106 protein-coding genes and 3 pseudogenes (2 of these 109 cut by a window edge) are annotated in these 114150 nt (G+C 74.3%); 66 read left to right on the top strand and 43 right to left on the bottom strand.

The annotated features are described in order from the left end of the window. Positions 1-165: the 5' portion of a cob(I)yrinic acid a,c-diamide adenosyltransferase gene (locus XF36_RS19480; RefSeq protein WP_060713072.1), read on the bottom strand. It extends 429 nt beyond the left edge of the window; the window shows 165 of its 594 coding nt (coding positions 1-165); its start codon is at positions 163-165; its stop codon lies off the left edge, out of view. Between the two features lie 124 nt (positions 166-289). Between XF36_RS19480 and murA the strand changes: the two genes are divergently transcribed. Both murA and XF36_RS19470 read left to right on the top strand, forming a co-directional pair. Next, positions 290-1558, top strand: coding sequence for a UDP-N-acetylglucosamine 1-carboxyvinyltransferase (gene murA, locus XF36_RS19475; RefSeq protein WP_020621462.1), 1269 nt, complete (start codon positions 290-292; stop codon positions 1556-1558). A 97-nt stretch (positions 1559-1655) separates the two neighbouring features. Continuing rightward, complete coding sequence (locus XF36_RS19470; RefSeq protein WP_060713071.1) at positions 1656-2507, top strand: DUF1206 domain-containing protein; 852 nt, start codon at positions 1656-1658, stop codon at positions 2505-2507. A gap of 4 nt (positions 2508-2511) precedes the next feature. Here XF36_RS19470 and XF36_RS19465 read toward each other — a convergent pair whose 3' ends face one another. Beyond that, complete coding sequence (locus XF36_RS19465; protein WP_060713070.1) at positions 2512-2844, bottom strand: hypothetical protein; 333 nt, start codon at positions 2842-2844, stop codon at positions 2512-2514. Between the two features lie 218 nt (positions 2845-3062). Between XF36_RS19465 and XF36_RS19460 the strand changes: the two genes are divergently transcribed. Further along, the gene (locus XF36_RS19460) at positions 3063-5081 is read left to right on the top strand and encodes a protein meaA (protein ID WP_060713069.1); all 2019 of its coding nucleotides are present in this window, start codon (positions 3063-3065) and stop codon (positions 5079-5081) included. Positions 5082-5120: 39 nt separating this feature from the next. Here XF36_RS19460 and XF36_RS30645 read toward each other — a convergent pair whose 3' ends face one another. The 3 genes and pseudogenes from XF36_RS30645 to XF36_RS30640 form a co-directional block, all read right to left on the bottom strand. Next, a complete protein-coding gene (locus XF36_RS30645) occupies positions 5121-6275 on the bottom strand; it encodes a methyl-accepting chemotaxis protein (RefSeq protein WP_060713068.1) in 1155 nt (384 codons plus the stop codon). 37 nt (positions 6276-6312) lie between these two features. Beyond that, positions 6313-7218, bottom strand: a complete 906-nt coding sequence (locus XF36_RS19450) for a transporter substrate-binding domain-containing protein (protein WP_060713067.1) — start codon at positions 7216-7218, stop codon at positions 6313-6315. 12 nt (positions 7219-7230) lie between these two features. After that, positions 7231-8128 (bottom strand): annotated as a pseudogene (locus tag XF36_RS30640) (IS5 family transposase). A gap of 104 nt (positions 8129-8232) precedes the next feature. On the opposite strand from XF36_RS30640, the pseudogene XF36_RS19435 reads away from it, so the two are divergent. After that, positions 8233-9455: pseudogene (locus tag XF36_RS19435) on the top strand (IS701 family transposase). 136 nt (positions 9456-9591) lie between these two features. On the opposite strand, the gene XF36_RS19430 reads toward XF36_RS19435, so the two are convergent. Then, positions 9592-10365: an enoyl-CoA hydratase-related protein gene (locus XF36_RS19430; protein ID WP_020621456.1), complete on the bottom strand. Its 774-nt coding sequence runs from the start codon at positions 10363-10365 to the stop codon at positions 9592-9594. A 147-nt stretch (positions 10366-10512) separates the two neighbouring features. On the opposite strand from XF36_RS19430, the pseudogene XF36_RS34370 reads away from it, so the two are divergent. The 3 genes and pseudogenes from XF36_RS34370 to XF36_RS19420 form a co-directional block, all read left to right on the top strand. Further along, positions 10513-10572, top strand: a pseudogene (locus XF36_RS34370) (hypothetical protein); the annotation flags it as partial. Positions 10573-10658: 86 nt separating this feature from the next. Then, positions 10659-11207 carry a hypothetical protein gene (locus tag XF36_RS30635; RefSeq protein ID WP_060713066.1) on the top strand — a complete coding sequence of 183 codons (549 nt, stop codon included), beginning with the start codon at positions 10659-10661 and terminating at the stop codon, positions 11205-11207. Beyond that, entirely contained in the window at positions 11204-12454 is a 1251-nt protein-coding gene (locus XF36_RS19420; protein WP_060713065.1) for a cytochrome P450 family protein, read from the top strand. Before XF36_RS30635 ends, XF36_RS19420 begins: the two co-directional genes overlap by 4 nt. A gap of 109 nt (positions 12455-12563) precedes the next feature. Here XF36_RS19420 and XF36_RS19415 read toward each other — a convergent pair whose 3' ends face one another. Then, positions 12564-13058, bottom strand: coding sequence for an NUDIX domain-containing protein (locus XF36_RS19415; RefSeq protein WP_238589351.1), 495 nt, complete (start codon positions 13056-13058; stop codon positions 12564-12566). An 87-nt stretch (positions 13059-13145) separates the two neighbouring features. Between XF36_RS19415 and nucS the strand changes: the two genes are divergently transcribed. The 4 genes from nucS (at position 13146) to XF36_RS19395 (ending at position 17669) form a co-directional block, all read left to right on the top strand. Then, positions 13146-13805 carry an endonuclease NucS gene (gene nucS, locus XF36_RS19410; protein ID WP_060713063.1) on the top strand — a complete coding sequence of 220 codons (660 nt, stop codon included), beginning with the start codon at positions 13146-13148 and terminating at the stop codon, positions 13803-13805. A gap of 62 nt (positions 13806-13867) precedes the next feature. Then, the gene (locus tag XF36_RS19405) at positions 13868-15400 is read left to right on the top strand and encodes an aldehyde dehydrogenase family protein (protein WP_060713062.1); all 1533 of its coding nucleotides are present in this window, start codon (positions 13868-13870) and stop codon (positions 15398-15400) included. 144 nt (positions 15401-15544) lie between these two features. Beyond that, a complete protein-coding gene (locus tag XF36_RS19400) occupies positions 15545-17329 on the top strand; it encodes a 3-hydroxyacyl-CoA dehydrogenase family protein (RefSeq protein WP_060713061.1) in 1785 nt (594 codons plus the stop codon). Positions 17330-17429: 100 nt separating this feature from the next. Beyond that, the gene (locus XF36_RS19395; protein WP_082375513.1) at positions 17430-17669 is read left to right on the top strand and encodes a hypothetical protein; all 240 of its coding nucleotides are present in this window, start codon (positions 17430-17432) and stop codon (positions 17667-17669) included. Between the two features lie 22 nt (positions 17670-17691). On the opposite strand, the gene XF36_RS19390 is transcribed toward XF36_RS19395, so the two are convergent. The 4 genes from XF36_RS19390 to mce all read right to left on the bottom strand — a co-directional run bounded on the left by XF36_RS19390 (position 17692) and on the right by mce (position 21184). Beyond that, on the bottom strand, positions 17692-18807 hold the full coding sequence (locus tag XF36_RS19390) for a hypothetical protein (protein WP_145981425.1): 1116 nt from the start codon (positions 18805-18807) through the stop codon (positions 17692-17694). Further along, entirely contained in the window at positions 18804-19058 is a 255-nt protein-coding gene (locus XF36_RS19385) for a hypothetical protein (protein ID WP_060713058.1), read from the bottom strand. The genes XF36_RS19390 and XF36_RS19385 overlap by 4 nt, the downstream gene beginning before the upstream one ends. 135 nt (positions 19059-19193) lie before the next feature. Further along, complete coding sequence (gene ccrA, locus XF36_RS19380; RefSeq protein ID WP_060713057.1) at positions 19194-20525, bottom strand: crotonyl-CoA carboxylase/reductase; 1332 nt, start codon at positions 20523-20525, stop codon at positions 19194-19196. A 200-nt stretch (positions 20526-20725) separates the two neighbouring features. Continuing rightward, positions 20726-21184 (bottom strand): methylmalonyl-CoA epimerase, encoded by a 459-nt coding sequence (gene mce / locus XF36_RS19375; RefSeq protein WP_020623309.1) that lies wholly within the window; start codon positions 21182-21184, stop codon positions 20726-20728. A 138-nt stretch (positions 21185-21322) separates the two neighbouring features. Between mce and XF36_RS19370 the strand changes: the two genes are divergently transcribed. Both XF36_RS19370 and meaB read left to right on the top strand, forming a co-directional pair. After that, a complete protein-coding gene (locus tag XF36_RS19370; RefSeq protein WP_060714830.1) occupies positions 21323-22510 on the top strand; it encodes an acetyl-CoA C-acetyltransferase in 1188 nt (395 codons plus the stop codon). Positions 22511-22616: 106 nt separating this feature from the next. Next, positions 22617-23609 carry a methylmalonyl Co-A mutase-associated GTPase MeaB gene (meaB, locus tag XF36_RS19365; RefSeq protein ID WP_145981424.1) on the top strand — a complete coding sequence of 331 codons (993 nt, stop codon included), beginning with the start codon at positions 22617-22619 and terminating at the stop codon, positions 23607-23609. Positions 23610-23625: 16 nt separating this feature from the next. On the opposite strand, the gene XF36_RS19360 is transcribed toward meaB, so the two are convergent. Next, on the bottom strand, positions 23626-24594 hold the full coding sequence (locus XF36_RS19360) for a helix-turn-helix domain-containing protein (protein WP_060713056.1): 969 nt from the start codon (positions 24592-24594) through the stop codon (positions 23626-23628). Positions 24595-24882: 288 nt separating this feature from the next. Then, positions 24883-25386, bottom strand: a complete 504-nt coding sequence (locus XF36_RS19355; protein WP_020623305.1) for a MarR family winged helix-turn-helix transcriptional regulator — start codon at positions 25384-25386, stop codon at positions 24883-24885. 64 nt (positions 25387-25450) lie between these two features. On the opposite strand from XF36_RS19355, the gene XF36_RS32580 reads away from it, so the two are divergent. Continuing rightward, positions 25451-25765: a thiamine-binding protein gene (locus tag XF36_RS32580; RefSeq protein WP_060713055.1), complete on the top strand. Its 315-nt coding sequence runs from the start codon at positions 25451-25453 to the stop codon at positions 25763-25765. Further along, positions 25762-26565, top strand: a complete 804-nt coding sequence (locus XF36_RS19345) for an alpha/beta fold hydrolase (protein ID WP_060713054.1) — start codon at positions 25762-25764, stop codon at positions 26563-26565. The genes XF36_RS32580 and XF36_RS19345 overlap by 4 nt, the downstream gene beginning before the upstream one ends. Positions 26566-26742: 177 nt before the next feature. Here XF36_RS19345 and XF36_RS19340 read toward each other — a convergent pair whose 3' ends face one another. Beyond that, complete coding sequence (locus XF36_RS19340) at positions 26743-26988, bottom strand: hypothetical protein (protein ID WP_020623302.1); 246 nt, start codon at positions 26986-26988, stop codon at positions 26743-26745. Between the two features lie 507 nt (positions 26989-27495). Here XF36_RS19340 and XF36_RS19335 point away from each other — a divergent pair. Then, a complete protein-coding gene (locus tag XF36_RS19335) occupies positions 27496-28485 on the top strand; it encodes a tetratricopeptide repeat protein (protein WP_238588966.1) in 990 nt (329 codons plus the stop codon). Between the two features lie 47 nt (positions 28486-28532). Beyond that, on the top strand, positions 28533-29810 hold the full coding sequence (locus tag XF36_RS19330) for a glycosyltransferase family 87 protein (protein ID WP_145981421.1): 1278 nt from the start codon (positions 28533-28535) through the stop codon (positions 29808-29810). Between the two features lie 19 nt (positions 29811-29829). On the opposite strand, the gene glgB is transcribed toward XF36_RS19330, so the two are convergent. The 6 genes from glgB to XF36_RS19300 form a co-directional block, all read right to left on the bottom strand. Further along, the gene (gene glgB, locus XF36_RS19325) at positions 29830-32409 is read right to left on the bottom strand and encodes a 1,4-alpha-glucan branching protein GlgB (protein ID WP_060714828.1); all 2580 of its coding nucleotides are present in this window, start codon (positions 32407-32409) and stop codon (positions 29830-29832) included. An 87-nt stretch (positions 32410-32496) separates the two neighbouring features. After that, positions 32497-33633, bottom strand: coding sequence for a glycosyltransferase family 4 protein (locus tag XF36_RS19320; RefSeq protein ID WP_060713051.1), 1137 nt, complete (start codon positions 33631-33633; stop codon positions 32497-32499). Then, positions 33630-34478, bottom strand: coding sequence for an alpha/beta fold hydrolase (locus tag XF36_RS19315; RefSeq protein WP_064485462.1), 849 nt, complete (start codon positions 34476-34478; stop codon positions 33630-33632). The genes XF36_RS19320 and XF36_RS19315 overlap by 4 nt, the downstream gene beginning before the upstream one ends. Beyond that, entirely contained in the window at positions 34475-35722 is a 1248-nt protein-coding gene (locus XF36_RS19310; protein ID WP_060713050.1) for a glycosyltransferase, read from the bottom strand. The genes XF36_RS19315 and XF36_RS19310 overlap by 4 nt, the downstream gene beginning before the upstream one ends. Next, a complete protein-coding gene (locus tag XF36_RS19305) occupies positions 35710-36357 on the bottom strand; it encodes a DedA family protein (RefSeq protein WP_060713049.1) in 648 nt (215 codons plus the stop codon). The genes XF36_RS19310 and XF36_RS19305 overlap by 13 nt, the downstream gene beginning before the upstream one ends. 167 nt (positions 36358-36524) lie before the next feature. Then, positions 36525-37883, bottom strand: a complete 1359-nt coding sequence (locus XF36_RS19300) for a maltokinase N-terminal cap-like domain-containing protein (RefSeq protein ID WP_238588965.1) — start codon at positions 37881-37883, stop codon at positions 36525-36527. 393 nt (positions 37884-38276) lie between these two features. Here XF36_RS19300 and treS point away from each other — a divergent pair, with 393 nt between their 5' ends. Continuing rightward, positions 38277-40595: a maltose alpha-D-glucosyltransferase gene (gene treS / locus XF36_RS19295; protein WP_238588964.1), complete on the top strand. Its 2319-nt coding sequence runs from the start codon at positions 38277-38279 to the stop codon at positions 40593-40595. A gap of 60 nt (positions 40596-40655) precedes the next feature. On the opposite strand, the gene XF36_RS19290 is transcribed toward treS, so the two are convergent. Then, positions 40656-42647, bottom strand: coding sequence for an alpha-1,4-glucan--maltose-1-phosphate maltosyltransferase (locus XF36_RS19290; RefSeq protein WP_060714824.1), 1992 nt, complete (start codon positions 42645-42647; stop codon positions 40656-40658). Between the two features lie 255 nt (positions 42648-42902). On the opposite strand from XF36_RS19290, the gene glgP reads away from it, so the two are divergent. After that, a complete protein-coding gene (glgP, locus tag XF36_RS19285) occupies positions 42903-45485 on the top strand; it encodes an alpha-glucan family phosphorylase (protein WP_060714823.1) in 2583 nt (860 codons plus the stop codon). On the opposite strand, the gene XF36_RS19280 is transcribed toward glgP, so the two are convergent. The 3 genes from XF36_RS19280 to glgX all read right to left on the bottom strand — a co-directional run bounded on the left by XF36_RS19280 (position 45482) and on the right by glgX (position 48760). Next, on the bottom strand, positions 45482-46141 hold the full coding sequence (locus XF36_RS19280) for a fibronectin type III domain-containing protein (RefSeq protein WP_060713048.1): 660 nt from the start codon (positions 46139-46141) through the stop codon (positions 45482-45484). The two genes, glgP and XF36_RS19280, sit on opposite strands and share 4 nt — an antisense overlap. A 309-nt stretch (positions 46142-46450) precedes the next feature. Beyond that, positions 46451-46678, bottom strand: a complete 228-nt coding sequence (locus tag XF36_RS19275) for a zinc ribbon domain-containing protein (protein WP_060713047.1) — start codon at positions 46676-46678, stop codon at positions 46451-46453. 63 nt (positions 46679-46741) lie between these two features. Next, the gene (glgX, locus tag XF36_RS19270; protein WP_060713046.1) at positions 46742-48760 is read right to left on the bottom strand and encodes a glycogen debranching protein GlgX; all 2019 of its coding nucleotides are present in this window, start codon (positions 48758-48760) and stop codon (positions 46742-46744) included. An 88-nt stretch (positions 48761-48848) separates the two neighbouring features. Between glgX and XF36_RS19265 the strand changes: the two genes are divergently transcribed. The 12 genes from XF36_RS19265 (at position 48849) to XF36_RS19205 (ending at position 59157) form a co-directional block, all read left to right on the top strand. Further along, a complete protein-coding gene (locus tag XF36_RS19265; RefSeq protein ID WP_082375872.1) occupies positions 48849-49619 on the top strand; it encodes an ABC transporter ATP-binding protein in 771 nt (256 codons plus the stop codon). A 1217-nt stretch (positions 49620-50836) separates the two neighbouring features. After that, entirely contained in the window at positions 50837-51499 is a 663-nt protein-coding gene (locus tag XF36_RS19255; protein ID WP_060713043.1) for a MinD/ParA family ATP-binding protein, read from the top strand. Positions 51500-51770: 271 nt separating this feature from the next. Further along, positions 51771-51983 carry a response regulator transcription factor gene (locus XF36_RS19250; RefSeq protein ID WP_060713042.1) on the top strand — a complete coding sequence of 71 codons (213 nt, stop codon included), beginning with the start codon at positions 51771-51773 and terminating at the stop codon, positions 51981-51983. A 10-nt stretch (positions 51984-51993) separates the two neighbouring features. Continuing rightward, positions 51994-52773, top strand: a complete 780-nt coding sequence (locus tag XF36_RS19245; RefSeq protein ID WP_060713041.1) for an enoyl-CoA hydratase/isomerase family protein — start codon at positions 51994-51996, stop codon at positions 52771-52773. Between the two features lie 79 nt (positions 52774-52852). Beyond that, positions 52853-53809: a class I SAM-dependent methyltransferase gene (locus XF36_RS19240; protein WP_060713040.1), complete on the top strand. Its 957-nt coding sequence runs from the start codon at positions 52853-52855 to the stop codon at positions 53807-53809. Further along, positions 53806-54246, top strand: a complete 441-nt coding sequence (locus tag XF36_RS34910; protein ID WP_255357063.1) for a DUF5931 domain-containing protein — start codon at positions 53806-53808, stop codon at positions 54244-54246. The genes XF36_RS19240 and XF36_RS34910 overlap by 4 nt, the downstream gene beginning before the upstream one ends. Further along, positions 54162-54980, top strand: coding sequence for a MacS family sensor histidine kinase (gene macS, locus XF36_RS19230; protein ID WP_255357062.1), 819 nt, complete (start codon positions 54162-54164; stop codon positions 54978-54980). Before XF36_RS34910 ends, macS begins: the two co-directional genes overlap by 85 nt. Next, positions 54977-55630, top strand: a complete 654-nt coding sequence (locus tag XF36_RS19225; protein ID WP_060713037.1) for a response regulator — start codon at positions 54977-54979, stop codon at positions 55628-55630. Before macS ends, XF36_RS19225 begins: the two co-directional genes overlap by 4 nt. 137 nt (positions 55631-55767) lie before the next feature. Next, positions 55768-56373: a DedA family protein gene (locus XF36_RS19220; protein WP_060713036.1), complete on the top strand. Its 606-nt coding sequence runs from the start codon at positions 55768-55770 to the stop codon at positions 56371-56373. A gap of 135 nt (positions 56374-56508) precedes the next feature. After that, a complete protein-coding gene (locus XF36_RS19215) occupies positions 56509-57123 on the top strand; it encodes a helix-turn-helix transcriptional regulator (protein ID WP_060713035.1) in 615 nt (204 codons plus the stop codon). A 43-nt stretch (positions 57124-57166) separates the two neighbouring features. Beyond that, a complete protein-coding gene (locus XF36_RS19210; RefSeq protein ID WP_020624505.1) occupies positions 57167-57667 on the top strand; it encodes an ArsR/SmtB family transcription factor in 501 nt (166 codons plus the stop codon). 11 nt (positions 57668-57678) lie between these two features. Continuing rightward, positions 57679-59157 carry a serine hydrolase domain-containing protein gene (locus tag XF36_RS19205; RefSeq protein ID WP_060713034.1) on the top strand — a complete coding sequence of 493 codons (1479 nt, stop codon included), beginning with the start codon at positions 57679-57681 and terminating at the stop codon, positions 59155-59157. 37 nt (positions 59158-59194) lie between these two features. Here XF36_RS19205 and XF36_RS19200 read toward each other — a convergent pair whose 3' ends face one another. Further along, positions 59195-60133 (bottom strand): nucleoside hydrolase, encoded by a 939-nt coding sequence (locus XF36_RS19200; RefSeq protein WP_060713033.1) that lies wholly within the window; start codon positions 60131-60133, stop codon positions 59195-59197. Between the two features lie 33 nt (positions 60134-60166). Then, complete coding sequence (locus XF36_RS19195) at positions 60167-60370, bottom strand: hypothetical protein (protein ID WP_060713032.1); 204 nt, start codon at positions 60368-60370, stop codon at positions 60167-60169. Positions 60371-60450: 80 nt separating this feature from the next. Between XF36_RS19195 and XF36_RS19190 the strand changes: the two genes are divergently transcribed. Beyond that, positions 60451-61170, top strand: coding sequence for an acyltransferase (locus XF36_RS19190; protein WP_020624509.1), 720 nt, complete (start codon positions 60451-60453; stop codon positions 61168-61170). A 13-nt stretch (positions 61171-61183) separates the two neighbouring features. Here the strand turns inward: XF36_RS19190 and XF36_RS19185 are convergent, their stop codons facing one another. From XF36_RS19185 to XF36_RS19175, 3 genes are all read right to left on the bottom strand, one after another. Beyond that, complete coding sequence (locus XF36_RS19185; protein ID WP_060713031.1) at positions 61184-62419, bottom strand: glycosyltransferase family 4 protein; 1236 nt, start codon at positions 62417-62419, stop codon at positions 61184-61186. Between the two features lie 165 nt (positions 62420-62584). After that, positions 62585-64078, bottom strand: a complete 1494-nt coding sequence (locus XF36_RS19180; protein WP_060713030.1) for a 1,4-alpha-glucan branching protein domain-containing protein — start codon at positions 64076-64078, stop codon at positions 62585-62587. Further along, positions 64075-64824 carry a class I SAM-dependent methyltransferase gene (locus XF36_RS19175; protein ID WP_060713029.1) on the bottom strand — a complete coding sequence of 250 codons (750 nt, stop codon included), beginning with the start codon at positions 64822-64824 and terminating at the stop codon, positions 64075-64077. The genes XF36_RS19180 and XF36_RS19175 overlap by 4 nt, the downstream gene beginning before the upstream one ends. 152 nt (positions 64825-64976) lie before the next feature. Between XF36_RS19175 and XF36_RS19170 the strand changes: the two genes are divergently transcribed. Together XF36_RS19170 and XF36_RS19165 are read left to right on the top strand one after the other, a co-directional pair. Then, a complete protein-coding gene (locus XF36_RS19170) occupies positions 64977-65201 on the top strand; it encodes a hypothetical protein (RefSeq protein ID WP_020625244.1) in 225 nt (74 codons plus the stop codon). 180 nt (positions 65202-65381) lie between these two features. Then, complete coding sequence (locus XF36_RS19165; protein WP_060713028.1) at positions 65382-65588, top strand: hypothetical protein; 207 nt, start codon at positions 65382-65384, stop codon at positions 65586-65588. Positions 65589-65591: 3 nt separating this feature from the next. Here XF36_RS19165 and XF36_RS19160 read toward each other — a convergent pair whose 3' ends face one another. After that, positions 65592-66812, bottom strand: a complete 1221-nt coding sequence (locus XF36_RS19160) for a helix-turn-helix domain-containing protein (protein ID WP_060713027.1) — start codon at positions 66810-66812, stop codon at positions 65592-65594. Between the two features lie 10 nt (positions 66813-66822). Further along, complete coding sequence (locus XF36_RS19155; protein ID WP_060713026.1) at positions 66823-68610, bottom strand: acyl-CoA dehydrogenase; 1788 nt, start codon at positions 68608-68610, stop codon at positions 66823-66825. A gap of 339 nt (positions 68611-68949) precedes the next feature. Between XF36_RS19155 and XF36_RS19150 the strand changes: the two genes are divergently transcribed. From XF36_RS19150 to XF36_RS19135, 4 genes are all read left to right on the top strand, one after another. After that, positions 68950-70326, top strand: coding sequence for a class I adenylate-forming enzyme family protein (locus XF36_RS19150; RefSeq protein WP_060713025.1), 1377 nt, complete (start codon positions 68950-68952; stop codon positions 70324-70326). Positions 70327-70467: 141 nt separating this feature from the next. After that, positions 70468-72270, top strand: coding sequence for a DUF3556 domain-containing protein (locus XF36_RS19145; protein ID WP_060713024.1), 1803 nt, complete (start codon positions 70468-70470; stop codon positions 72268-72270). A gap of 82 nt (positions 72271-72352) precedes the next feature. Beyond that, positions 72353-73123 carry an SDR family NAD(P)-dependent oxidoreductase gene (locus XF36_RS19140; RefSeq protein WP_060713023.1) on the top strand — a complete coding sequence of 257 codons (771 nt, stop codon included), beginning with the start codon at positions 72353-72355 and terminating at the stop codon, positions 73121-73123. A 220-nt stretch (positions 73124-73343) separates the two neighbouring features. Further along, positions 73344-74756: a phytoene desaturase family protein gene (locus XF36_RS19135; protein ID WP_060713022.1), complete on the top strand. Its 1413-nt coding sequence runs from the start codon at positions 73344-73346 to the stop codon at positions 74754-74756. Positions 74757-74763: 7 nt separating this feature from the next. Here XF36_RS19135 and XF36_RS19130 read toward each other — a convergent pair whose 3' ends face one another. Then, a complete protein-coding gene (locus XF36_RS19130) occupies positions 74764-75060 on the bottom strand; it encodes a hypothetical protein (RefSeq protein ID WP_060713021.1) in 297 nt (98 codons plus the stop codon). 391 nt (positions 75061-75451) lie between these two features. Between XF36_RS19130 and XF36_RS19125 the strand changes: the two genes are divergently transcribed. The 8 genes from XF36_RS19125 (at position 75452) to XF36_RS19090 (ending at position 83902) form a co-directional block, all read left to right on the top strand. After that, a complete protein-coding gene (locus tag XF36_RS19125) occupies positions 75452-76237 on the top strand; it encodes an electron transfer flavoprotein subunit beta/FixA family protein (RefSeq protein ID WP_020626655.1) in 786 nt (261 codons plus the stop codon). A 42-nt stretch (positions 76238-76279) separates the two neighbouring features. Beyond that, positions 76280-77227: an electron transfer flavoprotein subunit alpha/FixB family protein gene (locus tag XF36_RS19120; protein ID WP_060713020.1), complete on the top strand. Its 948-nt coding sequence runs from the start codon at positions 76280-76282 to the stop codon at positions 77225-77227. A gap of 184 nt (positions 77228-77411) precedes the next feature. Next, positions 77412-78188, top strand: coding sequence for a GNAT family N-acetyltransferase (locus tag XF36_RS19115; RefSeq protein ID WP_060714822.1), 777 nt, complete (start codon positions 77412-77414; stop codon positions 78186-78188). After that, positions 78185-79258, top strand: coding sequence for a lysophospholipid acyltransferase family protein (locus XF36_RS19110; protein ID WP_060713019.1), 1074 nt, complete (start codon positions 78185-78187; stop codon positions 79256-79258). Before XF36_RS19115 ends, XF36_RS19110 begins: the two co-directional genes overlap by 4 nt. A 67-nt stretch (positions 79259-79325) precedes the next feature. Further along, a complete protein-coding gene (locus tag XF36_RS19105; protein ID WP_060713018.1) occupies positions 79326-80534 on the top strand; it encodes a cysteine desulfurase family protein in 1209 nt (402 codons plus the stop codon). Positions 80535-80537: 3 nt separating this feature from the next. Further along, positions 80538-81620, top strand: a complete 1083-nt coding sequence (mnmA, locus tag XF36_RS19100) for a tRNA 2-thiouridine(34) synthase MnmA (protein ID WP_060713017.1) — start codon at positions 80538-80540, stop codon at positions 81618-81620. A 407-nt stretch (positions 81621-82027) separates the two neighbouring features. After that, on the top strand, positions 82028-82486 hold the full coding sequence (locus XF36_RS19095) for a nitroreductase/quinone reductase family protein (RefSeq protein ID WP_060713016.1): 459 nt from the start codon (positions 82028-82030) through the stop codon (positions 82484-82486). Between the two features lie 381 nt (positions 82487-82867). Then, on the top strand, positions 82868-83902 hold the full coding sequence (locus tag XF36_RS19090) for a methionine synthase (RefSeq protein WP_060714821.1): 1035 nt from the start codon (positions 82868-82870) through the stop codon (positions 83900-83902). Between the two features lie 149 nt (positions 83903-84051). Here the strand turns inward: XF36_RS19090 and XF36_RS19085 are convergent, their stop codons facing one another. Next, on the bottom strand, positions 84052-84831 hold the full coding sequence (locus XF36_RS19085; protein ID WP_060713015.1) for an isocitrate lyase/PEP mutase family protein: 780 nt from the start codon (positions 84829-84831) through the stop codon (positions 84052-84054). Positions 84832-84936: 105 nt separating this feature from the next. Between XF36_RS19085 and XF36_RS19080 the strand changes: the two genes are divergently transcribed. Then, on the top strand, positions 84937-85338 hold the full coding sequence (locus XF36_RS19080) for a hypothetical protein (RefSeq protein WP_060713014.1): 402 nt from the start codon (positions 84937-84939) through the stop codon (positions 85336-85338). A 76-nt stretch (positions 85339-85414) separates the two neighbouring features. Here the strand turns inward: XF36_RS19080 and XF36_RS19075 are convergent, their stop codons facing one another. From XF36_RS19075 to XF36_RS19060, 4 genes are read right to left on the bottom strand one after another with little or no spacing between them, the layout of a single operon-like run. Beyond that, positions 85415-86245 (bottom strand): DMT family transporter, encoded by an 831-nt coding sequence (locus XF36_RS19075; protein ID WP_238589349.1) that lies wholly within the window; start codon positions 86243-86245, stop codon positions 85415-85417. Positions 86246-86291: 46 nt separating this feature from the next. Continuing rightward, complete coding sequence (locus XF36_RS19070) at positions 86292-87923, bottom strand: peptide chain release factor 3 (RefSeq protein ID WP_414706200.1); 1632 nt, start codon at positions 87921-87923, stop codon at positions 86292-86294. A 9-nt stretch (positions 87924-87932) separates the two neighbouring features. Beyond that, on the bottom strand, positions 87933-88331 hold the full coding sequence (locus XF36_RS19065; RefSeq protein WP_060713012.1) for a VOC family protein: 399 nt from the start codon (positions 88329-88331) through the stop codon (positions 87933-87935). A gap of 3 nt (positions 88332-88334) precedes the next feature. Then, positions 88335-88718 carry an ankyrin repeat domain-containing protein gene (locus tag XF36_RS19060; protein ID WP_060714819.1) on the bottom strand — a complete coding sequence of 128 codons (384 nt, stop codon included), beginning with the start codon at positions 88716-88718 and terminating at the stop codon, positions 88335-88337. 86 nt (positions 88719-88804) lie between these two features. Here XF36_RS19060 and ligA point away from each other — a divergent pair, with 86 nt between their 5' ends. Then, positions 88805-91180 carry an NAD-dependent DNA ligase LigA gene (gene ligA, locus XF36_RS19055; RefSeq protein ID WP_193393978.1) on the top strand — a complete coding sequence of 792 codons (2376 nt, stop codon included), beginning with the start codon at positions 88805-88807 and terminating at the stop codon, positions 91178-91180. A 244-nt stretch (positions 91181-91424) separates the two neighbouring features. Then, positions 91425-92144 carry a 3-keto-5-aminohexanoate cleavage protein gene (locus XF36_RS19050; protein WP_060713011.1) on the top strand — a complete coding sequence of 240 codons (720 nt, stop codon included), beginning with the start codon at positions 91425-91427 and terminating at the stop codon, positions 92142-92144. A 41-nt stretch (positions 92145-92185) separates the two neighbouring features. Here XF36_RS19050 and XF36_RS19045 read toward each other — a convergent pair whose 3' ends face one another. Further along, positions 92186-92842, bottom strand: coding sequence for an amino acid-binding protein (locus XF36_RS19045; RefSeq protein WP_060713010.1), 657 nt, complete (start codon positions 92840-92842; stop codon positions 92186-92188). A 333-nt stretch (positions 92843-93175) separates the two neighbouring features. Here XF36_RS19045 and gatC point away from each other — a divergent pair, with 333 nt between their 5' ends. The 4 genes from gatC to XF36_RS19025 all read left to right on the top strand — a co-directional run bounded on the left by gatC (position 93176) and on the right by XF36_RS19025 (position 97573). Further along, positions 93176-93502, top strand: coding sequence for an Asp-tRNA(Asn)/Glu-tRNA(Gln) amidotransferase subunit GatC (gene gatC / locus XF36_RS19040; protein ID WP_020622204.1), 327 nt, complete (start codon positions 93176-93178; stop codon positions 93500-93502). After that, the gene (gene gatA, locus XF36_RS19035) at positions 93499-95007 is read left to right on the top strand and encodes an Asp-tRNA(Asn)/Glu-tRNA(Gln) amidotransferase subunit GatA (RefSeq protein ID WP_060713009.1); all 1509 of its coding nucleotides are present in this window, start codon (positions 93499-93501) and stop codon (positions 95005-95007) included. The genes gatC and gatA overlap by 4 nt, the downstream gene beginning before the upstream one ends. Then, a complete protein-coding gene (gatB, locus tag XF36_RS19030; RefSeq protein ID WP_060713008.1) occupies positions 95004-96506 on the top strand; it encodes an Asp-tRNA(Asn)/Glu-tRNA(Gln) amidotransferase subunit GatB in 1503 nt (500 codons plus the stop codon). Before gatA ends, gatB begins: the two co-directional genes overlap by 4 nt. Before the next feature lie 137 nt (positions 96507-96643). Beyond that, positions 96644-97573 (top strand): ABC transporter substrate-binding protein, encoded by a 930-nt coding sequence (locus XF36_RS19025; RefSeq protein ID WP_060713007.1) that lies wholly within the window; start codon positions 96644-96646, stop codon positions 97571-97573. 45 nt (positions 97574-97618) lie between these two features. Here the strand turns inward: XF36_RS19025 and XF36_RS19020 are convergent, their stop codons facing one another. Next, complete coding sequence (locus tag XF36_RS19020; RefSeq protein WP_082375509.1) at positions 97619-98716, bottom strand: PQQ-dependent sugar dehydrogenase; 1098 nt, start codon at positions 98714-98716, stop codon at positions 97619-97621. Between the two features lie 55 nt (positions 98717-98771). Here XF36_RS19020 and XF36_RS19015 point away from each other — a divergent pair, with 55 nt between their 5' ends. From XF36_RS19015 to XF36_RS18995, 7 genes are all read left to right on the top strand, one after another. Continuing rightward, entirely contained in the window at positions 98772-99692 is a 921-nt protein-coding gene (locus XF36_RS19015; protein ID WP_060713006.1) for a 2-hydroxyacid dehydrogenase, read from the top strand. A gap of 269 nt (positions 99693-99961) precedes the next feature. Then, positions 99962-100654 carry a polyprenyl synthetase family protein gene (locus XF36_RS34905; protein WP_255357061.1) on the top strand — a complete coding sequence of 231 codons (693 nt, stop codon included), beginning with the start codon at positions 99962-99964 and terminating at the stop codon, positions 100652-100654. Then, on the top strand, positions 100602-100994 hold the full coding sequence (locus XF36_RS34900) for a polyprenyl synthetase family protein (RefSeq protein ID WP_255357112.1): 393 nt from the start codon (positions 100602-100604) through the stop codon (positions 100992-100994). The genes XF36_RS34905 and XF36_RS34900 overlap by 53 nt, the downstream gene beginning before the upstream one ends. Then, on the top strand, positions 100984-101295 hold the full coding sequence (locus tag XF36_RS34360; RefSeq protein ID WP_238588963.1) for a UbiA family prenyltransferase: 312 nt from the start codon (positions 100984-100986) through the stop codon (positions 101293-101295). Before XF36_RS34900 ends, XF36_RS34360 begins: the two co-directional genes overlap by 11 nt. 32 nt (positions 101296-101327) lie before the next feature. Then, positions 101328-102002 carry a UbiA family prenyltransferase gene (locus tag XF36_RS19005; protein ID WP_414706199.1) on the top strand — a complete coding sequence of 225 codons (675 nt, stop codon included), beginning with the start codon at positions 101328-101330 and terminating at the stop codon, positions 102000-102002. Beyond that, on the top strand, positions 101999-103675 hold the full coding sequence (locus tag XF36_RS19000) for a prenyltransferase/squalene oxidase repeat-containing protein (RefSeq protein ID WP_060713005.1): 1677 nt from the start codon (positions 101999-102001) through the stop codon (positions 103673-103675). Before XF36_RS19005 ends, XF36_RS19000 begins: the two co-directional genes overlap by 4 nt. Then, complete coding sequence (locus XF36_RS18995) at positions 103672-104976, top strand: FAD-dependent oxidoreductase (protein WP_060713004.1); 1305 nt, start codon at positions 103672-103674, stop codon at positions 104974-104976. The genes XF36_RS19000 and XF36_RS18995 overlap by 4 nt, the downstream gene beginning before the upstream one ends. A gap of 2 nt (positions 104977-104978) precedes the next feature. Here XF36_RS18995 and XF36_RS29595 read toward each other — a convergent pair whose 3' ends face one another. Further along, positions 104979-105356, bottom strand: coding sequence for a methyltransferase (locus XF36_RS29595; RefSeq protein ID WP_238588962.1), 378 nt, complete (start codon positions 105354-105356; stop codon positions 104979-104981). Positions 105357-105380: 24 nt separating this feature from the next. Next, a complete protein-coding gene (locus XF36_RS18990; RefSeq protein ID WP_064485460.1) occupies positions 105381-106163 on the bottom strand; it encodes a methyltransferase in 783 nt (260 codons plus the stop codon). Positions 106164-106326: 163 nt separating this feature from the next. Here XF36_RS18990 and XF36_RS18985 point away from each other — a divergent pair, with 163 nt between their 5' ends. The 6 genes from XF36_RS18985 to XF36_RS18960 all read left to right on the top strand — a co-directional run bounded on the left by XF36_RS18985 (position 106327) and on the right by XF36_RS18960 (position 112262). After that, a complete protein-coding gene (locus XF36_RS18985; RefSeq protein ID WP_060713003.1) occupies positions 106327-107151 on the top strand; it encodes a TauD/TfdA dioxygenase family protein in 825 nt (274 codons plus the stop codon). 49 nt (positions 107152-107200) lie between these two features. Then, the gene (locus XF36_RS18980) at positions 107201-108439 is read left to right on the top strand and encodes a cytochrome P450 family protein (RefSeq protein WP_060713002.1); all 1239 of its coding nucleotides are present in this window, start codon (positions 107201-107203) and stop codon (positions 108437-108439) included. Then, a complete protein-coding gene (locus tag XF36_RS18975) occupies positions 108436-109449 on the top strand; it encodes a pyridoxal phosphate-dependent aminotransferase (RefSeq protein ID WP_145981420.1) in 1014 nt (337 codons plus the stop codon). Before XF36_RS18980 ends, XF36_RS18975 begins: the two co-directional genes overlap by 4 nt. Beyond that, entirely contained in the window at positions 109446-110705 is a 1260-nt protein-coding gene (locus XF36_RS18970; RefSeq protein WP_060713001.1) for an MFS transporter, read from the top strand. The genes XF36_RS18975 and XF36_RS18970 overlap by 4 nt, the downstream gene beginning before the upstream one ends. A 70-nt stretch (positions 110706-110775) precedes the next feature. Next, complete coding sequence (locus tag XF36_RS18965) at positions 110776-111378, top strand: DoxX family protein (RefSeq protein WP_060713000.1); 603 nt, start codon at positions 110776-110778, stop codon at positions 111376-111378. After that, complete coding sequence (locus XF36_RS18960; protein WP_060712999.1) at positions 111375-112262, top strand: aminoglycoside phosphotransferase family protein; 888 nt, start codon at positions 111375-111377, stop codon at positions 112260-112262. The genes XF36_RS18965 and XF36_RS18960 overlap by 4 nt, the downstream gene beginning before the upstream one ends. A gap of 125 nt (positions 112263-112387) precedes the next feature. On the opposite strand, the gene XF36_RS18955 is transcribed toward XF36_RS18960, so the two are convergent. Together XF36_RS18955 and XF36_RS18950 are read right to left on the bottom strand one after the other, a co-directional pair. Further along, positions 112388-113770, bottom strand: a complete 1383-nt coding sequence (locus tag XF36_RS18955; protein WP_060712998.1) for an NAD-dependent succinate-semialdehyde dehydrogenase — start codon at positions 113768-113770, stop codon at positions 112388-112390. Between the two features lie 55 nt (positions 113771-113825). Beyond that, positions 113826-114150, bottom strand: the 3' portion of a protein-coding gene (locus XF36_RS18950) for an aldo/keto reductase (protein ID WP_238588961.1). 671 nt of this gene lie beyond the right edge of the window; the window shows 325 of its 996 coding nt (coding positions 672-996); the start codon falls outside the window, past its right edge; its stop codon occupies positions 113826-113828.

The following is a 114150-nucleotide window of genomic DNA, read 5'->3' as shown; positions in this document are numbered from 1 at the left end:
GAGCCCGCCGATCGTCACCGCCACGCCGATCGCGGCGTTCGCCTCGTCGGTGTCGGCGTAGGCCGCCAGCCGGGTGTCGGTCTTGCGGACCCGGCTGAAGTCGCCCAGGGCCGTCGTACCGTCGTCGCCGGTCTTCGTGTAGATCCGCGTCAGGTTCACCGCCACCCCGACAGGCTAGGCGCGCCGGTGCTCCGGCGACCAGACGCGGGGGTGCGCCGGACGGTCCGAAGGTGCAGGGCCGTCCGGGGCGGGCATCCGGCGCGGTGACGGTCCCGTTACCGTTCCGGGCGTGGTGGAGCATTTCGCGGTCAACGGCGGGGCCCGGCTGAGCGGGTCCGTCGACGTCGTCGGGGCGAAGAACAGCGTGCTCAAGCTCATGGCGGCGGCACTGCTGGCCGAGGGGCGGACGACGCTCGAGAACTGCCCGGAGATCCTGGACGTGCCGCTGATGGCCGACGTCCTGCGGAGCCTGGGCTGCACGGTCGCGATCGAGGGATCGACCGTGCACATCGACGTGCCCGCCGATCCCGGCGCGGAGGCCGACTACCGGTCGGTGTCCAAGCTGCGTGCGTCGGTGTGCGTGCTCGGGCCCCTGGTGGCGCGGTGCCGGCGGGCCGTCGTCCCGCTCCCCGGCGGCGACGCGATCGGCTCGCGGCCGCTGGACATGCACCAGAACGGGCTGCGCAAGCTCGGTGCGACCACCGACATCGTGCACGGCAGCGTCACCGCGACAGCGGGAGACCTGCACGGCGCGCAGATCTGGCTGGACTTCCCGAGCGTCGGGGCGACCGAGAACATCCTGATGGCCGCGGTGCTCGCCGAGGGCACCACGGTCATCGACAACGCCGCCCGCGAGCCGGAGATCGTCGACCTCTGCGTGATGCTGCAGCAGATGGGCGCGAAGCTGGAGGGTGTCGGCAGCTCCACGCTGACCGTGCACGGCGTCGCCGGGCTGCAGCCCACCACGCACCGCGTCATCGGGGACCGGATCGTCGGTGCCACCTGGGCGTTCGCTGCCGCCATGACCCGTGGCGAGGTCACCGTGCGCGGCGTCGACCCGCACCACATCGACCTGGTCCTGGACAAGCTCCGCAGCGCGGGCGCCGAGATCACCACCGGCGAGCAGGAGTTCTCGGTCGCGATGTCCCGACGCCCGGAGGCGGTCGACTTCGTGACGCTGCCCTACCCGGGCTTCGCCACCGACCTGCAGCCGATGGCGATCGCGCTCTCCGCCGTCGCCGAGGGCACCTCGATGATCACCGAGAACGTGTTCGAGGCGCGCTTCCGCTTCGTCGACGAGATGGTGCGGCTGGGTGCGGACGCCCGCACCGACGGCCACCACGCCGTCGTCCGGGGGCGGCCTGAGCTCTCCAGCGCGCCGGTGTGGGCCAGCGACATCCGGGCGGGCGCCGGGCTGGTGCTGGCAGGGCTGTGCGCGCGGGGCACCACCGAGGTCTGGGACGTCGCGCACATCGACCGCGGCTACCCGCGGTTCGTGGAGAACCTGTCCGCGCTGGGCGCCGACATCCGACGCGTCGCGGGCGAGCCGGAGCGGTAGGGCGGGTCCGCCCGCTGCTGCTCCGAACGGCCCAGCAGCCCGGCGGGCCGGTGCGCGCCATGTCACCCTTCGCGTCAACTCGACGAGGAGGCCCGTCATGGTGAGCACCCCCGACGCCGCGGACGTCTCGCAGACCGGCCGCAAGGTGGGCCGCGGGGCGCGGGACGCCGCGCACTCGACACCGGTGCGCGTCGCCGCCCGGGCCGGCATCGCCGCGAACGGGGTGGTGCACCTGCTGATCGCCTGGCTCGCCGTCCGGATCGCGCTCGGCTCGGGCGGGCAGGCCGACCAGAACGGCGCCCTCGGGGCGATCGCCGCCGAGCCGGCGGGCCGGGTGTTCTTGTGGGTGCTGGTGATCGGGTTCGCCGCGGTCGTCCTGTGGCGGACCGTCTCGGCGGTGTGGGGGTTCGCCTACATCGGTGACGGCACCAAGCGCACGGTGAAGCGGGTCGTCGCCGGCGGGCAGGCCGTCGTCTACGCGGTGCTCGCCGTCACCGCGGCGACCACCGCGATCAGCGGACGCACGTCCGGCGGTGGCGGTGGTCGGGCGACGGCCGGACTGCTGGGCCTGCCGGGCGGGCAGGTCCTCACCGCGCTGCTGGGGCTGGGGGTGCTGATCGGCGGCGGGGTGATGGCCTGGAACGGCTACCGGACGACGTTCACCGAGGACCAGGACCTCGGTGGCGCCGACACCCGGCTGCGGCGGATCAACGCCCGCACCGGACAGGTCGGGTACATCGCCAAGGGGATCGCGATCGGCGTGCTGGGCGTCCTGCTGGGCGTCGCCGCACTGACCTTCGATCCGCAGCGCGCCAACGGGCTGGACTCCGCGCTCAAGACGCTGCACGAACAGCCCTACGGGGTGTTCCTGCTGATCGCGGTCGGCGTGGGGATCGCCTGCTACGGCGTGTTCTGCTTCCTCGACGCCCGCTACCACCGGGTGGGCTGAGCGCTCAGTCCAGCGAGCGACGGCTGAGCACCACGCGGGCGTCCCCGACATCCTGGGGGAAGACGAGCAGTGCCCAGCCGCCGTCGTCGCCGCGGGAGGTCGTCGCCCGGATGCCCTCGGAGCGCAGCCGGTCGCGCAGCACCCGCGCCGCCTCCGGCCCGGGTACCCGGGAGACCTCGGTGAGCAGGCCGGTCGCGACCGGGTCGTCCGGGTCGTCGGTGGGCAGCGCGTGGTGCTTCTGGTGGCCGTAGGTCCAGCGCAGCAGCAGCGCGAGCACCGCCAGCACGATCGCGATGCCGATGACCGCGCCGAGCCGCGGGACCAGGTCCAGCTCCATCCGCTGATCGTCGCACCCGGACGGGCGACAGGCCCTGTCCGAGGGGCGGGGTGGTGAACCGATCCAGCGCTCGGTTTCCCGTGCGGATCGCGTACTTTGCCGAACATGCCGACTGTGACGAGGGACGACTCCGTGCCCGCCGTCGGCTACTGACGAGTAGGATCTGTCCGCATCACAGGCAGTGCCGACTGTGCTCCCGCGACGACACGGAGGTCCCGGTGCCGTACCCCACCGATCGTGAGCGCGACCGTCCGTGGGTGATCCGCACCTACGCCGGTCACTCCTCGGCGGAGAAGTCCAACGAGCTGTACCGCCGCAACCTGGCCAAGGGCCAGACGGGGCTGTCGGTGGCCTTCGACCTCCCGACCCAGACCGGCTACGACCCCGACGACGAGCTCGCCAAGGGCGAGGTCGGCAAGGTCGGCGTGCCGGTCAGCCACATCGGGGACATGCGCACCCTGTTCGAGGGGATCCCGGTCGCCGAGGCCAACACCTCGATGACGATCAACGCCCCGGCGATGTGGCTGCTCGCGCTGTACGTGGCCGTCGCCGAGGAGCAGGCGGAGCAGTCCGGTCTGGACTACGCCGAGGTTCGGGCGAAGCTCGCCGGGACGACCCAGAACGACATCGTCAAGGAGTACCTGTCGCGGGGCACCTACGTGTTCCCGCCCGGGCCCAGCCTGCGGCTGATCACCGACATGGTGGTGTGGTCGGTCGGTGAGATCCCGAAGTGGAACCCGATCAACATCTGCAGCTACCACCTGCAGGAGGCCGGGGCGACGCCGACGCAGGAGCTGGCCTACGCGCTGTCGACCGCGATCGCCGTCCTCGACTCGGTGCGCGACTCCGGGCAGGTGCCGCCGGAGAAGTTCGGCGACGTCGTCGGACGCATCTCGTTCTTCGTCAACGCCGGCATCCGGTTCGTCGAGGAGATGTGCAAGCTCCGGGCGCTGGGCCGGCTCTGGGACGAGATCACCCTCGAGCGCTACGGCGTGCAGAACCCCAAGCAGCGACGCCTGCGCTACGGCGTGCAGGTCAACTCGCTCGGGCTGACCGAGGCGCAGCCGGAGAACAACGTCCAGCGCATCGTGCTGGAGATGCTCGCCGTCACCCTGTCCCGGGACGCGCGTGCCCGCGCCGTGCAGCTGCCGGCCTGGAACGAGGCGCTCGGCCTGCCGCGGCCGTGGGACCAGCAGTGGGCGCTGCGGATGCAGCAGGTGCTGGCCTACGAGACCGACCTGCTGGAGTACGAGGACATCTTCGACGGCTCCCGGGTCGTCGAGGCGAAGGTCTCCGAGCTCGTCGAGGGCGCCCGCGCGGAGATCGACCGGGTGCAGGAGATGGGCGGGGCGGTCGCGGCCGTCGAGTCCGGCTACATGAAGGGCGAGCTGGTCAACTCCCTCGCCGCCCGGCGGCGCCGGCTGGAGTCCGGCGAGGAGGTCGTGGTCGGGGTCAACAAGTTCGACACGACCGAGCCGAGCCCGCTGCAGGCCGAGGGAGCCGACGCTATCTTCACCGTCGACCCGGCCACCGAGCGGGCCGCGGTCGAGGCGATCCGCGAGTGGCGGGCCGCGCGGGACCAGGACGCCGTCGAGGAGGCGCTGCGGGCGCTGCGCGACGCGGCCAAGACCGAGCAGAACCTGATGCAGGTCTCGATCGACTGCGCCAAGGCGGGCGTGACCACCGGCGAGTGGGCCGGGGCGCTGCGCGAGGTGTTCGGGGAGTTCCGGGCCCCGACCGGAGTGGCGGGGGCGAGCATGTCCGGCGAGGGCGCCACCGAGATCTCCGAGGTCCGCGAGCGGGTCCGCGCCACCGGCGAGGAGCTGGGCCAGCGGCTGCGCATGCTGGTCGGCAAGCCCGGCCTCGACGGCCACTCCAACGGCGCCGAGCAGGTCGCCGTGCGCGCCCGTGACGTCGGGTTCGAGGTCGTCTACCAGGGGATCCGGCTGACGCCGTCGCAGATCGTGGCGGCCGCGGTGCAGGAGGGCGTGCACGCCGTCGGGCTCTCGGTGCTGTCCGGGTCGCACCTGGAGGTCGTGCCCGCGGTCGTGCAGGGGCTGCGTGACGCCGGGGCCGGGGAGGTGCCGGTCGTCGTCGGCGGGATCATCCCGCCCGAGGACGAGAAGCGGCTGCGCGAGGGCGGGGTCGCGGCGGTGTTCACGCCGAAGAACTTCCGCCTGACCGGGATGATGGACGAGATCGTCACCCTGATCCGGGAGTCGCAGGGTCTGGGCTGACCGTGCCGGCCGGGCGGTACGCGCCGCCCGGCCGGGAGCTCAGCCCTCCTCCTTCTCGCTCCCGCGGCGGCTGAGCAGCTTGAACCCGGGTATCCCGACGATCGCCTGCCGGACCTCCTTGAGCACGTCCAGGAGTTCGTGCACGTCCGGTCCGACACGGTCCAGCGTCGTGAGGATCGGCATGATGTCGTCCTCCATGTGCTCGGTGAACCTCGGGAGCTGGTCCACCAGCCGGATCGCGGCGCGCACCTCCTCCTCGGAGAGCTCGTCGACGAAGCGCTGGGCCAGCGGCGCGGCCCGGCGGGCCAGCGGGCCGTAGAGGTCCAGCAGCTCACCGGCCTGCTCGCTGGCGCCCGCGGCCTGCCCGACGACCTCTCCGGCGCGGTCGGACACCGCCTTCGCCGCGGTGACGACACCTGTCGCGTCGGTGGTGACGGTCTCGACCCGGCCGATGAGGCCGCCGGCGCGCTCGCTGATCTCGCCGACGGTGCGGATGAGCCCGCCCGCCTCGCCGGTGACGGTGTCGACCTGCGCGAGCAGCCCGCTCGCGTTCCCGGTGACCACCGAGACCTGCTCGACGATGCCTTCTGCGTTCTGCGAGACCGTGGTGACCCGGCGGACGAGGTCGCCCGCCTCCTCGGACACCGTGGTGACCCGCCGGACCAGCTCGCCGGCCTCGTCGGAGACGGTGGTGACCCGCCGGACCAGGCCGTCGGCCTGCTCGGACACGGTGGTGACCTTGCGGACCAGGGTGTCGGCCTCGTCGGCGACCCCGCCGACCCGGGCCACCAGCTCCTCGGCGTTCCCGGCGACGCCGGTGACTCGTCCGACGAGCTCCTCGGCGTTCCCCGCGACGCCGGTGACCCGGGCGACGAGCGCCTCGGCCTGCTCGGCGACCGGGCGGATCCGGGACACGAGCCCGGTCGCCTCCTCGGCGACGGTGTCGACGGTCCCGATCAGCCCCTCGGCCCGGTCCACGACGCCGTCCACCCGGTCGAGCAGCTGCTCGGCGCGGGTCGCGATCGTGCCGATCCGGCCGACCAGCGAGCCGACCTCCTCCAGCAGCTCCCCGGCCCGCGCGGGCAGCCCGGCGACGGTCCCGGCGAGCTCGCCGGTCGCCTCGACCACCGACGCCGCGCCGGTGAGCAGGTCGGACGGGCCGGGGACGTGGATCCCCGCGATGCGCAGTGCCATGACTGGGATCCTTGCACTCCCCGGCGGCGCGCGTCGGTCACGAGTCCGGGGTGCGGGCGCAGAGCTCGTCGACGGTGAGATCGCGCGGCGGCAGGTTCGCCGCGGTGAACCCGAACGGCGCAGCGAGCTCCAGCCAGCGCCCGGACTCCTGCAACGCGGTGAGCCCACGGTCGAACTCCTCGCGGAAGGCGCTGTCGGCGGGACGGAAGGCGAACGCCCCGGCCCCGACGACCGGGCGTCCCGCGACCTCGGGGGCGAACGCGGCGGTCACCTCCAGCCCGATGCCCGCGTTGCGGCGGACCTCGTCGAGCAGCGCGATGCGGGTGAGCGCGCCGACCTGTGCGCCGCCGTTCGCGACCTCGCGCACCAGCGCTCCCTGCGAGTCGACGGTGACGATGTGGTCGGCGTGGATGCCCGCGGCGAGTGCGTACTCCTGCTCGGCGCTTCCCTCGAGCACCGCCAGCGTCGCCCCGGAGCGGCGGACCCCGGCCAGCGTCGCGACCCCGAGGGGGTTGCCGACCGGGACCACCAGGCCGGTACCCGCCACGTAGTCGGGGCGGGAGAACGCGACCTGCTGGCAGCGCAGCGCGGTGATGGTCAGCCCGACCGCGATGACGTCGAAGCGGCCGTCGAGCAGACCGGGGATGAGCTGGTCGAACCTCGTCTGGACCGCGGCCAGGCCGCTGCCGCCGAGGCCGGTGACGACCGCGCGGGCCACCTCCGGGTTCTCCCCGGTGACCCGCCCGGAGCCGTCGGTGTAGCCGAACGGGCGCTCCCCGGACAGCCCGACGACGACGTCGCCGCCGGCGCGCAGCCGCGACAGCGGGTCCGACGGCCCGCCGCAGCCGCCCAGCAGCGGCCCGGCCAGCGCGATCCCGCCGAGGGCGGCGGCCGCGCCCAGCAGACGGCGTCGGCTCAGCCGGGTGGTGGTGCGGATGTGCATGGTCCCGCGAGCCTAGGGTGTGTCTCCCAATGCGCGGAGCCAGGTGACGATTGCCTTCAGGACGGCGCCGCCGCGGAAGGTCAGGGCGAGCTTGTCGTAACGGGTGGCCAGCCCGCGCCACTGCTTGACGTGGCAGAATCCGCGCTCGACGACGTTGCGGTTTCGGTAGTCGACCGGATCGAATGCGGGCGGTCGGCCGCCGCGTGAGCCGCGTCGTTTGCGGTGTCCCTGCTGGTCAGAGGGCTCCGGAATGACAGCGATGATCCGGCGCTCGCGCAGGTGCCGGCGGATCGCGCGTGAGGAGTAGGCCTTGTCCGCGCGCACGCGTTCGGGCCGGGTCCGGGGTCGTCCCGGGCCCGGTCGGGCGATGCTCAGGTGCGCCATCAGGTGCGGAAACATTGGCGAGTCGCCGCCCTGGCCGGGGCCGAGGAGGACCACCAGCGGGCGGCCGTGCCCGTCAACGAGCTGGTGGATCTTCGTCGACAGCCCTCCGCGGGACCGTCCCAGCGCGTGATCTGCTGGTTCGGCGAGCAGATTCGTGTAGTTCGATCCGGCCCCCTGTGTCGCGCTTGAGGGTCGCGGCGTGCTGGTGGGCACGGATGATCGTGGAGTCCACGCTGACCGCCCACCCGAGCACCTCGGCGGCGTCGGCCTCGACCAGAAGAGCAGCCAGGATGTGGTCCCAGGTGCCGTCGCCGCTGTAGCGGCGGTGCCGCTTCCACAACGTCTGCCACGGCCCGAACTCGGCTGGGACGTCGCGCCAGGGAAGCCCGCACCGATACCGGTAGATGATCCCCTCGAGCACCCGGCGGTCATCGCGGAACGGGCGCCCGCGACGACCCTCGGAGGAGGGCAACAGCGGCGCCAGACGGGCCCACTGGGCATCAGTCAGGACAGCGGTGCGCGGCACCGATCAAGCATCGCGCACCCCGGTCCGCCTATTTGGGAGACACACCCTAGTACTCCAGCCGCACTTCGTGATGTGGGTCTGCGCTAGGCTTTGATCTTGTGCAGGTGGAGGAGGACCTAGAGGCGTGGGCCGGCGGCCTGGACGGGTTGTTCGGGCTGGTGGCGGGGCGGTTCTTCCGGACGGAGCCGCGGCGTCGGGCGCGGGCGTATGTGCGTGGATTGTTGGCGCCGTTGGCCGGGAAGAACGGGTGGACGCTGGCCGAGGTCGCCGGTGACACGACGCCGGACGGGATGCAGCGGCTGCTCAACTCGGCGGCTTGGGACGCCGACGGGGTCCGCGACGACCTGCGGGACTACGTCACAGAACACCTCGGCGAGCCCGGCGGGGTGCTGATCGTCGACGAGACCGGGTTCCTGAAGAAGGGGGCCAAGTCGGCCGGGGTGCAGCGCCAGTACTCCGGCACTGCGGGCCGGGTGGAGAACTGCCAGCTCGGGGTGTTCTGCGCCTATGCCAGCGGCAGGGGCCGCACGTTGATCGATCGTGAGCTTTACCTGCCCAAGTCGTGGACCGGTGATCGGGAACGTTGCCGGGCTGCGGCGGTGCCCGACGAGGTCGAGTTCGCCACCAAGACCGTGCTGGCCAAGCAGATGCTCGGCCGGGCCCTCGACGCTGGTGTCCCGGCGTCGTGGGTGGCTGCGGACGAGGCCTACGGTCAGGACTACAAGTTCCGCTCCTGGTGCGAGAAGCGCCGGATCGGCTACGTCGTCGCCGTGCCCCGCAGTCAGTCGATCCCGCTCTCGCTCGAGGCTGACATCGCCGGGCTGGCCGGGTCACGACGCGCCGACGACCTGGTCGCTCGCGCGCCGGAGCAGGCGTGGAAGCGCCGCTCGGCGGGGGACGGGGCGAAGGGTGAGCGGCTCTACGACTGGGCCGTGGCCAGCCTGTCTCCGCCACCGGAGGCGCCCGCCGGGTGGGGGCGCTGGCTGCTGGTGCGCCGTCAATCCTCACCGACACCCAGATCGCCGCCGGTGACGAGCCGGAGTTGGCCTACTACCTGTGCGCAGGCCCGCCCGGCACCAGTGACGACGACCTCATCCGGGTCGCCGGCGCCCGGTGGGCGATCGAGGAGTGCTTCCAGACCGCGAAGAACGAGGTCGGGCTCGACCAGTACCAGGTGCGGCGTTACGACGCCTGGTACCGCCACATCACCCTGGCCATGCTCGCCCACGCCTACCTCTCGGTCACCGCGGCGATCGCCCCAAAAGACCTGGCAGCGGGCTCATCCCGCTCACCCTCGCCGAGATCCGACGTCTCCTGGCATCTCTGATCCACATCCCCGCCCGCACCGTGGGCTGGGCCTGGTCGACCTGGCGTCGCCGTCACCAACACCGAGCCCGCGAAAGCCACTACCGACGACGAAGACAGCCCAGCTAACGAAGTGCGGCTGGAGTACTAGGTGCCGATCAGTCGGTCCACTGCGGGGCCCGCTTCTCCAGGAACGACGCCATGCCCTCGCGGGCGCCTCCGGACTGCGACATCGACGCCATCACCTCGGCCGCGACGGCGTAGGCGTCGGCCTCGGGACGGTCGAGCTGGGCGTAGAGGGTCTGCTTGCCGACGGCCTTGGACAGCCTGCTGCCCCGGGTCGCGCGGGCGAGCAGCTCGTCCACGCGGGCGTCGAGGTCGTCGTCGGGGACGGCGTAGTTGACCAGACCCCAGTCGGCGGCGGTGGCCGCGTCGATCGGGTCCCCGGTCAGGGCCAGCTCCATCAGCCGTTTGCGGCCGATGTTCCGCGCGACCGGGACGGCCGGGGTGTGGCAGAACCAGCCGCCCTTGCCGCCGGGCAGCGCGAACGTCGCGGACTCCGCGGCGACGGCGAGGTCGCAGGACGCGACGAGCTGGCAGCCCGCCGCCCAGGCCGTCGCGTGCACCCGGGCGATCACGACCTGGGGCACCGACTGGACGGTGTGCATGACCGTGGTGCACAGCCGCAGCAGGGTGCGCACCCCGGCGAGGTCGCGCTCGGCGACGTCGCCGAAGTCGTGGCCGGAGGAGAACGCCTTGCCCTCCCCGGCCAGCACGATCCCGGTCGCGTCGCTGCGTCCCGCGCTCTCGAACGCGTCCAGCAGCTCCCGCAGGTGGCCCTCGGTGAGGGAGTTGCGTCGCTGCGGGCGGTTCATCGTGATCCGGACCGTGTCGCCGTCCTGCTTGACCAGCAGGTGCTCGTAGTCGGTCATGCGGGGAACGGTAGCCCGGAATCCGCTCGCCGCCGAGACCCCGGCGCGCTACCGTGACCCTGTGACCGGATTCGTCGATCCAGTCATGGAGCACGGAGGGGGGCGGTGGCGGTATCGGACGGACCGGGTGCGGAGGACACCGCCCGGATGGAACGGGTGCTCGACGCGGCGGGCGAGCTGCTCGTGCGGCAGGGCTACCGGCGGGTGACCGTCGAGGACGTCGCGCGCCGGGCCGGTATCGGCAGGGCACCGTCTACCTGCACGTCCGCACCAAGGGCGCGCTGTTCCTCACCGTGCTGCTGCGGGCGCAGCGGCGGCTCTTCGCCGACCGGATGCTCGTCGAACCGGTGGTCGCGCGGCCCTGGGGGATGTCGCGGATGTTCTATCTGCGGCTGGCGGAGGACGACGTCGCACGGGCCCTCGACCGGGGCGACGACGAGGTCCTCGGCCGGCTCGCGCACGAGGCCGCCGGGGCGCTCGAGGGACTCGGGCGCCACCACGACGGCGCCATCCGGGAGCACTTCCTACTGCTGCGCGCCGCCGGTCTCGTCGACGACGACCTGCCCGTCGACGAGCAGATCCACGTGTGGGGCGCGGCATCCCCGGGGTTCCTCCCCGACGGCCCGGGTGGCACGTTCGCGCCGTCCGGGCCCGAGCACACCGCCGCCCTGATCGAGCACGGCCTGTCCCGGCTGCTGGCCGGGCCCGCCCCCGCGGCCGGCGCCGCGGGCGTCGCGGCGGAGGTCGCCGCGCTGTACCGACCGCTCGTCGACCACATCGACGAGGAGTGGAGACGACGCGTCCGCCGACCCGAGCGCGTGAGAGAGGCAGTGGTGAGATGACCGCACCGAGCACTCCCGGTGGAGCCGTGGACCTGATGGACCCGGCCGTGACCACCGACCCGAACGCGGCCTACGGGCGGCTGCGCGAACAGGCCCCGACCGCGACCGTGACGATGATGGGCAGCCCGCCCGCCGTCCTGGCCACCCGCTACGACGACGTCCGCACCGTCCTGACCGATCCGCGTTTCGTGACCGACCCGGCGCTGGCCGGCGGGCCGGACAACCGCGAGATGATCATGGAGCAGATGGGGGTCCCCGCCGACGTCGCCGACTACCTGCTGCGCACCATCCTCACCGTCGACGGTGCGGAGCACACCCGGCTGCGCAGGCTGGTGTCGCGGGCGTTCACCGTGCGGCGGGTCGCGGCGCTGCGCCCGCGGGTCGAGGAGATCACCGCCGCACTGCTCGACCAGGTCGCGGCCGCCGGGGCCGGCGGGGCACCGGTCGACCTGGTGGAGACGCTGGCCTACCCGCTGCCGATCACGGTGATCTGCGAGCTCGTCGGGGTGCCGGAGGCCGATCGCGCGCAGTGGCACGAATGGGGCGAGATCCTCACGACGATGGACCGCGAGCGGACCGGACCCGCGCTGCGGGCGGCGATCGCGCACGTGCACGCCCTCGTCGACGCCCGCCGGACAGAGCCGGCCGACGACCTGATCAGCGCGCTCGTCGCCGCGCAGGAGGAGGACGGCGACCGGCTCTCGGACCGCGAGATGGTCACGATGATCTTCGCGATCGTCATGGCCGGGCACGAGACGACCGCGCACCTGCTCAGCAACGGCGCGCTGGCGCTGCTCGGTGCCCCCGACCAGCTCGCCGCGCTGCGGGCCGACCCGGCGGGCTGGCCCGCTGCGGTGAACGAGCTGATGCGGGCCCGCGGCCCGGTGCAGTTCACCCAGCTCCGCTACCCGACCGTCGACGTCGAGCTGGGCGGCACCGCGATCCCGGCCGGGACCCCGGTGATCGCCGGGCTGCTCCCGGCCAACCACGATCCGCGGGCCTTCGACCGTCCCGAGGATCTGGACCTCGCCCGTCCGACCGGCCGCGGCGAGGGGCACGTCGGGTTCGGGCAGGGCGCGCACTACTGCCTGGGCGCCGCGCTGGCCCGCCAGGAGGGCGAGGTGGGGCTGCGGATGCTGTTCGAACGGTTCCCCGGCCTGCGCCTCGCCGTGCCCGCCGAGGAGGTCGTGTGGCTGCCCCGCCCCGGGTTCAGCCGGGTCGCGGCGCTGCCGGTGCGTGTCGGGTGATCCCCGGGTGATCGCCGGGAGTGGAGCCCATGGTGTAGCCGACCGCACCCGGCGCTCCACTCCCGGCGATCATGGAGCGGCGACCACGAACGGCGGCCGTGGGCGCCGGTCAGGTGCCCGCGTCGTGCAGGGTGAGCAGGGCCCAGGCGGCGAGTGACTGGGCGTCGGTGAGCGCGCCGCGGCGGATCATCGCCGTCAGCTCGGCGGTGGTGAACCAGGCGGCGCGCATGTCCTGCTCGGAGTGCTCACGGCGCGGCGGCCCCGCGGTCAGCCCGGTCGCGAGGTAGACGTTCCCGCGCTGGCTGGACATGCCCGGCGCGCAGTCGAGCGTGCCGAGCAGGGTCATGTGCTCCGCGGCCAGCCCGGTCTCCTCGACGAGCTCACGCACCGCCAGCTCGGCCGGGTCCTGGTCGGCCCGGTCGGGCGCGGTGCCCGCCGGGAATTCCCAGCGGCGGCCGCCCACCGGGTAGCGGTACTGCTCCACGAGGTGCAGGCGGCCGTCGTCGTCGCGGGGGATCACCAGGGCATAGGTGGGCTTGTCGACGATGCCGTAGAGCCCTTCGGTGCCGTCCGGGAGCCGGATGCCGTCCTCGCGGACGCTCATCCAGTCGTTGGCGTACACCTGCCGGGTCGAGGTCTGCTCGATCACCCGCCCAGGGTGATCCATCCGCTCGGCCCTACAGTGAGGCGGGTGCGTCTCGTCATCGCCCGCTGCCAGGTGGACTACGTCGGACGGCTGACCGCCCATCTGCCCATGGCCCCCCGGTTGCTGCTGGTCAAACGGGACGGCTCGGTGAGCATCCACGCCGACGACCGTGCCTACAAGCCGCTCAACTGGATGTCCCCACCGTGCTGGCTCACTGAGGAGCCCGGTGTGTGGACGGTGCGCAACAAGGCCGACGAGTCGCTGGTCATCACCATCGACGAGGTGCTGCACGACTCCAGCCACGAGCTGGGCGTCGACCCGGGCCTGGTCAAGGACGGCGTCGAGGCGCACCTGCAGGAGCTGCTCGCCGCGCACCCGGAGACCTTCGGGGAGGGCCACACCCTGGTCCGGCGCGAGTACATGACCGCGGTCGGCCCGGTCGACCTGCTGCTGCGCGACGGGAGCGGCGCGCACGTCGCGGTCGAGGTGAAGCGCCGCGGCGAGATCGACGGCGTCGAGCAGCTCACCCGGTACCTGGAGCTGATGAACCGCGACCCGCTGCTCGCGCCGGTCGAGGGGGTGTTCGCGGCCCAGCAGATCAAGCCGCAGGCCCGCACGCTGGCCGTGGACCGCGGGATCCGCTGCGTGACCGTCGACTACGACGCGCTGCGGGGCATGGCGCGCGACGACCTGCTTCTGTTCTGAGGCGGCCCCGCCGGGCCAGCGCGGGCCCGGCCGGGCCTTGCCGCGGCGTCTAGCCTGGTCACGTGAGTGCCACCGCCGCTGACTCCACCCCTACGACGGCCGCCGTCCCCGCTTCCGGGGACTTCGCGTCGCTCTCGCCCCGTACCGGCGAGGAGCTGGCCCGCTACCCCGTGCACGACGGCGAGCACGTCCGCGCCCGGGTCCGGGACGCCGCCGAGGCCGCCGTCTGGTGGGACGGGCTCGGCTTCGACGAGCGCCGCCGCAGGCTCGCGGCGTGGAAGAAGGTGCTGGTCGCGCAGCTGGACCGGGTCGCGGGCGTCGTCGCCGCCGAGACCGGCAAGCCGCTCGACGACGCCCGACTCGAGGTCGTGCTCGCCATCGACCACCTGGACTGGGCCTCGGCGAACGCGAAAAAGGTGCTCGGGCGGCGCTCGGTGTCCCCGGGCCTGCTGATGGCGAACCAGGCTGCGTCGGTGGCGTACCGGCCGCTGGGCGTCGTCGGCGTCATCGGGCCGTGGAACTACCCGTTCTTCACGCCGATGGGCTCGATCGCCTACGCGCTGGCCGCCGGCAACACCGTGGTGTTCAAGCCCTCGGAGCTGACCCCGGGCGTCGGGCACGAGATCGCCCGCACGCTCGCCGAGGCGGTCCCCGAGGTGGGCCGGTACCCGCTGCTGACCGTCGTCACCGGGTTCGGGCCGACCGGCGCCGAGCTGTGCCGCGCCCCCGGCATCGGCAAGATCGCGTTCACCGGGTCCGCCGCGACCGGGCGCCGGGTGATGGCCGCCTGCGCGGAGAACCTGGTGCCGGTGCTCATGGAGTGCGGCGGCAAGGACCCGCTGATCGTCGACGCCGATGCCGATCTCGACGGCGCCGCGGACGCCGCCGTCTGGGGCGGGATGTCCAACGCGGGGCAGACCTGCGTCGGGGTGGAGCGGGTCTACGTCGTCGAATCCGTCGCGGGCCGGTTCCTGGAGAAGGTGCGGGCCGCGGCGTCGGCGCTGCAGGTCGGCACCGCCACGAACGAGGGCGACCTCGGGCCGATGACGATGCCGTCGCAGACCGAGATCGTGCGCCGGCACGTCACCGACGCCCTGGAACGCGGCGGCCGCGCGATCGTCGGTGGCGCCGACTCGGTGCCCGCCCAGGGCGGGTCGATCTCCCCGGTCGTCATCGCCGACGTGCCCGAGGACTCCGTCGCGGTCACCGAGGAGACCTTCGGCCCGCTCGTCGTGGTCAACCGGGTGCCCGACGTCGACGAAGCGGTCCGCCGTGCCAACGCCACCGGATACGGCCTCGGCGCGACGGTGTTCTCCGCGAAGCGCGGGGAGCAGATCGCGCAGCGGCTGCGCTGCGGCATGGTCTCGATCAACGGCGTGATCTCCTTCGCCGGGATCCCGTCGCTGCCCTTCGGCGGGGTGGGGGAGTCCGGCTTCGGCCGCATCCACGGCGCCGACGGGCTGCGCGAGTTCACCCGCGCCCAGTCGATCGCCCGGCAGCGGTTCGGGATGCCGATCGTGGTCACCAGCTTCAAACGGACCGCGCGCACGATGCAGACGCTCGTCGGGATCGTGAAGGCCCGGCACGGGCGCTGAGGCGTCCTTACTCCCCCGACGACCAGGGCCCTTCCCGCACGGCGGGGTGGTCCTGGTCGCATGTTACCCACTGGTAGCACCTCTGGATGACAGGATCGGCGCCGACGCGGAAGACAAGGTTGTCGAATCGGTGGAGGTTGCAGCGTGGCACGTGAGTTCCGGACCGTCGGAGTGGTCGGCCTCGGCACGATGGGGGCAGGCATCGTCGAGGTGTTCGCCCGCAACGGTCTCGATGTGATCGCCGTCGAGGTGGACGACACCGCGGGGGAGCGCGGCAGAGCCCATCTCGCGGCCTCGACCGACCGCGCCATCGAGCGCGGCAAGCTCACCCGGGAGCAGGCCGACGAGCTCCTCGGTCGCATCACCGTGACCACCACCCTGGCCGACCTGGCACCGGCGCAGCTGGTCGTCGAGGCCATCCCGGAGAGCCTGGACGCCAAGACCGCGCTGCTGGCCGAGGTCGACAAGGTCGTCGCCGAGGACGCCATCCTCGCCTCGAACACCTCGTCGCTGTCGGTCACCGAGCTGGCCGTGCGCACCACGCGCCCGGGCAAGGTCGTCGGGATGCACTTCTTCAACCCGGCGCCGGTCCAGAAGCTGGTCGAGGTCGTGCGGACCGTCGTCACCGAGCCCGACGTCATCTCCGACGTCCAGGCGTTCGCCGACTCCCTCGGGAAGGTCCCGGTCGTCATCGGCGACCGCGCGGGCTTCATCGCCAACGCGCTGCTGTTCGGCTACCTCAACCATGCCGCGAAGATGTACGCCGAGCGCTACGCCAGCCGCGAGGACCTCGACGCCGGCATGCGCTACGGCTGCGGCTACCCGATGGGCCCGCTGGCCCTGCTCGACCTCATCGGCCTGGACACCGCCTACGAGATCCTCGAGACGATGTACGGCGAGTCGCGCAACCTGATGCACGCGCCGAACCCGGTGTTCAAGCAGATGATCACCGCGGGCCTGCTCGGCCGGAAGACCGGGCGCGGCTTCTACACCTACTCCGCACCGCACAGCTCCACCGTCGTCGCCGACGGGGAGACCCCGGCCTCGGCCGTTCCCGCGGACGTGACCCTGCGCGACGTGGCGCGGGTCGGCGTGGTCGGCACCGGCACGATGGCCTCGGGCATCGTCGAGGTGTTCGCCAAGGCCGGCTACGACGTCGTCGTCCGCGGCCGCAGCGACTCCAAGGTCGAGGGCTCGGTCGCGCTGGTCCGCAAGTCCCTGGACAAGGCGGTCGCCCGCGGGAAGCTGGACGAGGCCGGCCGCGACGCCGTCCTCGCCCGGATCAGCGGCACCACCGCGCTGGAGGACATGGCCGACGTCGACCTGGTCGTCGAGGCCGTCGCCGAGGAGCTCGGCGTCAAGCGGGCGATGTTCGGCGCGCTCGACGAGATCTGCAAGCCCGGTGCCATCCTCGCGACGACGACCTCCTCGTTGCCCGTCGTCGAGTGTGCCGCGGTCACCCAGCGTCCGGGCGACGTGATCGGCATGCACTTCTTCAACCCGGCGCCGGTGATGAAGCTGGTCGAGGTCGTGTCCACGATCGGCACCTCGCGCGACGTGGCGGCCACCGTCCTCGACGTGTGCCAGAAGCTCAAGAAGGTGCCGGTGAGCTGCGGCGACCGGGCCGGGTTCATCGTCAACGCGCTGCTGTTCCCGTACCTGAACGACGCGGTGAAGATGCTGGAGGCCCACTACGCCACCGCCGACGACATCGACGCCGCGATGAAGACCGGTTGCGCGCTGCCGATGGGCCCGTTCGAGCTGCTCGACGTCGTCGGGCTCGACGTGTCGCTGGCGATCGAGAAGTCGCTGCACGCGGAGTTCCACCAGGCCGGGTTCGCCCCGGCGCCGCTGCTGGAGCACCTGGTGACCGCGGGCCGCCTCGGGCGTAAGACCGGTCACGGCTTCCGGGACTACACCAAGCGGTAGCGCTTGCGACACTGGTCGCATGGCTCGTGGACGCGGCAGACGGCCCCGCCCCTCGGAACGAGGGCGGGGCCGTCCCGTCGCGCCACCGCTGGGCAGCGGCATGACGACCGACCTGGAGAGCGGCCGCGACGGCGAGCACTACGTCCGCCGGGTGCCGGGCGGCACCACGGTGAAGCACTACCGGTGCCCCGGCTGCGACCAGCTGCTGCCCTCGGGGATGCCCCACGTGGTGACCTGGCCCGCCGACGACGGCCGCGGCGTCGTCGAGGAGCGGCGGCACTGGCACCTGCCGTGCTGGAACGCGCGGGACCGTCGTCGCGCGGGGTTCCGGCGGCACTGAGCCGAGCGGGGCCGACCCCGGGTCAGCGGGTGCGTGCGGCGCGCTTGCCGCCGCTGTAGCCGCTGCGGGCCCGCGGCGAGGGCCGGGGGCGGCCGGATCCGGACGACCCGCTGCCCGTCGAGCCGGTCGGGGACACCGACCCGTCCTCCGCGGTCGCGGCGGAGCGGCGCTCCCGCGCCGCGACGGCCTCCTCGACCGTGCGGGGTGCGGCCGCCGGGGTGTCGGCGGAACCCGACGCGGGGGCCCCGGAGGTGCCGGTCTCGGCTGCCCCGGACCCCGCAGGGGCCTGCTCGGCGGGCAGCCGGTCGACCGAGGACCGCTCGGCGGGCGGCTGGTCGACGGGCAGGTCGGCCAGGTCCGGGCCGGCGTCGAGGTCGTCGACGCCGGACTCGATGAGCGCGCGGGCGGCGCGCAGCTGCTCGGTCAGCCGGGCGCGCAACCCGGTGAGCTGATCGACACGGTGCTGCGCCGCCTCGATGGTCTCCTGGGCGTCGCGGAGGGCGTCGGAGCGGATCTTCTCGCCGTCGGCGCGGGCCTGGTCGATGTCGTGGCGGATGCGCTCGGCGGCCTCGCGTTCCCGGCGGGAGAGGTCGGCCTCCAGCGCGTCGCGCTCGGCGAACAGGGAGTTCAGGGCCTCGGTGCGGCGCTGGTCCATCGCGATCCGGAAGTCGTGCTCGACCTGTTCGCGGTTCTCGCGCGCGTCGGTGTCGGCCCGGGTGATGCGGTCGGTGACGGCACGCTCGGCCTCGGCGAGCTCGTGCTCGGTGGTGCTGCGCTTCTCGGTCAGGGTGCGCTCGGCCGTCGACCGCTGCTCGGCCAGCTCCGCCTCGGTGGTGCGGCGCTGATCGGCGAGATCGGTCTCGGTGCGCTCGCGCAGCTCGGCCAGCTCCCGCTCCACCCGGGTCTGCTTCTCGTCGACGGCGCGGTCGAGCGCGGCGGCGCGGTCGGCGGCCTCCTCGGCCTGGGACCGGGCCTGGGTGACTGTCTGCTCGGCGCGGGCCCGGGCGTCGTCGAGGACGGCGCGGGCGTGCTTGTCGGCCTGCCTGCGCTGCGCGGCGATGTCGCGGCCGGCCGAGGCGTGCATCTCGGCGACCTCGTCCTCGGCCAGGCGCAGCATCGAGCGGAGCCGCTCGCTCATGCCCTGCACGCTCTGCGGGGGCCGGCGAGCCGGTTGACCTGCTGCTGCATCGCCTCGGCGCGGGTGCGGGCGTCGTCGAGCTCGCGGCTCAGCCGGGTGTTCTGGGCGACCGCGGCGTCCCGGTCGGCGGCCAGCATGCGGACCTCGGCGTCGAGCCGGCGCAGGTGGCCGTCGACCTGCGCCTGGTCGTAGCCCCGGCGCGCGATCGAGAAACCGGTCCGGGGTACGGGCACATCGTGGTCACCGGCCATGTCGTTCACCGTACCGCCGCGAATGTTCCACAGCCGTGAGTTCGCGACCCGGCGTCACGGGGTTCACCCTGCTCTGGACAGGGGCCCGTCCGTGTGGCACACGGACGGGCCCCGACAGCAGCACCCCGGGGGACGTCAGACGCCCCGGAAGCGGTTGATCCCGGCGAGGTGACGCTCGCGCTTCTCCGGGTTCGTGACGCCCAGTCCCTCCTCCGGGGCCAGCGCCAGCACACCGACCTTGCCCTGGTGCAGGTTCTGCTTGACGTCGTTCGCGGCCTGGCCGGTCTCGGCCAGCGGGTACACCCGCGACAGGGTCGGGTGGATCATGCCCTTGGCGACGAGCCGGTTGGCCTCGTAGGCCTCGCGGTAGTTCGCGAAGTGCGAGCCGACGATCCGCTTGAGGTTCATCCACAGGTAGCGGTTGTCGAACTCGTGCATGTAGCCCGAGGTCGAGGCGCAGGTGACGATCTGACCGCCCTTGCGGGTGACGTAGACCGACGCACCGAAGGTCTCGCGGCCCGGGTGCTCGAAGACGATGTCGGGGTCTTCGCCGCCGGTGAGCTCGCGGATCTTCGCGCCGAGCCGCTTCCACTCCTTGGGGTCCTGGGTGGTCTCGTCCTTCCAGAACCGGTAGCCCTCGGCGTTGCGGTCGATGACCAGCTCCGCGCCCATGTCGCGGCAGATCTGGGCCTTCTCCTCCGAGGAGACGACGCAGATCGGGGTGGCGCCGCCGTTGAGGGCGAACTGGGTGGCGTAGGAGCCGAGGCCGCCGGAGGCGCCCCAGATCAGCACGACGTCGCCCTGCTTCATGTCGGCGCCGTTCTTGCTCACCAGCTGGCGGTAGGCGGTGGAGTTGACCAGGCCCGGGGACGCGGCCTCCTCCCAGGTGAGGTGGTCCGGCTTCGGCATCAGCTGGTTGGACTTGACCAGGGCCAGCTCGGCGAGGCCGCCGAAGTTGGTCTCGAAGCCCCAGATGCGCTGCTCCGGGTCCATCATCGTGTCCGAGTGCCCGTCCGGGCTCTCCAGCTCGACCGAGAGGCAGTGCGCGACGACCTGGTCGCCGGGCTTCCAGGTGTTGACGCCGGGGCCGGTCCGCACGACGACGCCGGCGAGGTCGGAGCCGACCACGTGGTAGGGCAGGTCGTGCCGCTTGGCCAGCGGCGAGAGCTTGCCGTAGCGCTTGAGGAAGCTGAACGTCGAGACGGGCTCGAAGATCGAGGTCCAGACGGTGTTGTAGTTGATCGCGCTGGCCATCACGGCCACGAGCGCCTCACCGGGGCCGAGCTCGGGGACCGGGACGTCCTCGACGCGCAGGCTCTTGCGCGGGTCCTTCTCCCTGGTGGTCAGACCCTCGAACATGTCCACGTCCTCGGCGCGGACGGTGACGCCCCGATAGTGCTCGGGAACCTCCAGGCCTCCGACGTCGGTGAACTGCCCGGCGAGGATGGCGTCGCGGATGTCCTTCACTGCTGGCCTCCGATGGCGACGTTGTCAGGGGAGTCGGGTGGCTCACCCGATGGTGCTTGGGATACCGCAAGTTACTGCGTAGTATCTTAACCGTAGCTCGACGGTGAGGGTGATACCCGAAGCGCACTTCGTGATCCACCCCACCGGACGCCCGTACTGTCCTTCGGGACGGGGTCGTGCCCCGGCCGTCCCTCCGCCCGTCAGTGCGCGTCCGCGGCCGGCTCGACGAGCTCGACCAGCACTCCGCCGGCGTCCTTCGGGTGCACGAAGTTGACCTTCGAGTTCGACGTGCCACGACGCGGGGCGTCGTAGAGCAGGCGCAGGCCCTTCGCCCGCAGCGCGTCCGCCGCGGCGGCGACGTCGGTGACCCGGTAGGCGACCTGCTGCAGGCCCGGGCCGTTGCGCCCGATGAACTTCGCGATCGTCGAGTCCTCGTTCAGCGGGGCGAGCAGCTGCACCTTCGTGGCGCCGGCCGCCTCGCCCGGTGCTCCCAGCATGGCCTCGCGCACGCCCTGCTCGGTGTTGGTCTCGGTGTGCACCGCGACCAGGCCCAGGTTGTCCGCGTACCAGCGGATGGCCTCGTCCAGGTCGGGCACCGCGATGCCCACGTGGTCCACGGCCACGACCAGCGGCGACAGGGCGTCCTCGGTTGTCGTCATGGGGGCTGAAGCTACCGGTTCTACTCGCCGGTAGGAGTCTGTGCCGCTGGTCACCCCCACCGTTCGGTGCGTCCGGACGGGTCGTCGCCGTGGGTATGGTGGCGGCCCACCTGACAACGAAGCCTGATGGAGGACCCCGTGTCCGGAACCGTGATCGTCGCCGGCGCCCGCACGCCGATGGGCCGTCTGCTCGGCTCCCTGAAGGGCTTCTCCGGGGCCCAGCTGGGCGGTGTCGCCATCAAGGCCGCGCTCGAGCGGGCCGGTGTGGCTCCCGACCAGGTCCAGTACACGATCATGGGCCAGGTCCTCACCGCAGGCGCGGGGCAGATCCCGGCGCGCCAGGCGGCGGTCGAGGCCGGCATCCCGATGGACGTCCCGGCGCTGACGATCAACAAGGTCTGCCTGTCCGGCGTCGACGCCATCGCGCTGGCCGACCAGCTCATCCGCGCCGGCGAGTTCGACATCGTCGTCGCCGGCGGCCAGGAGTCGATGACCCAGGCGCCGCACCTGCTCACCAAGTCCCGCGAGGGCACCAAGTTCGGCGACACCACCCTCACCGACCACATGGCCTACGACGGTCTGTTCTGCGCGTTCGACCAGGTCGCGATGGGTGCCTCCACCGAGAAGTACAACGAGCGCTACGGCCTGACCCGCGAGGAGCAGGACGCCTTCTCCGCCCGCTCGCACCAGCGCGCCGCCCGCGCCGCCCAGGACGGCACCTTCGACCAGGAGATCGCCCCGGTCGAGATCCCGCAGCGCAAGGGCGACCCGATCGTCTTCTCCACCGACGAGGGCGTGCGCGGCGACACCACCACCGAAGGGCTCGGCAAGCTCCGCCCCGCCTTCGCCGCCGACGGCACCATCACCGCGGGATCGGCCTCGCAGATCTCCGACGGCGCGGCCGCGGTGGTCGTGATGAGCAAGGCCAAGGCCGAGGAGCTGGGCCTGGACTGGATCGCCGAGATCGGCGCGCACGGCGTCGTCGCCGGTCCGGACGCCTCGCTGCACGAGCAGCCCGCGAACGCGATCGCCAAGGCGTGCGAGAAGGAGGGCGTCCAGCCCGCCGACCTCGACCTCGTCGAGATCAACGAGGCGTTCGCCGCGGTCGGCATCGTCTCGGCCCGCAAGCTCGGCATCGACGAGGAGAAGGTGAACGTCGACGGCGGCGCCATCGCCCTCGGTCACCCGATCGGCATGTCCGGTGCGCGGATCGCGCTGCACCTGGCGCTCGCGCTCAAGGCGCGCGGCGGGGGCGTCGGCGCCGCCGCGCTGTGTGGCGGCGGCGGCCAGGGCGACGCACTGATCGTGCGCGTCCCCTCCGCCTGATCGTCCCGACCTCCGTGTGGTCCACGTCGGCCCCCGCCTCGGCGGGGGCCGGCGTGCATCCACCCGTCCGTCCCGACGCCCGTCCGTCCCGACAAGGAGCCCGACCGTGCCCGGACCGCCGGACCCCCGCGACCTGGTGGAGCGCGCCCGCCGCGGTGAACAGCTCGCCGTCGCCCGGCTGATCTCGATGGTGGAGAACGCCGGTCCGCAGCTGCGCGAGGTGTCCGCGGCACTGTCCCCGCACACCGGACGGGCGCACGTCATCGGGCTGACCGGGTCGCCGGGGGTGGGCAAGTCGACGTCGACGTCGGCGCTGGTCACCGAGCTGCGGGCGCGCGGGCGCCGGGTCGGGGTGCTGGCGGTGGACCCGTCCTCGCCGTTCAGCGGCGGGGCGCTGCTGGGCGACCGGGTGCGGATGGGCGACCACGCCGACGACGACGGGGTCTTCATCCGGTCGATGGCCACTCGTGGGCACCTGGGCGGGCTGTCCTGGGCGACGCCGCAGGCCCTGCGGGTGCTCGACGCCGCGGGCTGCGACGTCGTGCTGATCGAGACCGTCGGCGTCGGGCAGTCCGAGGTGGAGATCGTCGGCCTCGCCGACACCACCGTCGTGCTGCTCGCACCGGGAATGGGCGACGGCATCCAGGCGGCCAAGGCCGGGATCCTGGAGATCGGCGACGTCTTCGTGGTCAACAAGGCCGACCGTGAGGGGGCCCGCCGCACGGTGCGCGAGCTGCGGAACATGCTGCACCTGCGCCTCCCGGACGGCGGCGAGGGAGGCGCGGACGCACCCGGCCTCGGTACCGAGCCGTGGGAGCCTCCGGTGCTCTCGACTGTCGCGTCACGCGAGGAGGGGATCGCGGCCGTCGCCGACGCCCTCGACGAGCACCACGCCTGGGCCGAGAAGTCCGGCGATCGGGAACGACGGCGCCGTGAGCGGACGCGTCGCGAGATCGAGGGCATCGGGATGGAGCAGGTCCGGGCCCGGATGGAACGCGTGCGCGGCGGTGACGCGCTCCACGCCCTCACCGAGCGGGTGCTGGGCGGGGAGCTGGACCCGTGGGCCGCCGCCGACGAGCTGCTGGAGCAGGCGGACTGAGCCGACCCGCCTCCGGTCAGGGGGACGTGGTCCCGGGCAGCGCCGCGAGCCGGTCGAGGACGCGCTGCGACCCGGTCCGCAGGGCGAGTGCCCGGGCCCTGGCGTGGGCGGCCCGCGCGGCGGCGCCGTCGCCGGCACGCAGGGCGGCGAGCACCTCGCCCAGTGCGAGATCGGTGCGCTCGCGGACCGGGCGCTGCGGCGGGCCGTCCTCGACGGTGAGCCACGCGGGGGAGGTGTGGACGTCGATCGTCGGCAGCGCCGTCGTGCCGGGCGGGCCGGCCTGCTCGGTGTCGGCGTCCTGTGCGTCGACGCCCGGCAGCTCGGCCGCCAGGCGCTCCCGCCGGCGCCGCGCCACGTCCGCGGTGTCCGGGTCCCCGGCCCGCAGGGCCGTGGACTCCGCCTCGACGTAGGCCGTCCACGCCCGGTCCGGGGCGGCGCGGTCGCGTTCCTGGTCCCCGAGCCGCAGTGCGGCCGCGGCGAGTAGCCCGCCGAGCGCCCGCAGGAGGTGCGGGTCCCGCGCGTGCGCGGCCGGCTCGCGCAGCTGGACGACGACCGCGGACACCGCGTCGTGGGCGGCGGCGGTGCCCAGCCGGTCGTCCAGCGCACTGGTCGCGGCCCACTGGGCGCGCAGCAGGTCCAGCTCCTCCTCTCCGACGGCGGCGGTCCGCTCCAGCGCCGCGCGCAGCCGCGTGGCCCCGTCGACGGGGTCCGGCCCGGGCTCGTCGGCGAGACCGAGACCGGCCGGGGTGGTCTCGTACAGTTCGGCGAGGAGCGCGCGGTGTGCGGCGTCCGGGGCGGCGTGGCCGTTCTCCCAGCGTGACAGCTGGGTCTTCAGGCTCGCGGCTCGTGCGGTGCCGCCGCTCCCGGCGACGAGCGCGGCCAGCGCACGGGCCGCCTCGGACTGGGACCAGCCCCGCCGGTCGCGCGCGGCCCGCAGCGCCGGGCCGGCACCGGGTCGGTCGGACGGGGGCGGAGGAGCGTGCACGCGGCCGATTCTGTCGGTGCCCCGTCGTAGGGTCAACACCGTTGACGCAACCCGCGGCATCATCTGCCTCGACACCCCGGAGTGTACCCCGTGGACCTCATCGACTACCTGGCGTGCGTGGGCCTGTCCGGCCTCAGCGGCGCGTTGGCCGGGCGGGCCGCGGTGCGGCGGATGCTGTGGCCCCGGCCGCCCCGCGGCTCGGTGATGCGCAGCTGGCGCGGTCCGGGACACGGCGGCCCGCCATCGGGTGGTCCGCGCCGGCGGAGACGGCCGGGCTGAGGTGGGCGGTCAGGCGAAGTCGCCGGCGGCACGGCGCACCGAGCGCAGCAGCGCGGTCAGCTGCTCCTCCTCGGCCGGGTCCAGCCCGGTCAGACCGAAGTCGATGCCGGTCACCGCGGCGGTGGCCTTCTCCAGCCGGGCACGCCCCTCGGGGGTCAGCTCGACCAGGGTGGCGCGGCGGTCGGTGGGGTGCGGCATCCGGCGGACGAGGTCGTCGCCCTGCAGCCGGTCGACGATGTTGGTCACGCTCGTCGGGTGCAGCTGCAGCCGCTCGCCCATCACCCGCATCGGGAGGCTGCCGCGGCGTGCGAAGTCGAGCAGCACCAGCGCCTCGTAGCGGGCGAAGGTCAGCCCGTGCGGCCGCAGCGCCGTGTCGACGGCCGAGAGCAGGATCTGCTGCACGCGCATCACGCTGGTGACCGTCGCCATCGTGCGGGCGGGGCCGACCCGCTCCTCCCACAGTTCGGCCGCACGCTGGATCGGGTCGAAGGGGAGCGACCCGCGGGATGCCATGGTCCGACGCTAGCAAGTGCCGTGACCGGTCCGTTCCGCATGCCGGGCGTGGCATGGTGTCGGCATGCTCTTCGCCTTCAGCGTCGCCCCGTCCGGTTCGGACTCCGGCGACGGCAGCGTCGTTGTCGCCGTCGCCGAGGCCGTCCGGGTGGTCCGCGAGTCCGGCCTGCCGAACGAGACCACCTCGATGTTCACCACCATCGAGTCCGAGACCTGGGACGAGGGGATGGCGGTGGTCAAACGTGCCGTCGAGGCCGTCACCGCCGTGTCGCCCCGGGTCAGTCTGGTCCTGAAGGCCGACATCCGGCCTGGGTACCGGGGGCAGCTGCAGGCCAAGGTGGAGCGGGTCGAGGAGCACCTGCGCGGGGGCGGTGCGTGAGCGCTCCGGTCGCACCGGGTGCCGGGGAGCCCGGCCCGGCCCGGGTCGTGCTCGTCCACGGCGCCTGGCACCGCGGTGCGTCGTGGGCGCCGGTGGTCGAGGCCCTGGCGGCCCGGGGAGTGGAGGCGGTCGCGCCGGATCTCCCGTCCGACGTCGCGGGGGTCGGCCACACCGAGCTCGTCGACGCGGTCCTGGCCGTCGCCGGTGGCGGTCCGGACGGGTCGGTGCCCCGGAGCGAGGGTCCGCCGGTCCTGCTGGTCGGCCACTCGCTCGGCGGTCTCGTGGCCACCGCGGCCGCCGGTCGCATCGCCGACCGGGTGCGGGCGCTGGTCCTCGTCGCGGCACTCGTCCCCGAGCCGAGCCGTCCCTACCGGGACCGGATGCGTGCCGAGCGCGACCTGATGGTCGCCGGTTACGACGCCGAGGTCCGTCGTGGCCCGGGGGGCAGCACGTACTGGCCGGACGCGCGGACGGTCGCCGACGGGCTCTACCGGGGCGTCGCGGACGAGCTCGACGCGGCGGGACGTGACGGGCGGGCCGTGGTCGCGGACGCGGCGGCGCAGCTGCGGCCCCAGGACTGGTCGCTGCTCGTCGAGCCGTGCCCGGTGCCGTCGTGGCCCGCGGTGCCGACGGTGTCGGTGGTGTGCGCAGGGGACCGGGTGGTCAGTCCCGTCGCGGGACGGCGGGAGGCGGACCGGGTCGGGGCGCGGCTCGTCGAGTTCGCGGGCGGGCACTTCCCGATGCTCACCCGGCCGGAGGAGATGGCGGACCTGCTGGCCGGGCTCGCCGCGCCGGCCTGACGGGAGGCGCCACGGCCCGGGCGCCGAGGACGCCGGCACCGGACTTGCCGAGGACAGCGACGACGGGCGCCGGGACGACGACGGCCGGTGGCGGGAGACCCGTCACCGGCCGTCGGGCGCCCGGACCGGGTCCGGAGGCCGTGTCGTCGTCGCGGCGTGCCGCGAGGAAGGCCGTGCTCAGCCCGCCATGATGGTCGAGAAGTAGTACACGCCGGCGAGGATGCCGACGAAGCTGACGGTCATGCCGATCTGGGCGAGCTTGGTCATGCCCGGCTTGCGGTAGGCGAGGAAGCCGGTGACCAGGCCCGCGGCACCCAGGATCCAGGCGGCGATCGGCACGAGGAACGCGGCGATCGCGATGATGCCCAGCGCCACCGACGCGTAGGCCAGGGTCGGCTTGTCGGTCGTCTGCATGTTGCTCATCGGGGTGGAGCCCTCCGTTGTGCGCCGGGGAGCCGGCGATCGTTCTGTCGGGGAAGGGAACCGCGGGGTGGGGCAACCGGGGGAACGCCCCGCCGCGATCACGCAGAGTCAGCATCGAGTCCCTGCAGGGTGTTCAACGAGTGGCGAGGCCCGGTGTTGCTCCGCCGGTCCGGTGATCGTGGGGGCGACCCCGCCGGTTCCGCCGGGTTCCGGGGGCTCCGTGCCGTCGTCGGCTCTGCAGGCACGGGTGGGTGTCGGCCGGTCACCGGGGAGTGCCGTCGGCTCTCCCCGGGGTCTGGTGGTGCTCCTCCGGATCGTGCGGGGTCGGTGGGTTCCCGGCGCGGCCCGACTCGCGCGGCATCGGCGGTGCCGTGCGGGCGTCGGACCCCGGCGGACATCCCGGGACGGCGGGGCGGGGCGAGGAGACGTGGGACGCGTCGCGCGGGGGTGCGTCCGACCGGGCGGGGCGGGTCACGCCGGACACACGGACGTGCCAGGATGGATGGCGTGTCTCGCCCAGATCCTCGTCAGGCGGCCCAGCGTGCGGCGATCTCCTCGGCCATGGCCGGGGCGGTCGACCTCTCCGGGCTGAAGGCCCGTGCCGATGCGGCGAACCGGCCCGCCCCGTCCGGCGGTGCCGGGGGCGGTCCGCCCGCGCCCGGCGGGGGCGGGAGCTCCTGGGTCGTCGATGCGACCGAGCAGGGCTTCCAGGTCGAGGTCCTCGAGCCGTCCCTCCAGGTGCCGGTCGTCGTCGAGCTGTGGGCCAGCCGCTACCCGCGCGAGGAGCAGCTGTCGGCCGAGCTGGAGCGCCTCGCCTCGACCGGCGGCGGCGCGTGGCGCCTGGCCCGGGTCGACATCGACACCCAGCCCCGGGTGGCCCAGGCCTTCGGCGTGCAGCAGGTGCCGATGCTGGTCGTGCTCGTCGGCGGTCAGCCCGTCGACGCGGTCAACGGCGCCATCCCCGAGGACCGCGCCGACGAGTGGGTGAAGTCCCTGCTCGACGCGCTGCGCGACCGGATGCCCGCCATCGCCGAGGGCGAGCGCCGGGCGGCCGCGGCCGGTTCGGACGAGCCCGTCGAGGAGCCCGAGGACCCGCGTTTCACCGCCGCCGAGGACGCCCTGGAGCAGGGCGACTACGCCGCCGCCGAGGCCGCCTACACCGCGATCCTCGACAGCGAGCCCGCCAACGAGCAGGCGAAGGCGGCGCTGGCGCAGGTCCGCTTCCTCGCCCGCGCCGAGCAGGCCGACCCGTCGTCGATCGCGCGGGCCGACGCCGCACCCGACGACGTCGACGCCCAGCTCGCCGCGGCCGACGCCGAGCTGGCCGCCGACCGGGTCGAGGCCGCCTTCACCCGGCTGGTCGACACCGTCGCCCGGACCGCGGGCGAGGATCGTGACCGGGCCCGCGGGCACCTCGTCGGGCTCTTCGAGCTCTTCCAGGCCGACGACCCGCGGGTCGCCACGGCCCGGCGCGCGCTCGCCCGCGCCCTGTTCTGAGCCGGAACCGCCCCGATGGCCCACTGCCGCAGGCACCGGTGCCCGCGGTGACCGTCGCCGCTCCTGCCGGGACGCCGGCTCCGCGGTGGGCGGCGCGTGACCGCGTGCACCGTCTCGCGCGGCCGGTGGCGCCGGTCGTCGCCGTCGCCGCGCTGGTGACAGCGACGCTGCTGTTCGTGCTGGGCGGCCCGCCGCTGCTGCGCTGGATCCCGGCGACCGACATCGCGCGGATGCACGTCGACTTCGACACCTTCCGGGCCTCGGCGTACGCGCTGCTCCAGCACGGTCCGGGCAGCGCCGCGATCTACGACACCGGCGCCCGGCTGCACAACCTCAACCCGCCGCTGCTGTCGGTGCTGCTCGCGCCGCTGGCCCTGCTCAGCCCGGTCACCGGCTACCGGCTGCTGACGGCACTGTCGGTGCTGCTCGTCGTCGCGTCGGTCCTGCTGGTCTGCCGGGAGCTGCGGCTCGGCCGTCGGTGGACGACCGGTGCGCTCCTGGTGGTGCTGGCGTCGTCGCCGCTGCACGGCACGCTGCTGCTGGGCCAGATCTACCCGCTGCTGCTGGCTGGGCTGACCGCGGGCTGGGTCGCCGAACAGCGCGGGCACCCACTGCTGGCCGCCGTCTGCTACGGCGTGACGGTCGCCCTCAAGCCCTCGCTCGCGCCGGTGCTGCTGCTCCCCGCGGTGCAGGCCCGTCGGCGGCCGTTCCTGGCCGGGATCGCCGCCGCGGCGGTCGCGACGCTGGTCGGCGTCGCCGTCGCCGGGTGGCCGACGGCGTTCCAGTGGCTGACGATGGCGCTGGCCGAGCCGGTCGGCCCCACCCCGGACAACGCGTCCCTGCCGGGCCAGGCGCTCCGCTGGGGGATCCCGACCGTCGTCGGCACCCTGGTGGGCGCGGCGATCGTGGTCGGCACGCTCGTCCACCTCGGGCGGCGCACCCGCCGGTACGGCCCCGACCCGGCCGCGGGCACCGACCCGGGTGGGACGGCGCTGTTCGCCGTGCTCGCCACCGGTCTGCTGGCGGCGCCGATCGCCTGGCACAACTACCTGCTGCTGCTCCTGCCCGGGCTTCTGGCGCTCGCCGCGTCCGGCCGGGCGGGGGACACCCGCCGCCGGGTCGTCGTCGCGATCGGGTGTGTCGCCGTCGTCCCGGTGAGCTGGTCCGACCTGTGGGCCGACGGCGGCTGGGCGACCCCGCTCGGACGGGCGCTCTACACGGCGGTGCTCCTGGTGACCTGGTGGTCCCTGCTGCGCCCGGCCGTCGGACCGGTGCCCGGCGGTCCCGTCCGCACTGCGGACGAGCCGTCCCGCGCACCGGCCTGACGGTCCGGGCCCCAGGGGATCAGTCGCCCGCGGTGGTCCCCGTGTCCGAGGTGCCCGTGCCGGAGCTCCCGTTGACGAACGAGCCGGTGCGCACCGCCCGGACACCGACGGTGCCGGGTGCGGGCGCGACCGAGGTGGAGACCGGACCGGCGTCCGGGGCGTCCTCGGCGTCGTCCGGCCCCGGGTCGACGAGGTCGGCGGGCGTGACGACGACCTGCAGGTCGTCGTCCGGGGTCGCCGGTGCCTCGATGTCGGTGTCCTCCGGCTCGTCGGGCAGCGCGGTGGCCGGCAGCGGCGGCGGGACCGTCGCGGCCGGGGCGGCCTCCTGCGCCGGGACGGACAGCACCGGGCCACCGGTGTCCTCCGGCACCAGCCACAGCACCCCCGACGGCGGCAGCCGTAGCACCGCCGACGCGGGCTGGCCGTGCCACATGACCTGCTCGGCGCGCACCCGGCCCAGGTTGCCCACCCCGGACCCGCCGTAGGCCGACGCGTCGGTGTTGACGACCTCGGTCCAGTTCCCGGCGGACGGCAGCCCCACCCGGTAGTCCTCACGCGGGGCACCGGAGAAGTTCGCGACGCAGGCCAGCACGGTGGCACGGCCCTCGGCGTCGACGCCGTGGCGCAGGAACGAGAACACGTTGCCCTGCGCGTCGTTGGCGTCGATCCAGGCGAAACCGTCCGGGGTGGTGTCGCGCGACCACAGCGCGGACTGCGCGCGGTAGGTCCGGTTCAGGTCCGCGACGAGCCTGGTGATCCCGCCGTGCAGCGGGTCGTCGCTCTGCAGGTGCCAGTCCAGCGACCGCTGCTCGGACCACTCGCGCGGCTGCCCGAACTCACCGCCCATGAAGAGCAGCTGCTTGCCCGGGTGCGCCCACATGTAGGCCAGCAGCGCACGGACCCCGGCGGCCTTGTTCCAGTCGTCGCCGGGCATCCGGGTCCACAGCGACCCCTTGCCGTGCACGACCTCGTCGTGGCTGATCGGCAGCACGTAGTTCTCGCTGAACGCGTACATCAGCGAGAACGTCATCTGGTTGTGGTGGTAGCTGCGGTGGATGGGGTCGCGCCCGGTGTAGTCGAGCGTGTCGTGCATCCAACCCATGTTCCACTTGAGCCCGAACCCGAGACCGCCCATGTAGGTGGGCCGGGTGACGCCCGGCCAGGCGGTGGACTCCTCGGCGATCGTCACGACGCCCGGGTGCTCCCGGTAGACGGTCGCGTTCATCTCCTGCAGGAACGCGACCGCGTCGAGGTTCTCCCGGCCACCGTGGACGTTCGGCAGCCACTGGCCGTCGGCACGGGAGTAGTCCAGGTAGAGCATCGAGGCGACCGCGTCGACCCGCAGGCCGTCGATGTGGAAGGACTCCAGCCAGTACAGCGCGTTCGCGACGAGGAAGTTGCGCACCTCGTTGCGGCCGAAGTCGAACACGAGCGTGCCCCAGTCGGGCTGCTCGCCGCGGCGCGGGTCGGCGTGCTCGTAGCAGGCGGTGCCGTCGAACCGGGCCAGCGCCCACTCGTCGCGCGGGAAGTGCGCGGGAACCCAGTCGACGATCACGCCGTAGCCCGCCTGGTGCAGCCGGTCGACGAAGTACCGGAAGTCGTCGGGCGTGCCGAACCGCGAGGTCGGGGCGAAGTACGACGTCACCTGGTAGCCCCACGACCCGCCGAACGGGTGCTCGGCCACGGGCAGCAGCTCGACGTGGGTGAACCCGGTGGTGTCCAGGTAGGCCACCAGCCGCTCGGCGATCTCGCGATAGTCCAGACCCGGCACCCAGGAGCCGAGGTGCATCTCGTAGATGCTCATCGGCTCCTCGTGCGGGCGGACCTGCGCGCGGGCGGCCATCCACGCGTCGTCGCTCCACTCGTGGACGTCGCGGGTCACGACCGACGCCGTCCGCGGCGGGATCTCGGTGGCGAAGGCCATCGGGTCGGCCTTGTCACGCCACCGGCCGTCGGGGCCCAGGATGCGGAACTTGTAGCGGTCGCCGACACCGACGCCGGGGAGGAACAGCTCCCAGACCCCGGAGCTGCCCAGTGAGCGCATCGGCAGCGCCCAGCCTGCCCAGCCGTCGAAGTCGCCGGTGACCCGCACACCGCGGGCGTTCGGGGCCCAGACGGCGAAGCTGGTCCCGGCGACCGGGCCGGACGGGGTCTCGTGGTCCCGGACGTGTGCGCCGAGGACGTCCCACAGTCGTTCGTGCCGTCCCTCGCCGATGAGGTGCAGGTCCATGTCACCGAGCGTCGGCAGCCAGCGGTACGGGTCGTCGACCGTCTGCTCGGTCGTGCCGCCGGCGCCGTCGCCGTAGGTCACGAGCAGCCGGTAGTCGCCGCCGGAGCCGGGGACGAGGCCGGAGAACAGTCCGGCGTCGTGCACCCTCGTCAGCTCGCAGGCCTGCGCGCGGTCACCGTTCGGCAGCACCGCCACCGAGACGGCGTGCGGCCGCAGGACACGGACCACGGTGCCGTCGACGTGCGGATGCGCGCCGAGGACCGAGTGGGGGTCGTGGTGGGCACCGCCCAGGAGCCGGTCGGTCGTCGCCGGGTCCGGTGCGCACGCATCGGTCTCGGAGCGGGTCGCTCGGGTCTCCTCGGAGGTCACGGCGGAACCGTACTGCGAGTGACGGATGCTCGCCGCGTGCGGTCGCACAGTGTTGCCGGATCGCAGTCGAGCGTGAGCGGAGCCGGGTCAGTCCCGACCGCGCCGTCGCCGGTGGCGCCGCAGTGCCCGTTCGAGGACCGCCTGCAGCGCGACGGCGGCGTCGTCCCACGTCTGCTCGGCCGCGCGGGCGCGCACCGCGTCGGAGCGCTGCGTCCACGTCGTGTCCAGCCCGCGCACGGCGGCGGCGAACCCGGCGTCGTCACCCGGTGCGACGAACACCCCGGCGTCGCCGGCGACCTCGCGGAAGGCCGGGATGTCGGTGACCACGACCGGGCAGCCCCGCGCCATGGCCTCCAGCACCGGGAGCCCGAACCCCTCGTCGCGGGAGGCGGAGACCAGCGCGGTGGCGCCGTCGAGCAGGGCGCGGTAGCCGTCGTCGTCGACGCCGTCGTGGAACACCGGCCGGGCCGGTGCGGCGAGCCGCTCCAGCTCCGTGCGCACCCCCGGCGGGACGGGGGAGACCAGGTGGAGCTGGTGGTCGGGCAGCCGGGCCGCGGCCCTGGCCAGGGTCGCGACGTCCTTGTAGGGCATGAACGACCCGGCGTAGACGATCCGGTTCCCCGACGGGCGGGACCGCGCCGGCGTGCCGGGCGGCAGGTGGAAGTCGGTGGCGTCGGGGACGACGGCGACCTCCCGGCGCGACAGCCGGTGCTCCGCGACCAGGGCCGCGGTCGCGGCGGAGACGCACGCGACGGCGTCGGCGCCGGCCAGCAGCAGCCGCTGCGGCCACCACGACAGGTGGTAGGCCCGCCACACCGCCCGCACCGGCGCGGGCAGCCACGGCGGCGGCGCCGGGTGCCGGTAGTAGATGAGGTCGTGCACGGTCAGCACGACCGCGTAGCGGCGGCCCAGCGTGCCCATCGTCTGCATCGGACTGAAGACGACCGCATCGGGTGACCCTGCGGTGCCGTCGGTGCCGCCGGCGTCGGACGTCCCGGCGATGATCCGGTTCACCCGCCGCGCGACCAGCGGCTCCCCGGCCCCGGTCGGCGACGGCAGGGTGTGCGCGGGCCGGTCGGGCAGCCCGTCGCGCTGGCGCGGGTCGGACACCAGCAGCTCCACCGGGGTGATCCGGTCCAGCGCGCGGACCAGTCCGGTGGTGTAGCGGCCGATGCCGTCCGGGCGTCCGGGACGGATGTAGCGGCAGTCGACGAGCACCCTCACCGCTGCAGGAAACCCCGTATCTCCCGGGCCGCCCACGCCGGGGCCTCGTAGTGCACGAGGTGGCCGGTGCGGGGCAGCAGGACCAGCCGGGCGTCGGCGAAGGCGGCGGCGAGCGCGTGCTGCCCGGCCGGCGGGGCGACCCGGTCGCGGGCCCCTGCCAGCAGCAGCGTCGGCACCGTGATGCGGGGCGCCCACGGCCGCACCGATCCGGAACCGGCGGCGCGGAAGCACTCGAGCAGCGACGCCGTCGTGGCGAAGGTGCCGAAGTGGGCGCGGTGCTCGTCGGAGATCCAGTGCCGCAGCAGCGGGTCGCGGGTGGTGGTCATCGAGACGGTCGCGGCGTCGGCGAGCAGCCGGTGGCGCAGCACGCCGTCGAGGCCGAGCCGGGCGGCGCCCTCGTGGAGCAGCGCGGTGGCCGCCGTCCCGAGGCCGGTGATGCCGCCGGCACCCGAGGCGGGCTCGGCGATCGGGTTGACCAGCACCAGGGCCCGGGGGGTGGTCGCGGCCGCGGCGCAGACGGCCGCGGCGACGATCGACCCGAACGAGTGCCCCAGCAGCACCGTGTCCGGGCCGAGGTCGGCGAGCAGCGCCGAGGCCCATCGGGCGTAGCCGTCGACGTCGTGGACGCGGTCGGTGAACGGCGGCGACGCCCCGAACCCGGGCATGTCCGGCACGACGACGCGGTACCCGGTCAGCCGCGAGGCCAGCGGCGCGAGCCCGTGGTGGCTGCCGCGCAGCCCGTGCAGCGCCAGCACCGGCGCCCCGTCCGGGGCGCCGAAGGTGTGCACGACGGTGCGGGCACCGTCGACCGGGCGCTCGAGGGCGGGCGTGAGCGTTGCGGTCACCGCCGGGTGTCCGCGTGCCGGCGGGCGCGGCGCCCCGAGCGGAACGCACGCACCGGGACGACCGGGCGGGCCTTCGTCCGGTACAGCTCCTCGAAGGTGTCCACCGTGGCCGCCAGCGAGTGCTCGGACGCGATCCGCAGGCTCGCCGCGCCCAGGGCGGCGGCACCGTCGGGGTCGCCGAGGACCCGTGCCAGCCGGTCGGCGAGCGCGGCGACGTCGCCGTGCGGGTAGCGCCAGCCGTTCTCGCCGGGGCGGGCCAGGTGCGGCAGCGCACCCGCGTCGACGGCGACGACCGGCTTCCCGGTCGCCATCGCCTCCAGCGTGACCAGGCTCTGCAGCTCGGCGGTGCCGGCATTGCCGAACACGTCCAGGGCCGGGTAGACGTCGGGGATCTCGTCGTCGGTGAGCCGGCCGGTGAAGGTGACCGCCCGCTCCAGGTGCCGGTCATGGACCAGGGCGCCCAGCCGAGCCCGCTCCTCGCCCTCCCCGACGACGACCAGCTGCGCCCCTGGCACCGCGCCGGCCCGCAGCAGCGCAGTCGCGCGGACCAGCTCGTCGACGTGCTTCTCCCGGTCCAGCCGCCCGACGAAGCCGACCAGCGGTACGTCCTGCGGGATGCCGTGCCGGGCCCGGAACGCCGGCCCGCGGCCGGTGGTGTCGGGCCGGAAGCGGGCCAGGTCCAGCCCGTTGGAGACCGGCAGCACCGGTCCGGGGACACCGCCCTGCTCGGCCATCGACGCGGCCAGCGGGGTCGGGGCGGTGACCAGCCCGGCCCGGCTGAGCACGCGCACCGCATCCCACCAGAAGAGCTTCTTGAGCCCGGACTCGGGCAGGTGCAGGAAGCTGATCGCCGGGATGATGTTCTCCGGGATCATGTGCGTGGTCGCCATCGACGGGACGCCGAGGTCGGCGGCCGCGGTGAGCAGCATCCGGCCCAGCACCATGTGGCTTTGCACGTGCACGACGTCCGGGCGGACCCGGCGCAGGATCGCCCGGCAGCTCTGCCGCAGCCCGGGCGGCGGGCAGAGTCGGAAACCCGGCGGCTTGGGGACCCGGAAGGAGCGGACCCGGTGCTCGGTCAACGGTCCCACCCGGCGCGGCGGCACGCTGCGCAGGGCGCGGGCCGGTGCGACGACGTGGACCTCGTGCCCGCGCGCGGCGAGCTCGGCGGCCAGCCGCTGTCCGGCGTAGCTGGCCCCGTTGACGTCCGGTGCCCAGGTGTCGGCCCCGATCAGGACGCGCACGCGTTCTCCTTCCGCGAGGTCGTGGCACGCACCCACAGCGCGCGCCCGGCCACGAGCACCAGGCCCACGCCCAGTCCCACCGCCACGATGATCCACGGCCGGTCGGCCAGCTCCGCGGCGAACCGGCCCCCGACCACCCAGCCGATCCCGACCAGCAGCGCCGAACGCACCGCCGTCAGCGGGACCACCCAGGCCACGAACCGCCGGTACGACACCCCGGCCAGGCCGATGGCCAGGAACGCAGGGATCGCGCCGACGTCGACCAGTTTCGCGCCCAGCACCATCCGGCCCGGACTGCCCCCCACCTTCGCGCGGAGGACCTCCCAGCGGCGCTCGGTCAGACCGAGCCGGACCAGCAGCGGAGCGATCGCCGGGCGGCGCCCGCCGCGGCCGAGGACGTAGATGACGCTGTCGGCGACGACGTCGGCGGCGAAGGCGACCAGCCACACCACCCACCAGTCGAGCAGCCCGGCCCCCGCGAGCGAGCCCGCGACGACGCTGACCACCGGGCCCTCCACCAGCACACCGAGGAAGAGCACAGCGAGCGTCACCCCGAGCGTGGGCCCGTCGGGCCGCTGGACCAGGCCCAGGACGCCGTCCAGACCGTCCACACCGAGCAGACCGGCCGGGGTCACGGCAGGTCCTCGGGCCGCGTGGCGGGTGGTCGTCTCACGGTGGGTCTCCTCCTGGTCGCGAGGATTCCACGATCCCGCGCCGCCGCGCCCGGGACGTCGGGCGTCGCCCGGGCGTCGACGGCGGGAAGGTCCGGTGACCACCGGGTGTCGCCGGCGGCCCCGACGTGCTACGCGGACGTGCCGCGCTCGATGGCGGTGAGCGGGATCGGCAGCCACGTCGGGCGGCTGCGGGTCTCGTAGAGCACCTGGTAGACGGCCTTGTCCAGCTCGTAGGCCCGCAGCAGCGCGGCGTGCGCGCGCGGGTCCTCACCGGCGCGGGCGGCGTAGCCCGCGCAGAACGCGTCGCGGTTCGCGGCCGACCAGTCGTGAGCCAGGCGCGCCTCGGCAGTGTCCGAACCGAGACCTGCCTCGGGCGTGTCGGACCGGGTCAGCAGGTGGTGGAAGGCTGCGTAGTCGAAGGAGAACAGCATCCCGACGACGTCGCGCACCGCGGAGTCCGGCGCGCGCCGCTCCTGTGGGGAGGCGGCGGGCTCGCCCTCGAAGTCGATGATCAGCCAGTGGCCGTCCGGGCGGCGCAGGGTCTGGCCGAGGTGCAGGTCGCCGTGCACCCGCTGCACGACGACGGGCGCGCCCAGCGCGGCGACTTCGTCGTAGACGGCGCGGATGGCGGGCACGTGCGGGGCGAGCACGGGCACCTGGTCGGCGATCTCGGTGCACCGCCGGGTCCAGTACGCCGCCAGCTCACGCGGGTCGGCCTCGGTGGTCCCGAGCTCGGCCCGGAGCGCGACGTGCACGTCGGCGAGTGCCTCGCCGAGCGCGCGGGCCTCGCCGGTGAAGTCGACCCGGTCGCGCACGGCCGCGGTGGCCCGCTCCCACCCGTCGTGGGAGCCGGCGGCGAACTCCTGCAGCAGCGCGAAGGTGGCGGGCGCACCGTCGAGGACGCCCTCGATCCCGCCCTGCAGCGCCGCGACCGAGGTCGACCCGGCCGCGCGCAGCGCCCGGTGCAGCTCCAGGTCGGGGTTCAGGCCCGGCGACAGGCGCCGGTAGACCTTGAGGATGGAGCGCTCGCCCCAGCGGACCGAGGTGTTGGACTGCTCGGCGTCGACGACGCGGCCGGTCTCGGACAGCGGCAGGACGGCGCCCGGCTCGGGGACGAACGACAGGGCGCCGACGGTCGCGCCCTCGGCGACCAGCCGCAGCAGCAGCGCGGTGACGGCCGGGTCGTGCAGGCCGTCGTAGAGGACCTGCCCGTCGTGGTCGCCGATCGGTGCGGCCCCCACCGGGGCGTGCGGGGAACGGGCCAGCAGCAGCTGGTAGTGCCGGTCCGGGCCGTCGGCGAAGGACACCGCGAGGACCAGCACCTCGAGCCGGGTGACGCCCTCCGCGGTGGGCAGCGGGTGCCGTGCCGCGACGGCGACGCCGGTCAGCGGGCGCCCCTTCTCGGCGAACCAGCGACGCCCGGGCAGCCAGTCGCGCAACAGGCCCGGGAGCGTCGTCAGGTCCTCGGATGCTCCGCTCGGCCGCACGCGTCGTCCCCCTCCTGCCGGGCCGTCCGCCCGGCGTGTGACACCCCACCGCGGACGTCTCGGGGGACCGCCCGCACCACGTCGGAGCACCGGGCGGAGCCCCCGGGCCCGCAGGTGAGAACCCTAACCGGGACAGGCCGACCCGGCCGGGTCAGGACCTCGGGTGGGCGGTACTGTCCGTGTCGGATCGACCACCCGTTGGTCACGGGCGGTGATCGCGATTCCGTCCGGCATCCCCGAGCCCGGAAACCCATACTGGACGTGGTGCCCGCGGGTACCACGCGACGGTGCGCACGCGCCCGCGTGCGGATCTCCGTCGCAGGGCGCACCGTGGGCCCGACGTGCCCAGTACCTGCCCTGACCTGCCCCCAGAGCGACCGGAGGACCGGCGGCGTGACCGAGCGAGAGTCGAAGGCCGACATCCCCCCGACGATCCCGGAGACCCAGGCCCGGATCACCCCGGCCGATCCGCTCGCCGCCGTCGAACCGGTGCCCGCCGAGGCCGAGCACGTCCCGGAGCCACCGGACGTGAACTTCGTCGAGTACTACCACGAAGCACGCCCGCGCACGCTGCGTCACCGGGCCCGGGTGCGGTCCACGGTGCGGCGCCGCTCGGTGGCCCAGGACGGGCCGGCGTCGGGGGAGAACCCGGTCTACGTGTCGTGGCTGCTGTCCCAGTCGATGCTCGGCCACGCCGACGAGCTGGCCCGCCAGTTCTCCGGACAGGGCTCGATGTGGCAGAACCCCTACGCCAGCCCCGGGCCGCGACACGCGGTCGAGACGGCGTCGGTGTGGTTCACCGCCTACCCGATCTCGCTGATCACCGCCTCGGGCGAGTCGTTCCTGGCCGCCCTCGGCGACGAGGAGCTGTGGCAGGCGTTCGAGACGATCGGCATCGAGGGCGTCCACACCGGGCCGGTGAAGAAGGCGGGCGGGCTCTCGGGTTGGCAGCCCACCCCGAGCGTCGACGGCCACTTCGACCGCATCTCCAACGAGCTCGACCCGGCATTCGGCACCGAGGAGGAGTTCCGCGCGATGTGCGCGACCGCCACCTGGCACGGCGGCACGATCATCGACGACATCGTCCCCGGCCACACCGGCAAGGGCCCGGACTTCCGGCTCGCCGAGCTCGCCTACGGCGACTACCCGGGCATCTACCACATGGTCGAGATCGAACAGCCCGACTGGGGGATGCTGCCCGACGTGCCGCCGGGGAAGGACTCGGCCAACCTCGACGCCGCGACCGAGGAGGCGCTGGAGAAGGCCGGCTACATCGTCGGCCGGCTGCAGCGGGTCATCTTCTACCGCGAGGGCGTGAAGGAGACCAACTGGTCGGCGACCGGCGAGGTGACCGGTGTCGACGGCGTCGTGCGGCGCTGGGTGTACCTGCACTACTTCAAGGACGGCCAGCCCTCGGTCAACTGGCTGGACCCGACGTTCGCCGGCATGCGGATGGTCATCGGGGACGCCCTGCACTCGCTCGCCGACCTCGGTTCGGGGGCGCTGCGGCTCGACGCCAACGGTTTCCTCGGCGTCGAGAAGGCCGGGTCTGGCAACCCCGGCTGGTCCGAGGGCCACCCGCTGTCCGAGGCCGCGAACCACCTCATCGCGAGCATGGTGCGCAAGGTCGGTGGCTTCACCTTCCAGGAGCTGAACCTGACCGTCGACGACATCAAGGTCACCTCCGGCGCCGGCGCGGACCTGTCCTACGACTTCATCAACCGGCCCGCCTACCACCACGCGCTCGCCACCTCCGACACCGAGTTCCTCCGGTTGACCCTGCGCACCGCGCTGGACCTGGGCGTCGACCCGGCGTCGCTGGTGCACGCGCTGCAGAACCACGACGAGCTGACCTACGAGCTCGTGCACTGGACGGCCGGGCACACCGACGAGCTGTTCCACTTCCGCGGCGAGGAGATGTGCGGCGGGGACCTGGCCGACACGATCCGCCGCGACCTGTGCGACGTGCTCACCGGGCCGGACGCGCCCTACAACCTGGTCTTCACGACCAACGGGATCGCCTGCACCACCGCGACGGTGATCGCGGCGGCGCTGGGGATCTCCGCGCTCGACGACATCGGGCCCGACGACGTGGACCGCATCCGGCGGGTGCACCTGCTGCTGGTCATGTTCAACGCCTTCCAGCCCGGGGTCTTCGCGCTGTCGGGCTGGGACCTGCTCGGCATGCTGACGCTGCCGCCGGAGTCGGTCTCGGACCTGCTGAACTCCGGCGACACCCGATGGATCTCGCGGCCCGCGCACGACCTGATGGGACGCCGGCCGGGTGCCGAGTGGTCCTCGTCGGGCATGCCCCGCGGCCGCAGCCTCTACGGGTCGCTGCCCGACCAGCTGGCCGACGAGACGAGCTTCGTCCGCCAGATGCAGGCCATCCTGGCCGTGCGCAAGCGCTCCGGGGTGGCGACGGCCCGCCAGGTCGACGTGCCGGACGTGTCGCACCGCGGCCTGCTGGTGATGGTCCACCTGCTCGACGACGACCGGACCAGCGTGACCGTCCTGAACTTCGCCGACGAGCAGGTGGACGCGTTCGTGCGGTCCGAGCACCTGGCGCCGGGCGCGACGGTCACCGACCTGTTCTCCGGCGAGGACCTGGGGGTCGTCGACGACCTGAACGGGTTCCGGATCGGGATGTCGCCGTTCCGGGCCACCGCGGTGGTCCTGGAACCCCCGGCCGAGGCCCCCGGTCCCGCCTGAGCCCTGCCGCATGAACGGGCCCCTCGTACGAGGGGCCCGTTCATGCGGCAGGGTTGGGACTCAGAGCAGCGGGGCCTGCGCCGGCAGTGCGATCACGTGCGCGACGTGGTCGGTCGGGACCAGCCGCACGAAGTCGTACTCGCCCCAGCGGTAGGTCTCGCCCGACACCTCGTCGTGCACCTCGACGACGTCGGTGTAGCGCAGCCCCAGTGCCGGCATGTCCAGCTTCAGGGTGCCCTGCTGCGGCGCGTGCGAGTCCAGCGTGCACACCACCAGCACCTGGTCACCGGTGGACGGGTCCAGCTTGGAGAACGCGATGATGTTGGTGTTGTCCACCTCGTGGAAGTGGATCTCGCGCAGCTGCTGGAGCGCCGGGTGGGCGCGGCGGATCTCGTTGAGCCGGGTCAGGTACGGCTCCAGCGAGCGGCCCTGGTTCAGGGCGGACTCGAAGTCCCGCGGACGCAGCTCGTACTTCTCCGAGTCCAGGTACTCCTCGCTGCCCGGCTTGACCGGGGTGCCTTCGTACAGCTCGAAGCCGGAGTAGACGCCCCAGGTGGGCGCCATCGTCGCGGCCAGGGTCGCCCGGATCGCGAACATCGCCGGGCCACCGGTCTGCAGCGACTCGTGGAGGATGTCCGGGGTGTTGGTGAACAGGTTGGGACGGCACTCGTCGGCGTGCTCGGCGTGCATCGTCGCGAAGTCGGCGAGCTCCTCGGCCTCGGTCCGCCACGTGAAGTACGTGTAGGACTGGGTGAAGCCCAGCCGCGCCAGCCCGAACAGCCGGGCCGGGCGGGTGAACGCCTCGGCCAGGAACAGCACCTCCGGGTGGGTCCGCTTGACCTCCCAGATCAGCCAGTGCCAGAAGTTCGGCGGCTTGGTGTGCGGGTTGTCGACCCGGAAGATCTTCACCCCGTGCTCGACCCACTTCAGCACCACGCGCAGGCACTCGGCGTAGATGCCGGCCGGGTCGCGGTCGAAGTTGAGCGGATAGATGTCCTGGTAGCGCTTCGGCGGGTTCTCCGCGTAGGCGATCGTCCCGTCCGGGCGCACGGTGAACCACTCCGGGTGCTCGGTGACCCAGGGGTGGTCGGGCGCGCACTGCAGCGCCAGGTCGAGCGCGACCTCCATGCCGAGCTCGTTCGCCCGCGCGACGAAGGCGTCGAAGTCGTCGAAGTCGCCCAGCTCCGGGTCGATCGCGTCGTGCCCGCCCGCGGCCGAGCCGATCGCCCACGGGGAGCCGACGTCGCCCGGCTCGGCGTGCGTGGAGTTGTTGCGGCCCTTGCGGTGCACCGTGCCGACCGGGTGGATCGGCGGCAGGTAGACGACGTCGAAGCCCATCCGCGCGATGCGGTCGAGCTCCTTCGACGACGTCGCGAACGTGCCGTGCACCGGGCGGCCGGTCTCGTCGCGGCCGCCGGTGGAGCGGGGGAAGAACTCGTACCAGGAGCCGTACAGCGCACGGGGCCGGTCGACGAAGATCGTCCGCTCCGGGCCGCGGGTGATGAGCTCCCGGACGGGGCGCTCGACCATGATCGCGACGACGGCGTCGAACAGGGCCGGGGCGACCCGCGCGCGCAGCGGCAGCGCGGTGTCCCGCAGCGTGTTCGCGGCGCCGAGCAGCAGGTCGCGGTTCTCGGACTCGGCCGGGCGACGCCCGACCCTGGCGAGCAGCCGCGCGCCGATCTCGAGGTCGTTGGCCAGCTCCTCGGCCGTCTGGCCCGCGGCGATCTTCTTCTCCACCGCCGAGCGCCAGGTCTCCCACGGGTCGCTCCACGCGTCGACGCGGAAGGTCCAGCGACCCTCGGCGTCGGGGCGGACCCAGGCCACGAAGCGGTCGGTGCCCACCCCGTCGGGCTGCATCCGCACGTACTGCGCGTCGCCCGGCGTCCCGTCGGCCGACAGCGGGGTGAACACGACGTTCGCCGCGACTGCGTCGTGTCCCTCCCGCCACACGGTCGCCCGGATCGGGACGACCTCGCCGACCACGGCCTTGGCCGGGTCTCCGCTCTCCACGAACGGGGTCACGTCGTCGATTCCGAGCCGACCGGTCATCGGCTGCACCCCCAGCACATCGTCACCGTCGGTAGAAGTCACACAGGATCGTCACGTCAGTCTGACGCCGCCACGTCACCTGTCGCCACACCCGCGGGACCGTAGGCGTGAACGGATCGGAACGGATGTGGACGGAACCGATTCGACGTGCACGGACCCACCGATCCCGCGGCAGTGCGACCCTACCGGTGGGACCCCGTCCCGGCCGGGCGGGACGCCGCGTGCGTGTCGGTGTTCCCGGCTACCCTCGCGGCCGTGAGAGCCCTCCGCCGTTTCACCGTCCGTGCCCAGCTCCCCGCTCCGCTCGCGCCGCTGCAGACACTGGCGACGAACCTGCGGTGGACCTGGCACGCGCCGACCCGGGACCTGTTCGCCTCCCTCGACCCCGACGCGTGGGACGCCTGCGGCCACGACCCGGTCCGCCTGCTGGGTGAGATCCCCACCGCGCGCCTGGCCGAGCTCGCCGCGGACGAGTCGGTCGCCGCCGAGGTCGCCGAGCGGGCCGCGGAGCTGGAGACCTACCTGTCCGAGCCGCGCTGGTACGCCGAGGCCGGCGCGGACAGGCCGTCGGCCGTCGCGTACTTCTCGATGGAGTTCGGCGTCTCGGAGGTGCTGCCGAACTACTCCGGCGGGCTCGGCGTGCTCGCCGGTGACCATCTCAAGGCCGCCTCGGACCTCGGCGTCCCGCTCGTCGCGGTGGGGTTGCTCTACCGGTCGGGGTACTTCCGCCAGTCCCTGTCGCTCGACGGCTGGCAGCTCGAGCACTACCCGGCGATCGACCCGCAGGGGCTGCCGCTGCAGCTGCTCAACGACGCCTCGGGCGCGCCGGAGCTCGTCGAGGTCGCGATGCCGGGGGACCGCACGCTGCACGCGCGGATCTGGCAGGCCGCGGTCGGGCGGGTCCCGCTGCTGCTGCTCGACACCGACATCGCCGAGAACACCGCGGAGAGTTCCGACGCCGGTGGCGGGGCGGACCTGCGCGGGGTGACCGACCGGCTCTACGGCGGCGACCAGAACCACCGCATCCAGCAGGAGATCCTGATCGGTGTCGGCGGGGTGCGCGCGGTCCGCGCGTTCTGCCGGCTCACCGGGCACCCGACGCCGGAGGTGTTCCACACCAACGAGGGGCACGCCGGATTCCTCGGCTGTGAGCGGATCCGCGAGCTGTGCACCGGCTCGGCCGTGACGTCGAACGGCGCGGGCCCCGCGTCGGCGTCGGCGTCGTCCGGCGGGCTGGACTTCGACGAGGCGCTCGCCGCCGTCCGCGCGGGCACGGTGTTCACCACCCACACCCCGGTGCCCGCGGGCATCGACCGGTTCGGCCTGGACCTGGTCCGGCACTACCTGACCGACCGGCTGCTGCCGGGCCTGCCGACCGACCGCCTCCTCGCGCTCGGCGCCGAGGAGGATCCGGAGACGTTCAACATGGCGCACATGGGGCTGCGCCTGGCCCAGCGCGCGAACGGTGTCTCCCGGCTGCACGGGACGGTGTCGCGGGAGATGTTCGGCGGGCTGTGGGCCGGGTTCGACCGCGAGGACGTGCCGATCGGCTCGGTCACCAACGGCGTGCACGGCCCCACCTGGGAGGCCCACCAGATCACCGAGCTGCTCGGGGAGCCCGGCAGCAGCACCGCCGAGGTGTCCGACGCCGACGTGTGGGGCCTGCGCAACACGCTGCGGTCCCGGCTGGTCGACGAGGTCCGTCGCCGGGTGCGGTCCGCCTGGCTGGAGCGCGGCGCGTCCGAGCCGGAGCTGGGCTGGACCGACCACGTCTTCGACCGCGACGTGCTCACCGTCGGGTTCGCCCGCCGCGTCCCGACCTACAAGCGGCTCACCCTGATGCTGCGCGACGCCGACCGGCTCCGCAGCCTGCTGCTCGACCCGCACCGGCCGGTCCAGCTCGTCGTCGCGGGGAAGTCGCATCCCGCCGACGACGGCGGCAAGGCGCTCATCCAGCAGATCGTGCGCTTCGCCGACGACGCCGGTGTGCGGCACCGCATCGTCTTCCTGCCCGACTACGACATGTCGATGGCCCGCTACCTCTACTGGGGGTGCGACGTCTGGCTGAACAACCCGCTGCGCCCGCTGGAGGCCTGCGGCACCTCCGGGATGAAGTCCGCCCTCAACGGCGGGCTGAACCTGTCGATCCGCGACGGCTGGTGGGACGAGTTCTACGACGGCGCCAACGGCTGGGCCATCCCCACCGCCGACGGCGTCGAGGACCCGACCCGGCGCGACGACCTCGAGGCCAACGCGCTCTACGAGCTGATCGCCACCCAGGTCGGGCCGGCGTTCTACGATCGCGTCGACGGCGTCCCGCACCGCTGGGTCGAGATGGTCCGCCACACCCTCACCACCCTGCGGCCGAAGGTGCAGGCCACCCGGATGGTGCGGGAGTACGTGCAGGACTGGTACACCCCGGCCGCCCGCGCCGCCGCGGACGCGGCCGCGTCGGACTACGCCGTCGCCCGCGACATCGCGCAGTTCCGGGCCCGGCTGAACAAGTCGTGGAACCACGTGCGGATCACCGGTGTCGACGCTTCCGGGCTGCCCGACACCCCGGTCGTCGGGTCGCCGATGACGGTCCGGGCGGGGGTGGACCTGGCCGGGCTGGACCCGTCGGACGTGACGGTCGAGGCCGTCGTCGGGCGGGTCGACTCCTCCGACGAGCTGGCTGACCCGGTGACCGTCGCGATGGAGCACCGCGGCGACGGGTCCTGGGAGGTCGCCGTGCCGCTGCCGCACGCGGGGCTGACCGGGTACACGGTGCGGGTGCTGCCGCACCACCCGCACCTGGCGTCCTCGGTGGAGCTGGGGCGGATCGTCCTGGCGGGCTAGCGCAGCGTGGTCCGGCTCGTGGTGCGCTCACCCCGCGGGGCGACTGTGGTCAGCGCGAGCTCCCGCGGTCCCGGGGGCAGCGCGCCGACCACGATGTCCTGGGTGGTGGCGTAGCCGCCGCAGGTGCCCGACCAGAGCGCCCGGCCGGCCGTCGCGAGCGTGCAGGGCCCGGAGACGTACGGGTCGACCGGGGCCCCGCGGTCGGCGCGCACGTGCACGGTGCCGTCGGCGGCGCGGGCCGCGGTGATCAACATCGTGAGGGCGCACGGGGCCTGCTCGCCGAACGTGGTGGGGACGGCGGGCCCCGGCTCGGACCGGCTCTCGTCGACGTCGCGGGTCACCGCGCGCACCGACACCGTGTACGGCGCGACGCAGTAGTCGCCGTACACCGGGGCGCTGGTGGTGGTCTCGGTCGAGGCGGAGTGGAGGACGGCGCCCGCGTGGTCGCGGACCTCGACGTCGTAGTGGGTGCGCAGGGCGCCCTCGTTCTCGACGGGCGGGGACCAGGACACCTGCAGGCCGAGGCCGCGGGCGCCGCCACCGGGTACGGGGGAGACCTGCAGGGCCCGCACAGGGCCGGGGGCCGTGAGCGCCTCGGCCGGCGGCGACGGCGGGGCGGGGGCCGCCGCCGTCGTGAGCAGGGCGGTGATGGCCACGGCGGCGAGGGCGGTGGCGGCACGGAGAGGACGGGGGAGCGCTCGGGGCACGTGGACTCCAGTTCCACGGGGACAGATGCACTCGGCGTATCGGAGCAGTGTTGACCTACGTCACATGATGGAACGGAATACGCCCGTTCGGCCTAGCAACAGTGTCGCGGTCGGTCGTCGCGGACGGACAGCGGGGGCGGGCACCGGGGACCTCGCCGTGCTGGGGGAAGCACCAGGTCAGCGTGCGGTGGGCCGGCCGCGACCACCGTCGCCCACCGGACCGTTGTGCTCGGGTGCGGGACCCCTCGTCGGTACGGGTCAGCCGCCGCAGCACCCGCCGCCGCAGCAGCCCCCGCCGCCACCGGCCGGGGCCATCGCGGGCCGCGGCGCGGCACCGGACCGGCCGCCGAGCGCGATCGTCGAGAGCAGCTTGACGGTGTCCGCGTGCCCGTGCGGGCAGTCCGCCGGGTCCGACGACGCGGCCATCGGCCGGTCGACCTCGAACGTCGTGGCGCACTCACGGCACCGGAACTCGTAGCGCGGCATGCGCGGAGCCTACGCCGCCCGCCCCGCCGACCCAGCCCTCGGAGCCCGGCGGGACGTGGCCGGTCAGCGGCTGCGCAGCAGGCGCACCGAGCGGGGCGGCAGGACGACCGTCGCCCCGGCGTCGAGCGGGGTGGTGTCGGCGGGGGTGCCGTCGGGCGTCGTCGAGTCCAGGACCGGGTCGAAGCCGTGGTCACTGGGCAGCACGCAGTCGGTGGGCTCGTCCCCCGCGTGCAGGGCGAGCAGCCAGTAGTCGGCCAGCAGCACGACCAGGGTGCGACGGCCGCCGTCGTGCCAGTCGCCGGCCTCCATCGGGCGCCCGGACGGGTCCCACCAGAGCACCTCGCCGTCGACGTAGAACTGGTCGCGGTGCAGCACCGGCGACTCGCGGCGCAGCGCGGCGACGCGTCCGGTGAACGCCTCCATGGCGGTGGTCTCGTCGGTGGCCGTCCAGTCGACCCAGGAGGTCTCGTCGTCGCGGCAGTAGGCGTTGTTGTTGCCGCCCTGGGTGCGCCAGCGCTCGTCGCCGCCGGTGATCATCGGGGTGCCGATCGACAGCAGCAGCGTCGCCATCATCGCCCGGGCCGTGGCCTGCCGGGCGGCGCGGATGCCGGCGTCGTCGGTCGGGCCCTCGGCGCCGTGGTTCTGCGAACGGTTGTCGTCGGTGCCGTCGCGGTTGTTCTCGCCGTTGCCCTCGTTGTGCTTGCGCTCGTAGGATACGAGGTCGCGCAGGGTGAAGCCGTCGTGGGCGGTGACGAAGTTGACCGAGGCCCACGGGCGACGCCCGGAGAGCCGGTAGATGTCGGAGCTGCCGGTCAGCCGCGACGCCAGCTCCGCGACGCCGCCGTGGCCACGCCAGAAGTCGCGCACCGCGTCGCGGTAGCGGCCGTTCCACTCCGACCAGGCGACGCCGAAGCCGCCGACCCGGTACCCCTCGCCGGTCGCGTCCCACGGCTCGGCGATCAGCTTGGTCGTCGACAGCGTCGGGTCCTGCGCGATCGCGGTGAGCAGCGCGGAGTCCGGTGAGAACGGCCCCGACCGCGGGCGGCCGAGCACCGAGGCGAGGTCGATGCGGAACCCGTCGACGCCGTAGGCGTGCACCCAGTGCCGCATGGCGTCGCAGACCAGCCGGATGACCGTCGGGGAGCCGGCGTCGAGGGTGTTGCCGGTGCCGGTGATGTCGGCGTCGTGCCCGGACCCGCCGAGCGAGTAGTACGCCGGAGCGTCGAGGCCGCGGTAGGACAGGGTGGTGCCGCCGACCCCGCCCTCGCAGGTGTGGTTGGGGACGATGTCGAGGATGACCTCGATCCCGGCCGCGTGCAGGGTGTCGACGAGGTAGCGGAACTCGGCGACCTCGTTGCCGGGGTCCGAGGCGTAGCCGGCGTGCGGGGCGAGGAAGCCCAGCGTGGCATAGCCCCAGTAGTTCGACGCGCCCCGCTCCAGCAGCGGCGGCTCCGGCGCGTTGGCCTGCACCGGGAGCAGCTCGACGGCCGTCACCCCGGTGCGCTGCAGCTGCGCGATGACCGCGGGGTGGGCCAGCCCGAGGTAGGTGCCGCGGTGCGCCTCGGGCACCTCGGGGTGGAGCTTGGTCCAGCCGCGCACGTGGATCTCCGAGATCACCGTCTCCGACCACGGCACCTCCGGGCGGGTCGGGCGGGGCGCCAGGTCGGTCGCGGTGACGACCGACAGCGGCACCGACCCGAGCGAGTCGACGGTGCTGGACCGCCCCGACATCGGGTCGCCGTCCCACCCGCGGGCGGCGAGGAGGTCGGCGACGGTGCCTGTGATCCGCGCCGCATAGGGGTCGACGAGGATCTTGTGCGGGTTCGCACGCAGACCGCGGAACGGCCGGTACTCACCGTGCACCCGGTAGCCGTAGCGCTGCCCGGGGCGCACCCCGGGGACGTGGCCGTGCCACACGCCGAAGGTGTGCTCGCGCAGCTCCACCCGGCGCTCGGTGAGCTGCCCGCCGTCGGTGTCGGAGCCGTCGACCAGGCAGACCTCGACGGTCTCGGCGCTGGTGGTGGCGACCGCGAAGCGGGTCCCGTGGTCGTCGGGGTGGGCACCGAGGGGGAAGACAGGCACGATCGGCCAGGATAGGGGGGTGACTTCGCCCCGAACCCCCGCCGCGCCCGGTGTCACAGAGATCGACGACGAGGATCTGGTCGTCGGCATGGACGCCGCCACCGTCCGTCGTGGTGACACCGTGCTCCTCGACGCCGTCGAGTGGCGGGTCGAGCTCGACGAGCGCTGGGTCGTGCTCGGCCCCAACGGCGCCGGCAAGACCACCCTGCTGCGCCTGGCCGGGGCCGAGCTGCACCCGACCTCGGGCACCGTCTTCGTGCTCGGCGAGCGGATGGGCCGGGTGAACGTGTTCGAGCTCCGCACCCGGATCGGCCTCACCTCGGCCAACCTGGGCGTCCGGATCCCGGGCGACGAGATCGTCTCCGACGTCGTCGTCTCCGCCGGGTACGGCGTGCTCGGTCGCTGGCGCGAGGAGTACGAGAACGACGACACCGGCCGGGCCCGGCAGCTGCTGGAGCAGCTCGGGATGGGTCCGCTGGCCGGGCGCGCCTACGGCACGCTGTCCGAGGGCGAGCGCAAGCGCACCCTGATCGCCCGCGCGCTGATGACCGACCCGGAGCTGCTGCTGCTCGACGAGCCTGCCGCCGGGCTGGACCTCGGGGGCCGCGAGGACCTCGTCACCCGGCTCGCCGACCTCGCCGACGACCCGTACGCCCCGGCGTCGGTGCTGGTCACCCACCACGTCGAGGAGATCCCGCCCAACTACAGCCACGGTCTGCTGCTGCGCGAGGGTCGTGTGGTCGCCGCGGGGCTCCTGGACGAGGTCATGACCTCCGAGCCGCTGTCGGAGACGTTCGGGCTGCCGCTGACCGTCGAGCGTCGTGGCAACGGACGGTTCACCGCCTACCGGCGCGACTGACCCCCCGCCACGCGGGCAGTGGGGGAAGGCGCCGGTTGGCGAGGGATCTTCCTCGGGATGGGCCGTTCGGCGTCTTCCCGAGGTACGTCCGGGCCGGTCGCGCGCGATGGTCGTGGTCAGCTGCGGGCCGGAGAACCCGGCCGGCACGACGACCGGACGGAAGGTGCTCCGATGTCGGCTCCCCGACGCGACGACCCCACGCGGCCCCAGCGCCGCACTGCGGCCCCTCGGCAGTCACTGGTCGTGGGACTGACCGCGCTCACCGCCGTCGGGGTGTTCGGGGCGGCCGTCGCCGGTGCACCGGCCGGGGAGACCGGCGACTCCACCGAGGAGTGGGCCGCCTGGGCAGCGGGACAGCGGAACGAGGCGCTGCAGCCGGACGACGCGGAGATCCGGGCGTCGCGCGATGCCGCCCCGGAGTCCGCGCAGGAGCCCGCTCCGACCCCGTCGGCCGCGGCGGGGCCGAAGCTGCCCTCTCTCGACGGCGTCGGTGTCGACGAGCCGGAGGTCGTGGCCCCCGACGGCCGGGTCCCCCGGGCCGCAGGAGGGAGCCGGGGGCGCGGCCGATCCGGAGACCCGTGCCCTGCGGGTGACGCCGCAGGTGGCTCCGCCGAGGCGCCCCGAGCGGACGGGAAGCGCGACCGGCGAGACCGCACCCCCGGCGACGACGGCGATCCCGGTGTTCACCGGCCGCACCACCCCCTCCGGCGGGAGCACCACCCCACCGGTGGGCACCGGCTCCACGGCCGGTCCGGTGCCCGCGACGGGGCCGACCGGCGGACACCGGCCACGCGGTCGGGCGCATCCGTCGTCCCGGCCGACCGTCGCGTCGCCGGACGGACCGCCGCCGGGCCCGGGGCGGCCGCGCTCGGTCCCGCAGCACCCGGACACGCCGCCGCGGCCGCGACGGCCCGCGCCGCCCGCCGGGAGGAGGCCCGCACCGGTCCCGCTGCCGGTCGAGCACGCCGGTCCGGTCCGGCCCGTCGCGCCGAACGCCCCGATCCGCTACGCCGGGGACCAGCCGATGCACGGCTGGCGTCGCGGCGTCTACGCCGTCACCGCGGGCCGCTACAACCCCGGGCCGTCCCCGGCGCAGCTCGCCCGGCAGAACCTCATCCAGCAGATCCGTCGACCGCTGGCCGGGGTCCGCAGGATCGCGGTCGCCTCGATCAAGGGGGGCGTCGGCAAGACGACCGTGTCGGCGTTGCTGGGGCTGGGTGCTGGCGGAGAACCGTGGCGACCGGATCGTCGCCCTCGACGCCAACCCCGACGCGGGCACCCTGGCGGACCGGCTCACCGGCGACACCTCCGCGACGGTCCGGGAGCTGCTCGCGGGCGCCGCGCACGCGTCGTCGGTCCACGATCTCGACCGCTTCAGCAGCCTGGCCGGACGCCTGCGGGTCATCGCCTCGGAGCAGGATCCGGCGGCGGGGGAGTCGTTCAGCCGGGAGGAGTACGGGGCGGTCTGCGGGCTGATCGGCCGGTTCGCCAACGTGCTCGTCACCGACTCGGACACCGGGCTGGTGCACTCGGCGATGGAGGGGACGCTGACGCTGGCCGACGCGCTCGTCGTCGTGGGTGCCCCGACCGTGGACGGGGCGACGCGGGCGTCGAGGACCCTGGACTGGCTCCACGGGCACGGGTTCTCCGCGCTCGCCGAGCAGGCGGTCGTCGTGCGCTCCCAGGACCGGTGGAGCCGGGAGATCGACCGGGACGTGGTCCGCAGGCACTTCGAGTCCCGTGTCCGCGCCGTCGTGGAGCTGCCGTTCGACCAGCACCTCGCGCACGGTGGCCGGATCGACCTGGCCCGGCTGGCGCCGGCCACCGTCGACGCGGTCCTCCCGCTCGCCGCCCGGATCACCGACGGTTTCGAGGGCTGACCACCGGCCGTCGACGGGGGAAACCCCTGTGTTCGGTGGCCGCGCGACGCACGGAGGCACACCGCGGGACCGGCCTGGCCATGATCGACGGTGGATCGGGTCCGTCCCGCCGGAGCGGTGCGCGCGTGCCCGAGGAGAGCGAGGTGGGACCGGTGACCGACGCCCGGGCCGAGTCCGTCGTGGACCCCCTGGTCGCAACCCAGGTCGGGACGCACGTCCTGATCGCCGACGGGACCGAGGCGTCACCGAGCAGCGGCTGTCCGAGCTGGAGATGCAGCTGGTCGAGCTCATCACCGAGGGCCGCTCGAACCGGCAGATCGCGGCCAGGATCACGATGAGCGAGAAGACGGTCGAGAACCACCTCACCCGGCTCTTCGGCAAGACCGGCTGCCGCAACCGGCGCGAGCTGGTCGTCGCGCACCTGGCGGGCCGGCTCACCGGGCTGGCTCCCGAGCCGTGGGAACCCGGCGTCGGGGCCCGTTAGAGTCCGCTGCGTGACCGAATTCGTGAGCCTGTCCGTGGACGCCGGCGTCGGGACGATCCGGATCGACCGCCCGCCGATGAACGCCCTGAACCGCCAGATCCAGGGCGAGCTGCTGGAGGTGGCCGACGAGGCCGCCACCCGCGCCGACGTGCGTGCGGTCGTCGTCCACGGCGGGGAGAAGACCTTCGCCGCGGGTGCGGACGTCAAGGAGATGGCATCGATGTCCTACTCGGACATGGCCCCGCAGGCCCGCAAGCTCTCCGCCGGGCTGGGCGCGATCTCCACCATCCCGAAGCCGACCGTCGCCGCGGTGACCGGCTACGCCCTCGGCGGCGGCCTGGAGGTCGTGCTCGGTGCGGACCGCCGCATCGCGGGCGACAACGTCAAGCTCGGCTTCCCGGAGATCCTGCTCGGCATCTTCCCCGGCGGCGGCGGCACCCAGCGCGCCGCCCGGCTGATCGGCCCGTCCCGCACCAAGGACCTGATCTACACCGGCCGCATGGTCGAGGCCGACGAGGCCCTGGCGATCGGCCTGGTCGACGAGGTCGTTCCCGCCGACGAGGTCTACACCCGCGCCGTCGCGTGGGCGCAGCAGTTCACCGCGGGCCCCGCCCTGGCCTACGCCGCCGCGAAGAAGGCGATCGACAACGGCCTCGACACCGACCTGCGCACCGGCCTGGACATCGAGTCCGAGCTGTTCGCGGGCGTGTTCGCCACCGACGACGCGAAGGCCGGCACGGCCAGCTTCGTCGAGAACGGCCCCGGCAAGGCCACCTTCACCGGCCGCTGAGCCGCACCGCCCCGCCCGGACGCGCGACGCGCTCGGGCGGGGAGCGGGTCGGCGGCGCCGTTCTGCAAAACTCCCACTCATGAGTTCGGACCCGGCGCCCACCCCGCACGCCACCGCCGAGCAGGTCGAGGCGGCCTGGCACGACCCGAAGCTCGCCAACGTGCTCTACCACGACTGGGAGGCGGGCACCTACGACGAGAAGTGGTCGATCAGCTACGACGAGCGCTGCATCGACTACGCCGTCGGCCGGTTCCGCGCCGCGGCCCCGTGGGACGGCCGCCCCTACCTGCGCGCCCTGGAGCTGGGCAGCGGCACCGGGTTCTTCCTGCTGAACCTCATGCAGGCCGGCGTCGCCGACCGCGGCGTCGTCACCGACCTCTCGCCGGGCATGGTCGCCGCCGCCACCCGCAACGCCGAGCACCTCGGGCTGGAGGTGGAGGGCGCCGTCGTCGACGGCGAGCACATCCCCTTCCCCGACGACAGCTTCGACCTCGTCGTCGGGCACGCGGTGCTGCACCACATCCCCGACGTCGAGGCCGCGTTCCGCGAGGTCCTGCGGGTGCTGGAGCCGGGCGGGCGGTTCGTGTTCGCGGGCGAGCCGACCACCGTCGGCGACGCCTACGCCCGCACGCTCGGGCAGTGGACCTGGAAGGCCACCACCACGCTGACGAAGCTCGGCCCGCTGCAGGGCTGGCGCCGCCCGCAGCACGAGCTCGACGAGTCCTCGCGTGCCGCCGCGCTGGAGTCCGTCGTCGACATCCACACCTTCGACCCGGCCGCGCTGGAGGCCACCGCCCGCCGGGCCGGTGCCGAGGGCGTCGCCGCGCACACCGAGGAGTTCGCCGCGGCCATGCTCGGCTGGCCGGTGCGGACCTTCGAGGCCGCCGTCCCGCCCGGGCGACTCGGGTGGAACTGGGCGATGTTCGCCTACCACGGCTGGCAGCGGCTGTCCTGGCTCGACGAGCACCTGCTCACCCATGTCGTGCCGCGCAGCTGGTTCTACAACGCGCTGATCACCGGGACGAAGCAGAGATGAGCGTTCGGCCCCGCCGGGGCGCCCTCGCCGTCAGACTCGACGACGTGGAGCACCCGCTGGAGCCGTTCTGGCGCGGCGTCATCGCCTACCGCCTGCTGACCCTGCTGACCGTCGTCGGCGTGACGCTCTACCACCTGCGCACCGGCTACGAGCGCCCGCTGGCCGCGGTCGGCGTGCTCGGCGTGATGGTGGTGTGGACGACCGTGACGTCGTGGGGCTACCTCGGCGGGCTGCCCGGCGCCCCGGACCGCCGCGGCCTGCTGGCGCTGGTCGACCTCGGTGTCTGCGTCGCGGTCATGGCGACGACCCGCTGGTCGTGCGCGTCGCCCACCTCGACGAGGGTGGCCCCGGCATGGGGTCGATCTGGACCTCCGGTGCGGTGCTGGCCTGCGCGGTCGCGTTCCGGATCACCGGCGGCGTGCTCGCCGCCGCCGTGATCTCGGTGGCGCTGGTGCTGTCCAAGCAACGGTTCGGGGTGCTGGAGCTGGGCGACATGCAGCTGCTCCTGCTGGCCGGGCTCACCGTCGGGTTCGCCGCGCACGTGCTGGAGCGCACCGCCGCCCGGCTGCGCCGCCTCGTCGCCGAACAGGCCGCCACCGCCGAACGCGAGTGGCTCACCCGGGCCGTGCACGACGGCGTCCTGCAGGTGCTGGCGCACGTCCAGCGCCGCGGTGCGGAGCTGGGCGGCGGGGCGACGGAGCTGGGCGTGCTCGCCGGGGAGCAGGAGACCGCGCTGCGCGCGCTGCTGTCCGGGTCGGGGACCACCGACGCGTCCGGGCGCCGCGACCTCGCCGCCGCGCTGCGGATCCTCGCCTCGGACCGGGTCACCGTCTCGGCCCCCGGACGGCCGGTCGAGCTGAGTGGGCCGGTCGTCGACGAGGTGGAGGGCGCGGTGCGGGCCGCGCTCGCGAACGTCGCACTGCACGCGGGCCCGGACGCCCGCGCCTGGGTGCTGGTCGAGGAGCTGCCCGCGGCGGTCGAGGTGAGCGTCCGCGACGACGGCCCCGGCATCCCCGAGGGCCGCCTCGTCGAGGCCGAGGCGCAGGGCCGGATGGGTGTGTCCCGCTCGATCCGTGGCCGCGTCGGCGACATCGGCGGGACACTGACGCTGGACACCGGACCGGACATCGGGACCGAATGGGTCATCAGGGTCCCCAGGGAGGACACATGAGCATCCGGGTGATGGTCGTTGACGACCACCCGATCTGGCGCGAGGGCGTGGCCCGCGACCTCGCCGAGCGCGGCCTCGACGTCGTCGCGACGGCCCCGGACGCGCCCGCCGCGGTCCGGATCGCGACGGCCGTGCGGCCGGACGTGATCCTCATGGACCTCAACCTGGGCGCGACCTCCGGCGTGGACGCGATCGCCGCGATCGGGCAGCAGAGCCCGGACAGCCGGGTACTGGTGTTGTCCGCGTCGGGTGAGCACGCCGACGTCCTGGAGGCGGTCAAGGCCGGTGCGCTGGGCTACCTGGTGAAGTCGGCCGGGGTCGAGGAGCTGCTGGAGGCGATCCGGCGTACCGCCGACGACGTCGCCGTCTTCACCCCGGGCCTGGCCGGGCTCGTGCTGGGGGAGTACCGGCGGCTCGCCGACGCCCCGCGCCCCGCCGACGGCGCGCCGTCGGTCCCGGCGCTCACCGAGCGGGAGACCGAGGTGCTGCGCCTGGTCGCGAAGGGCATGACGGCCAAGCAGATCGCGGCGAAGCTCGTCGTCTCGCACCGGACCGTCGAGAGCCACGTGCAGAACACCCTGCGCAAGCTGCAGCTGCACAACCGAAGCCAGCTCGTCCGCTACGCGATCAAACAGGGACTCGCCGACTGAGCCCGTCCGGGAGCGGCACGGTGGGTTCCCTGCGGTGAGCGGAGGCAAGCGGTAACGGGGGACACCCCCATCACGAACAGGTCACGGGACCCGGCAGACTCGGACCAGCCCCCGACGCGCGACCCCCGGAGACGCCTGTGACCGACCCGAGCGCGCTGATCGGGTACCTGCTCCAGAGCCCCTGGCTGGTGCCCCTGCTCGCCGTCGCCGTGATGTGCGACGGGCCGTTCCCGTTCCTCCCGAGCGAGCCGGTGCTCTTCAGCGCCACGGCCGCCGCACTGGCGGACGGCGACCGGTGGCGGATCGTGGCCCTGTTCGGAGCCGCGGTGGTCGGCTCCCTGCTCGGCGACGCGCTGCTCTACGGCGCCGGACGCAGCTCCCACTCCGTGGTCCGGGCCACCCGTCGCGGTGACGGGACCGGTGCCTGGATCCGCCGCCACCTGCACCGCCGGCCGATCACCGCGCTGGTCGCGACCCGGCTGCTGCCGGGCGGACGGCTGGCGAGCGTGTCCGCGGCCGGCCGGGTCCGGCTGCCGCTGCGCGCGTTCCTGCCCGCGACCGTCGCCAGCGCGCTGGTGTGGAGCACCTGGATGACCGGCATCGGTGTCCTGGTCGGACCGATCACGCGCGGCGACCCGCTGATGTCGGTGCTCGCCGGGGTCGTCCTCGCTGCGCTCGTCGCGTCCGTGGCCGCCGCGGCCAGGGCGCTGCTGCGGCTGCGCCGCCCCGCCGTCGCGGTCTGACCGGTCCGGCGAGTCCGACGGGCGCCCGACCCGTTCGCGTCGAACCTGCGTCCCGCGCCGTTCGGACGGTCTCCTGCGCTGCGGCACATGGCAAGCTGAGCCGTCCGGACGAGCGGGGCGGGGAGAGCTGAGGACGTGCACGAGGACGGCGAGCGGATCTCGGCGGTGGCGGTGGGGCGGCCGGTCGTGCCGCCGGGGGTCGAGGTCGTGGCCCACGTGCCGCCCGCGCCCGCCGAGGGGGCCGCGGCCGCGGTCGACCGCGCCCGGCCCGGCCTGGTCCTGGTCGACCTGACCGGCCCGGAGGGCGTGGCGCCCGCGGTGATCTCCGCGGTGCTCGCGCGCGTCCCGGCCGTCGCCGTGCTCGCCGTCGCCGGTGCGGTCGCCGACCACGCCCGGGTCCTCGACGCGGTCCGGGCCGGCGCGACCGGCGTCGCGAGCAGTGCGGACCCCCGGGAGCTCGCCGCCGTCGCCGCCGCGGCCGCGGCCGGGCGGCCCGCGTTCTCCCCGGGGCTGGCCGACGTCGTCCTGGAGTCGGTCGCGGCCCCCGCGCACGCGGTTCCGGAGCTCAGCCCGCGCGAGTCCGAGGTGCTGCGGCTGGTGGTCGAGGGGCTCACCGCCAAGCAGATCGCGGCCCGGCTGGTGCTGTCCCCGCGCACGGTCGAGAACCACGTGCAGCGGCTGCTGCGCAAGTTCGAGGTGCCCGGCCGCGCGGCGCTCGTCCGGCACGCCATCGAGTACGGGCTCGCCTGAACAGTCGCTTGTACGTTTCTGCGTATTTCCGTACTTTGGTGGTGTGACCGATCTCGACGCCCGGCTGCGTGCCGTGGAACGTGCCGTCGCCGACCTGCAGGACGCACTCCGTCCGACCGGCGGGGACACCCCGGCGGCGCCCGCGGACGACGTCCTCTGGGCGCTGACCGAGCTGGAGGCCCGCAGCCCCGGCGCGGTGCTGATGGCGGGAAGCGTCGCCGTCCCCGGTACCGGTGAGGTCCGCTGGCAGTACGCCCGCCCCGGCGAGGCGTTGCTCGACGCCGACTGGTCCGAGCTCGCCGGCACCCTCGACGCGCTTGCCCACCCCGCACGGCTGGCGATCCTGCAGCACGTGCTGGGCGGGGTGCACGGCACCGCGCAGCTGCTGGAGCAACCCTCGGTCGGCACGACCGGGCAGCTGCACCACCACCTGCGCCAGCTCGTCGCCGCCGGGTGGCTGGCCTCGACCCGCCGCGGCCACTACGAGGTGCCCGCTGCCCGTGTCGTCCCGCTGCTGGTCACCGTCCTGGCTGCGCACCGATGAGGGGACCCGCGATGACCGCCACCACCTCCACGGGTACCGCCGGGACCGGGCACCGCGTCGGGGCCGTTTCCGCCGCCGTCGTCGCCGTCGTCGCCGTGCTGGCGGTGCTCGTCGGCGCCGTCGCCGGCCCGGAGCACCGGCGGCTCGGTCCGCAGACCACCGGTGACCCGGCCCTGGCCGAGCGGGTCCGCGCCGCGGCGGGCGGACAGGACGGCTACCGGTCGCTCGCCGTCGCCGAGGTCACGCCGACCTCGGTCACCACCGCCGGGCTCGGCCCCGCCGACGCCGGGGCACTCTTCGAGATCGGCTCGGTCACCAAGACGTTCACCGCCGCGTTGTTCGCCGACGCCGTGACCCGCGGCGAGGTGCGTCCCGACGATCCGCTGGAGCGCGCCCTGCCGGAGCTGGCGGGCACCACGGCGGGCGCGGTCACCCTCGCCTCGCTCGCCCAGCACCGCTCCGGGCTGCCGAGGCTGGGGGCGACCGCCGCCGCCGGGGCCCTGGCCACGACGGTGAACCTGAACCCGTACTCGTCCACGACCACCGCGCAGCTCCTCGACGACGCCCGCGCCGCCGCGGTGGACCCGCAGCAGCCGCCCACGTACTCCAACTTCGGCGTCGCGCTGCTGGGGACGGCGCTCGTCCGCGCCGCAGGCGCCGACGGCTACCCGCAGCTGGTCGCCGACCGGATCACCGGCCCCCTCGGCATGACCACGACGACCTTCGCCGCCACCGACGCGCAGGTCCCGGACACCGCGGTCCCCGGACACCGCGACAACGGGCGCGCCGCGCCGCGCTGGGTCGGTGAGGGCTACCTGCCCGCCGGGAGCTCCACGTTCTCGACCGTCGAGGACCTCGCACGCTGGGCCGCGGCCCAGCTCACCGGCGTCGCACCGGGGACCGCCGCGCTGACCCCGACCGCGCAGGACGGGCCCGGCACGTCGATCGGCTGGATCTGGGTCACCAGCGAGGCCACCGGCGCCGACGACGCCCGGCACCCCTACGTCTGGCACAACGGCGGCACCGCCGGGTTCAGCAGCATGGTCGCCCTCGACCGCGACGGCGGCCGGGCCGTCGTCGCGCTCGGCGACACCACCGCCGGGGTCGAACCGGTCGCCCGCACCCTGCTGTTCGGCACACCCCCGTCCGACGGCGGCGCGGGCCTCCTCGACTGGGCGCCGGTCGCGGCCGCGGCGCTGTTCTCGCTGCTCGCGCTGCGCCGCGCGGTGCGGGAGGGGGCCCTGCTGCCGATCGCCGACGGCCTGCTGACCGCGGTGTTCGGGCTGGTGCTGCTGTGGAACCGGGGGCCGTGGGCCTCGGTCGGGGGCTGGGTGTGGGGCCTCGTCCTCGCCCCGGCCGCGGCCACGCTGGTCCTCGCCGTGCTGCGGGGCCGCGACCTGCCGCTGCGCCCGCCCGGGCGCTCCGTCACGGCCTGGGCGGGGCTCGGGCTCTCGGCGGCGCTGGTCGCCGTGGCGGTGTGGGCGGGCTGAGCCCCCGCGAGGCTCCCGGGAGCAGCGCCCGCGCCGGCTACCGACGTGCGGTGAGCCGGGCCAGTGCCGCGTCGAGGACGGTGGGCACGTCGGGCGCGGACAGCACGTCCACCGGCCGGGTGCCCGGCTCGGCGGGCACGGTCGCCCCACGGGCCGGCCCGAAGCCGGTCTCCACGGTCAGCGCCGTCGGCGTCGGGGCCAGCGATCCGGGCGCGACGCACTCCAGCAGCGCCGTCGCGTCGTGCAGGGCGACGGCGTCGCGGCCGTAGCGGCCCCGGTAGAACCGCATGTACGGGGCGATCATCGCGGCCAGCTCGGCGCCGACCGGATCGGCGTCGCCCAGTGCGGCGACCCACTCCGGGCCCGCGGCACAGCCCAGCGTGGTCTCCAGCGGCACCAGCGCGACCGGTGCGGAGCCCGCGCCGGGGTCCTGGGCGAGGACACGGTGCGCGGCCTCCGGGTCGGCGTGGACGTTGAACTCGGCCGCGGCGGTGACGTTCCCGCCGCCGATCGCCCCGCCCATGACGACGACCCGCTCGATCCGCCCCGCCAGGTCGGGACGGGCGGCCAGCAGGATCGCGGTGTCGGTCAGCGGGCCGATCGAGGCGATCGTGACCGGCTCGGTCGCCTCCTCCAGCACCCGCGCCATCAGCGCGACCCCGGACCCGGCCACCGGCGCGACCGGCTCCGGCAGCGCCGCGGCGCGCCCGCCGAGCCCGTCGGAGCCGTGCACGTGCCCGGCCCGCTGTTCGCGCCGGTGCACCAGCGGGCGGGCGGCCCCGACCCCCAGGGGGACGTCCGGCCGCCCGGCGAGGGCGAGCAGCCGTCCCGCGTTGGGCAGCGTGGCGTCCAGGCCGACGTTGCCGAACGTGGCGACGACGGCCCGGACGTCCACCTCGGGACTGCGCAGGGCGAGGACGAGCGCGACGGCGTCGTCGACACCGGGGTCGGTCGAGATGATCAACGGACGGGGCATACCGGCGAGCCTACGACCGGCCCGCCGGGGCGGTCACTCGCTCCGGGTGGGCTCGTCCTCGTGCTCGGCGTCGACCTCGCGGGCGGCCGCTCCGGTGGCCCCGGAGTCGTCGGTCGTCACGGCGGGGCGGGGGTTGCCCTCCTTGTCCGCGTCGACGCGGGAGGTGCCGCCGCCTCCGGAGGTCAGTTCGTCGGTACCGACGTCGGTGCCGTCGTCGGGCTGGCGGTGGTCGCTCACGGGCTGGCCTCTCGGGTGGGGATCGCGGTCCTCGGGAGGTACCCGTCGCCGCAGGGGTGCACACGCCTAGTGTCTGGCGGGTGCGACGTCCGCCGATCCCCGACGCCGACCCGGAGCAGGCGAAGCTGTTCAGCCTCACCTCGCTGCGCTGGATCCTGCGCCACCGCGCGTACGGCCCCTGGTACCTGCGGCGGTACTGGCGGCTGGCGAAGCTGCGGCTGCGGCACCCGCACGTCGTGCTGCGCGGCATGGTGTTCCTGGGCAAGGACGTCACGATCGAGGCCCGCCCCGGGTTCGGGCGGCTCGAGATCGGCCGGTGGGTGCACATCGGCGACGGCACCGCCCTGCGCTGCCACGAGGGCTCGATGCGGATCGGCGACAAGGTCGTGTTCGGCCGCGACAACACCGTCAACTGCTACCTCGACGTCGAGATCGGCGCGACGACGCTGGTCGCCGACTGGGTCTACGTCACCGACTTCGACCATCGCACCGACGACGTCCGGCGCCCGATCAAGGACCAGGGCATCGTGAAGTCGCCGGTCCGGATCGGCGAGGGCTGCTGGCTCGGGGTGAAGACCTCGGTGCTGCGCGGCACCCGGATCGGCCCGGGCAGCGTGCTCGGGGCGCACGCGGTCGCGCGGGGGGACATCCCCGCGGAGTCGATCGCCGTCGGGACCCCGGCGCGGGTGGTGCGGGACCGGCGCGCCGACTACGAGGCCGCCGCCGCCGAGCGTGCCGCCGTCGCCGACATGGCCCGCAAGGCCGACCGGGCCCTGCAGGCCCGGCTGGACCGGGCCTGAGCACCCCGCGGGCTCAGGCGTCGAACAGGTTCCCGGTGGGGATCTTCGGGCGGGGGAGCTCCCGCGGCCCGGCCGCGGTGGCACCGGCGTAGATGCGCGCGGTGTGCCCGGCGATCACCGGCCAGGCGAAGTCGGTGCGCAGCCGGGCCCGGGCGGCGCGGGCCCGGCGGCGGGCCGCGGCCGGGTCGGCGAGCGCGCGGTCCACGGCGTCGGCGATCCCGGGGACGTCGCCGGGGGCGAACCCGAGACCGGTCTCGCCGTCGCGGACCAGCTCGCCGAGCCCGCCCGCGGTCGAGGCGACGAGCGTCGCGCCCACCGCGGCGGCCTCCAGCGCCACGATCCCGAACGGCTCGTAGCGGCTCGGCAGCACGACGGCGTCCGCACCGCGCAGCAGGGCGGTCAACTCGCCGTCGGGCAGGTGGCCGAGGAAGGTCACCGAGCGCGTCACCCGGTGCTGCGCGGCGCGCTCGACCAGCATGTCCTGCTGGGTCCCGGTCCCGGCGACGAGCAGCCGGGTCCCGCGGTGCCGCCGCCGGATCCTGGGCAGCGCCGCGATCAGGTCCTGGACGCCCTTCTCGTACTCCAGGCGTCCGACGTAGACGATCCGCGGTCCGTCGCCAGCCGGTGCCGCGGCGGCGCGGGACCGCCAGCGACGCGGGTCGATGCCGTTGTGCACCACGTGGACGGCGGCCGGGTCGAGGTCGTGCAGTGCCGAGACCTCGGTGCGCATCGCGGCGGAGCAGGTGATGACCTCGTCCGCACGCTGGGCGAGCCACCACTCGGTGGAGTGCACCTGCCGGTTCAGCGTGCCCGGCAGCCAGCCGGAGTGCCGGCCCGCCTCGGTGGCGTGCACGGTCGCGACCAGTGGGACGCCGAGGACGTCGGCGAGCGCGATCGACGGATGCGCGACGAGCCAGTCGTGGGCGTGCACGACGTCCGGCCGCCAGCCCGGCAGCAGCGCGGTCAGGGCGTGGCGCAGCATCGCGTGCCCCATCGCGAGCGTCCACGCGACCAGGTCGCCGGCGAACTCGAGCTCCGGCGGGTCCTCGGCCACCCGCAGCACCCGGACCCCGTCGACGGTCTCGGCGCGGGTCGGATGGGTCTCGGCGTCGGTGCCGGTGGGGGCCCGGGACAGCACGACGACCTCGTGCCCGGCCGCGACGAGCTCGCGGGACAGCGCGTGCACGTGCCGACCCAGCCCGCCGACGACGACCGGCGGGAACTCCCAGCTGACCATCAGCACCCGCATCGCCCGATCCTGGCAAACGCCGGACCGGTGGTAACCCCCGGGGCGTCGTGTCCACCGCGCTGGGCTCCGCCCCGCGGCCCCCGCCGCGCCCGGCGGGGCGGTGGACCCGGCGCCCCACGGCCACCGACTCCTCCGTATTCCCTCACCGGGTAAGCGAGTTCGCGGTCAGACCCGCCCCAGGTCCCGCGCGTCCACGTGCCCGAAGGTCGGCAGCGGCGCGTCCACCCAGGCCGCGACCCGGCGCCGAGCGGCCCGCCGCCGACCGGCGCGCAGCAGCCCGGACAGCTCCGCCACCCGCCCGGCGTGCAGGGCGGCGCGCGAGCGGGCGTACTCGGCGGCGGAGTCCTTGCTGACCATGAACGCCCAGTCGCTGGACAGGGCGTGCAACGCCTGGTCGGCGAGCAGGTCGGCCAGCGGGTCCCGGACGGGCCCGGGGCGCGGGGCGGCGAGCAGGTCGGACTGGACGGCGGCGTTCGTCGCGACCAGGTCGGCGACCTGCGGCCCGGCCCAGACCCGCCAGTCCTTGCCCGAGCCCCAGGACGACTCCCGGAGGTCGACCGGATCGTCGACCAGACCGTCGTCGACGGCGTCGCCGAGGGTGCGCACGGCGACACCCGCCTCGGGCAGCCGGCGGAGCACGGCGGCCAGCCACGCCGGCCCCTCGTGCCACCAGTGCCCGAACAGCTCGGTGTCGAACGCGGCGACGGTCAGCGCCGGGCGGCCGCGCTCGGCGCGCAGCGCCCTCAGTCGCGCGACGACGGTGTCGACGAAGTCGTCGGCGTCGCGGGAGACCGCGCGGGCGGCGAGCGCGGGGTCGTAGGGCTTCTTGCGCCCGGTCGGCACCCGCCGTCCGGTGACCCGCGCCGGTTTGAGGCCGGAGTCGTGGTCCCAGGTGTGGAAGTCGCGGTACTCGGCCGAGCCGGGGTAGCCCTTGCGGGGCGACCACACCCGGTAGGTGACCTCCAGGTCGCGGCCGACGCACACGACGTCGGAGGTCCCCACCGGCCGGGCGAACGCGGTGTCACCGCGCAGCGCAGGGCCGTCGACGAGGAAGCGGTGCACCCCGGCGGCCGCGTAGTCGTGCTCCATCCCGGGCGCGAAGCCGCACTCGGGCGCCCAGATCCCGGCCGGTCGGGCACCCAGGCGGAGCGCGTGGTCGTCGAGCCCGGCGCGAAGCGAGAACGCCCGGACCCGCGGGTCGAGCAGCGGCTGGAACGGGTGCGCGGCCGGCCCGCCCAGCAGCTCGACGGCGCCGGAGTCGCGCAGCCCGCGCAGCGCGGGCGACCCGCCGTGGCGCCAGTGCCGCTCGAACTCCGCCGTCGCCGCCGTCGACACCCGGTGCTCGTGCGCGGCCAGGTCCGGCAGCCGGCCCGCCGCCGAGTGCGCGCGCAGCGTCCACCCGCCGAGCCAGTCGTGCACCCCGCGCAGGCAGTGCGGGTCGTCGAGCTGGGCGGCCAGGACCGGCGTCACCCCGAGGGTGGCGAGTCCGGTGCGGCCCTCGTCGGCCAGCGCGCGCAGCGTCGCGACGACGGGCAGGTAGGAGTGCGCCCAGGACTGGTAGAGCCACTCCTCGCCGACCGGCCACCGGCCGTGCCGGGCCAGCAGCGGCAGGTGCGAGTGCAGGACCAGGCAGAACGTCCCGAGGGGCGTGCCGCTCACGGCCGGGTCGCCGTGACCAGCAGGTCGAGCGAGGCGTCGAGGTCGGTCTGGTCGCCGGTGCGCAACACGAAGTCCGAGCACCGCACGCCGGCGACGTCGACGGCCAGCGCCTGCGGCCACGGCTGCCCGGACAGTGCCAGCGCGGTCTGCGCCTCGATCAGGCCGCCGTGGCGGGCGTCGAGCTCGCGCAGCCGCGGCCCGTGGTGCAGCCCCTGGACCACGACCCGGCCGAACCCGGCGTCGGTGACCAGACCGGCCAGCTCGCGCGGGTCGAGCTCGCGGGTGTGGAACGGGTTGAGCGGGGTGTCACGGCCAGGGGAGAAGGTGATCCGGTTCGGCGTCGACACCATCAGCCGCCCGCAGGGACGCAGCACCCGCAGGCACTCGCGCAGGAACCGCTCCTGCTCCCACAGGTGCTCGACGACCTGCAACGACACGACGACGTCGACGCTCCCGTCGGGCACCGGCAGCGCCACCAGGTTGGCCCGGGCCACGCCGACCCGCGGGTAGCGGGCCCGGACGTGGGCGACGGCCGCCACGTCGTAGTCCAGCGCCAGCACCGCGCGGGCGGTCCCGGCGAGCAGGTCGGCGCCGTAGCCCTCGCCGCATCCGGCCTCCAGCACGACGCCGCCCGAGCAGTCGGCGGCGATGGCCGCGTAGACCACCTCGTGGCGGCGGAACCAGTAGTTCTCGTGGCTGATGCCCGGGACGGTGCGCTCCCCGGTGAGGGGCAGGCTGCTGGTCACCCTCCGACTTCACCACGCCCGTCGGTGAGACCTCCCACCGGTCCCCTCGCGTGCGCTACCGCTCGTCGACGCGGGGCAACGCAGTGTCACCGCGGACGTCTGGAGACGTGGAGCCCGACGCAGGACCTGCCAGGCACGACGGAGGGAGACCCATGACCGACATCGCGACCGACGAGGACACGGTGACGCTGACCATCACCGGCCGTAGCGGATCCTGGCTCGTGTCGGGTGTGCTCGGCCGGGAACCGCTGCCGCTCAAGGGGTTGGACGACGGCGCCCTCGCCGAGATGCTGTGGGCGATGCTGCCGGTCCCACCGTCGGCCGCGCACGGCCCCGCGTACCCGGCCCCCGCCCCCGGTCGCCGGCACCCGGGCTGAGCCGCACTCGGGCAGCCGTCGGGTGGCGCACGTCCGGTTCGCGGTCGGCGCACCGTTCGTGCCGGTCGCCGTGCGGTCGCTCCCGGACGGGTACCGCCTGCCCACCGACGGGTATCCGCCCTTCCCCCGGCCGTGCGGGCCGGGGTGACGCCCACGGCGTCGTGCCGAGAGGAGCCCAGGATGAACGACCCGGCGGACGAGAACGAGACGCTGTCGCTCACCATCACCGGGCGGTCCGGTTCCTGGGTGGTGTCGGGCGTGCTCGGCGACGAGCCGGTCGAGCCGCGCGCGATGGACGACGAGGCCCTCGGCGAGGTGCTGTCGATGGTCGTGCCCGAGGAGGACCGCGTCGACGCCGAGCCCGCGCCCGGCCGCCGCGTCGGCTGAGCCCTACAGCCGTCCCCGCAGCAGCGAGGCCGCCAGCAGCGCCACCTCGACCTGCAGCCGGTCCTTCCCGACCGGGCGTCCGAGCAGCTCCTCGGCCTTGCGCACCCGGTAGTGCACGGTGTTCTTGTGCAGGTGCAGCCGGGCCGCGGCCCGGGTGTAGCTGCCGCCCTCGGCCAGGAAGACCCGCAGCGTCGCCCGGAGCTGGTCCACGCCCGGCTCGTCGGAGGTCAGCCCGGCCAGCACCCGGTCCACCCAGCGGCGCAGCTCGTCGGACCGGTCGGTCAGCAGCGCGGCGACCGCGACCTCGTCGAAGTCGGTGACCGCCGGGCGGGCCTCGTCGGTCTCGGCGACCGCCCGCGCCCGGACGGCCTCCGCCAGTGACCCGCGGAACCCGGCCAGGCCCCGGCCCGCTCCGCCGAGCGCGAGGCGCAGGTGCCCCGGCAGCCGTTCCCGCAGCAGCGCGACGTCGAGCGGGGGCACGTCGGGCGCGCTGTGCCAGGCCCACAGGGTGCGGCTGTCGGCGAGCACGGTCAGCGGTGGCCGGCTCGACGCCTCGCCGAGCAGCCGTGCCCCGGCCTGGAGGACGGCGTCGTCGACCGGCTCGCCCGCCGCCCCGGGCGCCCACAGCACCGCGGCCCGGTGCCAGCCCCCGACCGGGATCCCGAGCAGCTCGCGGGCGGCGGCCTCGCTCAGCGGTTCGGTCTCCAGGACCATCCGCACCCGCGCGGCGAGGTCGGCGCCGGAACGCGTGCTCCACCGCCGTCGCTCGGTCTCGTAGATGTCGATCAGGCCCCCGATGACCTGGTCGATGTAGCGGTTGGTGCGGCCGGTCAGCTCGGACAGGACGCTGAGCGGGTCGGGGCCCGGCCGGTCCAGCCGGCGCAGCGCGTCGATCGCCCACTGGTCGAACATGTGCTCGCCGAGCCGGTAGGCGCGCAGCAGCGCCTCCAGTGACAGCTCGTACTGGGCGAACCGGCGGGCGTACTCGGCGGCCGCCGGGGGCACCGTGATCTGCTCCATCGGGATGGCGTGCGCGAGCATCCCGACGATCGCCGACAGGTTCGCCGCGGTGCTCGCGACCATCAGCCGCCGGGCCGTCTCGTCGTGCCGGAACTCCGGGATGACCCCGACGAACCAGTCGGTCATCTCGGTGGTCAGCTCGGGCAGCCGGGCCTCGATGTCGCGGGCGACGGCCGCCACGACCTCGTCGACGTCGGCGGGCACGACGACGAACCTAGAGCCAGGCCGGATCGAGGTCGACGGTGGTCCGGTCCAGCGACGCGAGCAGGTCGAACCAGGGCCCGGTCCGCGGCAGCTCGTAGCGGAAGAAGTACCGGGCGGCGGCCCGCTTGCCCCGGCCCAGGTCGTCGTCGCGGCCGGCGGCGGCGAGCAGCTGCTCCAGCCACACCCACGCGACGACGACGTGCCCGGTCGCCTCCAGGTGCACCGAGGCGTTCGCGAGCCGCGCCGCGACGTCGGGTTCGGCGTGCAGCGCGCGGGTCACCTCCACCAGCCGCACCCGGGCCGCGTCGAGCGCGTCGGCGTGCTCGGCCGCCTCGCCGCCCGCGGCGCGGCCCCGCGCGACGGTCGCGGCGAGCACCGCGTCGAGGGCGTCGAGCCCGGCGCCGCCGCGCATGGCGAGCTTGCGTCCGAGCAGGTCCAGGCCCTGGATGCCGTGGGTGCCCTCGTGGATCGGGTTGAGCCGGTTGTCCCGGTAGTGCTGCTCGACGTCGTACTCGCGGGTGTAGCCGTAGCCGCCGTGCACCTGGATCGCCAGGTCGTTCGCCGCCAGGCACCACTGCGACGGCCAGCTCTTCGCGATCGGGGTGAGCACGTCGAGCAGCAGCCCGGCCCGCTCGCGGTCGGCCGGGTCCTCGGCGGTGCGCTGGTCGTCGAGCAGCCGCCCGCAGTACAGGACCAGGCCCAGCCCACCCTCCACGTAGGACTTGCCCGCGAGCAGCATCCGCCGGACGTCGGTGTGGTCGACGATCGGGACCTGCGGCGCCGCCGGGTCCTTCGCGTCGACCGGGCGGCCCTGCGGCCGGCTCCGCGCGTACTCCACCGCGGCGAGCTGGCCGGTGTAGCCCAGCGCCACCGCGCCGGCACCGACACCGACCCGGGCCTCGTTCATCATGTGGAACATCTGCGCGAGCCCGGTGTGCGGCTCGCCGACGAGGTGTCCGACCGCTCCCGGCTCGCCGCCCGGGGTGTGCGCGCCCTCGCCGAAGTTCAGCACGGTGTTGGTGGTGCCGCGGTAGCCCATCTTGTGGTTCAGCCCGGCGAGCACGACGTCGTTGCGGTCCCCGTCGGGCAGGAACTTCGGCACCACGAACAGCGAGATGCCCTTCACCCCCGCCGGACTGCCGGGGATCTTCGCGAGCACCAGGTGGACGATGTTCTCGCCGAGCTCGTGGTCCCCGCCGGAGATCCACATCTTGGTGCCGGTGATCCGGTACGTGCCGTCGCCGCGGGGTTCGGCGCGGGTGGTGATGTCGGCCAGCGACGACCCGGCCTGGGTCTCCGACAGGCACATCGTGCCGTGGAAGCGGCCGTCCAGCATCGGCCGCACCCAGGTGTCCACCTGCTCCGGGGAACCGTGCGCGAGCAGCAGGTTCGCGTTCGCGGTGGTGAGCATGGCGTAGGCGAAGGTGCTGATGTTCGCCGCGGCGAACCACGCCGAGCACGCCGTGTGCACGACCTGGGGGAGCTGCAGGCCGCCCGCGTCGGCGTCGGCGGTGGCACCGAGCAGGCCGGTGCCGGCCAGCGCCGCCAGCGCGGGTGCCACCTCCGGGTGCATCTCGACGCGGCCGTCGACGAAGCGCGGCTCCTCGACGTCGTTGCGCTTGTTGTGCGGGCGGAACCGCTCGGCCGCGATCTCGGCGCAGACGTCGAGGACGGCGTCGACGGTCTCCCGGGAGTGCTCGGCGAACCGCGGACGGGTGGTCAGCGCGGTGGCGTCGAGCCAGTCGTGCAGCAGGAAGTCCAGGTCGCTGCGGGACAGCAGCTGCGACGGTGCGGTCATGACGGCTCCTTCGGGTCGGGGGCGGCGGATCGGGCGGGTCGGCGGGTCGGGCGCGGTCAGCGGGTCGGGACGGGCCGCCGTCGAGCGGCAGGACCGTACCGGTGACCGACCGCCGGCCCGCGCGGCGAGGGGAACGTGGTGGGTACCGCGGCATGTCCCTCCCGGACGAGGATCGCGGTCCGCGTGGTGCAGCGCGAGGAACCCGGCGCTGCTTGTGTCCTCGGTACAACCGGCCCGGCCGGGTTCGTGATCCACGCCCATGGCGTCGGTCACACGGCGCTCCTACCTTGGGCGGGTCGATCGACGACGCCGTGTCCGACACCGAGGGGAAGGACCCCGATGCACATCGCCGTGCTCCCGCAGGATCGCGTCCGGGCTGCGCCGACCGGACCGTGCATCGCCGACGAGACCCGCGCGCTCGACAACGCGGCGTTCGCCGACGCCGTCGCGGGTGCTGCCGCCGCCCTGCACGCCGCGGGGACCGGTCGGGGCGACGTGGTCGCGGTCGTGCTGCCCAACCGGGTCGAGCTCGTGGTCACCCTGTTCGCGGCATGGCGGCTCGGGGCCGCCGTCACCCCGGTCAACCCGGCACTGACCGTCGACGAGGCGGGGCACCAGATCACCGACTCCGGGGCGGGCGTCGTGGTGGGGGAACGGGCGGCGTCGCCGCTGGTGACCCTCGACGTCGCCGAGCTGGCCGGGGACCCGGCCGCCGCGCCGGAACCGGTCACCGACGACGACGCGCTGGCCCTGCTGATCTACATCAGCGGTACCACCGGGCGGCCCAAGGGCGTCATGCTCGACCACCGCAACGTCCGCGCCATGTGCGAGATGATCATCGCCGGGGTCGGGCTCGACGACACCGACCACAGCCTGCTGGTCCTGCCGGTGTTCCACGTCAACGGCATCGTCGTCTCCGTCCTGTCCCCGCTCCTGGCCGGCGGGCGCACCACGATCGCCGGCCGGTTCCGGGCGGAGACCTTCCTCGACGTGGTCGCCCGGGTCCGGCCCACCTACCTCCCCGCGGTCCCCGCGATCTACGCCATGCTCGCCGCCCTGCCCGCCGACGCGGTGGCCGACACGAGCTCGCTGTGCCTGGTCATCTGCGGGGCGCCGCCCATGCCCGCCGAGCTGATCGCCCGTGTCGAGGGCCGGTTCGACGTGCCGCTGGTGGAGGGGTACGGACTCTCCGAGGGCACCTGCGCCTCGCCCCTGAACCCGCCCGGCGGGCCGCGCCGTCCCGGCACCGTCGGACTGCCGCTCCCGGGGCGGACCGTCGCGCTGATGGGCCCCGACGGCACCCTCGTCGACGACGGTCCGGGCGAGGTCGTGATCTCCGGTCCGAACGTGATGCGCGGCTACCTGGTCCTGGTCGACCGGATCAAGGACATGATCATCCGAGGTGGGGAGAACCTCTACCCCAAGGAGATCGGGAACGCGCTCTACGCGCACCCGGCCGTGCACGAGGCCGCCGTGGTCGGTGCCGCCGACCCGGTCCTCGGCGAGATCCCCGTCGCCCACGTGGCCCTGCTCCCCGGGGCCGTCGCGAGCCCGGAGGAGCTCGTCGAGCACTGCGCGGGGCGACTGGCCCGGATCAAGATCCCCACCCGGATCAAGATCCCCACCCGGATCACGATCGTGGACGCCCTGCCGAAGAGCTCCGTCGGCAAGATCGACAAACCCACCCTGCGCCGGGCGGCCGTCCCGACCGGCTGACCCGGCTGACCCGGCACGCCCCGGCACGACCCGGCACAACAGCGACCTCCCGCGGACCGCCCCGGTCCGGCGGGGGAGCCGACCTGCCCGGAAACGCCAGCGGGCGGCTACCGCATGCCACCCTCCGAAAGGGGATGAACAATGGGGTTCAAGACGGGGGACTTCCCCCCGGTCGATCTCGACACCTTCCTCGACAAGCCGCTGTTCGAACGCACGAAGGCGCTCGCCCTGCACTGGGTGGAGTACGGCTTCGGATCGCCGAAGATGATCCCGACGACCTACGTCGTCAAGCTGGTGGTCCTCTACGTGCTCGTGGGCACCACCCTGATCACCTGGACCTCCGGCGTCGGCCCGGTCTGGGACGTCGCGGGCTGGTGGAACGAGCCCATCGTCTACCAGAAGCTCGTGCTGTGGACGGTGCTGCTGGAGGCGATCGGCGTCGCGGGCTCCTGGGGTCCGATCGCGGGCAAGTTCAAGCCGATGACCGGTGGCATCCTGTTCTGGGCCCGCCCCGGGACCATCCGGCTGCGTCCGTGGAAAGCGGTCCCGGGGACCGACGGCGACACCCGCACGGTGCTCGACGTCGTGCTCTACCTGGGTCTGCTCGCCTCGCTGCTGACCGCTGTCGTGCTGCCCGGCGTGCCGAGCGCGTCGCTGTCGGCGGTGCTGCCCGACAACACCTCCGGTCTGGTCGCGCCGTGGCTGATGGTCGCGCCGATCGTGCTGCTGATCCTCTGCGGCCTGCGCGACAAGACGATCTTCCTCGCGTCCCGCGGTGAGCAGTACCTGCCGGCGATGGTGTTCTTCGGTGTCCTGCCCTTCGTCGACATGATCGTCGCGGCGAAGCTGCTGATCTGCGCGGTGTGGATCGGGGCGGGCGTGTCCAAGTTCGGCCGGCACTTCACGAACGTGATCCCGCCGATGGTGTCCAACAGCCCGTGCGTCCCGTCGAAGTGGGTCAAGCGGGCCCACTACCGGGACTTCCCGAGCGACATCCGCCCGTCGAAGCTCGCGACGTTCATGGCGCACGTCGGCGGCACTACCGTCGAGATCATCACCCCGCTGGTGCTGCTGTTCTCGACCAACCACTGGCTGACGCTGGCCGGGGTGGTCCTCATGGTGGTGTTCCACCTGTTCATCACCTCGACGTTCCCGCTGGCCGTGCCGCTGGAGTGGAACATCCTCTTCGGCTACCTCGCCGTGTTCCTGTTCCTCGGCTTCCCCAACGGCGACGGCTTCGGCGTCACCGACATGTCCTCCCCGGCGCTGACCCTGGTCATCGTCGCCGCGCTGGTGTTCTTCCCGGTCCTCGGCAACCTGCGCCCGGACCTCGTGTCCTTCCTGCCGTCGATGCGCCAGTACGCCGGGAACTGGGCGTCGGCGCTGTGGACCTTCGCCCCCGGCGCCGAGGAGAAGCTCAACTCGATCGCGCACCGGCCGATCAGGAACCAGGTCGACCAGCTCCGGGCGATGGGCTACCCGGCCGCCGTCGCAGAGATCACCATGCAGCAGACGATCGCCTGGCGGTCGATGCACTCGCAGGGCCGCGGGCTGTTCTCGGTGCTGGCGGCCCGGCTCGACGACCTCGACTCCCGCACCGTGCGCGAGGCGGAGTTCACCTGCAACTCGTTGATCGGCTTCAACTTCGGCGACGGTCACCTGCACGACGCGCACATGATCGCCGCGGTCCAGCGACGGGTCGGCTTCGCCCCGGGCGAGCTCGTCGTCTGCTGGGTGGAGTCGCAGGCGATCCACGCGAAGGTCCAGCACTACCAGCTGATCGACGCGGCGCTCGGCGTCGTCGAGCGCGGGTACTGGAACGTGGCCGACGCGGTGAACGAGCAGCCGTGGCTGCCGAACGGGCCCATCCCGCTGACCGTCACCTGGCGTGCCCCGCAGCGGTCGGCCGCCGACGAGGACACCGCCGGGGCCCCGGCGGTCTGAGTCCCGGCGGGGCGGGCGGAGCACGACGCCCGCCCGCCCCGCTGACCCATCCGACGTCCCATCGACGAAGAAGGAACGCACCATGCGTGACGCACTGAACGGCCGGGTCGCGATCGTGACCGGCGCGGGCAAGGGACTGGGACGGGCCATCGCGGAGCGCTTCGGCGCCGAGGGCGCGACGGTCGTCGTCTCCGACATCGACGAGGCCGCCGCGAAGTCGGTCGCTGACGGGATCGCGGGCGCCTCGTACCTGGCGTGCGACGTGCGCGACGAGGCGCAGATGCAGGCGCTGGTGGCCCACGCCGTCGACCGGCACGGCGGGCTGCACGTGATGGTGCCCAACGCCGGCGTCGGGCGGCCCGAGCCGCTGCTGGAGATGGACCTCGCCGCCTGGCGCGCGGTCACCTCGGTGAACCTCGACGGGGTCTTCCTGTCGATCCGCTACGCGGCCCCGGCGATCATCGCCGCGGGCGGCGGCACGATCGTCACCCTCGCCTCGGTCACCGCGACCACCGGTTCGCCGCTGATCGGCCACTACGCCGCCGCCAAGGCCGCCGTCGTGAACCTGACCAAGACCGCGGCGACGGAGTTCCGGCCCCACGGCGTGCGGGTCAACGCGCTGCTGCCCGGCTTCATCGACACCGACCTGGTGACGGCGGCGCAGCCGGGGTTCGAGGCGGCGCTCGGACTGCCCGCCGGCGGGTTCGACGGTCTCATCGCGCAGAAGCAGGGGGGCTACGGCACCCCTGCCGACGTCGCCGAGGCGGCGCTGTTCTTCGCCAGCGAGCGGTCCCGGTTCTGCACCGGGAGCGGCCTGGTCCTGGACGGCGGGCTCGATGCGTCGCTGCTCTGAGGAGGCCCCCGGGAACTCCCGTCGCGTCTGCGTGGCGGTGTGGCGGACCGTCACGATGATCGGCTCGCCCGCGTCGTCGCGACCGGGCCCCCGCACCGCCGGGACGGGGGCCGGTCGTGAGCCGTCCCCGGGACGGGGCGTCCTGTGCCACCGGGTCCGGGTACAACTGCGACGGCGGGGGAACCACCTGCTGTCGGTCCGCTGAAACGGGAGAACACACATGAGCACCGCGACGGTCGTCGGTTCCGGTCCCAACGGTCTCGTCGCCGCCGCCGTGCTCGCCAGGGCCGGGGTCGAGGTCACCGTGCTGGAGGCCGCCGACGAGATCGGCGGCGGCACCCGCACGGTCGAGGCGATCGTGCCCGGCCTGCTCGTCGACCACTGCTCGGCGGTGCACCCGATGGCGGTCGGCTCGCCGGTCCTGGCCGAGCTGGGCCTGGACCGGCACGGGCTGCGGTGGCGCCTGCCCGAGGTCGACTGCGCCCACCCCCTCGACGACGGCGACGCCGGCGTCCTGCTGCGCTCGGTCGCCGACACCGCGGCCGGCCTGGGCGCCGACGGGCCGCTGTGGCGTGCGCTGTTCGGCAGCCCGTCCCGGAACTACGACGCGCTGTCCCAGGACTTCCTGGGCCCGTTGCTGCGATTCCCGGGCCACCCGCTGCTGCTCGCCCGCTTCGGTGCGCCGACCGTCCTGCCGGCCGAGCTGCTGGCGCGGGCGTTCCGCACCGAGCGGGGCCGCGCCCTGTTCCTCGGCACGGCCGCGCACGCGTTCCGGCCGCTGAACCGCCCGCTGTCGAGCGCGATCGGGATGGGCATCCTCACCGCAGGGCACCGCTACGGCTGGGGCGTCGCGCAGGGCGGCTCCCGGGCGATCTCCGACGCGCTGGCCGCGGTGCTCGCCGGACACGGAGCGAAGATCGAGACGGGCGTGCACGTCCGCTCCGCCGACGAGCTGGGCGACCCGGACGTCGTGGTGTGGGACGTCGGCCCCGACCGGCTCCCGCAGCTGCTCGGCGACCGTCTGCCGCCGCGGGCCGCGCGGGCCTACCGGCGGTTCCGGTACGGCCCGGCCGCGTTCAAGGTCGACTACGCGGTGCAGGGCGGGATCCCGTGGACGTCGCCCGGGGCGCGGCGGGCCGGGACCGTGCACGTCGCCGGGTCGGCCGCGGAGACCGCGCTCGTCGAGCGCGAGGTGCACGCGGGCCGGATGCCGGAGCGTCCGTTCGTACTGGTCGGGCAGCAGTACCTGGCCGACCCGACGCGGTCGGTCGGCGACGTGCACCCGGTCTACGCCTACGCGCACGTCCCGTACGGGTACACCGGTGACGCGACCGCGGCGATCACCGCGCAGATCGAGCGGTTCGCTCCCGGGTTCCGGGAGCGGGTCGTCGGGACCCTGGTCACCGACCCGGCCACGTTCGCGGAGAACCCGAACTACGTCGGCGGGAACATCCTCACCGGCGCCAAGGACCTGCGGCAGCTGGTCCTCGGGCCGCGCACGACGGTGCAGCCCTACGACACCGGAGCACCGGGGCACTTCCTCTGCTCGGCCGCGACGCCGCCCGGACCGGGTGCGCACGGGATGTGCGGCGCGCACGCCGCGCGCCGCGCGCTCGCCCACCTGGGCCGCTGAGGGCGGCTCAGACGGGCTCGGGCTCCCCGCTGACCGCCACCACCCCGCCGATGTCCTGGCGCAGCCACGCCAGCAGCGTCGTGTCCTCCAGGGTCAGCGGCACCTCCGGCCCGCCCCACCCCAGACGGGTGGTGGGCCGGTGGACCAGCGAGTCCTCCAGCATCGCGGCCAGACCCTCGGTGGCCCGGACGGTGATACCGCCGTGCTCCACCGTCCTGCTGCCCGCAACGTCGGATTCGGCGTGCGGCCCCGTGCTGAGCACGTAGCCGGTCCCCAGACGGTCGTCGAACCCCGTCACCTGCACGACGGCTCCCTCCTGCCGAGTGCGCGAGATGTCGACGGTAGCGAAACCCCACCCCCGATCAGGGCGTACGGCGTGTGACGTCGTGCGTGCACCAGGTGAGGAGGGCCGCGCGTGAGTACGGTCACGACCGACCCCGGTTTGCCGGGGCGCTACTCGTTGGTAACAATGAACGTCACAGTGGCACGGCGTGCCATTACGGCATGACCAGTGGCAGAGTCACCGGCTACGACGGGCGCGACGCCGCGGCCCACCCCGCTCTCGCGAGAGCGCGCGGCGCAGCACCGTCACGGTGACGCGAGACGGTCCGGACCCCGACGGGGCGGATCGCGAAGAGGACGACGCGGTGTGCGCGTGGGCGCAGGCCGCCGCGGCAGGAGGTCGAAGAGGTCCTATGAAGATCGTGACCCTGGTGAAGCAGGTGGCCGACACCTACTCGGAGCGGAAGCTGTCCGACTCCGACCACACCCTCGACCGGGAGGGTGCCGAGGCGGTGATCGACGAGATCAACGAGCGCGCCGTGGAGCAGGCCCTGCTGCTCAAGGAGGCGAACGACGGCTCCGAGGTCGTCGTCGTGTGCATGGGCCCGGACCGGGCCACCGACGCGATCCGCAAGGCGCTGTCGATGGGCGCGGACTCCGCGGTGCACCTGTCGGACTCCGCGATCCACGGTTCGTGCGCGGTGCAGACCGCGAAGGCGCTGACCAAGCTGATCGGCACCGTCGAGGGCTGGGACCTGGTCATCGCGGGAAACTCGGCCTCGGACGGCCAGATCGGTGCGGTCCCGGCGATGATCGCCGAGCTGCTCGGTGTGCCGTCGCTGACCCACGCCAACGAGCTGTCCGTCGAGGGCACCACGGTGAAGGCCAAGCGGGAGACCGACGAGGGGGTCACCCACCTCACCGCCGAGCTGCCTGCGGTGGTCTCGGTCGGGGAGAAGTCGAACGAGCCGCGCTACCCCTCCTTCAAGGGGATCATGGCGGCGAAGAAGAAGCCGGTGCAGACCCTCGACCTGGCCGGCGCCGGGATCGACCCCTCCGAGGTCGGGCTGGCGAACGCGCTGACCTCGGTCGTCTCGGCGTCGCCGAAGCCGCCGAAGCAGGCCGGCGAGAAGGTCACCGACGAGGGCGACGGCGGCGCGAAGATCGCCGAGTTCCTGGTCGGCCAGAAGCTGATCTGACGCTGATCGACGACCGACACCACTTCTGCACAGGAGATACTCATGGCTGAGGTTCTGGTCCTCGTCGACCACGTCGACGGCGACATCAAGAAGACCACCTACGAGCTGCTGACCGCCGCCCGCGCGCTGGGCGAGCCGTCGGCGGTCGTCGTCGGCCCGGCGGGCACCGCCGACAAGCTGGCCGACGGTCTGACCGAGCACGGCGCCGAGAAGATCTACGTCGCCGAGACCGACTCCACCGACTTCCTCTCCCCGGAGACGACGGTCCTGGAGTCGCTGGTGAACTCCGCCTCCCCGGCCGCCGTGCTGCTCGCGGCCACCGGCAACGGCAAGGAGGTCGCCGGCCGCCTGGCGATCCGCACGAACTCCGGGCTGCTGTCCGACGTCGTGGGCGTCTCCGCCGACGGCGTCTCGCACTCGATCTTCGGTGGTGCCTACACCGCCGAGGCGAAGGCCAACACCGAGCACCCGGTCATCACGGTGCGCCCGGGCTCGGTCGAGATCTCCGCGGCCGCCGGTGCGGGTGCCCGCGAGACCGTCGAGGTCCCGGCCCCGTCGGGGCGTGGCGCGACCGTGACCGGCCGTGAGCCGATCCAGGGCGGGTCGCGTCCGGAGCTGACCGAGGCGACGGTGATCGTCTCCGGTGGCCGCGGTGTCGGCTCGGCCGAGGACTTCAGCGTCGTCGAGGGCCTGGCGGACTCCCTCGGTGCCGCCGTCGGTGCCTCGCGTGCCGCGGTGGACTCCGGCTACTACCCGCCGCAGTTCCAGGTCGGCCAGACCGGCAAGTCGGTCTCGCCGCAGCTCTACATCGCCCTCGGCATCTCCGGCGCGATCCAGCACCGTGCCGGCATGCAGACGTCGAAGACGATCGTCGCGGTGAACAAGGACGAGGAGGCGCCGATCTTCGAGATCGCCGACTTCGGCATCGTCGGCGACCTGTTCAAGGTCGCGCCGCAGCTGCAGGAGGAAGTCGCCAAGCGCAAGGGCTGACCCCTCCGGTCCGCCACACGCTCGACGCCCGGGTGCCGCGCGCACCCGGGCGTCGTCGTGTGTGCGGGGCCCGTTCACCTGCTCCTGCCTGCGGCGACACCTGTCCGGGACCGTTCACTCCGATGCCACCGACGTGTCGTCGCGGAACCGTCCGGGTGTCGCACCCGCCCGGTACCAACCCGGTGTGACCCAGGTGATCGTCTCGACCCCGGAGACCGCGGCCCGGCGGTACTCCCTGCTCCTCACGACCGACGACGGCGACGTCGCCGCGGCGCAGGCGCTGCGGCACCGGGTGTTCGCGGATGAGCTCGGCGCCCGGCTCGACAGCGCCGTCCCCGGCCGCGACGTCGACCGCTTCGACGCCCACTGCGACCACCTCGTGGTCCGGGAGGACGCCACCGGCGAGATCGTCGGCACCTACCGGATGCTCCCGCCGCAGCGGGCGCGTGCCGCGGGCGGCCTCTACGCCGACGGCGAGTTCGACCTCACCGCTCTCGACCCGCTGCGGTCCGGCATCGTCGAGACCGGGCGCTCCTGCGTGCACCCCGACCACCGCGGCGGCGCCGTCGTCGGGCTGGCGTGGGCCGGGCTCGCCCGCTACATGCTGCTCACCGGGCACCGCTGGCTGATCGGCTGCGCCAGCGTCTCCCTGGCCGACGGCGGCGCCCAGGCCGCGGGCGTCTGGGACCGGGTCCGTGCCAAGCACCTCGCCCCCGAGGGGTACCGCACCGTCCCGCTCCGCCCCTGGGACCCGACCGACGTCCCGCGCGGCCGGGGTGTCGCGGTCCCGCCGCTGATGCGCGGCTACCTGCGGCTGGGCACCTGGGTGTGCGGGCCGCCCGCGCACGACCCGGACTTCGGCGTCGCGGACTTCCCGGTGCTGCTGGGGATGGACCACATCGACCAGCGCTACCTGCGCTTCTTCCTGGGCGAGGACGCCGCCGGGGTGACGGGCGCATGACCCTCGCCGCCGGACCGGAGGGCGACGCCGGCGCGCCCCTCCGCCCGCTCCGCCGCCTCCGGCCCCGTGGCCGCGCCTCCGCGGCCGTCCCCTCGGCCGGGGCCGTAGTGCTCCCGCCCACGCCGGCGGACCCGGCGACGGGGGGCCGACGCGGTGCGGCGCACCACCCGGCCCGCGCCGCCCTGCGGACCCCGGTGCGCCCGGTCGTCGACCACCCGACGCACCCGCCGGCACCGCCCGCGTCGCGGCGTCCCGGCGGGCCGTGGGCGGCCTGGTCGCCGTGCACCCCGCAGGAGTGCCTGCCCCCGCGCACGACGACCGGCACGCTGCGCCTGGCCCGTCGCACCGTGGCACTGCTCGCGGTGCTGGCGGTGGCCGCGGTGCTCGTCCCGGTCGCCGCGCTGTGCGGCGCCCGCGTGCTGGAGCCGGTCCTGCGGGCGCTGCACCGTGCGGTGCTCCACGCCGCCGGGGTCCGGCTCGTCGTGCGCGGTGGACCGCTCGCGCCCGCGGACGGGCGGGGCGCGCTGGTCGTGGCCGACCACACGTCGTGGATCGACATCCCGGCGCTCGGCGCGATCGGCCCGGTCACCATGCTCGCCAAGCGGGAGGTCAGGGACTGGGCGATGATCGGTGCGCTCGCCGCCCGCACCGGCACCCTGTTCGTGCACCGCGAGGGCCTGTCCCGGCTGCCGAGCACCGTCGCGACCTGCGCCGACGCGCTGCGGGGCGGCACGCTGGTCGGGGTCTTCCCCGAGGCGACGACGTGGTGCGGCGCGATCTCCGGGGACTACCGGCGCGCGCCGTTCCAGGCCGCGATCGACGCGGGTGCCCCGGTCCGGCCGGTCACCGTCGCGATCACCACCCCGGACGGGCGGCCGACGACGGCCGCCGCGTTCGTCGGCGAGCAGACCCTCGGCGACACCGTCGGCCGGGTGCTCCGGCTGCCCGGACTGGTCTGCGAGGTCACCGTCGGCGAGCTCGTCGAGCCGGGCCCGCACACCGACCGGCGCGCGCTGGCCGCACGGGCCCGCGACCGGGTCCGTCACCCCCGCCCCGCCACGGTCGTGTGAGACGGACGGTCGTCCACGACGGGTTCGGCACGCACCGCTGTCACGGCGGGGTCTACCCTGGAGGCCGATGACGTACCTGGACCACGCGGCGACCACACCGATGCTGCCCGCCGCCGTCGCCGCTCTGAGCGACGCGCTCGGCCGCACCGGCAACGCGTCGTCGCTGCACTCGTCGGGGCGCCGCGCCCGGCGCGCGGTCGAGGAGGGACGTGAGCGGATCGCCGAGGCGGTCGGCGCGCGCCCGTCCGAGGTCGTGTTCACCACCGGCGGCACCGAGAGCGACAACCTCGCGGTCAAGGGCCTGTTCTGGGCCCGCCGGGCCGCCGACCCCCGCCGCTCGCGGGTGCTGGTGTCGGCCGTCGAGCACCACGCGGTCGTCGACGCGGCGGAGTGGCTGGCGACCCACGAGGGCGCCCGGCTGCGGCTGCTCGAGGTCGACGCGACCGGTCGGGTCCACCCGGAGACGCTGCGTGCCGCGCTCGCCGAGGACCCGGACGGGAACGCCCTGGTCTCGGTCATGTGGGCCAACAACGAGGTCGGCACCGTCAACCCGGTGCGCGAGCTCACCGCCGTCGCCCACGAGTTCGGGGTGCCGTTCCACACCGACGCCGTGCAGGCCGTCGGCATCCTCGACGTCGACTTCGCCGCGAGCGGCGCCGACGCGCTCACCCTCACCGGGCACAAGCTCGGCGGCCCCTACGGCGCGGGCGCGCTGCTGCTCGGCCGCGAGGTCGCCTGCACCCCGCTGCTGCACGGCGGCGGCCAGGAGCGCGACGTCCGCTCCGGCACCCTGGACGTCCCGTCGCTGGCCGGACTGGCGGCGGCCGTCGTCGAGTCGGTGGCCGCCGCGCCGCGCCGCCGGGTGCACCTGGCCGGGCTGCGCGACGAGCTGATCCGCGTCGTGCGCACCGAGGTGCCCGACGCGGCGCTGAACGGTGACACGACCGACTCCCGGGTCGACGGCGGTCCCGGCAGGCTGCCCGGCAACGCGCACCTGTCGTTCCCCGGCTGCGAGGGCGACAGTCTGCTCATGCTGCTCGACGCCCACGGCATCGACTGCTCCACCGGCTCGGCCTGCACCGCGGGCGTCGCCCAGCCCAGCCACGTGCTGCTGGCGATGGGCGCCGACGAGTGCACCGCCCGCGGGTCGCTGCGCTTCTCCCTGGGGCACACCAGCACCTCCGCCGACGTGGTCGCGGTCGCCGGGGCCATCGGGTCGGTCGTGGAGCGGGCACGCAACGCGAGCCGTCGCACCCCCGCGTCGGTCACGGGCTGAGCCGTGCGGGTCCTCGCTGCGATGAGCGGTGGCGTCGACTCCGCGGTCGCCGCCGCGCGGGCGGTCGCCGCCGGGCACGACGTCGTCGGTGTGCACCTCGCGCTGTCGCGCACCCGCGACGCGATGCGGTCGGGGTCGCGCGGCTGCTGCTCCAAGGAGGACGCGGGCGACGCCGCCCGCGCCGCGGACGTCCTCGACATCCCGTACTACGTCTGGGACCTGTCCGAGGAGTTCACCCGCGACGTGGTGGACGACTTCGTCGCCGCCTACGCCGCCGGCCAGACGCCGAACCCCTGCCTGCGGTGCAACGAGAAGATCAAGTTCGCGGCGGTCCTGGACCGGGCGCTCGCACTCGGTTTCGACGCCGTCTGCACCGGTCACTACGCCCGGCTCGACCCGGCCGGGCCGGTGCTGCGCCGCTCGGCCGACGGCGGCAAGGACCAGTCCTACGTGCTGGCCGTGCTGCGCGCCGACCAGCTGCGGCACGCGATGTTCCCGGTCGGCGACACCCCCAAGCCGGAGATCCGGGCCGAGGCCGCCCGGCTCGGGCTGCGCGTCGCCGGCAAGCCCGACAGCCACGACATCTGCTTCATCCCCACCGGTGACACCCAGGGCTTCCTGGCCGACCGCCTGGGCAGCACCCCCGGTGCCCTGGTCGACGCCGCCACCGGCGAGACCCTCGGCACCCACGACGGCGTGCACGGCTTCACCGTCGGGCAGCGCAAGGGTCTCGGGATCGACCGCCCGGCCCCCGACGGCCGTCCCCGCTACGTGCTCGGCATCGAGCCGGTCAGCGGCACCGTGCGGGTCGGCCCGGAGGCTGCGCTCGACGTCACCGCGATCACCGCGCGCACCCCGGTGTGGACCTCGGACGTGGCGCCGGACGCGCCGTTCGGCTGCGTCGTGCAGGTCCGCGCGCACGGCGGCACCGCACCCGCGACCGTCACCCCGCTCGGCGCCGTCGTGCAGGTGGACCTGGCTGAGCCGCTGCGCGGAGTCGCCCCGGGGCAGGCCGTCGCCTTCTACCGCCCCGACGACGACGGCGACATCGTCCTGGGGTCGGCGACGATCACCGGGACCGTCTGACCGGGCTGCCCGGCCGGGGCTGCCCGGCCGGGGCTGCCCGGCCGGGGCTGCCCGGCCGGGGCTGCCCGGCCGGGGCTGCCCGGCCGGGGCTGCCCGGCCGGGGCTGCCCGGCCGGGGCTGCCCGACCGGGGCTGCCCGACCGGGGCTGCCTGACCTGGTCCGCCCGACCTGGTCCGCCTGACCGGGACCGCCCGACCGGAAGCGTCCGGCATGTACTCCCGGGCCGACCACGCCGGGAGAGCGCTGCCACCGCCGGCGCGCGGCGCTGTCGTGGCGGATCGCCGTCCGCCGAGATGCACCTCAGCGGGCCCCGCGCGCCGCTGGAGCCCGCTGATCTGCATCTCGACGCACCTCCCGACGAGAGCACTGCTCTTGCTTTCGCATGATGGAGAGTGAACACTGCTCTCATGACGAATCAGCGCTCTCGGACCCGCTACCTCGCCCCCGGCCGGTTCACCCGACGCGTGATGAACCCCCTGGTCGCCGGCCTGACCCGGCTCGGCCTCCCGCTCGCCGGCTCCGCAGTGCTCGGCGTCCGCGGCCGTAGCTCCGGCGAGGTCCGCACCACGCCGGTCAACCCGCTGCATCACGACGGAGTCCGGTACCTCGTCGCCGCCCGCGGTGAGACCCAGTGGGTGCGTAACCTGCGCGTCGCGGGGGAGGCCGAGCTGACCGTCGGCCGTCGCACCGAGCGGGTGGCCGCGACCGAGCTGACCGACCCGGCCGTCGCCGTCCCGGTGCTGCGGGAGTACCTGCGCCGCTGGGCCTGGGAGGTCGGGGCGTTCTTCGACGGCGTCGACGCCTCCTCGTCCGACGCCGAGCTGGCCGCCGCCGCACCCCACCACCCGGTGTTCGCCCTGCAATGAGAACTCCGGCGATCGCCCCCTGCAGTGATCGCCCTGCAGCGTTCTGCCTGCGGTGACCGCTCCGTGGTGACCGCTCGGGGGTGATCGCTCTGCGGTGATCCCTCCGGTGATCGCCGACTGTGGAGCGTCGGGTGCGGCTCACCCGACTCCGCACGCCACGTCCGGCGATCATGCCCGCCGCCGACGGACCGGGGGCGCACGCGTCGGGACGGGACCGCGGAGGACACTGTGCGGGTGACCATCCCGGACCCCACCGACCCGCTGGCCGCCGCGCTCGCCGCCGCCGGACTCGGCGACGTCCGTCCCGGCGAGACCGTCGCGCCGCAGCCCCGGATCGAGGTCGTCGACGACACCCCCGCCGAGCTCGCCGCGCCCCGTGCCCTGTGGCCCGCCGGCGTCGGCACCGGCGTCGGATCACTGCCCGGCACCGACATCCGCGAGGCGTGCGCGTTGGTCACCGGCGAGACCCCCGAGTTCCCGGCACTGCCCGAGCTGCCCGCCCGCGGTGTCGGCGCGGACATGATCGGGCGCACGGCCGGGCTGCTGGTGGACCTCGCCGTCGAGGTCGTGCCGACCGGCTGGCGCGTCACCGCGCACCCCGGGCGCGACCTGCGCCGATCCCGTGACCTGATGTCCGGCGATCTGGACGCCTTCGACGACGCCTGCGACCACATCCGCCCGTCCTGGGTGAAGATCCAGGTCACCGGCCCGTGGACACTCGCCGCCTCGGTCGAGCTCGCGTCCGGGCACCGGGTGCTCACCGACCGCGGCGCCGTCCGCGAGTTCGCCGCCAGCCTGACCGAGGGGCTGCGCACACACGTCGCCGAGGTCGCGCAACGGACCGGGGCGGCGGTCGTCGTCCAGCTCGACGAGCCCGGTCTGCCCGCGGTGCTCGCCGGGTCGTTGCCGACCGCGTCCGGCTACGGCACCGTCCGCGCGATCGCCGCGCCGGACGCCCAGGACCTGCTCCGCGACCTGGTCGCCGGCGTCGACGCGCCGGTCGTCGTGCACTGCTGCGCGGACCGTCCGCCGATCCGGCTGCTCGCCGGCACCGGTGCGGCCGCGGTCGGCATCGACGCGACCCGACCGGTGTTCGCCGGGAGCACCGCCGAACCGCGCGCCCTCGACGCGATCGGCGAGACCTGGGACAGCGGCGTCCCGTTGTTCCTCGGGCTGCTGCCCGGCACCACGCCGTCCCGCGAACCGGCGATCGGTGACCTGTCCCGCGCCGGCTACGACCTGGCCGACCGGCTGGGCTTCGACCGGCCGCGGCTGGCCCGCCTCGCCGTCCCGACGCCCGCCTGCGGGCTCGCCGGGGCGTCCCCGGCCTGGGCGCAGCGTGCGCTCGCCCTGTCCCGCGAGCTGGGAAAGGCCTTCGCCGATCCGGATGAGGTCGCACCCGCCGACGGGCGCTGACCCCGCATGATCGGCGTCGCGCGCGCCTCCGTGTTCCGCGCGCGTCCGGATGCACGCGCCGAGCGGATCACCGTGCGCCCGGCGGATCACCGCGCGCGGAGCGGATCACCGTGCGCCGGGCGGCGTCGGAGTGCTTCTCCCCGGGCCACTCAGTTCAGCTTGCGGGTGCCCTCGGGGAGCCCCCCGCCGGCGTAGACGTCGGTGGCGAGGTCCTGCAGCGCGGTCAGCGCGACGTTCTGGCTCCACGGGCCGTAGGACACGCGGGCGACGCCCAGCTGCTGGGCGGTCCCCAGAGGGATCGACCCCGGGATGCCGATCAGGTTGACCTTGCGCTCGCCGAGCGCCTCGACCAGGCGTCCGACCTGGGTCTCGTCGAGCTTGCCGGGCACGAAGAAGTTCGACGCGCCCGCGTCCAGGTACGCCTTCCCGCGCTCGATCGCGTCGGCCAGCACGGCCTCGGGGTCCTTGTCACCGGCCTTGAGGAAGGCGTCGGTGCGCGCGTTCAGCACGAAGTCGATCCCGGCCTTCTCGGCCGCGGCGACGGCGGCCTCCACGGCCTTCACTGCCTCGGCGAGCGGCTTGACCTGGTCCTCCAGGTTGCAGCCGACGATGCCGACGTCGATCGCGCGCGCGACGGTGCCACCGGGGTCGCCGTAGCCGGCCTCCAGGTCGGCGGTCACCGGCAGGTCGCCGGCGACCTCCGCGATCAGCCCGACCTCGGCGATCATGAGGTCGCGCGGGATGTGCTCGCCGTCGGGGTAGCCGCGGGACGCGGCGATCCCGTGGCTCGCGGTGGCCAGGGCCGTCGTGCCCGGGGTCTCGGCGACGATCTTCGCGGTGATCGCGTCCCAGACGTTGACGACGAGCAGCAGCTCCGGTGCGGAGTGCAGCTCCTGCAGCTTCGTGGCCTTCTCGGCGATGGAGGTCATGCGATCACCGTAGGCCGGTTCCGGGGCCCCCGCCGCGTACCCAGAACTGAGGATCTGCGGTGTCCCCGACAGCGGCAGGTCCGTCCGACCCCCGATCCTTGTGCCGTGCTCCGAGACCGGTCCGACGTCCGACACCCGACCACCCCGCCGGGGGGTCTCGGGTCGTCCGCGCTGGTGCTGGGAGCGCTGGGCTCGGTGTTCGTCGCCGTCGCGATCGCGCTGTCCGCGTTGTCGCCGCTGACCGTCGCCGGTCTCGCGTTCGCCTCTGCCGGGGTCGTCCTGGCCATCGGCGGTCTGGTGCTGGGCACGCTGGGCGCGGTCCGTGCCTGCCCGGGCCGGTCCCGGACGGCGATGTCGGCCGCGGGACTGTCGGTCGCCGGGCTGGCCGGCGGGCTGATCTGGCTGGCCGCGTTCGTGATCCTCGCCGTCACCGGGCCGGGACCGCCGCCGGTGCAGGGCGCCGACGCCACGCCGGCCTGCGGGCCCGTGGCCTGCCACACCCCCTGAACCGGCGGTCCGGGCGACGCGTTCGACCTGGCGTCCCGAGGGCCCTATGGTCGGAGGACCCTGTCGGCAACGGGCTCTACGGTGCCCGCCGGCCGGAGCTCTCGGTCCCGGCTCCGGCGCTCGCCCGGGCCAGCGCGATCGTCGCCACCACGAGCACGGCCACCAGCACCGCGACGAGCGCCCACCCGGCCCCGCCGGTGGACAGCCGCTCGTCGAGCACGGTCACGCCGACGACCGCCGCCACCACCGGCTCCCCGACGACCACCGCGGGCAGCGACGCCCCCAGCGCCCCGGCCTGGAACGCGGCCTGCTGCAGCAGGGTCCCGCCGACCACGGCGACGACCAGCGCCGAGGTCTCCCACGAGGTCAGCACCGTGGTGATCCCGTCGGACAGCGTGTCGACCACGCCCAGGGTGAGCGCGGCGACGACGCCGTAGGCGATGCCGGTGGCCGCGGCCAGCAGCAGTGCCCGGGCCGTCCCCGTCGTCGACCGGGCCGCCACGAGACAGGCGGCGAACAGCACCAGCAGCACCGACCCCGTCGGCGCCCACGCGGTGAGCCCGGCCCGGTCGACACCCGCGGTCGGCTCCCCGACGGTCACGAACAGCACCAGCGCCACCACCAGCACCGCGGCCCACGCCAGCTCCCGGCGGGACGGCCGCCGCCCGGCCCACGACGCGGCCAGCGGCAGCGCGAACACCAGCTGGGTGACGATGAGCGGCTGCACCAGCAGCAGCGACCCGAACCCGAGCGCGACGGCCTGCATCGCGAACGCCGCCGTGTCACCCAGCGACCCGGCCAGCCAGCGCGGATCGCGGACCAGCCGCGCCAGCATCCGCAGCCCCCGGTCGTGCGGGTCCGCCGCCGCCGAGGTCTGCTGCGCGACGGCGGCGAGCGCGAAGAGCAGCGCCGAGAGCAGCGCGGCGCCGACCCCGGCGACGGTGTTCAGCGGATCAGGAGATCGAGGACCCGGCGGGCATGGCCTCGAACCGCATGTCCGGGAACTTGCGCTGGACGATGTCCATCCGCCATTTGTTGGTGAACAACGCGAGGTGCTCGCCGTCGGAGTCGCGGCGCAGGACCTCGCACTCGGATTGCCCGGCCAGCTTCTCGACCGCCTCGGCGTCGACCAGGCGCGCGATCTGGTACGGCAGCCGGTCGAGGGTGACCGGCGCGTTGAACTCGGTCTCCAGCCGTGTGGTGACCACGTCGAACTGCAGCGGCCCCACCGCGGCCAGCACCGGTGCCTGGTCGCCGCGCAGGTCCGAGCGCAGGATCTGGATGACCGCCTCGTTGCCGAGCTGCTCGATCCCCTTGCGGAACTGCTTGTACTTGCCCGCGTCCTTCGCGCGGATCACCGCGAAGTGCTCGGGGGCGAACGCCGGGATCGAGGGGAAATCGACCGGGTCGGCCGCGTAGAGGGTGTCCCCGGGGCGCAGGGCGGTGGCGTTGACCAGGCCGACGATGTCGCCGGGGAACGCCTCCTCGACGGTCGTGCGCTCGGCGCCGAACACCGACTGCGCGTACTTGGTCGCGAACGGCTTGCCCGTCGCGGCATGGGTGAGCACCATGCCGCGCTCGAAGCGGCCCGAGCAGATCCGCAGGAACGCCATGCGGTCACGGTGCGCCTTGTCCATGCCGGCCTGGACCTTGAAGATCAGCCCGGAGGTGGGCGCCTCCAGCGGGCGGTCCTGGCCCTTCACGTCGGGCCGCGGGGCGGGCGGCGGGGCGAGGTCGACCAGCGAGTCGAGCAGCCGGGCGACACCGATGTTGGACAGCGCCGAGCCGAACAGGACCGGGGTGGCCGTGCCGGAGCGGAAGCCCTCCTCGTCGAAACCGGCGCCGATCTCGTCGAGCAGGCCCAGCTCGTCCTGCGCGTTCTGCCAGTACTCGGGCTCCTGCGCGGCGATCGTCTCGGCGTCGACGACCTGTGCGGTGGCCTTCGTCGCGCCGCCGGCGGCCCGGGTGAACGCGGTGTACTCGCCGGTGCTGCGCTCGATGAGCCCCTTGAACTGCCCGGCGATGCCCAGTGGCCAGGTCAGCGGCATGGGGCGCAGGCCGATGGTCTGCTCGACCTCGTCGAGCAGCTCCAGAGCCTCGCGGCCCGGTCGGTCCCACTTGTTGACGAAGGTGACGATCGGGACGCCGCGCGAGCGGCAGACGTCGAAGAGCTTGAGGGTCTGCGGCTCGAGACCCTTCGCCGCGTCGAGCAGCATCACCGCGGCGTCGACGGCGGCGAGCACCCGGTAGGTGTCCTCGGAGAAGTCGCCGTGGCCGGGGGTGTCGAGCAGGTTGATCACGCAGTCCCGGTAGGAGAACTGCAGCACCGCCGAGGACACCGAGATGCCGCGGGCACGCTCCATCTCCATCCAGTCCGACGTGACGCCCTTGCGGCCGGACTTGCCGTGCACCGCACCGGCGGAGTCGATGACCTCCGCGTGCAGCGCCAGCGCCTCGGTCAGGGTCGACTTGCCCGCGTCGGGGTGGGAGATCACCGCGAACGTCCGGCGGCGGGCGGTCTCGCCGACGACGCGCGCGTCGGTGGCGGTGCCGGTCTGCCGGGTGTCGTTCTCGATGGTGCTCACACCTGCATTCTAGGCGTCGCCACCGACACCTCCCGACGACGGCGCCCGGCTCAGGTCGACCACGCAGAAGACGTTGCCGTCGGGGTCGGCGAGGACGACGAAGTCGGGCTCGGCGGGGTAGTCGTCCCAGACCGGCCGGGTCGCGCCCAGCGAGGTCAGCCGCGCCACCTCGGCGTCCTGCTCGGCGGTGGTGTCGACCAGGAGGTCCAGGTGGAGCCGGGGCCTGGGCTCGGGCGGGGACGCGCTGCGCATCAGGCCGAGCACCCGCTCGCCGTCGGAACCGGTCAGGGTGCGCCAGGACGAGCTCGACCACTCGTCGGAGACGTGCAGGTGCAGTGCGGCGGCCCAGAACGCGGCGGCCCGGTCGAGGTCGACGACGCCGACCACCGGGAACCCGAGCCTCAGCACGGCTCAGGCCCCCGCTTCCAGCAGCGCCCGCATGTCGGGCAGCTCGAAGTGCTTGACGGTCGCCCACGCCGACGGGCTCCCGTGGTGCGGGTCGGCGCCCGCGGCCAGCAACGCGGTGACCGACGGTGCCGACCGGGCGAACAGCGCGGCGGCGAGCGCGGTCTGGCCGCGGTCGTTGGTGTGGTCCGGCTCCGCGCCGCGGGCCAGCAGGTCGGCGACTACGGCGTCGTGGCCGTAGTAGGCGGCGAGGATCAGCAGGGTGTCGCCCTTGGGGTCGGTCAGACCGACCGGGACGCCCGCGTCGAGGTAGGCGCCCAGCCGGTCCGCCGCACCCTCGCGGGCAAGGTCGAACATCCGGTGCGCGAGCTCCACGGCAGCCTGGTCCATCCCCCGACCGTAGATTCCCCTGCTCGGTTGCGCATGACCGTCGGGGGGGGGGGGGGGGGGGGGGGGGCGCGGCTAACCTGCGTCTCGTGAGTTCCCAGTCCGACGCCCAGCAGGCCCGCGAGCGCCACGCGCAGCTGGCGGCCGAGGTGGCCGACCACCAGTTCCGGTACTACGTGCTGGACGCCCCGGTCGTCTCCGACGGCCAGTTCGACGAGCTGTGGCACGAGCTGCTCGCGCTGGAGGAGGCCCACCCCGAGCTGGTCACGCCGGACTCGCCGAGCCAGCGCGTCGGCGGGACCTTCTCCACCGACTTCACCTCCTACGACCATCTCGAGCGGATGTTGTCGCTGGACAACGCCTTCTCGCCCGAGGACCTGCGCACCTGGCACGAGCGGGTGACGAAGGAGGTCGGCGGGGACCTGCACTACCTGTGCGAGCTCAAGATCGACGGGCTCGCGGTCAATCTGCTCTACGAGGGCGGGCGGCTCACCCGGGCCCTGACCCGCGGCGACGGGCGCACCGGCGAGGACATCACGCTCAACATGCGCACCCTCGCCGAGGTGCCCGAGCAGCTCACCGGCACCGACGAGTTCCCGGTGCCGGCGCTCGTCGAGATCCGTGGCGAGGTCTACTTCCGGCTGGAGGACTTCGAGCGGCTCAACGCCTCGCTGGTCGAGGCGGGCAAGGAGCCGTTCGCGAACCCGCGCAACACCGCGGCCGGCTCCCTGCGCCAGAAGGACCCACGGGTCACCGGCTCGCGCAACCTGCGGCTGATCTGCCACGGCCTGGGCAAGCGGGAGGGGTTCACCCCCGACCCCCAGTCCCACGCCTACGACGCACTGGTCGCCTGGGGCCTGCCGGTCTCCCCGCGCACCAGGGTGCTCCAGGGGATCGAGAAGGTGATCGAGTACGTCGAGTACTGGGGTGAGCACCGGCACGACGTCGAGCACGAGATCGACGGCGTCGTCGTGAAGGTCGACGAGGTGGCGCTGCAGCGCAGGCTCGGCGCGACCTCCCGGTTCCCGCGCTGGGCGATCGCCTACAAGTACCCGCCGGAGCAGGCCACCACCCGGCTGCTCGACATCCGGGTCAACGTCGGGCGGACCGGCCGGGTCACCCCGTTCGCGGTGATGGAACCGGTGAAGGTCGCCGGGTCCACGGTCGAGATGGCGACCCTGCACAACGCCGACGAGGTGCGTCGCAAGGGCGTGCTGATCGGTGACCGGGTGGTCATCCGCAAGGCGGGCGACGTCATCCCCGAGGTGCTGGGTCCGGTCACCGACGTGCGCGACGGCTCCGAGCGCGAGTTCGTCATGCCGACGCGCTGCCCCGAGTGCGGCACCGCGCTCGTGCAGCAGAAGTCGGGCGACGTCGACCGGCGCTGCCCGAACGCCCGCTCCTGCCCGGCGCAGCTGCGGGAGCGGCTGTTCCACGTCGCGGGCCGGGGCGCGTTCGACATCGAGGGGCTCGGCTACGAGGCCGCGGTGGCGCTGCTGACCTCGGGTGTGCTGACCGACGAGGGCGACGTCTTCTCCCTCACCGAGGCCGACCTGCTGCGGACCGAGCTGTTCCGCAACCAGAAGGGCGAGCTGACGGTCAACGGCCGCAAGCTGCTGAGGAACCTGGAGGCGGCTAAGGACCGGCCGCTGTGGCGGGTGCTGGTGGGGCTGTCGATCCGGCACGTCGGGCCGACCGCCGCGCAGGCGCTGGCCCGCGAGTTCGGGTCGATGGAGGCTCTCGAACGCGCCGCGGCACAGGCGAAGGCGGACACCGAGGCCGCCGGGGTCGCGATCGTCTCCGACGGGACGGCGGGGGAGGACGACGCCGCGGCCGAGGCCGCCGCGCCGACGGCCGAGGGTGCCGCCGCCGAGGCGACCGGCGATGTCGAGGCCGCCGAGGCGGAGGCGGCGGTTGCCGCAGGCGAGGCGGAAGCGGCACCCGACGACGGGTCTGCCGGCGACGGGGCGTCCGACGACGGGGCCGTGGAGGCCGCGAAGCAGGAGCGGGCCGCGGCGCGTGCCCGGGCCAAGGCCGTCGCGGAGGCGCTCGCGCCGATCGCCGGGGTCGACGGTGTCGGCCCGACCATCGCCGCGGCGGTGCGGGACTGGTTCTCCGTCGACTGGCACCGCGAGGTCGTGCAGAAGTGGCGGGCCGCGGGCGTCGCGATGGAGGACGAGGTCGACGACTCGGTGCCCCGCTTCCTGGAGGGCCTCTCGATCGTCATCACCGGCTCGATGGAGAACTGGTCCCGCGACGAGGCCAAGGAGGCGATCATGGCCCGCGGCGGGCGGGCGGCCGGGTCGGTGTCGAAGAAGACGGCCTTCGTCGTCGCGGGGGAGGCGCCCGGCTCGAAGTACGACAAGGCCGTCGAGCTCGGGGTGCCGGTGCTGGACGAGGCCGGGTTCGAGGTCCTGCTCGCCCGCGGCCCCGACGCGGCGCGGGAACAGGCCGCCGACGCCTGACAGCCCCATGTCCGGGCCGGCGCGCGACCGCTGGTCCGCCCGGTGGCCGGGCTTGCAGCACGCCGACGGTGAGCGACCACTCACCGGGCGTGTCGGGCGTCCGGCGCGGCCCGGCGTCCGGACGCCGACGTCGCCCGGACGCGACCGCGCCCGGACACCGGCCGCGGACGATCACCGCCTACCCTCGGTCGCACGCCGGGGTCGTCCCGGCGGGAGGACGACCACTCGGATTGGGGAACACACGGTGTTGCAGGCGGCGCTCAACGGCTCACGACCGGCGGACGCGCACCCGGCGTTGCCGACCCTGGCCCGCCACCTCGCCCGCGACGCCCGGGCCGTCGCCCGGCTCGGCGTCACCTCGGTGCACGTGCACCCGCGTGACGACAGCGGCGCCGAGACGATCGAGCCCGCCGTGGTCGGCGACGTCGTGTCGCTGATCCGCCAGGAGGCCCCGGGCATCGAGATCGGCGTCCCGACCGGGCGCTGGATCCAGCCCGACCCCAAGGACCGCGTCGAGACCGTCCTGTCCTGGGGCCGGCTCGGCTCCGGCAAGCCCGACGTGTGCGGCGTCAACGTGCACGAGCTCGGCTGGACCGAGGTCTGCCACGCCGCGTGGTCGGTCGGCATCGCCGTCGAGCTCGGTGTCTGGACCAGCGGTGACGCCGTCACCCTCCGCCAGAACGGGCTGCCCCCGGGCACCCGCCGGGTGATCGCGGAGTCGACGGTGATCGACCCGGAGACCGCCGTCGCCGAGGGCATCCGGATCCTGCGCGCGCTCGGCCAGCCCCCCGTGCCCGTGCTGCTGCACGGCGAGGAGGAGGGCGCCTGGCCGGTGCTGGAGTACGCGACCCGGGTCAACATCGACACCCGGATCGGCTTCGAGGACGTCCTGGTGCGCCCCGACGGCTGGCTCGCGACCGGCAACGACGACCTCGTCCGCACCGCCCTGTCCATCCGGGTCTGACCCGGATCCACCGCTGCACCCGGAAGGGGCGGGTGGCGGGGTCAGGCCTTCAGCACCGTCGCGACGATCCCCGCGAGGTGCGCCAGCCGCGCCAGCTCCGACGGCCGGAACACCGGCCCACCCGGCCGTCCGACCACCAGCGTCTTCGGCGGTTCCCCGGTCCCGAACGGCGCGGCGGCCAGCTCGGTGTCCATCGCCCGCCACGGCTCGGGCACCCAGTGGCTGTCGTCGAGGGCGATCGCCCGGTCCAGCGGCAGCCAGGTCAGGTCCCCGGACCGGGTCTCGGGCGCCGCGGCGCTCTCCGCGATCCGGAAGGAACGACCGTTCTCGCTGACCGCGACCAGCGCCCAGCCGGCGCGGAACAGCCGCGGCACCTCGCCGGCGAGCAGGTCGAGCCCGTGCGCGTGGTCGCCGGCGATCTCGTCGAGCAGCTCCAGCTCGCGGTGGGTGTCCAGCTGCCCGGTGTGCGGGCGCACCGACTCCACCGACACCCCGGGCACCGACTCGGCCGCGGTGATGAGCACGTCCGGCGGCCGGTTGGTCGGCAGCTCCACGGCGATGTCGTCGACCGCCTGCCCGTCGCCGCGCTCCACGACGTCGACGCTGAGGATGTCCGCCCCCGCCCCGCCGAGGGCGGAGGCGACGGCCCCGAGATTGCCGGGCTTGTCCGGGAGGACGACCCGGAGCAGGAACGACACGGAGTGGATCCTCTCCCTCGACAGCGAGCGCCTCATCGGCACGCGTGTGCACCGCACCGGAGTGGCGGGGGGCGGTTCCGGGCGGGAACGATGATCCTGCCACCCTCGGGGCCGTCGGTCACCCGCCACCCGCATCATGGTGTGCGTACCTGGTCACCGGGGGGCGATCGACCGGTGGACCGGCGGGAATAGACTCGCCCGATGGACCGGCGCGCGCGGGAGCGGCCGGGTCGTGTCGGCAGCCGGACCGGCGGTCGCACCGTCGTCGCCGCACTGTCGTTGCGACCGTCCTCCCGCCGTCGTCATCATCGGACACCATCCCAGAGGAGGGGCATGACCGCCGATTCCGCGGAGCGGACGGGCGGGGTCATCACCCGGGACGAGGTCGCACACCTCGCCCGGCTGGCCCGCCTGGCCGTCACCGACTCCGAGCTGGACACCTTCGCGTCGCAGCTCGACGTGATCATCGGGTCGGTGGCCCGGGTCGGAGAGGTCGCCGCCGACGACATCCCGCCGACCTCGCACGCCGTCCCGCTGGAGAACGTCTTCCGCCCGGACGAGCGCCGCCCCGGCCTGAGCCAGGAGCAGGCGCTCGCCGGCGCCCCGGCCGCCGAGGACGGGCGCTTCCGCGTCCCGCGGATCCTGGGGGAGGAGCAGTGAACGACCTGATCCGCCTCACCGCGGCCGAGCTCGCGGAGAAGATCCACTCCCGCGAGGTCTCCGCTGTCGAGGTCGCCCAGGCCCACCTCGACCGGATCGCCGCCGTCGACGGTGAGGTGCACGCGTTCCTGCACGTCGGCGCCGAGACCGCGGTGGCCGCCGCCGCGCTGGTCGACGAGCGGATCGCCGCGGGCGAGGCCCCGGAGTCCCCGCTGGCCGGGGTGCCGCTGGCGCTCAAGGACGTGTTCACCACCTCGGACATGCCCACCACCTGTGGCTCGCGGATCCTCGACGGCTGGCGGCCGCCCTACGACGCGACGGTCACCACGCGCCTGCGCGCCGCCGGGATCACGATCCTCGGCAAGACCAACATGGACGAGTTCGCGATGGGCTCCTCCACCGAGCACTCGGCGTACGGCGTCACCCGCAACCCGTGGGACACCAGCCGGGTGCCGGGCGGCTCCGGCGGCGGGTCGGCGGCGTCGCTGGCCGCGTTCGAGGCGCCGTTGGCGATCGGCACCGACACCGGCGGCTCGATCCGCCAGCCCGCCGCGTTCACCGGCACCGTCGGCGTCAAGCCCACCTACGGCCAGGTGTCCCGCTACGGGCTGGTCGCCTGCGCGTCGTCGCTGGACCAGGGTGGGCCGTGCGCGCGCACCGTGCTGGACGCAGCGCTGCTGCACGAGGTCATCGCCGGCCACGACCCGCTCGACTCGACCTCGATCGACCGGCCCGTCCCGGCAGTCGTCGAGGCGGCACGCCAGGGTGCGACCGGCGACCTGTCCGGGCTGAAGGTCGGCGTCGTGCGCGAGCTGGGCGGCGAGGGCTACCAGCCTGGCGTCCGCTCGGCGTTCGACGCCTCGCTGCGCCGGCTGGAGAAGCTGGGTGCCGAGATCGTCGAGGTCGCCTGCCCGCACTTCGAGTACGGGATGGCCGCGTACTACCTGATCCTCCCCAGCGAGGTGTCGTCGAACCTCGCCCGGTTCGACGCCATGCGCTACGGCCTGCGCGCCTCCGAGGGCCGCTCCGCCGAGGAGGTCATGGCCAACACCCGCGAGCAGGGCTTCGGGCCCGAGGTCAAGCGGCGGATCATGCTCGGTACCTACGCGCTGTCCAGCGGCTACTACGACGCCTACTACGGCCAGGCGCAGAAGGTCCGCACGCTCATCAGTCGGGACTTCGCCGCGGCGTTCGCCCAGGCCGACGTGCTGGTCTCACCGACCACGCCGACCGTGCCGTTCCCGATCGGGGACAAGGTCGACGACCCGCTGGCCATGTACCTCAACGACCTGGCCACCATCCCGACGAACCTGGCCGGGGTGGCCGGCATGTCGGTGCCCAACGGTATCTCCGAGGGGCTCCCGACCGGCCTGCAGATCATGGCCCCCGCGCTCGGCGAGGCCGTCATGTACCGCGTCGGGGCGGCGTTCGAGGCCGCCCGCGACGCCGACGAGGGCGGTCCGCTGGTCGCCCGCGTCCCGGACGTTGCTGAGGTGAGGGCATGACCGCGGCCGTGGAGCTGGTCGACTTCGACGACGTCGTCGCCCGGTACGACCCCGTCCTGGGCATCGAGGTGCACGTCGAGCTGTCGACGAACACCAAGATGTTCTGCGGCTGCCCGACGGAGTTCGGGGCCGAGCCCAACACCCAGGTCTGCCCGGTCTGCCTGGGGCTGCCCGGCGCGCTGCCGGTGGTCAACCGGGCCGCGGTGGAGTCGGCGATCCGGATCGGCCTGGCGCTGAACTGCTCGATCGCGCCGTGGGGCCGGTTCGCCCGGAAGAACTACTTCTATCCGGACATGCCGAAGAACTTCCAGACCTCCCAGTACGACGAGCCGATCGCCACGGGCGGGTTCCTGGACCTGACCCTCGACGACGGCGAGGTCGTGCGGATCGGCATCGAGCGCGCGCACATGGAGGAGGACACCGGCAAGTCGCTGCACGTCGGCGGCTCCGACGGCCGCATCCACGGCGCCGACCACTCGCTGCTCGACTACAACCGGGCAGGCGTCCCGCTGATCGAGATCGTCACGACGATGATCCCGGACACCGGGGCCCGTGCCCCGGAGGTGGCCCGCGCCTACGTCACCGCGCTGCGCGACCTGATCCGGTCCCTGGGCGTCTCCGACGTCCGGATGGACCAGGGCTCGATGCGCGCCGACGTGAACCTCTCGCTGTCGCCGAAGGGCGGCGCGCTGGGCACCCGCACCGAGACGAAGAACGTCAACTCACTGCGGTCGGTCGAGCGCGCGGTCCGGCACGAGATGAGCCGGCAGGCCGGCGTGCTCGACGCGGGCGGTGAGATCGTCCAGGAGACCCGGCACTTCGACGAGGCGACCGGCCACACCCGTGCCGGGCGACGCAAGGAGACCTCGGAGGACTACCGGTACTTCCCGGAGCCCGACCTGGTCCCGATCGCTCCGTCCGCCGAGTGGGTCGAGGAGCTGCGCGGCACTCTGCCCGAGCTGCCGTGGGAGCGCCGCAAGCGCATCCAGAGCGACTGGGGCATCTCCGACGAGGAGCTGCGCGACCTGGTCAACGGCGGTGCGCTGGAGCTGGTCGAGGCCACCGTCGCGGCCGGTGCGCCGTCGCAGGAGGCCCGCTCGTGGTGGGTGTCCTACCTGGCCCAGCAGGCCAACACCCGCTCGGTCGAGCTCGCCGAGCTCGCGATCACCCCGGCGCAGGTCGCCCGGGTGATCGAGCAGGTCGCGGCGGGGGAGCTGACCAACAAGCTCGCCCGCCAGGTCGTCGACGGCGTGCTCGACGGCGAGGGCGGCCCGGACGAGGTCGTCGCCGCCCGCGGGCTGAAGGTCGTCTCCGACGAGGGCGCGCTGGTCGCCGCCGTCGACGCGGCGCTGGCCGAGCAGCCCGACGTCGCGGAGAAGATCCGCGGTGGCAAGGTCCAGGCGGCCGGGGCCATCGTCGGCGCGGTCATGAAGGCGACGAAGGGCCAGGCCGACGCCAAGCGGGTCCGCGAGCTGATCGTCGAGCGGGTCGGGGCCTGACCGCAGCGGCACGGGTGACGGGCCCCGGTCCGGTCGGAGCAACCGACCGGACCGGGGCCCGTTCCTCGTCCGCGACACGCGACCGCCAAGTGAGGCGAGGCTAAGCTCACTGGAGATCCCACGCCTCCGGAGGGCCCGTGTCCACTGCGCTGCTCGAGCGCTCCGTCGTCGAGATCGCCACCCGCCACCAACTGCTCGCCGCCTGCGGTCGCCCGTCGACGCCCGTCGGCACGGCCCCGGCGGGCGCGACCCGTAGCGTCACCACCTCGCTCGGCACCTACGACGTCCCGGTCGCGCCGGTGTCGGTGCTGGCCGTCGACTCGCGGGTCGACCTGGAGACCGCCGTCGCGCTCGGCCTGCCGGTGTCGGCGACCAGCCTGCGTCCCCCGGCCGCGTGGGTCCCGGCCCCGCCGGGGCTGCCGGTCCTGAAGGGCCCGATCCTCGACGAGGAGGTCCTCGCGCTGCGCCCGGACCTGATCGTCTGCTCCGCCGAGGACGACGGCGAGTACCGGCCGACCGCCCGGCTGCAGCGCATCGCGCCGGTCGTCCCGACCTCGTTCGACGTGCCGTGGCGGGCCGACCTGACCACGATCGCCACCCAGCTCGACCGTCGCGACGCACTGGACCGGGTGCTGGCCGAGTACGACGCGGTCGCCGCCGGGGTCCGGGAGCGCCGCCGTGGGCTGCTGGCGACCAGGCGGATCGTCATCGCCCAGTGGCGGCCCGAGGCGGGCACGTTCGTGGTGAACACGGCGGGCCGGTTACCGCAGCAGGTGCTGACCGACCTGGGCGGCTCGCTGGCCGGGGAGGAACGCGCCTACGCCGCGGACCAGGAGGTGCCGCTGGAGGAGATGAGCCGGTTCCGCGACGCCGACGGGTTCTACCTGCAGAACACCGGTACCGAACGGGCGCTCGCGACGATGCGCGACGTCCCGGTGTGGCGCGAGCTCCCCGCGGTGCGGGCCGGGAAGGTCGTCGAGACCGCGGGCAACGTCAAATACGGCAGCGTCTACAGCGCGATGCAGGTCGCCCGCGACCTGGACGCGCTGTACGCGCTGCTCGGCTGAGCGTCCTGGCCGCTCGGCCGGAGACGAGCCCGCGCCGAACCGGGGTCAGATCGCGCTGGCCCCGCCGCCGGTCGGCGGCTGGATGCGGACCACCCGGTCGTCGGTGCTGCCGGGGGCACCGCCGTCGCGGTTCACGGTGCCCAGCCAGAGCAGGCCGTCCGGGGCGAGGGTGACCGGGCCGATCCGGCCGTAGGTGTCCTCCAGCACCGGTGTCGGGTCGCCGGTGAAGGTGCCCTCGGGGCCCGGGTTGAGTACGAACAGCGCCTTCCCGGTGCTCTGGGCGACGACGACCGCGCCCGGCAGCACCGTGCACCCCGCGACTCCGGGACGGTCCGGCCAGGTCCAGGCCGGCGCGCCGAGCGCGCCCGGGGCGACGCGGTACAGGACGTCGCGCCCGGCCGTCCGGTCGGTGACCCAGGTGGTCCGTGCCGCCGGGTCGACGCACACCCCGCCCGGCGCGGTGAGCCCGCGGGCCAGGACCGGCGAGGCACGGTCGGGGTTGCCCGGGGCCGGCCGGCCCAGGGTGTCGATCCGCAGCACCGCCCCGGCGAGCGGACCCGCTCCGGCGGGCGTGGCGACCAGCAGCGAGGAGCCGTCCGCGTCGACGGCCAGCGCCCCGCCCGGGGGCAGCCCCGCCAGCACCGGCTTCGGCGCCTCACCGGGTGCGATCCGCCAGACCCGGCCCTCGGACAGGGCGTAGAGCAGGCGGTCCTCGGCGTAGCCGGGGGACAGGACCAGCCCGGTCAGCCCACCCGCCGGACCGACCGGCACCGTCGCGACCGGCCGCGGCGTGGCGTCGCGGCGGACCTCCAGCACCCGTCCGGTCCGCCGCTCGGCGACGAGTGCGTGGTCGCCCTGCGGGAGCACGGCCACCGCCCCGACCGGCCCCAGACACGCGGCCACGACCTGGGGGTCCGGGTCGACGCACGGCTGCGGGGCCGCCGCGGGCCCCTGTTGCTGCGGCGACGGCGGCCCGCCCGACGGCGGTGCCTGCTCCTCCGGGGCGATCCGGGGCGGCCCGCCCAGCTCGCCGGCGCCCTCGGCCTGGGGCCGCCAGTCCCGCGAGCCCGCGTCGGGGAAGGTGGCGCAACCGGCCAGCAGCACGACGAGCGTCGCGACGATCAGCAGCAGCCGGGCGGTCACGAGGAACCAGGCTAGGCCCCGCGAGGTGAGTGCCCGGTGAGTACGGTCGGACGCCATGCGCAGCCCCGTGACCGTCCTCGTGCCGCATGCCCCCGGAGCCGAGATCCTGTCCGAGGTGGACGGGCTGGAGCCGGTCGTCTACGACCCGGAGAAGCCGCTGCCGGACGAGGCCGGGCGGGCCCGGGTCCTGGTCGCCCCGTTCCTGGCGACCTCCGAGGCCGTCGCGATGACCGAGCGGATCCCGCACCTGGAGCTGGTGCAGCTGCTCACCGCCGGGGCCGAGGCGCGGATCGGGCGGCTGCCCGACGGTGTCGCGCTCTCCGACGGCCGTGGCGCGCACGGCGGCGCGACCGCCGAGTGGGTCGTGTCGGTGCTGCTCGCCGTCTACCGCCACCTCGACCGGTTCGTGCGGGCCCAGGACCGCGGTGAGTGGGACTACCACCAGACCGAGGAGCTGGCCGGCAAGAAGATCCTCATCGTCGGCGCGGGCGACGTGGGGCAGAAGACCCGGGCCCGTCTGGAGCCCTTCGAGGTGGAGACCGCGATGGTCGGGCGCACCGCCCGCGACGGCGTCCACGGCTGGGACGAGCTTCCCGCCCTGCTCCCGCGGTACGACGCGACCGTGCTGATCGTCCCGCTCACCGACGAGACCCGCGGCATGGTCGAGGCCGACTTCCTGGCCGCCATGCCCGACGGGGCGCTCCTGGTCAACGGCGCCCGCGGACCGGTGGTGGACACCGACGCGCTCCTCGCCGAGCTCACCTCGGGCCGCATCCGGGCCGCCGTCGACGTCACCGACCCCGAGCCGCTGCCGCCGGGGCACCCGCTCTGGTCGGCACCCGGGCTCCTCCTGACCCCGCACGTCGGGGGGACCGTGCCGATGGCGATGCGCCGGGCCTACGGCGTCGCGGCCGAGCAGCTGGCGGCGTTCGTCCGGGGCGAGGAGCCTCCGAACCTGGTGACCGGGGCGTACTGAGCGGAGTCGTTCCTGCGCCGAGGGCGGTGTCGGCGGCTGCGGAGAACGCGGTCGCAGAGTCTGGTGAGAACCCCGGAGTTCGGGTGTTAAGCGATGTCCGGCCGGCGCCGCAAGCGCTTGCTCGACCTATGACGTAATCGTACGTTCGGGCCGCGTTCACCGGCTGACACGGCACCGATCGTGCCTGTGCCGCTCTCGGGGAGGTTCTGCCTGATGATCCGGACCGCTCGCCCGCACTGCTCTACGAGGAATTGTCGGAGACCTGCCCTGTGCCGGGCACAGTGAGCCGGGCGCTGTCGCTCACCGACGGCGACACCGCCCGGGACGACACGGTGGCCCGCGGCCTCGTCCGCTCCGCGCTCGCCGAGCGTCGTCCGGACACCGGCTCCCGGTTCGACGAGATGACCCGTTACGCGCTGCTCGCACCGGGCAAGCTCCTGCGACCGCTCATGCTGCTCACCGCGGCGGAGGCGGTCGGCGGCCGGCGCGAGGACGTGCTCCCCGCCGCCGCGGCGGTCGAGCACCTGCACGTCGCCTCACTGGTGCACGACGACATCATCGACAACGACGACCTGCGTCGCGGCCGGCCGTCGGTGCACGCCCGCTACGGCGTCCCGGACGCCATCGTGACCGGCGACGCGCTGCTGTTCGAGGTGTTCGCCGTCGTCGCCGAGTGTGCGGCCCCGCCGGAGGCCGTCGTCACGGCCGTCGCCGAGCTGGCCCGTGCCGGTAGCGACCTGTGCCGCGGACAGGTCCAGGAGTCCCAGCTCGTCGCGCCCGGACCCGGCCGACCGGGAAGCACCCTGGACGACTACCTCGAGGTGGCCGCTCTCAAGACCGGAGCCCTGTTCCGGGGGGGCGTGCCGGGCGGGCGCCGCGCTCGGCGGCGGGGACGCCGGGCAGGTCGACCTGCTCGGGCACTACGGCCACCACACCGGGGTCGCGTTCCAGCTGTTCGATGACCTGCTGCCCTACCTCGACGACGCCGTGGTCACGGGCAAGCCCGCGACCAGCGACGCCGCCAACCTGCGGCCCACCTGGCCGGTCCTGCTGGCACACCGCGACGGTGGACCCGCCGTGCGGCGGGCGGTGGAGACCGCCCTGTCCGGGGATCTCGGCCCGAGCGAGGCGCACGAGATGCTCCGCGCGGCCGTGACCGCGGACGACCTCTGGGACGCGGCGCGGTGCGGGGCGCGCGGCCACGCCGACCGGGCCGTGGCCCGCCTCGGTGAGCTCCCCGGTGCCGAGGCGGCACGCCGGCTCGCCGGGATCGCCGCGATCGCCGTCGACCGTGACCGCTGACGGGCGCACCCTGCGCGCCGACGCCCGTGCCGCACCGCGGCGGGGCGGGGGGACCTGGCAGGCGCACTGGGAGACCTGGCGGCCGTACACCACCTGGCACCCGGCGTTGCTGGGACTGGCCGGGGCGCTGGTGGCGGGCGGCAGCTCCCCGGGGCCGCTCGCCGTCGCGGTGCTGGCCCCGGTGCTCGGCTGGCTGGCCGGGCACTACCTCGGTGACTACTTCGACCGGGACCTGGACGCGATCGCCAAGCCGCACCGCCCGATCCCGTCCGGCAGGCTCACCCCCCCCGGGCCGCGCTGACCTGCGGGATCGCCTGCGTCGCCGGCTCGCTGGTGCTGACCACCGTGGTGAACTGGCGGACGCTGCCGGTGTTCGCCTGCGCGGTCGCCGGGATCATCACCTACAGCCGGCTGTTCAAGCAGCGGGGGCTGGTCGGCAACCTCAACCGCGGGGTGCTCTCCGCGCTCGCGATGGTCGTGGGGGCGATGACCGTCGCGCCGTGGCCCCCCTGGGCGTTGCTGCCCGCCGCGCTGGGCTTCGCCCTGCACGACACCGCGTCCAACCTGATCGGGACGGTGCGCGACGTCGACGGCGACCGCGCGGGCGGCTACCGGTCGGTGCCGGTCCGGCACGGCACCGCGACGGCGGTCCGGACCGCGGCCGTGCTCTGGCTGTCGGCGATGGTCGCGGTCGGGGTGGGCGCCGTCGTCGCGGACCGGCCTGCCGCCCAGTTCGGTGGTCTGGCACTGGCGGTGCTCGTCGGTGGCTGGGCCTTCGTCGTGGTGCGCCCCGGCACGGTGACGCCCCGTCGTGCGCTGCGCTCGCACGAGGTGCTGGTCGCCGAACGACTGCTACTCGCGGGCGCCGTCGTCGCGGGTGCCGCGGGGCCGCTCGTCGCCGGGGCGGTGGTGCTGCCCGCACTCGTCTCATCGCTGGTCATGCAGGCCCGGATGCGGGCCCGGCACGAGTTCCCGGCCGATGCCGGGGACGGAGAGGACACACCATGACACCGGCCCACGCCGGGACCGGTCGGCTCGCCGACGAGGTGTCGGAGGCGATCGCGGGAGGGGCCGAGGCGCTGCTGCGGTCGCGCCGCGACGACGGCGTGTTCGACTACGGCGCCGACAGCCTGCGGTCCACCCTCGCGACGGCGGGTGCGGTCACCGCGCTGCACTTCGCCGATCCCGGTGGAACCGCCGACCTGATCGCCGCCGGGGCCGCACGACTGCGTCGCACCCAGACCGAGGACGGCGGCTGGGCGATGGTGCCCGGTCTGCCCGCGGAGCCGGGTCCGACCGCCGTGTCGGCCGCCGCGCTGCACCTCGTCGACCCGGCGGGGTCCGCCGAGCAGGTCGCGGCCGGGCGGCGGTGGATGGAGCGCTACGGCGGCCTCGCCGCGATCCCGCACCCGGAGGTCGTGCTCTGGTGCCGGCAGTTCTACGGGTTCGTCGGCTGGATCGCGCCGGCCGACATGCGTCGTTTCCCGCTGGAGTTGGCGCTCCTGCCCGGCCTGTACCGGCGGCTGTTCGACCTGCGGCTGCCGATGGCCTCGGCGCTGGGGCTCGCCCAGACCCGGCACCGCCCGCTGACCCGGGTGCAGCGCACGCTGTCCCGGCTGGCCGAACCGAACGCGCTGCGCGTGATCCGCCAGACCTACGAGCACGAGGGGTCCGCGGGATCCTGGTCGGAGGACGCCTGGGTGACCGGCCTGGTCTGCACCGGGCTGGCCCGCGCCGGCGTCGGCCAGGACATGGTGGACGCCGCCGTCGGCTGGCTGCGCCGGTCCATGCACCCGGACGGCTCGTGGGCCACGACCCCGCTGGACGCGGCCTGGACGATGTACGCGGTACGGGGCCTGGTCGAGGCCGGCTACGGCGACGACGAGCGCCTGGTCGCCTCCCGGGACGCGCTGCTGGGCCTGCAACAGCACCGGCCCTTCCTCGCCTTCGGCTGCCCGCCCGGCTTCTGGGGCTGGACCGCCGGGCGCGGCTGGCCCGCCGTGCTGGAGACGGGCGAGATCGTGTCCGTGCTCAGCAGGCTCCCCGGCACCGTGCAGGACTCCGCCGTGGCCGAGGGGGTCGGCTGGCTCACCGACCGGCAGGACTCCCGGGGCTCCTGGGGTCTGTGCGTGCGCAACACCAGGGTCGCGAACAGCGGCCCCTGCCCGACGACGACCGCGCAGGCGCTCGACGCCCTGCTCGACGCCGGGGTGCCGGCCGACGACCGGCGGGTCCGCCGCGCGCTGCGCTGGCTGGGCCGGGCCCAGCTGCCCGGTGGTGGCTTCGAGTCGGTCTGGTACCGCGAGCACACGATGGGCACCGCCGCGGTGCTGGAGACCTTCGCCCGCTGCGGCCGCGGCGGGGACGGGCCCGCGGTCCGCGCCAGGGCCCTGCTGGAGCGCACCCGCAACCCCGACGGGTCCTGGGGCGACGGCCACGGCGCCCCGGGAACCGTGGAGGAGACCGGCTGGGCGGTCGCGGCACTGCTCGCCGCCGGTGCGGCCCCGGCGGAGGTGGAACCGGCCGTGCGGTGGCTGCTGGCGGCCCGCCTGCCGGACGGCGGCTGGCCGGCCGAGCCGGTGCACGAGTACGTCCGCCGGGTCAGCCGCTACGCCAACCCGGGGTTCACCCACGGGATGGCGCTGCGCGCGCTCGGCCGCTACCGGAAGGCCCTGACGTGAGCCACGGACACGACGCCGACTGCGACACCGACTACGACACCGAGTACGACGCGGTGGTGTGCGGCGCCGGGGTGGCCGGTCTGTCCGCGGCCTGCGCGCTGGGCAGGCTCGGGCACCGGGTCCTGGTGCTGGAGAAGCGCCCGGAGCCGCAGCAGGTCGCCAAGGGCGAGGTGCTGCAGCCGGGTTCCCTCGGCATCCTGCGGGAGTGGGGCGTGGCGGACCGGCTGGAGGCGGCGGGTGCGCTGCGGCTGGAGCACCTGGTCGCCCGGGCCGCCGACGGGACGCCCCGGATGCGGCTGGACTACGGGCACCTGCCCACCCCGCAGCCCTGGCTGCTGGCCCACGACTACCCGACGATCCTGCGGGCGCTCGGCGACTCCTTGCCCCCTGGCGTCGAGGTGCGGCGCGGGGCGCTGGTCGAGGGACTGGTCCGGACCGGTGACCGGGTCACCGGCGTCCGGTGCGACGGCACCGCGGTCACGGCAGCGCTGGTCGTCGCCGCCGACGGCGTCTCCTCGCGGCTGCGGCGCGAGGCCGGGCTGACCGCGCCCCGTTCCGACTACCCGCACCGGCTCGCCGCCTTCGAGCTGACGGGCACCGTCCCGCCGGACTTCTCCGCCTACGTGACCGACGGCGGGCTGCGGCTGCGGTACCCGCTCCCGGGGGGCCGGGTGCGGTTGTACGTCCAGGTCGCCGCGGACGAGCTGCGCGGGCTCGGGCCGGACGGGCTCCGCGCCTGGAGCGACCGGGTGCTGCGCGGCTGCCCCGGGCTCGACCCGGTGGCCGAGGCGTTCCGCGCGGGTGTCGCGGACCGTCAGGTGCTGCCGGTGTCCCGGACACTCGCGCCGGCGCTGACGGTGCCGGGGCTGGCCCTGGTCGGGGAGAGCGGACACCTGGTGCACCCGATGGCGGCGCAGGGCATGAACAGCTCGATCGCCGACGCCCACACCCTGGCCGCGATGCTCCGGCAGGGCGGCTCGCTGCAGGACGACGTCGTCGACCACGCGCTGCGCCGCTACGACACCGCACGCCGCCACGACCTGCACCACATCGGCCGGACCAGCCACAACGCCGCCCGGATGATCACCGGACGGTCCTGGATCGGGGACCGTGCGCTGACCGGGACCGGTGCCAACGACCGGATCCGGCACGAGGTTATGCACACCATGTCCGGACTCGGGATCCGGCGCCTGACCCCGGTGGACCGCCTTCACCAGATCGGGGTGCTCCCCGACCCGCGGGCCGCTCGGCTGCCCGGCTGGGCCCGGACGGTCCGCGGGTCGGGTGCGGCGGCCCGATGAGCTCACGCCCTGGCGTACTCCAGCACGACCAGACCGTTCGCGCCGTCCCGGCGGCCCCGGGCGACCAGACCGGCCTCGGACGCGAGGACGTCGAAGGCCTCCGGTACCCGCTCCCGGCCGCCCAGCAGGGTCAGCGACTGCAGGTCGAACGACGCGTTGTTCTTCGCGTGCTCCTCCCCGGCCAGCACCTCGACCACCAGCACCCGGCCGTCGGGCGCGACGGCCTCGGCGCAGCGGCGCAGGATCCGGACGGCGTCCTCGTCGGGCCAGTCGGTGAGCACCCGGGACACCAGCAGCACGTCGTAGCCGGTGGGCAGTGAGCCTTTTTCAACCTGACCAGCGAGCTTCTGCGTCAGGAGATCGCGAAGGTTGCAGCGCAACTGCTCTGACCACAGCTGCACAGGTCACCGGCTCGCTAGCTCGGCGTCTGCACCCACACAACCAGGCCCCTGAGCTGCCGGAACGGCAGGTTGAAAAAGGCTCAGTGGCTCCAGGAAGCTGCCGCCGACGAAGCGGGCCCGCTCGCCCAGCCCGGCCCCGGACAGGAACTCCTCGGCCTCCGGGGCGACCTCCGGCAGGTCGAGCACGGCGCCGTGCAGGTGCGGGTGCGCGGACAGGACCGCGTGGAGCAGCGCCCCGGTGCCGCCGCCGACGTCGAGCACCGAGGAGACCGGCGCCCAGTCGTACCCGGCGGCGACCTCGGGACCGGTCTGCCAGGCGAAGCCGGCCATCGTCGCGCCGAAGAACAGGCGCAGCCGCTCGTCGGCGCGGTAGTCCGCCCAGAACTCACGGCCGTGCACCGCGGGGTAGGCCGAGCGGCCGGTGCGGACCGCGTGCAGCATCCCGCCATAGGCGAGGTCCATCCGCAGGCCGGGCCCGTCGGCGTCGAGCCAGGCACGCAGCAGTGCGTTGCGGTCGTCCAGCAACGCCTCGGAGACCGGGGTCAGCGCGTACCGGCCCGGCGCGGGCTCGGCGAACAGTCCGGCCGAGACGAGATGGCGGAGCAGCCGGACGAGCGCGTCGGGATCGGCACCGGAGGCCGCGGCGAGCTCACCGGCGTCGGTGCGACCGTCCCGGACCAGCTCCGGCAGCCGCAGGGCGACCGCGGTGCGCACCGCGAACGGGGTCGCCAGGTCGACGAGTGCGGCGAGAGCAGCGGTGCCGTCCTGCGTGGTCGGACTGGTCACGGAGTTCCTTTCGACGAACGGGAGGGGAAGTCGGTCCGCCACTGACGATGGCAGTTCGGAGCGGATCCCGACAAGGGTCCGTGACAATTCGACACAGCATTCCCCCGACCGATTCCGCGGGCGCGGTACGGCGGTCGAACAATGCGTACGGAAAGGTTTTCACATGGTTTCGCTCGACGTCCGTCCGGTCTCCGGAGCGCTGGGGGCCGAGGTGCGTGGGCTCGCGCTCGCCGACGTGGACGACGAGGTGTTCGCGCACCTGTACCAGCTCCTGCTCGACCACCTCGTGCTCTTCCTGCCCGACAACGCCGGTCTCGACCCGGCCGACCACGAGGCGTTCGGCAGGCGGCTGGGTCACCTGGAGGTCCACCCGTTCCTGCCGAAGCTGGACGGGCACGACGAGATCGTCCTCCTCGACTCCGACCAGGGGGCGAAGGCCGACGTCTGGCACACCGACGTCACGTTCTCCCAGACCCCGCCGATCGCGTCGGTGCTGCAGATCGTGCAGGGCCCCGAGGTCGGTGGCGACACCATGTGGAGCAACCAGTACCTCGCCTACGAGGCGCTGTCCGCCCCGCTGCGGGAGCTGCTCGACGGGCTCACCGCGCTGCACGTCTTCGAGCACCCGAACGGCTCCTACCGCAGCGAGGCCGAGCATCCCGTCGTCCGGGTGCACCCGGACACCGGGCGGCGCTCGCTGTACGTCAACCGGATGTTCACCCGGCGCATCCCGCAGCTGACCCCGGGGGAGAGCACCGCGCTGCTGACCCACCTGTTCGACGTCTCCGAGAGCCCGCAGCGGGTCTGCCGTTACCGCTGGAGCGAGGGTGGGGTCGCGATCTGGGACAACCGGGCCACCCAGCACTACGCCGTCAACGACTACACCGGCCGCCGCGTCACCGTACTCGGCGACCACCCGAAGGGCGAGCCGGCGCGCTGGCCGCACCACCAGGCCGCCGGGATGAGCGCGACGGCCGTCAAGGACTGACCGGCACGACCGGCACGAACCGACCGGCACCGCAGCAGGGGAGACCGCCATGAGCGAGACGACCACCACGAGCGCCGGGTCCGAGGAGTTCCTCGAGACCTACTGGCGTGACCCGCACACCGCACTGGCCGGGTCCCGCCGGGACTGCCCGGTCCGCGAGGTCACCTTCGAGACCGGCCCGACCTGGCTGGTCACCCGCTACGCCGACGTGCGGGCCGGGCTGGCCGACGAGCGCCTCGCCAAGGACTGGCGGGCGTCGCTCCCGCCCGCCGAGCGCGCCGCGGCGCCCCCGGGGCTGCCCGCCCCGATGTCGCACATGCTGACCTCGCTCGACCCGCCGGAGCACACCCGGCTGCGCCGGCTGGTGACCCAGGCGTTCACCGCCCGGCGGATCGCGGCGCTGCGGCCGCGGGTCGAGAAGCTGGCCCACGACCTGCTCGACGCGCTGCCCGTCGACGAGCCGGTCGACCTGGTCGGCCGGTACGCGATCCCGCTGCCGATGGAGGTCATCTGCGAGCTGATCGGGGTCCCCGAGCTGGACCGCGAGGACTTCGCGCACTGGTCGACGGTGCTGATCGACGAGTGCCCCGAGCCGGAGCTGGTCCGGGCGTCGAACCAGATGGCCGACTACCTCGGCGGCCTGGTCGCCGCGCGTCGCCGCGACCCCGACGACGCCCTGCTCTCCGGCCTGATCGCCGCCTCCGAGGACGGCGAGCAGCTCTCCGACATCGAGATCGTCGCGATGGCGATGCTGCTGCTCATGGCCGGGCACGAGACGACGGCGGTGTTCGTGACGAACAGCGTCCGGGTACTGCTGACCGAGCCGGACGCCCGGCGCCGGCTCGCCTCGCCGGAGACGGCCCCCGCGCTGGTCGAGGAGCTGCTGCGGTGGGCGTCGCCGGCGCTGAACGCCTCGCTGCGTTTCGCGACCGAGGACATGGAGATCGGCGGGACGGCGATCCCGCGCGGCGCGTCGGTGACCCTGTCCACCGGAGCCGCGAACCGTGACCCGAGCCGGTTCGACGACCCGACGCGGCTCGACCCCGACCGGGACACCGCCGGGCACGTCGCCTTCGGCCACGGCATCCACCGCTGCCTCGGTGCGGCGCTGGTGCGGCTGGAGGCCGACGTGGCGCTCACCGCGCTGTTCGGCCGGTTCCCGCAGCTGCGGGCCACCGCGGCGGAGGACGAGCTGACCTTCCGGCGCAGCGTGCACGTCCACGCCCCGCGGACCTTCCCGGTGCTGCTGGACCCCACCCCCGACCAGGAACAGGAGCGACGAGCGTGACCCCCGTCGTCCACCAGCTGTCCTTCAACGAGAACCACTGGCCCGTCCTGCCCGGGGTGCGCGAGGCGCTGACCGGGTCGCTGGACACGATCGGCCACACCCTCGACGCGTTGTCCGACGGCCTCACCGCCGAGATCGCCCGGCGGCTCGGGGTGCCCGCGGCCCGGGTCGTCGCGGGCGCGGGATCGGGCGCGCTGCTCCAGCAGTTCCTCGCCGCGCACTGCACCCCGGGGACGGCGGTCGTGCACACCGCGCCGTCGTTCGCGATGTACCCGCTGCTGATCCGCAACACCGGCGCGACGGCCGTCGCCGTGCCGGACGGCCGCGACGGCAGCGACCTCGCCGGGGTGGCGAAGGCGGTCACCGACGACACCCGTGTCGTGGTGCTCTGCAACCCGGACAACCCCACCGGTGAGGTACTCGGCACCGCGGCGGTGCAGCAGCTGCTCGACGACCTGCCCCCGCACGTCCTGCTGCTCGTCGACGAGGCCTACCGCGAGTTCGCCGACCCGGACGCGGTCGCCGACGTGCTCGGCCTGGCCGCGCAGGACGACCGGGTCGTGGTGGTCCGCACCTTCTCCAAGTCGCACGGGCTTCTGGGCCTGCGGGTGGGCTACCTCGTCGCCGCCGAGCGGGTCACCGCACCGATCCGGTCCAGCACGCCGTTCTACCGGGTGCCGACCCTCGGCCAGGCGGCCGCGCTGGCCGCCATGGACGCCGAGGACCGGATGCGCGAGCAGTGCCGTGCGGTGGCCGCCGAACGCGACCGGGTCCGCGACGGGCTGCTGGCGCTCGGCTTCGACGTGCCGCCCAGTGGCGGCAACTTCGTGTGGGTCCGCCTCGGCGGGCACAGCCGGGCGTTCGTGGAGCACCTCGCCGCCGCCGGGATCGCGGTCCGCGACCAGGACGGGCTCGGGGTGCGGGTCAGCACCGGCCTTACCCCGGCCAACGACGCCGTCCTCGCCGCGGCCGCCGGCTTCGACCCCGCTCCGGACGGAACCGCGCCGTGACCACCAGCCCGGGCACCCGGCAGGAGACCGCCGCGCCGGCCCCTCGGACGTCGCGGCTGTTCATGCCGTTCTACCTCCTCGCGTTCGCCGGGCTGATGGCGACGACGGCCACCCCCGTGGCGGTGACGCTGGCCCTGCGCGCCCAGCAGCTCTACGGCGAGGAGAAGACCGCCGTCCTCGCCACCACCCTGGCGATCGGCACGGTGTTCGCCTCGGTCGCCCAGCCGCTGGGTGGCTGGCTCAGCGACCGCACCGTCTCCCGCTGGGGCCGTCGCCGGCCGTGGCTGGTGCTGGGCCTGCTGGGTGGGGTCGTGGGCCTGCTGGTGATCGCGCTGGTGCCGGAGCGCTGGGGGATGGTGCTCGGCTGGTCGATCGCGTCGCTGTTCCTCAACCTGGCGTTCTCGGCGCTGTTCGCGGTGCTCGCCGACCAGGTCCCGCCGGATCGGCGCGGCCGGGTCTCCGGCTGGATCGGGGTCGCCCTGCAGGCCGGGTTGAGCGCCGGGACCTGGGGCGCGGTCTGGCTGGGGAACCAGCCGGTCGCGCTGTTCCTCGGCCCGGCCGCGTTCGCGGTGCTGACGACCGCGGCGCTGCTCGTCGTGCTGCCCGACCGGTCGGCCGGACCCGGGACGCGCGCCTCGGCCGGGGGCGTCCCGTGGCGCGAGCGCGTCGCCCAGCTGGCGCGCTACCGCGACTTCGGGTTCGTCTGGGCGGGCCGGTTCCTGCTGCTCACCGGCTACTACATCTTCTTCAACTTCCAGCTCTACACCCTGACCGACCACCTGGGCGTGACGGTCGCGGTCGCGACCTCGGTGGTGGCGCTGAACAGCACGCTCAGTGCGGTGCTGAAGCTCGTGGTGGCCCCGCTGGCCGGCTGGCTGTCCGACCGGCTCGGCAGGCGCCGGGTGCTGGTGGGCTGCTCGGCGGCGCTGTTCGCGGTGTCGATGCTGCTGATCGCGCTGGCGCAGGACGTCACGACGTTCGTGCTGGGCGCCTCGGTCGGCTTCGTCGCCTACGGCGTCTTCCTGGCCGTGGACCTCGCGCTGGCGACCGAGGTGCTCCCGGAGGGCGACGCCCACGGCGGTTTCGGCCTGGGGCTGTACAACGTCGCCGGGACGGTCTCGCAGTCCCTCGCACCGGTGGTCGCGGTCTCGGTGCTGGCGGCCTCGGGCGACAGCTACCCACTGCTGTACACGGTCGCGGCCGGGTTGGTGGCGGCGGCCGTCGTGACGGTGATGTTCGTCCGGTCGGTGCGCTGAGCGGGCCCGGCGCCGCTCACGGCGCGCGGCGCCGGGGGAGACGACCGGTGTCCCGGTAGGGTCCGGCGGCATGAGCGGGCCCACGCAGCACTACGACTGGGGCAACATCTCCGGCGACGCACCGCCGGAGTCGACCCGGCCGGAGCGGCTCCCGGTGCCCGCGCACGTCTCCTCCGACATCGGGCTGCTCGTGCTGCGCCTGGTCGTCGGCGCCTCGTTCGCCGCGGCCGGTGCGCGGAAGCTCTTCGGCGTCGCGGGCGGCATCGATCTCGACACGAGCGCCGCCGCACTCGCCGACGCCGGGTTCGTCGCGTTCGCCGGGCCGCTGGCCTGGGTGCTCGCGGTCGGCCAGCTGGTCTTCGGCGTGCTGCTCGTGCTGGGTCTGCTGACCCCGTTCGCCGCGGCGGGCCTGCTGGCCACGAAGATCGTCGCGGTGACGGTCGCCCTGGTGCCGGTGCCCAGCGTGCCGCTGTTCGCCTCGGACGGCGCGAACTCCCTGGAGCTGGACCTGCTGCTCGGCGCCGGGGCCGCGGCGCTGGTGTTCGCCGGGGCCGGGCGGATCGCGCTCGACGCCGGACGCACCTACCAGCGCCGCCCGCTGCCGTGGGCGGTGCTGTCGCTGGTCGTCGGCGTCGCGGTGGCGCTGCTGGTCCTGTTCGTGCTGCGGCGGTGACCGTCCCCGACCAGGCCTGGCTGGGCCCGCTCGCCCGGCGCCGCCGGCGTACGGTCGCGGTCCGCGACCGGACTCCGCTGAGCGGCGGATACGGCTCCGGCGGTGCCGAACGGATCGACCTCGACGACGGCACCGCGGTCGTCCTCAAACGGACCGGTGCGGTCGAGGCCGCCGCGCTGCGCGCCGTCGCGGTGGTCAACGGCCCCGTGCGGCTCCCGCGGCTGCTCGCCTCCGGCGACGGCTGGGTGCTGCTGGAGCACGTCGACGGGACCCCGCTGCCCGACGACGCCCCCGTCCCGGACGAGGTGTGGCGCACCCTCGCGTCGGTGCACGCGCACTGGCGGCGCAACCGCCCACGCGGCATCCCCGTCGTCGACGACGCCTGGTGGGCGGCCCGGTGCGGGCACGCCGCCGAGCGCCTGCGCGCCGCCGGGTGCGACGGGGCGGGCCTCGTCGCGAGGTGGGCGGACGACGAGCGCGCCCGCACCGCGCTGCGCGTCCTGCCCCGCACCCTGTGCCACGGCGACGCCCACCGGGGGAACGTCCTCGTCGGCCCGCCCGGGGCGACGCTGCTGGACTGGGGCAACGCCCGCGTCGCGGCCGGGTCGCTGGACGCGGTGGTGCTCACCGCGCCGCCCGCCGACGGGCCCGCCGACGCACCGGCGGCGCCGGTCCCCGCGGTCTACCGGGACACGCTCCACGCAGCTCTGGGCGCACCGGACCCGCCCGCGATGGTCGCTGCCGAGACCGCGTGGGCGCGAGCCCAGGCCCATGTGCAGTACCTGTCGTTCGCCGCCGATCACCAGCCGGCGGACCGGGTCACCTCCATGATCGCCGTGGTGACCGTGGCGCTGGACGAGCTCGGCGCGATCGTGGGTGGGTGACGTGGGCGGACGTGCGGTCGGCGCGGATGCCGCGGTGGCCGGACGCCGGGACACGGCCGCCGAAATGCACCCCACGGCTGCCCGACGCGTCCGCGGACAGCCCTGAGGTGCATCTCGGCGAGCGCTCAGTCGCGGGCCTTGGCCGTGCGGCGCAGCCGGGTGTTGACGAACTCGCCCATGCCCCAGCGGCCCAGCTCGCGGCCGAAGCCGGAGCGCTTCACCCCGCCGAAGGGCAGCCCGGGCAGCGTGGTGCCGTGCTCGTTGACGTAGGCCATGCCCACCTCGAGCCGGTCGGCGACCTCGCGGGCGCGGTCGGCGTCGGTGCTCCACACCGATCCGCTGAGCCCGAAGTCCACGTCGTTGGCCAGGGTGACGGCCTCGTCGACGGAGTCGACGCCGTACACCACCGCGACCGGGCCGAAGATCTCCTCGGAGTAGGCGTCCATGTCCTTCGTGACGCCGGTCAGGACCGCGGGGCGGAGGAAGGCGCCGTCGCCGTCGACGACGTCGCCGCCGGTGTGCAGGGTGGCGCCCTGCTCCACGGCGCGACGCACCTGCTCGGCGACGCCGTCGCGGGCGGTGACCGAGGACAGCGGGCCGAGCCGGGTGCCGGGGTCGGTCGGGTCGCCCGGTTCGGTCGACTCGAACGTCGAGACCAGCACCGACACGAACTCCTCGACCTTGTCGTTCGGCACGATCATCCGCTTCGGGGAGTTGCAGGCCTGGCCGGCGTTCATCAGGCGGGCCCGGGCGGTGACCTTCGCGGTGCGGGCGATGTCGGCGTCGTCGAGCACGATGAGGGCGTCCGAGCCGCCCAGCTCCAGTACGGCCTTCTTCAGGTTCCGGCCCGCGGTCTCGGCGACCGCGGCACCGGCCCGCTCGCTGCCGGTCAGCGAGATCCCGCGCACCCGCGGGTCGGCGATCATCTCCGCGATCTGGTCGTTGGTCGCGTACACGTTGACGTAGACGTCGGCCGGGACGCCGGCGTCGTGGAAGATCTCGGCCATCACCGCGGCGGACGCCGCGCAGATCGGGGCGTGCTTGAGGACGATCGTGTTGCCCACCATCAGGTTCGGCGCGACGAAGCGCGCCACCTGGTAGTAGGGGAAGTTCCACGGCATGACACCGATCAGCGGCCCGACCGGCTCGGTCTGCACCACCGACTCCGCGGCGCCCTGCGGGTCGAGCGTCTCCTGCTCCAGCAGCTCCGGGCCGTGCTCGGCGTACCAGCGGTAGATCGACGCCGCCAGCGCCACCTCGCCCGCGGCCTCCCGGACCGGCTTTCCCATCTCGGTCGCGATCAGGGTGGCGAGCTCGTCACGGCGGGCCTCGTAGGCCTCGGCGACCCGGACCAGGATCTGCGCCCGGTCCGCGACCGGGGTCGAACGCCAGGACGGGAACGCCTCGGTGACCCGGCGCAGGACGTCACCGACCTCGGCGTCGGTGAGCTCGGGGAACTCGTTCTCGGTCTTCCCGGTGGCGGGGTTGGTCGTGACGTAGGAGGTCATGTACGACGGGTGTCCTTCCTCGGAAACGGGCAAACATCGCAGAGCCATCGCAGAGTCAACGCCCGACGTTGCGCTGCAGATGCTCCGGGTAGCGCTCGCCCGCGACCGCGGACGCCGGTGCGGCGGCCTCGATCTCGGCGAGCTCCTGCGCGGTCAGCTCCAGCGTCGCGGCCTCGACGTTCTGCTCCAGATAGGTCCGGCGCTTGGTGCCCGGGATCGGGACGACGTGCTCCCCGCGGCTCTGCACCCAGGCCAGCGCGAGCTGTCCGGCGGTGACCCCACGGCGCTGCGCGACGGCCTTCAGCGCGTCGACGATCGCGAGGTTGGCGGCCAGGTTCTCCTCGGAGAAGCGGGGCAGGCCGCGGCGCATGTCGCCCTCG

The organism is Pseudonocardia sp. HH130629-09 (assembly GCF_001294645.1).
GTDB lineage: Bacteria > Actinomycetota > Actinomycetes > Mycobacteriales > Pseudonocardiaceae > Pseudonocardia.
Note: the sequence above shows the minus strand (reverse complement) of the source record. Positions and strands in the feature narration are given on the sequence as shown.

What these genes read in the sequence shown, in the direction of transcription:
- XF36_RS19290 (WP_060714824.1), bottom strand. Translation starts at nt 42,647, where the DNA reads ATGACCGGTCGGCTCGGAATCGACGACGTGACCCCGTTCGTGGAGAGC.
- XF36_RS30645 (WP_060713068.1), bottom strand. Translation starts at nt 6,275, where the DNA reads ATGGCACTGCGCATCGCGGGGATCCACGTCCCCGGCCCGTCCGACCTG.
- XF36_RS19120 (WP_060713020.1), top strand. Translation starts at nt 76,280, where the DNA reads ATGGCTGAGGTTCTGGTCCTCGTCGACCACGTCGACGGCGACATCAAG.
- XF36_RS32580 (WP_060713055.1), top strand. Translation starts at nt 25,451, where the DNA reads ATGCTCTTCGCCTTCAGCGTCGCCCCGTCCGGTTCGGACTCCGGCGAC.
- XF36_RS19185 (WP_060713031.1), bottom strand. Translation starts at nt 62,419, where the DNA reads ATGCGGGTGCTGATGGTCAGCTGGGAGTTCCCGCCGGTCGTCGTCGGC.
- XF36_RS19430 (WP_020621456.1), bottom strand. Translation starts at nt 10,365, where the DNA reads ATGACCGACTACGAGCACCTGCTGGTCAAGCAGGACGGCGACACGGTC.
- XF36_RS19470 (WP_060713071.1), top strand. Translation starts at nt 1,656, where the DNA reads ATGGTGAGCACCCCCGACGCCGCGGACGTCTCGCAGACCGGCCGCAAG.
- XF36_RS19165 (WP_060713028.1), top strand. Translation starts at nt 65,382, where the DNA reads ATGAACGACCCGGCGGACGAGAACGAGACGCTGTCGCTCACCATCACC.
- gatB (WP_060713008.1), top strand. Translation starts at nt 95,004, where the DNA reads ATGACCGCGGCCGTGGAGCTGGTCGACTTCGACGACGTCGTCGCCCGG.
- XF36_RS19205 (WP_060713034.1), top strand. Translation starts at nt 57,679, where the DNA reads ATGACCGCCACCACCTCCACGGGTACCGCCGGGACCGGGCACCGCGTC.
- XF36_RS19095 (WP_060713016.1), top strand. Translation starts at nt 82,028, where the DNA reads ATGACGAATCAGCGCTCTCGGACCCGCTACCTCGCCCCCGGCCGGTTC.
- XF36_RS19200 (WP_060713033.1), bottom strand. Translation starts at nt 60,133, where the DNA reads ATGCCCCGTCCGTTGATCATCTCGACCGACCCCGGTGTCGACGACGCC.
- XF36_RS19395 (WP_082375513.1), top strand. Translation starts at nt 17,430, where the DNA reads ATGACGACCGACCTGGAGAGCGGCCGCGACGGCGAGCACTACGTCCGC.
- XF36_RS19390 (WP_145981425.1), bottom strand. Translation starts at nt 18,807, where the DNA reads ATGAGCGAGCGGCTCCGCTCGATGCTGCGCCTGGCCGAGGACGAGGTC.
- XF36_RS19420 (WP_060713065.1), top strand. Translation starts at nt 11,204, where the DNA reads ATGACCGCACCGAGCACTCCCGGTGGAGCCGTGGACCTGATGGACCCG.
- XF36_RS34910 (WP_255357063.1), top strand. Translation starts at nt 53,806, where the DNA reads ATGAGCGTTCGGCCCCGCCGGGGCGCCCTCGCCGTCAGACTCGACGAC.
- XF36_RS19060 (WP_060714819.1), bottom strand. Translation starts at nt 88,718, where the DNA reads ATGGACCAGGCTGCCGTGGAGCTCGCGCACCGGATGTTCGACCTTGCC.
- XF36_RS19340 (WP_020623302.1), bottom strand. Translation starts at nt 26,988, where the DNA reads ATGAGCAACATGCAGACGACCGACAAGCCGACCCTGGCCTACGCGTCG.
- XF36_RS19015 (WP_060713006.1), top strand. Translation starts at nt 98,772, where the DNA reads ATGCGCAGCCCCGTGACCGTCCTCGTGCCGCATGCCCCCGGAGCCGAG.
- XF36_RS19415 (WP_238589351.1), bottom strand. Translation starts at nt 13,058, where the DNA reads ATGAGCGTCCGCGAGGACGGCATCCGGCTCCCGGACGGCACCGAAGGG.
- macS (WP_255357062.1), top strand. Translation starts at nt 54,162, where the DNA reads ATGGGGTCGATCTGGACCTCCGGTGCGGTGCTGGCCTGCGCGGTCGCG.
- XF36_RS19110 (WP_060713019.1), top strand. Translation starts at nt 78,185, where the DNA reads ATGACCCTCGCCGCCGGACCGGAGGGCGACGCCGGCGCGCCCCTCCGC.
- XF36_RS19085 (WP_060713015.1), bottom strand. Translation starts at nt 84,831, where the DNA reads ATGACCTCCATCGCCGAGAAGGCCACGAAGCTGCAGGAGCTGCACTCC.
- XF36_RS19385 (WP_060713058.1), bottom strand. Translation starts at nt 19,058, where the DNA reads ATGGCCGGTGACCACGATGTGCCCGTACCCCGGACCGGTTTCTCGATC.
- XF36_RS19150 (WP_060713025.1), top strand. Translation starts at nt 68,950, where the DNA reads ATGCACATCGCCGTGCTCCCGCAGGATCGCGTCCGGGCTGCGCCGACC.
- XF36_RS18965 (WP_060713000.1), top strand. Translation starts at nt 110,776, where the DNA reads ATGAGCGGGCCCACGCAGCACTACGACTGGGGCAACATCTCCGGCGAC.
- XF36_RS19355 (WP_020623305.1), bottom strand. Translation starts at nt 25,386, where the DNA reads ATGGCATCCCGCGGGTCGCTCCCCTTCGACCCGATCCAGCGTGCGGCC.
- XF36_RS19170 (WP_020625244.1), top strand. Translation starts at nt 64,977, where the DNA reads ATGACCGACATCGCGACCGACGAGGACACGGTGACGCTGACCATCACC.
- XF36_RS19225 (WP_060713037.1), top strand. Translation starts at nt 54,977, where the DNA reads ATGAGCATCCGGGTGATGGTCGTTGACGACCACCCGATCTGGCGCGAG.
- XF36_RS19125 (WP_020626655.1), top strand. Translation starts at nt 75,452, where the DNA reads ATGAAGATCGTGACCCTGGTGAAGCAGGTGGCCGACACCTACTCGGAG.
- mce (WP_020623309.1), bottom strand. Translation starts at nt 21,184, where the DNA reads ATGACGACAACCGAGGACGCCCTGTCGCCGCTGGTCGTGGCCGTGGAC.
- XF36_RS18955 (WP_060712998.1), bottom strand. Translation starts at nt 113,770, where the DNA reads ATGACCTCCTACGTCACGACCAACCCCGCCACCGGGAAGACCGAGAAC.
- XF36_RS19140 (WP_060713023.1), top strand. Translation starts at nt 72,353, where the DNA reads ATGCGTGACGCACTGAACGGCCGGGTCGCGATCGTGACCGGCGCGGGC.
- XF36_RS19250 (WP_060713042.1), top strand. Translation starts at nt 51,771, where the DNA reads ATGCAGCTGGTCGAGCTCATCACCGAGGGCCGCTCGAACCGGCAGATC.
- XF36_RS18980 (WP_060713002.1), top strand. Translation starts at nt 107,201, where the DNA reads ATGAGCGAGACGACCACCACGAGCGCCGGGTCCGAGGAGTTCCTCGAG.
- XF36_RS19240 (WP_060713040.1), top strand. Translation starts at nt 52,853, where the DNA reads ATGAGTTCGGACCCGGCGCCCACCCCGCACGCCACCGCCGAGCAGGTC.
- XF36_RS18985 (WP_060713003.1), top strand. Translation starts at nt 106,327, where the DNA reads ATGGTTTCGCTCGACGTCCGTCCGGTCTCCGGAGCGCTGGGGGCCGAG.
- XF36_RS19145 (WP_060713024.1), top strand. Translation starts at nt 70,468, where the DNA reads ATGGGGTTCAAGACGGGGGACTTCCCCCCGGTCGATCTCGACACCTTC.
- XF36_RS19265 (WP_082375872.1), top strand. Translation starts at nt 48,849, where the DNA reads ATGGACGCCGCCACCGTCCGTCGTGGTGACACCGTGCTCCTCGACGCC.
- XF36_RS19450 (WP_060713067.1), bottom strand. Translation starts at nt 7,218, where the DNA reads ATGCACATCCGCACCACCACCCGGCTGAGCCGACGCCGTCTGCTGGGC.
- XF36_RS19465 (WP_060713070.1), bottom strand. Translation starts at nt 2,844, where the DNA reads ATGGAGCTGGACCTGGTCCCGCGGCTCGGCGCGGTCATCGGCATCGCG.
- XF36_RS19000 (WP_060713005.1), top strand. Translation starts at nt 101,999, where the DNA reads ATGACACCGGCCCACGCCGGGACCGGTCGGCTCGCCGACGAGGTGTCG.
- XF36_RS19155 (WP_060713026.1), bottom strand. Translation starts at nt 68,610, where the DNA reads ATGACCGCACCGTCGCAGCTGCTGTCCCGCAGCGACCTGGACTTCCTG.
- XF36_RS19135 (WP_060713022.1), top strand. Translation starts at nt 73,344, where the DNA reads ATGAGCACCGCGACGGTCGTCGGTTCCGGTCCCAACGGTCTCGTCGCC.
- XF36_RS19105 (WP_060713018.1), top strand. Translation starts at nt 79,326, where the DNA reads ATGACGTACCTGGACCACGCGGCGACCACACCGATGCTGCCCGCCGCC.
- XF36_RS19275 (WP_060713047.1), bottom strand. Translation starts at nt 46,678, where the DNA reads ATGCCGCGCTACGAGTTCCGGTGCCGTGAGTGCGCCACGACGTTCGAG.
- gatC (WP_020622204.1), top strand. Translation starts at nt 93,176, where the DNA reads ATGACCGCCGATTCCGCGGAGCGGACGGGCGGGGTCATCACCCGGGAC.